General features: G+C 51.4%; 102 protein-coding genes, 2 tRNA genes and 3 rRNA genes (2 of these 107 cut by a window edge). 53 read left to right on the forward strand and 54 right to left on the reverse strand.

Annotated elements, in window-relative coordinates; genetic code table 11:
* The 6 genes from HV346_RS22750 to cpxP all read right to left on the reverse strand — a co-directional run.
* On the reverse strand, positions 1-124 hold the 5' portion of the coding sequence (locus HV346_RS22750; protein ID WP_181621492.1) for an SLC13 family permease. 1181 nt of this gene lie to the left of the window's left edge; only the first 124 of its 1305 coding nucleotides appear in the window; it begins with the start codon at positions 122-124; the stop codon falls past the left edge of the window.
* A gap of 73 nt (positions 125-197) precedes the next feature.
* A complete protein-coding gene (locus tag HV346_RS22755) occupies positions 198-947 on the reverse strand; it encodes a CDP-diacylglycerol diphosphatase (protein ID WP_181621494.1) in 750 nt (249 codons plus the stop codon).
* A 111-nt stretch (positions 948-1058) separates the two neighbouring features.
* The gene (locus tag HV346_RS22760; RefSeq protein WP_181621496.1) at positions 1059-2048 is read right to left on the reverse strand and encodes a sulfate ABC transporter substrate-binding protein; all 990 of its coding nucleotides are present in this window, start codon (positions 2046-2048) and stop codon (positions 1059-1061) included.
* 236 nt (positions 2049-2284) lie between these two features.
* Positions 2285-3247 (reverse strand): 6-phosphofructokinase, encoded by a 963-nt coding sequence (gene pfkA / locus HV346_RS22765; protein ID WP_181621497.1) that lies wholly within the window; start codon positions 3245-3247, stop codon positions 2285-2287.
* A gap of 175 nt (positions 3248-3422) precedes the next feature.
* Positions 3423-4328: a CDF family cation-efflux transporter FieF gene (gene fieF, locus HV346_RS22770; RefSeq protein WP_181621498.1), complete on the reverse strand. Its 906-nt coding sequence runs from the start codon at positions 4326-4328 to the stop codon at positions 3423-3425.
* Positions 4329-4481: 153 nt separating this feature from the next.
* Positions 4482-4988, reverse strand: coding sequence for a cell-envelope stress modulator CpxP (gene cpxP, locus HV346_RS22775; RefSeq protein WP_181621499.1), 507 nt, complete (start codon positions 4986-4988; stop codon positions 4482-4484).
* A 150-nt stretch (positions 4989-5138) separates the two neighbouring features.
* Between cpxP and cpxR the strand changes: the two genes are divergently transcribed.
* A complete protein-coding gene (gene cpxR / locus HV346_RS22780) occupies positions 5139-5837 on the forward strand; it encodes an envelope stress response regulator transcription factor CpxR (protein ID WP_006179159.1) in 699 nt (232 codons plus the stop codon).
* Positions 5834-7207, forward strand: a complete 1374-nt coding sequence (gene cpxA / locus HV346_RS22785) for an envelope stress sensor histidine kinase CpxA (RefSeq protein ID WP_181621500.1) — start codon at positions 5834-5836, stop codon at positions 7205-7207. Before cpxR ends, cpxA begins: the two co-directional genes overlap by 4 nt.
* Positions 7208-7289: 82 nt before the next feature.
* On the opposite strand, the gene yiiM is transcribed toward cpxA, so the two are convergent.
* Together yiiM and sodA are read right to left on the reverse strand one after the other, a co-directional pair.
* Complete coding sequence (gene yiiM, locus HV346_RS22790; protein WP_181621501.1) at positions 7290-8027, reverse strand: 6-hydroxyaminopurine reductase; 738 nt, start codon at positions 8025-8027, stop codon at positions 7290-7292.
* A 7-nt stretch (positions 8028-8034) separates the two neighbouring features.
* Complete coding sequence (sodA, locus tag HV346_RS22795; protein ID WP_181621502.1) at positions 8035-8655, reverse strand: superoxide dismutase [Mn]; 621 nt, start codon at positions 8653-8655, stop codon at positions 8035-8037.
* Between the two features lie 289 nt (positions 8656-8944).
* Between sodA and rhaT the strand changes: the two genes are divergently transcribed.
* Entirely contained in the window at positions 8945-9979 is a 1035-nt protein-coding gene (rhaT, locus tag HV346_RS22800; RefSeq protein ID WP_181621503.1) for an L-rhamnose/proton symporter RhaT, read from the forward strand.
* Here the strand turns inward: rhaT and rhaR are convergent, their stop codons facing one another.
* Together rhaR and rhaS (HV346_RS22810) are read right to left on the reverse strand one after the other, a co-directional pair.
* Entirely contained in the window at positions 9980-10828 is an 849-nt protein-coding gene (gene rhaR / locus HV346_RS22805) for an HTH-type transcriptional activator RhaR (protein ID WP_181621504.1), read from the reverse strand. It abuts the gene before it with no gap.
* Positions 10829-10901: 73 nt separating this feature from the next.
* Complete coding sequence (gene rhaS / locus HV346_RS22810; RefSeq protein WP_181621506.1) at positions 10902-11738, reverse strand: HTH-type transcriptional activator RhaS; 837 nt, start codon at positions 11736-11738, stop codon at positions 10902-10904.
* Positions 11739-12039: 301 nt separating this feature from the next.
* Between rhaS (HV346_RS22810) and rhaB the strand changes: the two genes are divergently transcribed.
* From rhaB to rhaM, 9 genes are all read left to right on the forward strand, one after another.
* Complete coding sequence (gene rhaB, locus HV346_RS22815; RefSeq protein ID WP_181621508.1) at positions 12040-13509, forward strand: rhamnulokinase; 1470 nt, start codon at positions 12040-12042, stop codon at positions 13507-13509.
* Positions 13506-14765, forward strand: a complete 1260-nt coding sequence (gene rhaA, locus HV346_RS22820; RefSeq protein WP_181621510.1) for an L-rhamnose isomerase — start codon at positions 13506-13508, stop codon at positions 14763-14765. The genes rhaB and rhaA overlap by 4 nt, the downstream gene beginning before the upstream one ends.
* 118 nt (positions 14766-14883) lie before the next feature.
* Positions 14884-15714 (forward strand): rhamnulose-1-phosphate aldolase, encoded by an 831-nt coding sequence (rhaD, locus tag HV346_RS22825; RefSeq protein ID WP_181621511.1) that lies wholly within the window; start codon positions 14884-14886, stop codon positions 15712-15714.
* Between the two features lie 78 nt (positions 15715-15792).
* Positions 15793-16779, forward strand: coding sequence for a rhamnose ABC transporter substrate-binding protein (rhaS, locus tag HV346_RS22830; protein ID WP_181621513.1), 987 nt, complete (start codon positions 15793-15795; stop codon positions 16777-16779).
* 50 nt (positions 16780-16829) lie between these two features.
* Positions 16830-18332 carry a sugar ABC transporter ATP-binding protein gene (locus tag HV346_RS22835; RefSeq protein WP_181621515.1) on the forward strand — a complete coding sequence of 501 codons (1503 nt, stop codon included), beginning with the start codon at positions 16830-16832 and terminating at the stop codon, positions 18330-18332.
* The gene (locus HV346_RS22840) at positions 18332-19336 is read left to right on the forward strand and encodes an ABC transporter permease (RefSeq protein ID WP_181621517.1); all 1005 of its coding nucleotides are present in this window, start codon (positions 18332-18334) and stop codon (positions 19334-19336) included. Before HV346_RS22835 ends, HV346_RS22840 begins: the two co-directional genes overlap by 1 nt.
* On the forward strand, positions 19333-20337 hold the full coding sequence (locus HV346_RS22845; protein WP_181621518.1) for an ABC transporter permease: 1005 nt from the start codon (positions 19333-19335) through the stop codon (positions 20335-20337). Before HV346_RS22840 ends, HV346_RS22845 begins: the two co-directional genes overlap by 4 nt.
* 110 nt (positions 20338-20447) lie before the next feature.
* On the forward strand, positions 20448-21614 hold the full coding sequence (gene fucO / locus HV346_RS22850) for a lactaldehyde reductase (RefSeq protein WP_181621520.1): 1167 nt from the start codon (positions 20448-20450) through the stop codon (positions 21612-21614).
* Complete coding sequence (gene rhaM / locus HV346_RS22855; RefSeq protein ID WP_181621522.1) at positions 21611-21925, forward strand: L-rhamnose mutarotase; 315 nt, start codon at positions 21611-21613, stop codon at positions 21923-21925. Before fucO ends, rhaM begins: the two co-directional genes overlap by 4 nt.
* A gap of 38 nt (positions 21926-21963) precedes the next feature.
* Here the strand turns inward: rhaM and HV346_RS22860 are convergent, their stop codons facing one another.
* From HV346_RS22860 to HV346_RS22875, 4 genes are all read right to left on the reverse strand, one after another.
* On the reverse strand, positions 21964-23229 hold the full coding sequence (locus tag HV346_RS22860) for an MFS transporter (protein WP_181621524.1): 1266 nt from the start codon (positions 23227-23229) through the stop codon (positions 21964-21966).
* 44 nt (positions 23230-23273) lie between these two features.
* A complete protein-coding gene (locus HV346_RS22865) occupies positions 23274-25397 on the reverse strand; it encodes an alpha-galactosidase (RefSeq protein ID WP_181621525.1) in 2124 nt (707 codons plus the stop codon).
* Positions 25398-25501: 104 nt separating this feature from the next.
* Positions 25502-26497: a LacI family DNA-binding transcriptional regulator gene (locus tag HV346_RS22870; RefSeq protein WP_181621527.1), complete on the reverse strand. Its 996-nt coding sequence runs from the start codon at positions 26495-26497 to the stop codon at positions 25502-25504.
* 17 nt (positions 26498-26514) lie between these two features.
* The gene (locus HV346_RS22875; RefSeq protein WP_181621528.1) at positions 26515-27063 is read right to left on the reverse strand and encodes an XRE family transcriptional regulator; all 549 of its coding nucleotides are present in this window, start codon (positions 27061-27063) and stop codon (positions 26515-26517) included.
* A gap of 102 nt (positions 27064-27165) precedes the next feature.
* Here HV346_RS22875 and HV346_RS22880 point away from each other — a divergent pair, with 102 nt between their 5' ends.
* On the forward strand, positions 27166-27825 hold the full coding sequence (locus HV346_RS22880; RefSeq protein ID WP_181621529.1) for an AzlC family ABC transporter permease: 660 nt from the start codon (positions 27166-27168) through the stop codon (positions 27823-27825).
* Positions 27825-28148, forward strand: coding sequence for an AzlD domain-containing protein (locus HV346_RS22885; protein WP_181621530.1), 324 nt, complete (start codon positions 27825-27827; stop codon positions 28146-28148). The genes HV346_RS22880 and HV346_RS22885 overlap by 1 nt, the downstream gene beginning before the upstream one ends.
* Before the next feature lie 3 nt (positions 28149-28151).
* On the opposite strand, the gene HV346_RS22890 is transcribed toward HV346_RS22885, so the two are convergent.
* Together HV346_RS22890 and HV346_RS22895 are read right to left on the reverse strand one after the other, a co-directional pair.
* Positions 28152-29183 carry a methyltransferase gene (locus HV346_RS22890; RefSeq protein WP_181621531.1) on the reverse strand — a complete coding sequence of 344 codons (1032 nt, stop codon included), beginning with the start codon at positions 29181-29183 and terminating at the stop codon, positions 28152-28154.
* A 281-nt stretch (positions 29184-29464) separates the two neighbouring features.
* Entirely contained in the window at positions 29465-29677 is a 213-nt protein-coding gene (locus tag HV346_RS22895; RefSeq protein WP_181621532.1) for a DUF1471 domain-containing protein, read from the reverse strand.
* A 200-nt stretch (positions 29678-29877) separates the two neighbouring features.
* Between HV346_RS22895 and HV346_RS22900 the strand changes: the two genes are divergently transcribed.
* Entirely contained in the window at positions 29878-30855 is a 978-nt protein-coding gene (locus tag HV346_RS22900) for a hypothetical protein (RefSeq protein WP_249415116.1), read from the forward strand.
* Positions 30856-30896: 41 nt separating this feature from the next.
* On the opposite strand, the gene HV346_RS22905 is transcribed toward HV346_RS22900, so the two are convergent.
* Together HV346_RS22905 and fdhD are read right to left on the reverse strand one after the other, a co-directional pair.
* Complete coding sequence (locus HV346_RS22905; RefSeq protein WP_181621533.1) at positions 30897-31109, reverse strand: DUF1471 domain-containing protein; 213 nt, start codon at positions 31107-31109, stop codon at positions 30897-30899.
* A 114-nt stretch (positions 31110-31223) separates the two neighbouring features.
* A complete protein-coding gene (fdhD, locus tag HV346_RS22910) occupies positions 31224-32060 on the reverse strand; it encodes a formate dehydrogenase accessory sulfurtransferase FdhD (RefSeq protein WP_181621534.1) in 837 nt (278 codons plus the stop codon).
* A 375-nt stretch (positions 32061-32435) separates the two neighbouring features.
* On the opposite strand from fdhD, the gene fdnG reads away from it, so the two are divergent.
* The 5 genes from fdnG to HV346_RS22935 all read left to right on the forward strand — a co-directional run bounded on the left by fdnG (position 32436) and on the right by HV346_RS22935 (position 39199).
* Complete coding sequence (gene fdnG, locus HV346_RS22915; RefSeq protein ID WP_181621535.1) at positions 32436-35495, forward strand: formate dehydrogenase-N subunit alpha; 3060 nt, start codon at positions 32436-32438, stop codon at positions 35493-35495.
* Positions 35496-35621: 126 nt separating this feature from the next.
* On the forward strand, positions 35622-36524 hold the full coding sequence (gene fdxH, locus HV346_RS22920) for a formate dehydrogenase subunit beta (protein WP_181621537.1): 903 nt from the start codon (positions 35622-35624) through the stop codon (positions 36522-36524).
* The gene (gene fdoI / locus HV346_RS22925; protein ID WP_014172232.1) at positions 36521-37156 is read left to right on the forward strand and encodes a formate dehydrogenase cytochrome b556 subunit; all 636 of its coding nucleotides are present in this window, start codon (positions 36521-36523) and stop codon (positions 37154-37156) included. The genes fdxH and fdoI overlap by 4 nt, the downstream gene beginning before the upstream one ends.
* On the forward strand, positions 37153-38082 hold the full coding sequence (gene fdhE, locus HV346_RS22930) for a formate dehydrogenase accessory protein FdhE (RefSeq protein WP_181621538.1): 930 nt from the start codon (positions 37153-37155) through the stop codon (positions 38080-38082). Before fdoI ends, fdhE begins: the two co-directional genes overlap by 4 nt.
* A 202-nt stretch (positions 38083-38284) precedes the next feature.
* The gene (locus tag HV346_RS22935) at positions 38285-39199 is read left to right on the forward strand and encodes an alpha/beta hydrolase (protein WP_181621539.1); all 915 of its coding nucleotides are present in this window, start codon (positions 38285-38287) and stop codon (positions 39197-39199) included.
* Between the two features lie 30 nt (positions 39200-39229).
* Here HV346_RS22935 and fabY read toward each other — a convergent pair whose 3' ends face one another.
* From fabY to typA, 5 genes are all read right to left on the reverse strand, one after another.
* Entirely contained in the window at positions 39230-40171 is a 942-nt protein-coding gene (fabY, locus tag HV346_RS22940) for a fatty acid biosynthesis protein FabY (protein WP_181621540.1), read from the reverse strand.
* Between the two features lie 44 nt (positions 40172-40215).
* Complete coding sequence (gene dtd / locus HV346_RS22945; protein WP_181621541.1) at positions 40216-40653, reverse strand: D-aminoacyl-tRNA deacylase; 438 nt, start codon at positions 40651-40653, stop codon at positions 40216-40218.
* Positions 40650-41531 (reverse strand): virulence factor BrkB family protein, encoded by an 882-nt coding sequence (locus tag HV346_RS22950; protein ID WP_181621542.1) that lies wholly within the window; start codon positions 41529-41531, stop codon positions 40650-40652. Before HV346_RS22950 ends, dtd begins: the two co-directional genes overlap by 4 nt.
* On the reverse strand, positions 41525-42124 hold the full coding sequence (yihX, locus tag HV346_RS22955; RefSeq protein WP_181621544.1) for a glucose-1-phosphatase: 600 nt from the start codon (positions 42122-42124) through the stop codon (positions 41525-41527). The genes HV346_RS22950 and yihX overlap by 7 nt, the downstream gene beginning before the upstream one ends.
* Positions 42125-42257: 133 nt before the next feature.
* Complete coding sequence (gene typA, locus HV346_RS22960; protein WP_181621546.1) at positions 42258-44081, reverse strand: ribosome-dependent GTPase TypA; 1824 nt, start codon at positions 44079-44081, stop codon at positions 42258-42260.
* Between the two features lie 389 nt (positions 44082-44470).
* Here typA and glnA point away from each other — a divergent pair, with 389 nt between their 5' ends.
* The 4 genes from glnA to HV346_RS22980 all read left to right on the forward strand — a co-directional run bounded on the left by glnA (position 44471) and on the right by HV346_RS22980 (position 48759).
* On the forward strand, positions 44471-45880 hold the full coding sequence (gene glnA / locus HV346_RS22965) for a glutamate--ammonia ligase (RefSeq protein ID WP_181621548.1): 1410 nt from the start codon (positions 44471-44473) through the stop codon (positions 45878-45880).
* A gap of 185 nt (positions 45881-46065) precedes the next feature.
* Entirely contained in the window at positions 46066-47115 is a 1050-nt protein-coding gene (gene glnL, locus HV346_RS22970; RefSeq protein ID WP_181621550.1) for a nitrogen regulation protein NR(II), read from the forward strand.
* Between the two features lie 11 nt (positions 47116-47126).
* Entirely contained in the window at positions 47127-48539 is a 1413-nt protein-coding gene (gene glnG / locus HV346_RS22975) for a nitrogen regulation protein NR(I) (protein WP_181621552.1), read from the forward strand.
* A 109-nt stretch (positions 48540-48648) separates the two neighbouring features.
* Complete coding sequence (locus HV346_RS22980) at positions 48649-48759, forward strand: YshB family small membrane protein (protein ID WP_181621553.1); 111 nt, start codon at positions 48649-48651, stop codon at positions 48757-48759.
* A 40-nt stretch (positions 48760-48799) separates the two neighbouring features.
* On the opposite strand, the gene hemN is transcribed toward HV346_RS22980, so the two are convergent.
* Together hemN and yihI are read right to left on the reverse strand one after the other, a co-directional pair.
* Positions 48800-50173, reverse strand: coding sequence for an oxygen-independent coproporphyrinogen III oxidase (gene hemN, locus HV346_RS22985; protein WP_181621554.1), 1374 nt, complete (start codon positions 50171-50173; stop codon positions 48800-48802).
* Between the two features lie 188 nt (positions 50174-50361).
* Positions 50362-50880 carry a Der GTPase-activating protein YihI gene (gene yihI / locus HV346_RS22990; protein WP_181621555.1) on the reverse strand — a complete coding sequence of 173 codons (519 nt, stop codon included), beginning with the start codon at positions 50878-50880 and terminating at the stop codon, positions 50362-50364.
* Positions 50881-51446: 566 nt separating this feature from the next.
* Here yihI and yihA point away from each other — a divergent pair.
* Positions 51447-52076 carry a ribosome biogenesis GTP-binding protein YihA/YsxC gene (gene yihA, locus HV346_RS22995; protein WP_181621556.1) on the forward strand — a complete coding sequence of 210 codons (630 nt, stop codon included), beginning with the start codon at positions 51447-51449 and terminating at the stop codon, positions 52074-52076.
* Positions 52077-52387: 311 nt separating this feature from the next.
* Here the strand turns inward: yihA and polA are convergent, their stop codons facing one another.
* Complete coding sequence (gene polA, locus HV346_RS23000) at positions 52388-55177, reverse strand: DNA polymerase I (RefSeq protein ID WP_181621557.1); 2790 nt, start codon at positions 55175-55177, stop codon at positions 52388-52390.
* A 439-nt stretch (positions 55178-55616) separates the two neighbouring features.
* Here polA and HV346_RS23005 point away from each other — a divergent pair, with 439 nt between their 5' ends.
* Positions 55617-56525: an acyltransferase gene (locus HV346_RS23005; RefSeq protein WP_181621559.1), complete on the forward strand. Its 909-nt coding sequence runs from the start codon at positions 55617-55619 to the stop codon at positions 56523-56525.
* Positions 56526-56540: 15 nt separating this feature from the next.
* On the opposite strand, the gene dsbA is transcribed toward HV346_RS23005, so the two are convergent.
* From dsbA to HV346_RS23020, 3 genes are all read right to left on the reverse strand, one after another.
* Complete coding sequence (dsbA, locus tag HV346_RS23010; RefSeq protein ID WP_181621561.1) at positions 56541-57164, reverse strand: thiol:disulfide interchange protein DsbA; 624 nt, start codon at positions 57162-57164, stop codon at positions 56541-56543.
* A 27-nt stretch (positions 57165-57191) separates the two neighbouring features.
* Entirely contained in the window at positions 57192-58178 is a 987-nt protein-coding gene (locus HV346_RS23015) for a serine/threonine protein kinase (RefSeq protein WP_181621563.1), read from the reverse strand.
* Positions 58179-58253: 75 nt separating this feature from the next.
* Positions 58254-58523, reverse strand: a complete 270-nt coding sequence (locus HV346_RS23020; RefSeq protein ID WP_181621565.1) for a YihD family protein — start codon at positions 58521-58523, stop codon at positions 58254-58256.
* Between the two features lie 68 nt (positions 58524-58591).
* Here HV346_RS23020 and mobA point away from each other — a divergent pair, with 68 nt between their 5' ends.
* Positions 58592-59176, forward strand: a complete 585-nt coding sequence (mobA, locus tag HV346_RS23025; RefSeq protein WP_181621567.1) for a molybdenum cofactor guanylyltransferase MobA — start codon at positions 58592-58594, stop codon at positions 59174-59176.
* A complete protein-coding gene (mobB, locus tag HV346_RS23030; RefSeq protein ID WP_181621568.1) occupies positions 59173-59679 on the forward strand; it encodes a molybdopterin-guanine dinucleotide biosynthesis protein MobB in 507 nt (168 codons plus the stop codon). The genes mobA and mobB overlap by 4 nt, the downstream gene beginning before the upstream one ends.
* Before the next feature lie 75 nt (positions 59680-59754).
* Here mobB and rrf read toward each other — a convergent pair.
* The 5 genes from rrf to HV346_RS23055 form a co-directional block, all read right to left on the reverse strand.
* A 5S ribosomal RNA gene (gene rrf / locus HV346_RS23035) occupies positions 59755-59870 on the reverse strand.
* 93 nt (positions 59871-59963) lie between these two features.
* Positions 59964-62867 (reverse strand): 23S ribosomal RNA (locus HV346_RS23040).
* A gap of 207 nt (positions 62868-63074) precedes the next feature.
* Positions 63075-63150 (reverse strand) — tRNA-Ala (locus HV346_RS23045).
* A gap of 47 nt (positions 63151-63197) precedes the next feature.
* Positions 63198-63274, reverse strand: a tRNA-Ile gene (locus tag HV346_RS23050).
* A gap of 71 nt (positions 63275-63345) precedes the next feature.
* A 16S ribosomal RNA gene (locus tag HV346_RS23055) occupies positions 63346-64885 on the reverse strand.
* Together the 16S, 23S and 5S rRNA genes with 2 tRNA genes alongside form the textbook arrangement of a ribosomal RNA operon.
* Positions 64886-65364: 479 nt before the next feature.
* Between HV346_RS23055 and HV346_RS23060 the strand changes: the two genes are divergently transcribed.
* Both HV346_RS23060 and mdtD read left to right on the forward strand, forming a co-directional pair.
* Positions 65365-66072 carry a FadR/GntR family transcriptional regulator gene (locus tag HV346_RS23060; RefSeq protein WP_181621570.1) on the forward strand — a complete coding sequence of 236 codons (708 nt, stop codon included), beginning with the start codon at positions 65365-65367 and terminating at the stop codon, positions 66070-66072.
* Positions 66069-67496 carry a multidrug transporter subunit MdtD gene (gene mdtD, locus HV346_RS23065; protein ID WP_181621572.1) on the forward strand — a complete coding sequence of 476 codons (1428 nt, stop codon included), beginning with the start codon at positions 66069-66071 and terminating at the stop codon, positions 67494-67496. Before HV346_RS23060 ends, mdtD begins: the two co-directional genes overlap by 4 nt.
* On the opposite strand, the gene rbsR is transcribed toward mdtD, so the two are convergent.
* The 7 genes from rbsR to kup all read right to left on the reverse strand — a co-directional run bounded on the left by rbsR (position 67444) and on the right by kup (position 75402).
* Positions 67444-68454, reverse strand: a complete 1011-nt coding sequence (gene rbsR, locus HV346_RS23070; protein WP_181621573.1) for a ribose operon transcriptional repressor RbsR — start codon at positions 68452-68454, stop codon at positions 67444-67446. The two genes, mdtD and rbsR, sit on opposite strands and share 53 nt — an antisense overlap.
* A 3-nt stretch (positions 68455-68457) precedes the next feature.
* On the reverse strand, positions 68458-69387 hold the full coding sequence (gene rbsK / locus HV346_RS23075) for a ribokinase (RefSeq protein WP_181623861.1): 930 nt from the start codon (positions 69385-69387) through the stop codon (positions 68458-68460).
* A 108-nt stretch (positions 69388-69495) separates the two neighbouring features.
* A complete protein-coding gene (rbsB, locus tag HV346_RS23080) occupies positions 69496-70386 on the reverse strand; it encodes a ribose ABC transporter substrate-binding protein RbsB (protein ID WP_014072425.1) in 891 nt (296 codons plus the stop codon).
* Between the two features lie 27 nt (positions 70387-70413).
* Positions 70414-71379, reverse strand: coding sequence for a ribose ABC transporter permease (gene rbsC, locus HV346_RS23085; protein ID WP_181621575.1), 966 nt, complete (start codon positions 71377-71379; stop codon positions 70414-70416).
* A 4-nt stretch (positions 71380-71383) separates the two neighbouring features.
* Positions 71384-72889 carry a ribose ABC transporter ATP-binding protein RbsA gene (gene rbsA / locus HV346_RS23090; protein ID WP_181623862.1) on the reverse strand — a complete coding sequence of 502 codons (1506 nt, stop codon included), beginning with the start codon at positions 72887-72889 and terminating at the stop codon, positions 71384-71386.
* Positions 72890-72896: 7 nt separating this feature from the next.
* The gene (gene rbsD / locus HV346_RS23095) at positions 72897-73316 is read right to left on the reverse strand and encodes a D-ribose pyranase (protein ID WP_181621576.1); all 420 of its coding nucleotides are present in this window, start codon (positions 73314-73316) and stop codon (positions 72897-72899) included.
* A gap of 217 nt (positions 73317-73533) precedes the next feature.
* Positions 73534-75402: a low affinity potassium transporter Kup gene (gene kup / locus HV346_RS23100; protein WP_181621578.1), complete on the reverse strand. Its 1869-nt coding sequence runs from the start codon at positions 75400-75402 to the stop codon at positions 73534-73536.
* 222 nt (positions 75403-75624) lie between these two features.
* Between kup and ravA the strand changes: the two genes are divergently transcribed.
* Together ravA and viaA are read left to right on the forward strand one after the other, a co-directional pair.
* Entirely contained in the window at positions 75625-77121 is a 1497-nt protein-coding gene (gene ravA, locus HV346_RS23105; protein WP_181621579.1) for an ATPase RavA, read from the forward strand.
* Entirely contained in the window at positions 77115-78566 is a 1452-nt protein-coding gene (gene viaA / locus HV346_RS23110) for an ATPase RavA stimulator ViaA (RefSeq protein WP_181621580.1), read from the forward strand. The genes ravA and viaA overlap by 7 nt, the downstream gene beginning before the upstream one ends.
* On the opposite strand, the gene asnA is transcribed toward viaA, so the two are convergent.
* Positions 78567-79559, reverse strand: coding sequence for an aspartate--ammonia ligase (asnA, locus tag HV346_RS23115; RefSeq protein WP_181621581.1), 993 nt, complete (start codon positions 79557-79559; stop codon positions 78567-78569).
* Between the two features lie 150 nt (positions 79560-79709).
* On the opposite strand from asnA, the gene asnC reads away from it, so the two are divergent.
* The 13 genes from asnC (at position 79710) to HV346_RS23180 (ending at position 91197) form a co-directional block, all read left to right on the forward strand.
* Positions 79710-80168, forward strand: a complete 459-nt coding sequence (gene asnC, locus HV346_RS23120; protein ID WP_023333916.1) for a transcriptional regulator AsnC — start codon at positions 79710-79712, stop codon at positions 80166-80168.
* A gap of 90 nt (positions 80169-80258) precedes the next feature.
* Complete coding sequence (gene mioC, locus HV346_RS23125) at positions 80259-80708, forward strand: FMN-binding protein MioC (RefSeq protein ID WP_181621582.1); 450 nt, start codon at positions 80259-80261, stop codon at positions 80706-80708.
* 374 nt (positions 80709-81082) lie between these two features.
* A complete protein-coding gene (mnmG, locus tag HV346_RS23130) occupies positions 81083-82972 on the forward strand; it encodes a tRNA uridine-5-carboxymethylaminomethyl(34) synthesis enzyme MnmG (protein ID WP_181621583.1) in 1890 nt (629 codons plus the stop codon).
* A gap of 107 nt (positions 82973-83079) precedes the next feature.
* Positions 83080-83703, forward strand: coding sequence for a 16S rRNA (guanine(527)-N(7))-methyltransferase RsmG (gene rsmG / locus HV346_RS23135; protein WP_181623863.1), 624 nt, complete (start codon positions 83080-83082; stop codon positions 83701-83703).
* 616 nt (positions 83704-84319) lie between these two features.
* Positions 84320-84700 (forward strand): F0F1 ATP synthase subunit I, encoded by a 381-nt coding sequence (atpI, locus tag HV346_RS23140; RefSeq protein ID WP_181621584.1) that lies wholly within the window; start codon positions 84320-84322, stop codon positions 84698-84700.
* Between the two features lie 8 nt (positions 84701-84708).
* Positions 84709-85524: a F0F1 ATP synthase subunit A gene (atpB, locus tag HV346_RS23145; RefSeq protein WP_181621585.1), complete on the forward strand. Its 816-nt coding sequence runs from the start codon at positions 84709-84711 to the stop codon at positions 85522-85524.
* Between the two features lie 49 nt (positions 85525-85573).
* Complete coding sequence (gene atpE, locus HV346_RS23150) at positions 85574-85813, forward strand: F0F1 ATP synthase subunit C (RefSeq protein ID WP_000429386.1); 240 nt, start codon at positions 85574-85576, stop codon at positions 85811-85813.
* A 47-nt stretch (positions 85814-85860) separates the two neighbouring features.
* Positions 85861-86331 (forward strand): F0F1 ATP synthase subunit B, encoded by a 471-nt coding sequence (atpF, locus tag HV346_RS23155; protein WP_014072436.1) that lies wholly within the window; start codon positions 85861-85863, stop codon positions 86329-86331.
* A 14-nt stretch (positions 86332-86345) separates the two neighbouring features.
* A complete protein-coding gene (gene atpH / locus HV346_RS23160; RefSeq protein WP_181621586.1) occupies positions 86346-86879 on the forward strand; it encodes a F0F1 ATP synthase subunit delta in 534 nt (177 codons plus the stop codon).
* 12 nt (positions 86880-86891) lie between these two features.
* Positions 86892-88433 (forward strand): F0F1 ATP synthase subunit alpha, encoded by a 1542-nt coding sequence (atpA, locus tag HV346_RS23165; protein ID WP_181621587.1) that lies wholly within the window; start codon positions 86892-86894, stop codon positions 88431-88433.
* Between the two features lie 51 nt (positions 88434-88484).
* A complete protein-coding gene (atpG, locus tag HV346_RS23170; RefSeq protein ID WP_181621588.1) occupies positions 88485-89348 on the forward strand; it encodes a F0F1 ATP synthase subunit gamma in 864 nt (287 codons plus the stop codon).
* A 26-nt stretch (positions 89349-89374) separates the two neighbouring features.
* Complete coding sequence (gene atpD / locus HV346_RS23175) at positions 89375-90757, forward strand: F0F1 ATP synthase subunit beta (RefSeq protein ID WP_181621590.1); 1383 nt, start codon at positions 89375-89377, stop codon at positions 90755-90757.
* Between the two features lie 20 nt (positions 90758-90777).
* Positions 90778-91197, forward strand: coding sequence for a F0F1 ATP synthase subunit epsilon (locus HV346_RS23180; RefSeq protein WP_006177560.1), 420 nt, complete (start codon positions 90778-90780; stop codon positions 91195-91197).
* 334 nt (positions 91198-91531) lie between these two features.
* Here the strand turns inward: HV346_RS23180 and HV346_RS23185 are convergent, their stop codons facing one another.
* Entirely contained in the window at positions 91532-93643 is a 2112-nt protein-coding gene (locus tag HV346_RS23185) for a right-handed parallel beta-helix repeat-containing protein (protein WP_181621592.1), read from the reverse strand.
* 344 nt (positions 93644-93987) lie between these two features.
* Here HV346_RS23185 and glmU point away from each other — a divergent pair, with 344 nt between their 5' ends.
* From glmU to phoU, 7 genes are all read left to right on the forward strand, one after another.
* Positions 93988-95358 carry a bifunctional UDP-N-acetylglucosamine diphosphorylase/glucosamine-1-phosphate N-acetyltransferase GlmU gene (gene glmU, locus HV346_RS23190; protein WP_181621593.1) on the forward strand — a complete coding sequence of 457 codons (1371 nt, stop codon included), beginning with the start codon at positions 93988-93990 and terminating at the stop codon, positions 95356-95358.
* 236 nt (positions 95359-95594) lie between these two features.
* Positions 95595-97424: a glutamine--fructose-6-phosphate transaminase (isomerizing) gene (gene glmS / locus HV346_RS23195; protein WP_181621595.1), complete on the forward strand. Its 1830-nt coding sequence runs from the start codon at positions 95595-95597 to the stop codon at positions 97422-97424.
* 322 nt (positions 97425-97746) lie between these two features.
* Positions 97747-98787: a phosphate ABC transporter substrate-binding protein PstS gene (gene pstS / locus HV346_RS23200; RefSeq protein ID WP_181621596.1), complete on the forward strand. Its 1041-nt coding sequence runs from the start codon at positions 97747-97749 to the stop codon at positions 98785-98787.
* 80 nt (positions 98788-98867) lie between these two features.
* Complete coding sequence (gene pstC / locus HV346_RS23205; RefSeq protein ID WP_181621597.1) at positions 98868-99827, forward strand: phosphate ABC transporter permease PstC; 960 nt, start codon at positions 98868-98870, stop codon at positions 99825-99827.
* Positions 99827-100717 (forward strand): phosphate ABC transporter permease PstA, encoded by an 891-nt coding sequence (gene pstA, locus HV346_RS23210; RefSeq protein ID WP_181621598.1) that lies wholly within the window; start codon positions 99827-99829, stop codon positions 100715-100717. The genes pstC and pstA overlap by 1 nt, the downstream gene beginning before the upstream one ends.
* Positions 100718-100764: 47 nt before the next feature.
* Entirely contained in the window at positions 100765-101538 is a 774-nt protein-coding gene (gene pstB / locus HV346_RS23215; RefSeq protein ID WP_181621599.1) for a phosphate ABC transporter ATP-binding protein PstB, read from the forward strand.
* A gap of 26 nt (positions 101539-101564) precedes the next feature.
* A complete protein-coding gene (phoU, locus tag HV346_RS23220; protein ID WP_008500182.1) occupies positions 101565-102290 on the forward strand; it encodes a phosphate signaling complex protein PhoU in 726 nt (241 codons plus the stop codon).
* A gap of 71 nt (positions 102291-102361) precedes the next feature.
* Here the strand turns inward: phoU and yieH are convergent, their stop codons facing one another.
* Complete coding sequence (yieH, locus tag HV346_RS23225; RefSeq protein ID WP_181621600.1) at positions 102362-103027, reverse strand: 6-phosphogluconate phosphatase; 666 nt, start codon at positions 103025-103027, stop codon at positions 102362-102364.
* Between the two features lie 166 nt (positions 103028-103193).
* Here yieH and adeP point away from each other — a divergent pair, with 166 nt between their 5' ends.
* Complete coding sequence (gene adeP / locus HV346_RS23230) at positions 103194-104531, forward strand: adenine permease AdeP (RefSeq protein ID WP_181623864.1); 1338 nt, start codon at positions 103194-103196, stop codon at positions 104529-104531.
* A gap of 93 nt (positions 104532-104624) precedes the next feature.
* Here the strand turns inward: adeP and HV346_RS23235 are convergent, their stop codons facing one another.
* The 10 genes from HV346_RS23235 to rnpA form a co-directional block, all read right to left on the reverse strand.
* The gene (locus HV346_RS23235; RefSeq protein ID WP_181621601.1) at positions 104625-105191 is read right to left on the reverse strand and encodes an NADPH-dependent FMN reductase; all 567 of its coding nucleotides are present in this window, start codon (positions 105189-105191) and stop codon (positions 104625-104627) included.
* Between the two features lie 35 nt (positions 105192-105226).
* Positions 105227-105973, reverse strand: coding sequence for a phosphopantetheinyl transferase (locus HV346_RS23240; protein ID WP_181621602.1), 747 nt, complete (start codon positions 105971-105973; stop codon positions 105227-105229).
* A 142-nt stretch (positions 105974-106115) separates the two neighbouring features.
* Positions 106116-107078, reverse strand: a complete 963-nt coding sequence (yidZ, locus tag HV346_RS23245) for an HTH-type transcriptional regulator YidZ (RefSeq protein ID WP_181621603.1) — start codon at positions 107076-107078, stop codon at positions 106116-106118.
* Positions 107047-108222, reverse strand: a complete 1176-nt coding sequence (locus HV346_RS23250) for an MFS transporter (RefSeq protein WP_181621604.1) — start codon at positions 108220-108222, stop codon at positions 107047-107049. Before HV346_RS23250 ends, yidZ begins: the two co-directional genes overlap by 32 nt.
* A gap of 143 nt (positions 108223-108365) precedes the next feature.
* Positions 108366-109613, reverse strand: coding sequence for a low affinity tryptophan permease TnaB (tnaB, locus tag HV346_RS23255; protein ID WP_181621605.1), 1248 nt, complete (start codon positions 109611-109613; stop codon positions 108366-108368).
* A 105-nt stretch (positions 109614-109718) separates the two neighbouring features.
* Positions 109719-111134 (reverse strand): tryptophanase, encoded by a 1416-nt coding sequence (gene tnaA / locus HV346_RS23260; RefSeq protein WP_181621606.1) that lies wholly within the window; start codon positions 111132-111134, stop codon positions 109719-109721.
* A 579-nt stretch (positions 111135-111713) separates the two neighbouring features.
* Entirely contained in the window at positions 111714-113078 is a 1365-nt protein-coding gene (gene mnmE / locus HV346_RS23270) for a tRNA uridine-5-carboxymethylaminomethyl(34) synthesis GTPase MnmE (RefSeq protein ID WP_181621607.1), read from the reverse strand.
* 73 nt (positions 113079-113151) lie between these two features.
* Positions 113152-114795 carry a membrane protein insertase YidC gene (yidC, locus tag HV346_RS23275; protein ID WP_181621608.1) on the reverse strand — a complete coding sequence of 548 codons (1644 nt, stop codon included), beginning with the start codon at positions 114793-114795 and terminating at the stop codon, positions 113152-113154.
* A gap of 2 nt (positions 114796-114797) precedes the next feature.
* Positions 114798-115055, reverse strand: a complete 258-nt coding sequence (gene yidD / locus HV346_RS23280) for a membrane protein insertion efficiency factor YidD (protein WP_181621609.1) — start codon at positions 115053-115055, stop codon at positions 114798-114800.
* Positions 115019-115343: the 3' portion of a ribonuclease P protein component gene (gene rnpA, locus HV346_RS23285; RefSeq protein ID WP_014072458.1), read on the reverse strand. 35 nt of this gene lie beyond the right edge of the window; the window shows 325 of its 360 coding nt (coding positions 36-360); its start codon lies beyond the right edge, outside the window; it ends in the stop codon at positions 115019-115021. The genes yidD and rnpA overlap by 37 nt, the downstream gene beginning before the upstream one ends.

A 115343-nucleotide genomic window follows, 5' to 3' on the forward strand; every position in this document is an offset into this window, starting at 1 on the left:
TCGCTGCCGTAAAAAACAGCAGCGCGGTAATAAATTCCGGCAGGAGCGATGTCGCCCACAGCACGATGGTAATGCCAACGATCAGCGAGGGCAGAAACAGAGGGTGAGTAAACCAGAGCGACATACCTGTCTCCTGTAGATTTTTTCAGCAAGTCTACGGCGACAGGCAGTGCGAGTAAACGCTATTTATGGTGGGGTCAATTCAGGATATCGCATTGATGATCCTGTAATTCCTCAGCAGATGCACGGTTAAACATAAACAGATTACGTTCGGTTGCCAGCAGAACAAACGAGCCGTCAGACTGCTGTACCATCGCCAGCGCAAAACGCCCCATATGGTCGCGCGCTTCAGGAACCTCTTCCGCCAGCATCAGGAAGGGACTGCGCTGCACCAGCTCGTTCTCCGTGACCCGACGCGCGAGATACTCATGTCCTTCCAGCCCGCCCGGCAACGGCAGCCACTGGGTGCTGATCTCCCCCTGGCTGGTATTGAGCTTCTCACGTACATCCGGGCGCAGGCAGGAAATATGAATATGGAAATGATTTTGCGTCCGCCCTGTCGGCGAATTGATGGTCAGCGAAATCGCACTGTCAGGGACTTTTGAGCCATGCTTCAGGCTCATAAAGCTGCGCGACTGCCACGCCAGCCAGAAGAAGTTGGGGGTATGAGGCTCCGTCAGAAGCGGACTTTCCGTTCCATTGATGCGATACGTCGGCATCAGCAGATATTGCAACGGCCCGTTGCGATCTTTGAAAATCACATAGCCCGCGTCCGTTTTTACCTGAGCACAAGGTGCGGGATGACGATTTTGCAGCTGATTCGGCACACACTGTTCAAGCACGATATGGCGTAACGCATCCGGGTTACCGGACTTTTTCCAGAACCAGCCACCGGCAGCGAGCGCAATGACGACCAGCGTCAGTAAAAGATAACCTGCTTTTTTCATTACCCATTCCCTGAATCCGTTTGACGTGAAAGAGTAACGCAAAATGATGACCAAATAAAAAACCCGGTGGATTTCTCACACCGGGTCACCGTGTCATTCATTTTCAAACGCTTAGCGTTTGCTGATCTGGTCGAACGTTCCGCCATTTGAGAAGTGTTCTTTCTGCGCTTTCGCCCAGCCACCGAACTCATCGTCAATGGTGAAGAGTTTCAGTTTAGGGAACTCGCTGTCATATTTCTTCGCCACTTCGGGATCGCGAGGGCGATAGAAGTTCTTCGCGGCGATTTCCTGGCCTTCCGGTGAGTAGAGATACTTCAGGTAGGCTTCAGCCACCGCTTTGGTATCTTTCTTCTCAACAACTTTGTCCACAACAGAGACCGTTGGCTCAGCCAGAATAGATTCGCTTGGGGTCACGATTTCAAACTTGTCTTTGCCCAGCTCGTTTGTCGCCAGCAGTGCTTCGTTTTCCCATGCAATCAGCACGTCACCAATCCCACGTTCAACGAAGGTATTGGTTGCACCGCGAGCACCAGAATCCAGCACTTCTACATTTTTAAACAAGGATTTGACGAAGTCCTGCGCTTTTGCCTGGTCACCGTTATTGTGATGCAGCGCGTAACCCCAGGCCGCCAGGTAGTTCCAGCGTGCGCCACCAGAGCTTTTCGGGTTCGGGGTGATAACAGAAACGCCCGGTTTGATCAGGTCATTCCAGTCATGAATTTGTTTTGGGTTGCCTTTGCGCACCAGAAAAACGATGGTCGACGTATAGGGTGCGGAGTTATCCGGCAGGCGCTTGATCCAGTTCTTATCGATACGGCCACGCTCGGCAATCGCATCGACGTCGTATGCCAACGCCAGGGTGACCACATCAGCTTCGATACCGTTGATAACAGACGTTGCCTGCTTACCGGAACCACCATGAGACTGGCGGATCACCACGTTGTCACCGGTTTCCTGTTTGTAGTGTGCAGCAAATGCTTTGTTGTACTGATCGTAGAGTTCACGCGTCGGATCGTATGACACGTTCAGTAACTGGATATCCTTTGCCAGAACGCTGGTCGATGCCAGCAATAATGTTAAACCCACGCCCCATTTATTCATCGCCCAGCTCTCTTATGTAGTGTTTTGATGAATGCAGCGTGCCAGAAAGATATCCAATGATTAAAGAATAAAAAAAGATTGGCTATAACGTAGAGGAATAAAAAGTGACTTTGAGCGGGCGGACACCTTTACTCACGGGAGAGAGGAAACATAAAAAAACGGTAACCATTAGGTTACCGTTTTGCATTGACCTCGCAGGCCCGATAAGCACAGCAGCACCGGGCAACAGACAATGATCAGTACAGTTTTTTCGCGCAGTCCAGCCAGTCACCTTTGAATGGACGCTTCATGTTTTCAATTGCGTCGATAATGTCGTGGTGAACCAGTTTTTCGTTCTGAATACCAACGCAACGACCGCCAAAGCCCTGCAGCAGCAGGTCAATTGCGTACGCCCCCATACGGGATGCCAGGATACGATCGTATGGGCCAGGGGAACCACCACGCTGGATATGACCCAGTACCGTTGCACGGGTTTCACGTTTGGTTTCGGTTTCAATGTACTTCGCCAGTTCGTCTACATCACAGATGTGCTCAGTGATAGCAACGATCGCGTGTTTTTTACCTTTCGCGATACCGGCTTTGATTTCGTTAACCAGATCTTCACGGCTGAATTCCACTTCAGGAACCACCACGAACTCACAGCCCCCGGCGATAGCCGCTGCCAGCGTCAGGTCACCACAGTAACGACCCATAACTTCAACAATGGAGATACGCTGGTGAGAAGAAGAGGTATCACGCAGACGGTCAATGGCTTCCACCACTGTACCCAGTGCGGTGAAGTAACCGATGGTGTAGTCAGTTCCTTTGATGTCGTTATCGATAGTGCCAGGCAGACCGATGCATGGGAAGCCCATTTCAGTCAGACGTTTTGCACCCATATAGGAGCCATCACCACCGATAACAACCAACGCGTCCAGGCCACGTTTTTTCATGTTCTCGATAGCCACTTCACGGACGTGCTCATCACGGAACTCAGGGAAGCGCGCAGAACCGAGGAATGTACCGCCACGGTTGATCATGTCAGACACGCTGTAGCGGTCTAGCTGTACCATGCGGTCTTCATACAGGCCCAGATAACCGTCATAGACACCAAACACTTCCAGACCTTCCGTCAGTGCTGCACGGACAACACCGCGAATTGCAGCGTTCATGCCCGGCGCATCACCGCCGCTTGTCAACACACCGATTTTCTTAATCATGACTACCTCTGAACTTAGGAATGCAAAATTGAAATCTGTTGCCAGAAGAAAACTATTCAACCAACGAATACTGCAAATAGTATATCAATCACTTCCAGCTGAATTGATTCAGGTCAGACCAAATGGCGGTAATTTATACACAAAATGCTGGCCTGGCGCACTTTTTTACAACGAATTACGAAAGCTCAAAATGCCCTTTGCCTTCCTTAGGCACGACTGAACAGGGGTCCTGGTGAATGATGACGTCTGAACCAGGAAAACGCTGCAAAATCGCCTGCTCAACCTGCTCAGCCACCAAATGCGCCTGAACCAGTGGCAGATTGTCTTCCATTTCTAAATGAATCTGAATAAAGCGGGTCGGCCCTGACTGCCGCGTACGAAGATCGTGCGCCCCACTGACGCCCGGCCAGGAGGTCACGATATCAAAGATTTCTTGTCGTTCAGTATCGGGAAGCGCGCGATCCAGAAGCGATTGCACCGCTTCATAACCCATACGTAACGCACTATATAAAATATAGATCCCAATCCCTAACGCGAATAATGCGTCGGCACGATGCCATCCATACCAGGCAAGACCAAGCGCAATAAGAATAGCGCCATTCATCATAACATCAGACTGATAATGAAGCATATCTGCCCGCACTGCCTGGCTTTGCGTTTTACGCACGACCCAGCGCTGGAACGTAACAAGAACAAGAGTGCTTATAAGCGCGATAATAGTAACCACGACACCGACTCCCGGATCATTCATTGGTGTCGGTGATGCTAAATGCTGGATGCCGGTTAAAAACAAAAATAGCGCAGAGCCAGAGATAAACATACTTTGCGCCAGCGCCGCGAGTGATTCCGCTTTCCCGTGACCAAAGGTATGTTCGTCATCCGCTGGTTGTAATGAGTAACGCACCACCAGCAAGTTAGTGAGCGAGGCGGCAATATCCACCAGCGAGTCCACCAGTGCAGCCAGAATACTGACCGAGCCGGTGTACCACCACGCAAAAATTTTAATGATCAGCAAACACGATGCCATGATGGTCGCCGCAATTGCCGCCCGGCTCACCAGCCGTCCATAGGATTGATTCATAAACACTCCAGTCATCTCATGCCGCTAGTATAACGGATGCAAAGGGAGTCAAAGGATGAATAAACGGTGAACAAACCTGAATGACGGGCAAAAAAAACCCCCACATCATGTGGGGGAAGACAGGGATGGTGTCTATGGCAAGGAAAACAGGGTTTACTGGTTACTACGGGTACTGCTGTTGCTACTGAAAAGCGTCGTTTCTGAGCTTCGCTGCATCCGTGCAACCTCACGCAACTGATCCATTCGTTGCTGATGTTTCTCGTTCAGAACCGCTTGCTGCTCGGGCGATAGCAGGTGGAACATCTGGTTGCGGACCCTGGCCATTTCGACCTGGCGGGCAACCTGTACCTGTGCCATTTTTTCTGCCTGAGCGCGCACAGCGCGTTCATCAAAATTTTCTGCGGTGACAAGGCGATGCATTGTCTCCATTTCGCTAACATTAACAGGGGGCTGATCGTGTCTTGCCCTCTGCATCAGATCTCGCATCTGTTGGCGCTGATGCTCGGTTAAATTTATGCCGTCAAACATATGGCTTTGGCTGCTATGCTGCGCTGTGCCCTCTGTTGAGGACTCGTTGTTGCCGATAATAGCTACAGCAGCCTGGCTAAACGCACTGAACGCCAGCGTTGAGGCCATGACGGCAGCGGTAACTTTGCGCATCACTTGCTCCCAAAATCTTTCGTGTCGCGATTCAACGAGAGACAGTCTACGATTCAGGCTGCAAACATGCGTCAGGGGGTGTAAAACAACGTAAAGTCATGGATTAGACAGCCTTGATGTCGTAATTTCTGCCTCGGAGGTATTTAAACAATGAATAAAATCCTGTTAGTTGATGATGACCGAGAGCTCACATCCCTTTTAAAGGAGTTGCTCGACATGGAAGGTTTCAACGTTCTGGTTGCCCATGATGGCGAGCAGGCGCTGAGTCTCCTTGACGACAGCATCGATTTACTTTTACTCGACGTCATGATGCCGAAGAAAAACGGCATTGATACATTGAAAGAGTTACGCCAGACGCACCAGACTCCCGTGATTATGCTGACCGCACGCGGCAGCGAACTTGACCGTGTCCTCGGCCTTGAACTGGGCGCGGATGACTATTTACCTAAACCGTTCAATGACCGTGAACTGGTTGCCCGTATTCGCGCGATCCTGCGTCGCTCTCACTGGAGCGAACAGCAGCAGAACACTGACAACAGCTCACCAACGCTGGAAGTGGACTCCCTGAGCCTGAACCCAGGCCGCCAGGAAGCGAGCTTCGATGGCCAGACGCTGGAACTGACAGGCACGGAGTTCACCTTGCTCTATCTCCTGGCACAACATCTTGGTCAGGTGGTATCGCGTGAACACTTAAGCCAGGAAGTGCTGGGCAAACGCCTCACACCGTTTGACCGCGCCATCGACATGCACATCTCTAACCTGCGCCGTAAGCTGCCGGAGCGTAAAGACGGTCACCCATGGTTTAAAACCCTGCGTGGTCGCGGTTATCTGATGGTTTCCGCTTCATGATAGGCAGCTTAACCGCCCGCATCTTCGCCATTTTCTGGCTGACGCTGGCATTGGTTTTAATGCTCGTTTTGATGTTGCCAAAACTCGACTCACGCCAAATGACGGAGCTTCTCGACAGCGAGCAACGTCAGGGCGTGATGATCGAGCAACACGTTGAAGCCGAGCTGGCAAACGATCCGCCAAACGATTTGATGTGGTGGCGCAGGTTATTTCGCGCCATCGATAAGTGGGCCCCTCCCGGACAACGTCTGCTGCTGGTGACCAGCGAAGGCCGCGTTATTGGCGCAGAACGCAATGAAATGCAGATCATCCGCAACTTCATTGGTCAAGCGGATAATGCCGATCATCCGCAGAAGAAGAAATATGGCCGGGTCGAGATGGTCGGCCCCTTCTCCATCAGGGATGGGGAGGATAACTACCAACTCTATCTGATTCGCCCGGCAAGTAGCTCCCAGTCTGATTTTATCAACTTGCTGTTTGACCGCCCGCTGTTGCTGCTGATTGTTACGATGCTGGTCAGTTCACCGCTGCTGTTATGGCTGGCGTGGAGCCTGGCAAAACCGGCCCGTAAACTCAAAAATGCCGCCGACGAAGTCGCTCAGGGCAACCTGAGACAGCATCCTGAACTGGAAGCAGGGCCGCAGGAATTCCTGGCTGCCGGGACCAGTTTTAACCAGATGGTGACGGCACTTGATCGCATGATGACGGCGCAGCAACGTCTGCTCTCAGACATCTCGCACGAGCTTCGCACTCCGCTTACGCGGCTCCAGCTCGGAACGGCATTACTCCGACGCCGCAGCGGTGAAAGCAAAGAGCTGGAACGTATCGAAACGGAAGCTCATAGACTGGATAGCATGATCAACGATCTGCTGGTGATGTCGCGCAATCAGCAGAAAAATGCGCTGGTCAGCGAAACGGTAAAAGCCAACCATCTGTGGCATGAGGTGCTAGACAACGCCGCTTTCGAAGCAGAACAGATGGGCAAATCGTTCACCGTCAACTTCCCGCCGGGGCCATGGCCGCTGTACGGTAACCCTAACGCGCTGGAAAGTGCGCTGGAGAATATCGTGCGTAACGCCCTGCGCTACTCGCACACGAAGATTGAAGTGGCGTTCTCGGTGGACAAAGACGGTATCACCATCATTGTGGATGACGATGGTCCTGGCGTGAGTCAGGAAGACCGTGAGCAGATTTTCCGTCCGTTCTACCGTACCGACGAGGCTCGCGATCGTGAATCTGGTGGTACGGGGCTGGGTCTGGCCATTGTTGAAACCGCCATTCAGCAACATCGCGGCTGGGTGAAAGCCGATGATAGCCCGCTGGGTGGGTTGCGGTTAACGATCTGGTTGCCATTGTATAAGCGTTCGTAGTACGAACCCTAACCCTCTCCCGGCGGGAGAGGGAATTACCCGGTGCGCTCTTTTCACTCTCGCTCTTTTGGATGAGGGGGCGTCATTTCCCCCACAATCTCCGCGAATTATCTTCGATCTTCCCGCTACTACGTCGATTTTGCATTGTTCTCGTCCAGCTTGTTGAAAGCCCTGCCGCCGACAACAACCGATGATACTGCTCATCGTCAAAGGGCATATGCCAGGCGATGGCGCAGGCCTCATAAACGGAAACATCACTCAGACGCGACGCCAGTTCCAGCGGTGCATCTGCAAAGACCTGTCCGGCCAAAATAACGCGATACAACCAGCCGGTTTTGCCTGCGCTTTGCAGTTGCGCCGACATATCGTTGATGCCGAAGTGATAGTTGAGCTTAAAACACGGCGAACGCGGCTGCGTGACCTGAATCAAGGCATCGCCCCAGCGGAAAATATCGCCGATAAAGACGTTTTTCTCGGTCAGCCCTTCCGTAGAAAGGTTCTCACCAAAAGCCGGCGCCACAAACAGATCAGCCTGTTCAGGAAACTCACGGATCCAGTGGAGATAGTGCTCGCGAGGATAATGACACAGCGCGCGGTCAGGCCCGCCGTGGATTTTTTTTTCGGCCTGTTCGTCACCCGCAAGCCCGAGATCGGTTAGCGTCAGCTCACCGTCGACCTGAATTTTTGCAATGGCACTCGGGCGGCTGCCGTCGTAATCCCTTACCTTGCCTGTATACACATTCACCGGGTAATGCATCGCTGCTCCTTTATGCAGATACAAAAAAAGCGAGTCATCAGACTCGCTTCTCACAGGCGTCAATGCAACCTTATTTTTTAGCGGCGAAACGTGCTGCTGCTTCGTCCCAGTTCACCACGTCCCAGAAGGCTTTGATGTAGTCCGGGCGACGGTTCTGGAATTTCAGGTAGTACGCATGTTCCCATACGTCCAGGCCCACAATGGGGAAACCAGATGCGCCGGAGATGGCTTCACCCATCAGAGGGGAATCCTGGTTAGCGGTAGAAACCACAGCCAGTTTGTCACCTTTCAGTACCAGCCACGCCCAGCCAGAGCCGAAACGGGTTGCTGCTGCTTTTTCAAACTCTGCTTTGAAAGCGTCTACGGAACCGAAATCACGCTCGATGGCTGCTTTCAGGTCGCCCTGCAGCGTAGTGCCGGTTTTCAGGCCTTTCCAGAACAGGCTGTGGTTAGCGTGACCACCGGCGTTGTTACGCAGAACGGTTTTCTTGTCAGCGGGCAGTTGATCCAGTTTAGTGATCAGCTCTTCAGCAGACAGGCTGGCGAATTCTGGCAGGCTTTCCAGCGCAGCGTTCGCGTTGTTAACGTAAGCCTGGTGATGTTTGGTGTGATGGATTTCCATCGTCTGCTTGTCGAAATGCGGTTCCAGTGCGTCGTAGGCATACGGCAGGGATGGCAGTGTATAACTCATAATCCTCTCCATTATTGTCGGGCGGCACAGCTGTTAATGCCGCGTAAGCAGTTGGTTCATTATAGTTAATTAAATGATATTGAAAATGATTATCAATGCCGTAGTTTTTATAAGGTTATCGTTTTTTGTGCAAATCAAGAATCTGTGAGTCTGCTCACGCGGTTAACGCGCTGATTGCCATCCAAAAGAAAAGTGCGGCAACCTTCTGAAGGTTCTCAAACCGCCTAATTTTTACACTCATCAAGTCGGCGGGAAGCTACCGACATATAAAAACGATGAGGATGTAAAAATGAATCATGCGATTACGATGGGTATTTTCTGGCATTTGATAGGCGCAGCCAGTGCAGCCTGTTTCTATGCCCCGTTTAAAAAGGTTAAACATTGGTCATGGGAAACCATGTGGTCCGTTGGCGGAACGGTTTCATGGCTGATCCTGCCCTGGACCATTAGCGCCATGCTATTGCCCGATTTCTGGGGCTACTTCTCCTCCTTTAGCGCCTCCACGCTGCTGCCGGTTTTCCTGTTTGGTGCAATGTGGGGCATCGGTAATATCAACTACGGCCTCACCATGCGCTATCTCGGTATGTCGATGGGTATCGGTATCGCGATTGGTATCACGCTGATTGTCGGCACATTGATGACCCCAATCCTCAACGGGAATTTTGATGTGCTGATCAACACAGAAGGCGGAAGGATGACGCTGCTGGGCGTGATGGTTGCCGTCATTGGCGTCGGGATTGTCACGCGCGCGGGTCAGTTGAAAGAGCGCAAAATGGGCATCAAGGCCGAAGACTTCAACCTGAAGAAAGGCCTGCTGCTGGCAGTGATGTGCGGTATTTTCTCCGCCGGAATGTCATTCGCCATGAACGCCGCCAAACCGATGCATGAAGCCGCTGCCGCGCTGGGCGTTGACCCGCTGTATGTCGCCCTGCCAAGCTACGTGGTGATTATGGGCGGCGGTGCGCTGGTGAACCTGGGATTCTGTTTTATTCGTCTGGCAAAAGTGAAGAATTTGTCGGTAAAGGCCGATTTCTCGCTCGCAAAAAACCTGATCATCACCAACGTATTGCTCTCTGCCCTCGGCGGCCTGATGTGGTATTTGCAGTTCTTCTTCTACGCCTGGGGCCATGCCAGTATTCCCGCGCAGTATGACTACATGAGCTGGATGCTGCACATGAGCTTTTACGTGCTGTGCGGTGGGCTGGTTGGGCTGGTACTGAAGGAATGGAACAATGCCGGGCGTCGTCCGGTTGGCGTACTGAGCCTGGGTTGCGTGGTGATAATCATCGCCGCCAATATTGTCGGCCTCGGTATGGCGAACTGATTACGCCGCTTTCCGACTACGATGACGCCACTGAACCGGCGTCATCCCCACCTCGCGGTTAAACACCACCGAAAAGTAGTTACTGTCCTCAAAGCCACAACGCATTGCCACTTCACTCACCATCAGCTCCGTATGTTGCAGCAGATACTGCGCGTGGCAAATTCGAAGCTGACGAAGGTAGTGGTTCACCGTCATCCCGGTCTGGGTGCGGAACTGCTGGCGTAGCGCGCGCTCGCTGCACTGTTCCTGCTCACAAAATTTCTCCAGCACAAAACTGCGGTTGAGGCTGCCAGCAAGCGTCGTGATCAATTTATCCAGCAGGGCTTCCTGCGCCGTCGCGGACGGGTTATCGGTGGCGTAGCGATAGCGTTTAAGCATCATCACCAGTTGAGCAAACAGCAGCTCCGCCATCTGGTTAGCCAGGCTATCGCCCTTCTGACTCTCCTGTTCAAGCTGGGTGATCACCTGGCGAACCGGGTTCATACCGTTACTGCTCAAACGCCAGTGGGATGCGCCTTTAGCCTCGGTAAAACCTGGAATAGTCGCAGCCCAGTCAAGGTTGAGTTTGAGCCTGTCCGGGCAATAAATCACATTTTGCAGAACCAGATCGTTTACCGAGGCGTAGGAGTGCTTATCTTCCGCGCGGATGTAAAACAAGTCACCGCGCGTAATGCGATAAGGCCTGTCGTTAAGAACGTGCAAACCGTTACCTCGCCACACCAGCACCAGTTCACAAAACTCGTGGGTATGTTCCGCAAAGACATTTTGCGGATAGCGATCAGCCACCGCGACGGCTTGCCCGGCGGAGGCAAAAAAATCATCTTTGCGAAGGATTAACTGAGTAGCCACGGCAGGACCTCAACGGCGAATAACCTGACATTATTAGCCTTTTTGCGGTAAAAAAACGGTGACTGCCCTCGCGTTACTGCAGTGGCGTGTCCTTGCCCTGGCGAATATCACGTGGCGACCAGCTAAATTCTCGGCGAAAGAGCGTCGAAAAGTGGTTACTGTCGCCAAAACCACAGCGATAAGCAATATCCGTCACGCTCTCGTCAGTATGGCGCAACAGATGGCGGGCCTTAATCAGCCGCAGGCGGTTGAGATACCGCTGTGGGGTAAGTCCGGTTTGCAGTTTTAGCTGCCGATGCAGGGTTCGCAGCGACAACGAAAAATGCTCCGCCAGCATTTCCCAACAAACATCTTCAGAAAAGTGATCCTCAAGCCAGGCCATCAGCTGATTCAACCGGGCATCATTATTCCCCAGACCTTCCACCAGACTGCTACGGCGCAGCAGAACCAGCAGTTGCATGAACAACAGCTCACGCGTGGCGATGGCATGCGTTTCCAGCCCATCTTCACTCTGTTCCATCTGGCTCACCAACTGGCGTACCTGCTGCAATGTGGCCTGATTCACCCGCCAGTGTGACGGGTAGTGTCCGTCCTTCTCCTGCGGCAGCAGTTGATTAAGCCCGGAGAGAAACTGGAACGCATCCGGCGAGCGATAGAGCACGTTGGTCAGGCACAGGTTATCGGTATGCTCATACAAATGGCGATCATGATCGCGCACAAAGCAGACCGTCCCCCCGCTGATGGTGTACGGCTGGCCGTTAAACACATGGATACCCGTTCCATGCTCAACAATAACAATTTCATGAAAATCATGATGATGCTCAGGAAATGCAGCCTGAGGGAGCCGTGGCTCAATCGCAACGGGCGAACCTCCCGAAGGAAAAAAATCCACGCTGTGTAGTACGGTCATAACGGCCCCCACCAATGAGAAATGTTCTCAAAATAGTAATTAAGGCTCTCCGTACTCACCTTAAATTTTCAGCAGTAAAGCGCGCAAAAGCTGTCCGTTTTTCAAGAAACGGATGGAAAGATCGGGAAATGCGGCAAGCGTCACACTGCCTGCAACGCCCGTCATTACTGGAAACTGTGAACTCCCTCACGTTCATCTTTGCTTTCTTGCCAGCCACGGATTTCCGCTGTCAGTAGCGAGAAGGTGGCTTTTTCTTCCCTTTCTTACACTCAACGCCAATGACTTAACGAAGGATCCGACCATGACTTTTCGCCATTGTGTGGCTGTCGATTTAGGCGCATCCAGCGGCCGTGTAATGCTGGCCACCTGGGACTGCAACCAGCGCACGCTTTCGCTTCGCGAAATTCACCGCTTTGTTAACTGCCTGCAAAAACAGGACGGTTTCGACACCTGGAACATCGACGGCCTGGAAGCTGACATTCGCACCGGGCTGAAGAAAGTCTGCGATGACGGTATCCGAATCGACAGCATAGGCATTGATACCTGGGGGGTGGATTATGTCCTGCTGGACGATCACGGTGAGTGTGTCGGCCTGCCTGTCTCCTACCGTGACAGCCGTACCGACGGTCTGATGGCACATGCCATGGCGCAGCTTGGTAAGGCGAATATTTACGGTCGAAGCGGCATCCAGTTTCTCCCCTTCAACACGCTGTATCAGCTGCGTGCGCTGATCGAACAGCAGCCAGAGCTGGCGGCTCAGGTTACACATGCTCTGCTGATCCCGGATTATTTCAGCTACCGCCTGACGGGCAACATGAACTGGGAATACACCAACGCCACCACCACTCAACTGGTGAACATTAACTCGGATAACTGGGATGAGAGCCTGCTGAACTGGACGGGGGCATCGCCAGCCTGGTTCGGTACGCCAACGCACCCCGGTAATGTGATCGGTCAGTGGATTTGCCCGCAGGGTAATGCGATTCCTGTGGTCGCCGTCGCCAGCCACGACACCGCCAGCGCGGTGATTGCCGCGCCGCTGGCCAACAAAGATGCCGCCTATCTCTCATCCGGAACCTGGTCACTGATGGGCTTTGAGAGTAAAACCCCGTACACCAGCGATGCTGCAATGGCCGCCAATATCACCAACGAAGGTGGAGCGGAAGGCCGCTACCGGGTACTGAAAAATATCATGGGTTTGTGGCTGCTCCAGCGGGTGCTTAAAGAGCAAAACATAACCGACCTGCCACAACTCATCGCCGACACCGAACAAATGACGGCGTGCACGTTCCTGATTAACCCGAACGACGATCGCTTTATTAATCCGGCGCACATGAGTGCCGAGATCCAGGCCGCCTGCTTCGATGCAGGACAGCCCGTTCCCTCCAGCCCTGCTGAACTGGCACGCTGCATTTTCGACAGTCTCGCTCTGCTGTATGCCGACATCCTGGCCGAGCTTGCCGCCCTTCGCGGTAAGCCATTCAGCCAGCTACACATTGTCGGTGGTGGCGGCCAGAACCTGTTACTGAACCAGCTTTGCGCCGATGCCTGCGGTATTACCGTCGTCGCCGGCCCCGTAGAAGCCTCAACGCTCGGCAATATCGGCATTCAACTGATGACGCTGGATGAGCTTTCTAACGTTGACGATTTCCGCTCGGTGGTCACAGCAAATCACCGTCTGACCACCTTCACCCCTAATCCCTGCCATGAAATTGCCCGCTACCGGGCGCAGTTTCAGCAAAAACGACTGACTAAGGAGCTTTGCGCATGACCACTCAACTTGAACAAGCCTGGGACCTGGCTAAACAACGTTTCGCCGCCGTCGGCGTGGATGTCGACGAGGCGCTGCGCCAGCTCGACCGTCTGCCCGTATCCATGCACTGCTGGCAGGGTGATGACGTCGCCGGTTTCGAGAACCCAGGCGGTTCGCTAACGGGTGGCATTCAGGCGACCGGTAACTATCCAGGCAAGGCGCGGAACGCCGCCGAACTGCGTGCCGATCTGGAGCTGGCATTGAGCCTGATCCCAGGTCCAAAACGTCTCAACCTGCATGCCATCTATCTGGAGTCTGACGAACCCGTCGCACGAAATGAGATCAAACCAGAACACTTTAAGAACTGGGTGGAATGGGCTAAAGCCAACAAGCTGGGACTCGATTTTAACCCGTCCTGCTTCTCGCACCCACTGAGCGCCGACGGGTTTACCCTCGCTCATGCTAACGATGAAATCCGCCAGTTCTGGATAGACCACGTCAAAGCCAGCCGCCGCGTCTCTGCGTACTTCGGCGAACAACTCGGCACACCGTCGGTAATGAATATCTGGATCCCGGACGGCATGAAAGATATCACCGTTGACCGCCTGGCCCCGCGCCAGCGCCTGCTGGCTGCACTGGATGAAATCATCAGCGAGAAGCTGAACCCGGCACACCACATTGATGCCGTCGAGAGCAAGTTGTTCGGCATTGGCGCAGAAAGCTATACCGTCGGCTCTAACGAGTTCTACATGGGTTACGCCACCAGCCGCCAGACCGCACTGTGCCTGGATGCAGGCCACTTCCACCCAACAGAAGTGATCTCTGACAAAATCTCTGCGGCCATGCTGTACGTGCCCCGCCTGCTGCTGCACGTAAGCCGCCCGGTGCGCTGGGACAGCGATCATGTGGTCCTGCTGGATGACGAAACCCAGGCCATCGCCAGCGAAATCATCCGTCACGACCTGTTCGACCGGGTACACATTGGCCTTGATTTCTTTGACGCCTCCATCAACCGCATTGCGGCGTGGGTGATCGGTACACGCAACATGAAAAAAGCCCTGCTGCGCGCTCTGCTGGAGCCGACCGGAGCCCTGAAAAAACTGGAAGAAAACGGCGACTACACCGCACGTCTGGCCCTGCTGGAAGAACAAAAATCTCTGCCGTGGCAGGCAGTGTGGGAGATGTACTGCCAGCGCAACGACGCTCCGGCAGGCAGCCAATGGCTGGATAACGTCCGGGCGTACGAGAAAGACGTGTTGAGTCAGCGCGGGTAACACAACCCTCGCTCCGCCCTCTCCGTAAAAGGGGAGGGCGCGCAAACCATCCCCTCGCCCCTTCAGGGAGAGGGTTAGGGTGAGGAAACTCTCACCGCGATAACTGGAAAAGAAAACTATGCAGACCATCACTAACGCCTGGTTCGTCCAGGGCATGATCAAAGCCACTACCGATGCCTGGTTAAAAGGCTGGGATGAGCGCAACGGCGGTAACCTGACGTTACGTCTTGACGACGCAGATATCGCACCGTTTGAAGCGGAGTTTCATCAGAAGCCGCGCTATATCGCGCTGAGCCAGGCCATGCCGCTGCTCGCGAACACCGCGTTTATCGTCACCGGCTCCGGTAAATTCTTCCGCAACGTCCAGCTCGACCCGCAGGCCAATCTTGGCGTGGTAAAAGTGGACAGCGACGGCGCGGGCTACCACATTCTTTGGGGGCTGACGGACGATGCTGTGCCGACATCAGAGCTTCCGGCGCACTTCCTTTCCCACTGCGAGCGTATTAAGGCAACCAACGGGAAAGATCGCGTGATCATGCACTGTCATGCCACCAACCTGATAGCACTGACCTATGTGCTGGAAAATACGACAGATTTCATCACCCGCAAACTGTGGGAAGGCAGCACCGAATGCCTAGTGGTGTTCCCGGACGGCGTGGGCATTCTGCCGTGGATGGTTCCGGGTACGGACGAAATCGGTCAGGCCACCGCCGTTGAGATGCAACAACACTCACTGGTGCTGTGGCCATTCCACGGCGTGTTCGGCAGCGGTCCGACGCTGGATGAAGCCTTTGGTCTGATCGATACCGCTGAGAAATCAGCAGAAGTGCTGGTGAAGGTCTATTCCATGGGCGGCATGAAACAGACCATCACGAAGGAAGAACTGATTGCACTGGGTAAACGTTTTGGCGTTACCCCAATGCAGTCCGCGTTAGATCTGTACAACTAAAAACATCGCGCCCCGTTCATTGAGACGGGGCGAAACACACCTGCAAACCCTACAAAACTAACTCGTGGAGTATAAGCAATGAAAATAAAAGCAAGCTTGATCCTCACCGTTGCCGCACTGGCGTTGTCCGGTTCCGCTTTAGCAGAAGTCAAAATCGCTCTGGTGGCGAAGTCCTTAGGAAATGGATTCTTCGAGGCAGCGAACGTTGGCGCACAGGAGGCAGCCAAAGAGTTAGGTGATGTAAAAGTGATTTACACCGGGCCGACCACCACAACCGCAGAGGCGCAGATCGAGGTGCTGAACGGGCTGATCGCCCAGGGCGTGGATGCGATCGCTATCTCGGCTAACGATCCGGATGCCTTAGTCCCCGTCCTGAAAAAAGCGATGCAGCGCGGCATTAAGGTGGTGTCATGGGATTCCGGCGTAGCGAAAGCCGGTCGTCAAATCCACCTGAATCCATCCAATAATGCCCTGATTGGCGAAACCAACATCAAGCTGGCAGCCGATGCGCTGAAAGCGCTGAATGTCGGGAAAGGCGACGTGGCGGTACTCAGCGCCACACCAACCTCCACCAACCAGAACACCTGGATTGCGGAGATGAAAAAAGTGCTGCCGCAATACCCGTCCGTCAATCTGGTCACGGTGGCATACGGCGATGATCTGTCCGATAAAAGCTACCGAGAAGCCGTTGGTCTGCTGAAAACCTACCCTGACCTGAAAGTGATCGTTTCGCCGTCTTCCGTCGGTATTGTGGCTGCCGCACAGGCCGTCAAAGATCAGGGCAAGATCGGCAAAGTGTACGTAACAGGGTTGGGTCTGCCGTCTGAGATGGCGGGCGCGGTGAAATCCGGGGCGAGCAAAAGTTTCGCCATCTGGAACCCGATTGAACTCGGTTATGCCGCCACTTACCTCGCCGATGACCTGGTGAAAGGCACAGCGACCAAAGGTGAAGCCAGCATGGGTAAGCTCGGCAAAGTGAAGCTGGATGCTGATGGCAACGGCGCGATGGCGGAACCGTTCGTCTACGATGCCAGCAATATTGATAAGTTCTCGAAAATCTTCTGATCCTTTCGCCCTCTCCTCATAGGGAGAGGGCGATACTACGGAGAACTATCATGACACCACTCCTTCAGCTCAACGGCATCACCAAGGTTTTCCCCGGCGTGCGTGCTCTTGAGAATGTCCAGCTTGAGTTATGGCCCGGTAAGGTCACCGCGCTTATTGGCGAAAACGGCGCGGGCAAATCCACGCTGGTCAAAGTGATGACCGGCATCTATCAACCTGAAGAGGGCGAGATCCTCTACAAAGCGATTCCAATTCACCTCCCGACGCCGGAATCGGCACATAAAGTCGGGATCACCGCCATCCATCAGGAAACGGTGTTATTTGATGAACTGTCGGTCACCGAAAATATCTTCGTCGGCCAGTATCTCTGTAAAGGCTTTTTCAACACGCTCGACTGGCCGGAAATGCACCGCCGGGCGCAGGATATTCTTTCCCGTCTTGATGTCCCCATTGACCCGCGCGCGACACTCAAAACCCTGAGCATCGCCCAGCGCCATATGGTGGCTATCGCCCGTGCACTGTCGTTTGAGGCGCAGGTCGTGATCCTCGACGAACCCACAGCCGCGCTGTCACAACATGAAATTCTGGAGTTCTACCAAATCGTTGAGCGCTTAAAACAGGAAGGCAAAGCGATCCTGTTTATCTCCCACAAATTCGACGAGATTTTTGAGCTGGCCGATCACTACACCATTTTGCGTGACGGGGTATTCGTTGGCGCGGGCGCGATGAACGAGATCACCGAGGAGCGGATGGTGTCGATGATGGTCGGGCGCGCCATTACCCAGACCTTCCCCAAAGTGGAGTGTGAAAAAGGGCAGACGGTGCTGGAGGTGAAAAACCTTTGTCATCCGACGGAGTTTGCAGCTATCTCGTTCTCCCTGCGTAAAGGTGAAATTCTTGGCTTCTACGGGCTGGTCGGTGCAGGCCGCACCGAGCTAATGCAGGCGCTCTCCGGCGTCACACGCCCGTCTTCTGGCGAAATCGTGCTGAACGGTAAAGCACAACATTTTCGTCAGCCAGCCGATGCCATCCAGGCCGGTATTGTCTGCGTGCCAGAAGAACGACAGAAACAGGGCGCAATTATCGAGCTGTCCATTGCCCAGAACATCAGTCTGCCGCAGCTCAGCAAACTCAACCCAAATGGGATGCTGCATGACAATCGCGAGTGGCGACTGGCAGATGAGTACGCCAGACGTTTGCAGGTGAAGGCCTTCAGTTGGAAACAACCGGTCGAAACCCTCTCTGGCGGCAACCAGCAAAAGGTCGTGATCGGTAAATGGCTGGCTACGCATCCTGACGTGATCATCCTTGATGAGCCGACAAAAGGCATCGATATAGGCTCAAAAGCGGCCGTTCATCAATTTATGTCTGAACTGGTTGGTCAGGGGCTGGCGGTGATCATCGTCTCATCTGAACTGCCGGAAGTGATGGGGATGGCCGACCGAATCATCGTGATGCACGAGGGATTAATGGTGGCGGAATATCAGGCCGGTGAGGCCACCGCAGAAACCATCGTCAGTGCGGCCAGCGGCGCAAAACAGGAGGCAGCGTAATGCTCAGACAACTGCTGAAACACCGCGAAGCGCTGCTCGGGGCAGTCATTTTTCTGATGATGCTCGCCATCGGCAGCCGCGTGCCATCGTTTATTGCCCCTGGGAACCTGGTGGAGATGTTTAACGACACCTCTATTCTGATCATCCTCGCCCTCGGCCAAATGATGGTATTGCTGACCAAAGGCATCGATCTGTCCATGGCGGCAAACCTGGCGCTCACCGGGATGATTGTCGCCCTCATCAACTTCCACTACCCCAGCGTCCCGGTGTGGATGCTGCTGCTTCTTGCCACCGCCTTCGGCCTGCTGATGGGGATGATCAACGGGTTGCTGGTGTGGAAACTCGGTATTCCGGCCATTGTGGTAACGCTGGGAACCATGAGTATCTATCGCGGGATTATCTTTTTACTTTCCGGCGGTGGTTGGGTGAACTCTAATCAAATGGGCGCGGACTTCCTCGGGCTCCCGCGCACTGCAGTGCTGGGGCTACCGGTGCTGAGCTGGTGTGCTGTCGCCGCTCTGCTGGTGGTGAGCTATTTCCTGCGCTATAGCCGCACCGGGCGCGCGCTTTACACCGCAGGGGGTAATGCCACAGCGGCGTATTACACCGGGATCAACGCAGGAAAAATGCAGTTCGTCAGCTTCTGCCTGTCCGGGGCACTGGCGGGATCCTGCGGCTATTTGTGGATTTCCCGTTTTGCCGTCGCGTATGTCGATGTTGCTAACGGCTTTGAACTGCAGGTGGTCGCGGCGTGTGTTATTGGCGGGATCAGCACCATGGGCGGCACAGGGCGCGTGCTCGGCTGTCTTTTCGGCGCACTGTTTCTCGGGGTAATCAACAACGCGTTGCCGGTGATCGGCATCTCTCCTTTCTGGCAAATGGCGATTTCCGGCACGGTGATCGTGATTGCCGTCCTGCTCAATGAACGGGGCAATAAACGCAAAGGGCGGTTGATTCTGCGCGATGCGGCGCTGGCGCGTCAGAAACTGGCGGTGAAATCATGAGCAAAATGATGACCACTGAAGAGATCAAAAACGTCCCTGCTGCACCCGGGCTCCTCCAGCGGTTGCTGTGCTGGGAAGGCTTTCTGCTGGCGGTAACGTTGACGGTGTTTGCGGTTAATGCCATGGCATCGCCCTATTTCCTCAACATCTGGAATCTCTCCGATGCGACGTTCAACTTCACCGAAAAAGCGATCATCGTCCTGCCTATGGCCATGCTGATTATCGCCCGTGAAATTGATTTGTCGGTGGCCTCCACCATCGCGCTGAGCTCCACGGTAATGGGCTTTTGCGCTGCAGCAGGAGTGGATACCCCGCTGCTGATCTGTGTGGGATTAGGCGTCGGTCTGTTGTGCGGGGTGTTCAACGGCATTCTGGTGACGCGCTTTAACTTGTCTTCCATCGTTATCACCATCGGGACCATGAGCCTGTATCGCGGCATTACCTACATCCTGCTGGGCGATCAGGCGCTGAACCGCTACCCGGAGAGTTTTGCCTGGCCAGGGCAAGGCTATGTCTGGGGCGCGCTGTCCTTTGAGTTTGCTCTGTTCATCGTGCTGGCTTCCGTATTTGCCTTTATGTTGCACCGCACTAACTTTGGCCGTCGTACCTATGCCATCGGCAATAACCCGACCGGCGCGTGGTACTCGGGTATCAACGTCAAACGTCACAATTTGATTCTGTTTGCCCTGGTGGGGCTAATGTCCGGTCTGGCGTCGGTGCTGCTCACCTCACGCCTGGGCAGTACGCGTCCGACGATTGCAGTGGGATGGGAACTGGCGGTGGTGACGATGGCGGTTCTCGGCGGCGTCAATATTCTCGGCGGCTCCGGCAGTATGGTAGGGGTGATTATCGCCGCCTTCCTGATGGGGCTGGTGACCTTTGGCCTGAGCCTGCTTAACGTGCCCGGTATTGTGATGTCGGTGATCATCGGCACGATGCTGATCGTGGTGATTTCACTGCCGATTATTACCCGCCGGATTATGCAACGAAGACGAATGTAACCCCCTCATCTTCACCTTCTCCCCCAGGGGAGAGGGGACTGTTTGGTGCGGCCTTTCGGGTCGGGGTGAGGGGAACGGATTACCCAAAATCATCATTAAGGAGAATTATCATGAGCTTTATGTTGGCACTGCCAAAAATCAGCCTGCACGGCGCAGGTGCAATTGGCGATATGGTTAACCTGGTGGCGAATAAACAGTGGGGCAGAGCGCTGATTGTCACCGACGGACAACTGGTAAAAATGGGCCTGCTCGACAGCCTGTTTGCCGCGCTGGATGCGCATCAGATGTCATATCACCTGTTTGACGAGGTATTCCCTAACCCGACGGAAACGCTGGTGCAGAAAGGATTTACAGCCTATCAGGACGCCGAATGTGACTACGTGATCGCCTTTGGCGGCGGGAGCCCAATCGATACCGCCAAAGCGATTAAAATCCTCACCGCCAACCCCGGCCCGTCAACCGCCTACTCCGGCGTCGGCAAAGTCAAATACGCAGGCGTGCCACTGGTGGCAATTAACACCACTGCAGGCACGGCGGCGGAAATGACCAGTAACGCGGTGATTATTGATAGTGAGCGTCAGGTCAAAGAGGTGATCATCGATTCGAACATCATCCCGGATATCGCCGTGGATGACGCCAGCGTGATGCTTGATATCCCGGCATCCGTCACCGCGGCAACGGGCATGGATGCGTTGACCCATGCGATTGAAGCCTATGTCTCTGTGGGTGCACATCCGCTGACCGATGCCAACGCACTGGAGGCCATTCGCCTGATCACGCTGTGGCTGCCAAAAGCGGTGGATGACGGGCACAATCTGGAGGCGCGTGAGCAAATGGCCTTCGGTCAGTATCTGGCGGGCATGGCCTTTAACAGCGCCGGTCTCGGTCTGGTTCATGCTCTGGCACACCAGCCAGGCGCGACGCACAACCTGCCACACGGCGTGTGTAACGCTATCCTGTTGCCAATCATCGAAAACTTTAACCGTCCGAACGCGGTGTCACGCTTTGCCCGCGTGGCACAGGCGATGGGCGTTGATACCCGTGGTATGAGCGATGAAGCAGCCAGCATGTCGGCGATTCAGGCGATTCAGGCGATTCAGGCGATTCGTGACCTGAGCGCCCGCGTCGGTATTCCGTCTGGCTTTAGCAAACTGGGTGTAACCAAAGCCGATATCGAAGGCTGGCTGGATAAAGCGCTCGCCGACCCATGCGCACCCTGCAACCCACGCACCGCCAGCCGTGATGAGGTGCGTGAGCTGTATCTGGAGGCATTATGATCCGCAAAGCCTTTGTGATGCAGGTGAACCCGGACGCGCATGAAGAGTACGAACGTCGCCACAGCCCTGTCTGGCCTGAACTGGAAGCGGTGCTGAAAGACCACGGAGCGCACCATTACGCCATTTATCTCGATAAAGAACGCAACCTGTTGTTTGCGACCGTTGAGATTGAATCGGAAGAGCGCTGGAACGCGGTGGCCAACACCGATGTCTGTCAGCGCTGGTGGAAACACATGCGTGAAGTGATGCCCTCGAACCCGGACAACAGCCCGGTAAGTGCCGAACTGAAACCGGTATTTTATCTGGCGTAATGCGTTAACGCTGCCGCGCTCGCGGCAGCGTCATTTTCTTAACGGGCCTCCACCGTGTTACGGCTGGCAGCAATCTCTTGTCTGCTACTCAAGGTAAACGCCGACACCACCGTAATCGCCAGTACAAAACAGCCCAGCATCAGGTAGGTATCCTGGAAACCGATCCGGTCATACATATTCCCGGCGAACGCGGAGAGGAAAATCGCCGCAGACTGTTTGGCAAACTGGAAACCAATCAGATAAATGGTCGCCGACAGACGGGTGTCGAATACGCCAGTGATGTACTTAAATGCACCCACCAGCAGGAACGGGACTTCCAGGGCATGCAGCATTTTCAGGGCGATGACTTCCACAACGGTCGTGGCAAACGACGAACCAATAATACGCGTCGCCATAATCAGCCCGGCAATCAGCAACGTATTTTTCGCGCCGATGCGATTAATGATCCACGGCGAGCAGAACATGATGATGGCGTTGCAAATTTCCCCAGCGGTGGTCGCAAAACCAAAGGCACGAGTGCCTTCCTGCGGGGTGGCAAAGAACGATTTAAAGAAGGTGGCAAACTGCTGGTCGAAGACGTCATACACGCAAGCTACGCCAATCACATAGAGAATAAACATCCACATTCTGCGCTGACGGAACAGGTTAAAGACCGTTTTCGCGGTGATTTGCGGCTGGTTTGCCCCCAACGCATCCATAACTTGCGCAGTCTGGTTGGGTTTCGGTTTCGCCACCACCAGTAACAACATCAGTAGCAGTGCCGCGCCCGACCCCATCCAGAACACATACGACGGATCGATACCAAACAAAATGCCGCCGGTCGACGCACACAACCCCCAGCCCAGACAGCCGAACATGCGCGCCTTACCATATTCAAAAAAGCTGTTGCGGCTTACTCGTTCGATGTAAGCCTCTATCGCTCCCGATCCCGCCGAGAAGACAAAGCCGATATACAGCCCGCCGCTCAGTGCCCCCAGCCAGATACTGGTTTTCAGCAGCGGAGCGAAAACATAGAGGAAGAAAGGCGCAAACAAGAACAGCAAGACAGAGATGATCCACAGCAGGTGCTTTTTCAGCCCCAGCTTATCTGATATCACGCCCAGAACCGGCTGGAACGCGATAGCAGAGAGCGAGATGCAGGAGAAAACGATACCGGTATGGGTTTTATTCAGGCCGATGATATCCGACAGCCAGATAGGCAGGAACGGAAAGCAGGTAGCCATAATGAAAAAGTAGAGAAAGAAGAACAGCCCGAAGATCCAGAAATTAGGGTTGTCCTTGTGGGTACAGGTTGTTGTGTTCATTATTTTTATCCTCAACGGAGGGCCGGTTACCCGACCCATCACCCTTACACGCGTTCGACGCCAATCAGAATGGCGGTTTCCGGATCCAGAATCGGCAGCGCAATGCCCGCCTGCATCAACCACTCACCGCTTACCGTTTGCGGCGCTTCCATCCATGCCGGGAGTTTGCGCATGGTGTGTCCGCCCTCGCCCGTTATACGAATATTCGGGTGATCGAGCAGTGTGATGCGGTATTGCGCGCGGGCCTCCAGCCCTGGCATGCGCAGCGACATCATCAGGGTGTAATCCGGCATCTGAAGCTGGCTGACAATAAACAGCCCCCGCGTTTTATCTTCACTCACAATCCCCTGCGCCAGCGTCGTGGTATCCGGCATGTCCACACGCCACTGCGTACCATGATGGATAACCTCGCGCCATTGCTTATGCAATGCGGCATAACGTCGGTAACCTTCCCGCTCCTGGGCGTCTACCGTAAGGGGATCCAGCTCCAGCCCCATATGGCCGAACAGCGCCGTCAGCCCCCGAAATTCTATGCTGTGCTGGCGGAAGGTCGCGTGGCATTTATGATGACCGATATGCGCCCCCATGACCTCCGGCGGGAAGAAGTAGCTCATCCCTCGCTGAATGGTGTTCCGCTCCAGTGCATCGTTGTTATCGGACGCCCAGAAGCGGTGGCTACGGGTCAGCACTTCATAATCAATTCGCCCGCCCCCTGAGGAGCAAGACTCAAATTCGATATGCGGGAAGCGTTCGCCCAGCACGTCCAGCAGACGATAAAACTGACGAGTCTGTGCGTCGGCAGCCGCTTTACCATTATGCCCAGGCTGCACGAGTTCGCGGTTCATGTCCCACTTCACATAGTCGACCGCGTGTTCTCCCAACAGCCAGCTCATACGTTCAACCAGATAATCAAAGGCTTCCGGAATATTCAGATTGAGCACCAGTTGATGACGTCCGGTTGCCTGCGTGTATCCCGGCAGAGCCAGCACCCAGTCAGGATGGGCTCGATACAGATCTGAGTCTGGGTTGATCATCTCCGGCTCAACCCAGATACCAAACTCCATTCCGAGGTTTTTGACGTGGTTAATCACGGGCGTCAGACCGTTCGGGTATTTTTTCTCATCCAGATACCAGTCGCCCAGCGCACGGTGGTCATCGTTACGCCCTTTGAACCAGCCATCGTCGATAATAAAACGCTCCACGCCCAGTGCCGCCGCCTCATCCGCCATGCGCATGATGTATTCCGGATCGTGGTTAAAGTAGATCCCTTCCCAGGTATTGAGATGCACCGGACGGGGTTTGTTTTCCGGGAAGCGAATAATGTTGTCGCGCAGGTAGCGGTGGAACTGCTGGCTCATGCCGTTCAGACCGCACGCGGAGTAGCTCGCAAAAAGGCGCGGTGTCCAGAGAGTCTCGCCCTCTTCAACCGCCATTTCGCCAGGCAGATAGAGTGCTTCGGCTTGCAGATAGCGACGACCGTCGGTTTTCGCTTCAGCGCGTAAACGATGATTACCGCTCCAGCCAAGATGGACACCCCAGACATCACCCTGCATTTCGCAAAATGACGGCGTACCGGAAATCAGCGCCGGGAAATGTTCATGAGAGGTTTTTCCGCGACGGTTTTCAATCACAACGCTGTCGTGATCAAGGTGAACCCGGTGCGGCTGAAATTCACGGATCCAGCGTCCATGAAAGGCCATCACTTCCTGCGCACGCTCGGCAATCGGCAATGTGACAGCAAAGCGGTCCACCTGCCATGCCTGCGCTCTGAGGTTGGTCAAACCATGACGGACCACCAGCACTCCGCTGTCGTCAAGCACCAGTTCGCTGGTCAGGCGCAATCCCGCGTGCGTATCTTCCGCGGTAATCGTCAGGCTTTGCCCCTGTGGTTGTGCATGGGTCGTTTTGAATACCGGTGAACCGTCCAGCCCCTGCCGATGTCCTTCAATGCCCGGGGAGCCAAACAAACCGTGGCCCAGTTCCGCCATCAGCGTTACCGGTGAGTCAACATCCAGCCTGCCATTGGCAATGGGACGAGAAAGACTTTCTACATCCTGCGGCGAAAAGTGCTGAAGGTGAGGCCCCCAGTAGAGAATTTCGGCGAATGGGTGGGTCTTAATCACCACATCAACCGTCTTACTTTCGAGTCGTAAAATGGATTCGTGCATCAGACATCTCCTGTCATCGGGATGTCGTGAGTGTTGATCCGAAACGTTTCGGATACAAACCAAAACGTTTCGGATCTGTGATCGGGTTTAGAAATTTGGCGAAATTAGGCCGTCTGGCCTGGGGAAAACGCAGGCTGCCAGAGCACCTGAAGTTCGGAAACGTCATCGCCGTTAATTAACTGACGCACCATATCCGCGATCTGTTTCCCCACCCCCTGACGAGTAGACTGGACAACGGCGGCCACGTCGATATCAACAATGCTGTCCTGCGGCAAACCGTCATACACCACCAGAGAAACCGCATTATCCCCGATTAAACGCCCGCATTGCGCCAGCGCCATAGCGGCCCCGTCTCCGTGCGTATTGCAGTCGGTGATAATGGCGGTAGGAGGATTCTCAAGGGAGAGCAGTTCATGGGTTGTGGCATAGCCCACGCGGCGTGAAGGTGGCATAGCACGTAGCCATTCACTGGATAAACCCACTTCCCGCAATGCATCCAGGTAGCCCTGACGACGCTGGGTGATAAAGGCCTGATTATTACTTTCACCCAGTAGCGCAATCCGCTGATGGCCTTTCTCAATCAGCCAGCGAGTGGCCTGATAGGTCCCCGCGTAGTTGTCGAAATCAAACCACGCGTAGGGCTGTGATAACTGGCTACGGCCCAGCGCCAGGAAGGGAAAACCAGCAGCCTGAAGCTGTTCAAGACGCGGATCATGATCGAGCGTATGGGCCACAATCAGCGCATCGACACGACGGCTTTGCACCATGCGCATATAGCTGTGCTTGTCGGCCAGATCGTCATCAGCAATCAACAGCAGGTCGATCTCATGTTGCGCAAGTTCGTGACTAATTTCGCCGACCATGTCCATAAATACGCTGTTATTGAGCGGAACAGGATGGACCGGAAACACCAGCCCCACGGCATCAATTTTGCCCATTTTAAGACGTCGGGCAAAGGTATTTGGCCGATAGCCACGCCGTTGGGCTTCTGCTTCCACGCGGGCACGCGTCTCGCGGGAAACATCATCATACCCGTTGAGGGCACGGCTGACCGTCGTCACGGACAACCCCAATTCTTTGGCAATGGCTTTAAGCGACATGATTTTCCGTTTCTTCGTTAATTTTGTTCGGCGACCAGAAGCGCATGGGTATCCGGTTCCAGCGCCTTAAAGATATGCGGCTGGTCTGCCGGATAGCAGATGTAATCCCCTGTGCTCAGCTCTTCAGGTGCATCAAGTAAACCGACCATGGCCCGTCCTTGCGTCACGATAATATGTTCAACCGAGCCCGGCAGATGTGGCTGAGAGATACGGTCTGCGCCTGGCTGAGTCAGCAACAGGTAAATATCGCGACGAGCTCCAGGGGGACACGCGGCCAGTAAAATTGCTTCGTAGTTAGCCTGCCCGGCAATCACCTTCGTCCCTTCTCCACGGCGGATCACCTGGGTTGTCGGCAGCTGCGGTTCCAGCAAACGCGCAAAAGGAATATCCAGCGCCACGCAAAGCGACCAGAGCGTCTCCAGGCTCGGGTTGCCGTTTCCTGACTCCAGTTGCGAGAGTGTGGATTTGGCGATCCCGGCACGACGGGCAATTTCCGCTAATGAAAGCCCGGTTCGCAGGCGTTCTCGCACCAGACTTTTGGCAATCACGCTGATTGGCTGCGGCATAAAACGCCCTCTTGTTCTGTAAATCGAACGAATCGTTCATCTTGTAAAACGACATTGATGCGTTCATTATAATGGATACACGTTCGATATGGCTAAAATTGTATGAAGCATCACCTCTCCTGCCTTAAAGGCGACACCATAAAAGCAATCATTCTGGTTTGCCTCGCCGTTGGCGTTGTCGGCATGTCATACGGCTCGCTGGCGATGGCCTATGGTTTCCCGGTCTGGGTTCCCTTTGTGCTCTCTATTTCTGTGCTGGCGGGGGCGTCAGAATTTATGTTTATCGGCATTGTAGCCAGCGGGGGCAATCCCCTGGCCGCTGCTGCAGCCGGTTTACTGGTGAACGCTCGACACGTACCGTTCGGCGTAACAGTGCGCGAACTGGTAGGTAAACGGGGAATGAGCCTGCTGGGCTGTCACATCATGAACGACGAGAGTGTGGTATTTGGTCTGTCACAAAAAACCCCTGAGCAACGTAAAGCCGCCTACTGGCTGTGCGGCCTGGGCGTTGCCATTATCTGGCCACTCGGCGCACTTTTGGGGGCAATGGTAGGCAAGCTGTTACCCGCTCCCGAAACCATCGGACTGGATGCGGTATTCCCGGCGATTCTGCTGGCGTTAGTCGTTCCTGCCTTTAAAAATCGTACGACACTTATTCGTGCCTGTAGTGGAGCGGTTCTGTCGCTCGCGGCTGTGCCGTTTGCCCCAGTCGGCTTACCGGTGCTGCTCTCGTTACTCGGCCTTGCCGCGAGGAAAAAATAATGGAAAACATGACGGTCTTTATTCTTGGTATCGCCATCCTTTCAGCAGGAACCTATCTGATGCGTCTTGGTGGGGCAAAGCTCGGCAATCGGCTGGCGCTCTCCGAACGTTCCCAGGCACTGCTCTCTGATGCCGCGACGGTATTGCTCTTCTCAGTGGCGCTGGCGACAACGTTTTATGAAGGGGAGCATTTCGCCGGGATGGCTCGCGTGTTTGGCGTAGGGTTTGCGGTATTCCTGGCCTGGCGAAAAATGCCATTAATTGTGGTGATCGTGGCGGCAGCAGTCGTTACTGCGCTGCTGCGCCTCATGGGGCTAAGCTAACACTCAGGCAGCAACAGCCTCGACAATAGACAAATAGGTCTCTGTTTTGATGATCCTTTCAAGCCGGAGCCCTGATTTTGCAAGCATATCGCGCAGCTCCGTTTCCGTCCTGATGCGACCGCCATCAAAGCTCGCCAGCAAAAGCAGATCGATTTCGCATCCACCAAGAGAATTTTCGCCCTCAGATACGACTGGCTCCATAATCACTATTTTGCCATTAGGTAACATAGCATTACGGCAGCAACGCAAAATTTTTATGGCTTCCGCATCCGACCAGTCCATAACAATATATTTCAGTATATAAATATCCCCGGCAGGACATTTTTCAAAGAAACTGCCGGGCGTTAATGTCCAGCGAGAATTGTCATCAAGCTGATGAAGCATATTTCCACTTAGCACATCCGGGCGATCAAATAATATCCCCTTCAACGTTGGATTTTTCCGTAATATATTCAGTAGCATATTTCCATAACCACCGGCGACATCCACTACCGTAGTATGTTCTGGAAATTCAACATTGCGAACCAGCACCTCATTCTCCACTTTTGACATAGAAGACATACCTGAGTGAAAAAGAGTATCGCCCGAAGCGTGATCCTGCTGCGACCAGTAGTCATAAAATGCCATACCAAAAATTGACTTAAACACATTTTTACCGCGAACCCTGTCGGGGAGTTCAAATACCGGCAGCCAGAATGTTGTGTCCGTCAGCATCAGGATGGCATCGCGCAGCGAATAAGGATTATCAGTTCGCAGAAACTCCGCGGCAGATGTAAGTGTAAAACATCCTTCTGATTTTTCTTCGAATACACCGCGCGAGGCCAGTATTCGCATCATTCTGCACAGTGAGATTGCATCAACATTCAGTTCGCCTGCAAGCTGGTCAGCGGTTTTTTCACCCTCAACGAGTTTATCAGCAACACCCAGAACCGCAGCAGATCGCAGAGCGGCGCTCCACAGATAAAGCATGGAGTTCTCAATGACTGAGAATGCTATTTTTTCATACTCTGGAGGCATACCATTTTTAAGCAGCATTTATCCGTCCTCGGAATAAAAAGTATCGGAATAATCACAAGAGATTATTACCACACCCCTGTTTGGGCTCGCGATAAATTGTAGGCGGGGGAATGTTATTCGCTGGAAAAACTGTTTGTAGCGCTGTAAAGATAACTTCGTTTATTTATCAAATGATAATTTTTTATGTCAATATATAGATACGGTGCGATTTTTTATTTATTTCTTGATAACTGAATTAGGATCACAGACACAGGCCAAAAAAAGCGCCCCGAGGGCGCTCTTTCGACGGTGTGACTCGCTTATTTGTTCAGCTCAGCCGTCATATGGACCTGATTACCAGAAAAGGCTTCGGTAATTTTATAGGATGATGCACCCGCGTCTTTTGCCTGTGCTGCAATTTTGGCTTCCGCGCCATCAATGGTGGAAGAGGTTGCGGTAACAGTTTGCGCTGCGAAAGAACCGAAAGAAGTAGCCAGAGCGATAACTGCAACAAAAGTTTTGATGCTTTTCATGATGTAAACCCTTTCAATAAGTTGTTTGTATAAGGCGTTATACCTTGATGTGATAAATAATAGACCTCATCACCATCAACTAAAAGCGGAATGATTTGCCATTGTTATTCAAAATTACTGAAATAAAAAACCATTTATGTATTGTGTTGCTCTCCCTATCCTGATTTCCTTAAATCGAAATATTGACAGGGGGATCAAGGATGAAAACTAAAGAACACCCATCGTTTCTTCTCAGGCATAGCACTTCCATACATTTTATTTCCTATGCCGGCGCTATTTTTATCATTACGCCCTTTAACAGCAAAGCAATGCCATTATTTATCTGGGTAGCAATGCTAGTATCTTTAGTCATCATTACTTCATGGTATATAAAGCCATTAACGCCACTTGAAAAATCAAGAATGGAATGGAGTGAATATAAAAAGATAGTTGGATCGACACAGATGTCGTCGCTTCTTTTTTTCGTTTCGTGCGTGGCATTCAAATATTTAATGAATTATGGCCTGGAAATCCCTGTCACGCTGAGTATTGCAACCGTTGGCTTTATTTATTACACCGTAACGCTTTACCTTGAAGCCATTGATGATGACAGAAAGAAGATTGCCAGGAAGGCTTTTGTTCTCGCCAAAGGGATATGGCTAGTTATCTCATTCATCTGTTATATCATGGCAAGAAAGGTTTTCATGGACGTTACAGATGTTACACATGAGGCAACATTCAATAAAATCACGTCGTTAGGATTCTTTCTCATCTTCTGCACACTGTTTTTTTCGATGGTTTTTCTTTTCTTCACAATGATGTTACCCACGCTGCAAAATTCATCATTCCAGTTCAACTCGCTGGCAATATGTGCCCCACTATTCTGTGCTGGCTACATTTTTTTCATTGTTTATAACGTTAATACAAACCGTGTGCTGGAATATATTCTGAATGTTACGATCGAATATGACACCCGAGACACTTTTTTCTGTAATGATAGCTACCATATCCTGAATGACTACCCAAATGCGCGTTTCATGATGGTTGCGGAAGGGAATTATCGTATGTTTACGCCTAAAAAACATGACTATAGTATTTGGCGGCTCACATGCAAAAATACTGCGCCATTTTATACGGTGGTTGAAATTCAGAACAGAAAAGACATTATGCAAAAGCTGAAAAATAATACTGATAAATAAAAAAAGCGCCCCGAGGGCGCTCTTTCGACGGTGTGACTCGATTATTTGTTCAGTTCAGCCGTCATATGGACCAGGTTACCGGAAAAAGCTTCGGTAATTTTGTAGGATGATGCACCCGCGTCTTTCGCCTGTGCTGCAATTTTGGCTTCCGCGCCATCAATGGTAGAAGAGGTTGCGGTAACAGTTTGCGCAGCGAAAGAACCGAAAGAAGTAGCCAGAGCGATAACTGCAACAAAAGTTTTGATGTTTTTCATGAGATAAACCCTTTCAATAAGTTGTTTGGATAAGGCGCATTGCCTTGATGTGATAAATAATAGACCCCATCACCATCAACTAAAAGCGGAAGGATTTGCTCTCATCATTCAAAATTACTGATTAACAATTAATCGCTGCGGATGGGTATAGATCGTTGCCCTTCCAGGTTTGCAAAATCCCACCAGTGTCAGGTTGCAACGCTCCGCAACCTCCACCGCCAGTGTGGTCGCGGCAGAAACCGCAAACAGAATTTCAATGCCACACATCGCCGATTTTTGCACCATCTCGTAACTGGCACGACTGGAGACTAATGCCGCACCTTGCTGCCAGATTTCGCTCTCACGCGCGCGACGCCCAAGCAGTTTATCCAGTGCAACATGTCGCCCGACATCTTCATGCCCACCCGCAATCTCACCTGACGGTAAAACCCAGGCCGCGGCGTGAGTGCATCCGCTCAGTTGCCCAATCGGCTGAACATCATTGAGATGCTCAAGTGCAGAGTCGAGGTGAGCCAGGTTAAACGTCTGAGTAAACGGCAGGGGCGTTATGGGTTTACCGATATCATTGAGTTGCTCAACACCGCAGACACCACAGCCAGTACGTCCCGCCAGCGCCCGACGGCGCTCTTTTAGCCCCATAAAACGGCGGCTGGAGAGTTCAATTTGCACTTCCAGTCCATTACAGGCCTGAACCACATCCATGCCAAAGATCTCCTGCGGGTGCTCGATAATGCCTTCCGACAGAGAAAAACCTATCGCAAACAGCTCCAAATCTTTAGGCGAGGCCATCATCACAACATGCGAGATACCGTTATAAACCAGGGCAACAGGGACTTCTTGCGCCAGAAAATCGGGCGTAGCAAGCGTAATGTGGGGCGGTCTGTGTACCGACAATTCCACAGTGCCCTCAGGCAGTGGCGAAGACCGGGTAACACGGTTTTGTTTAGACACAGCGGTATTCCTGAACAACCACAGAAGTGAGCCTGCTATTGCACCATAAACCGCAGACCTCACGCATAGTATGGATCAATTTTTCGGCTCTCATAGACATCAAGTTTACCTACTCATTTAGGAGTGACACAACCGAAGCACTGATACAGACCGGTAACACTCAGGGTAAATTTCGTGATTAATATCACACTTTATAATCAACAGAGTGATAATACGTTCACTTTGTTTTAACGCGATTGGAACAGGCTTACCGACATTGTGGTATTCTGATGATATCCCTCGTGGAATTGAGGGAATAACGCAAATTTTATCCTTTGTGGTTATTTTGCGACCGCAAAGCGAAACACTAAGCAATGTCGAAACAAGGAGTGACCCATGCAGGTCAGCAGAAGGCAGTTCTTTAAGATCTGCGCTGGCGGTATGGCAGGCACAACGGCGGCGGTACTGGGCTTTGCTCCCGGTGTAGCGCTGGCGGAAACGCGGCAGTATAAGCTGTTGCGTACCCGTGAAACCCGTAATACCTGTACGTACTGCTCTGTCGGTTGCGGGCTGTTAATGTATAGCCTCGGCGACGGTGCGAAAAACGCCAAAGCATCCATCTTCCATATCGAAGGGGACCCGGATCACCCGGTTAACCGTGGTGCACTGTGCCCTAAAGGGGCTGGTCTGGTGGACTTTATCCACTCAGAAAGTCGCCTGAAATTCCCTGAATATCGCGCACCAGGCTCCGATAAATGGCAGCAAATCAGCTGGGACGATGCGTTTGACCGTATCGCAAAACTGATTAAAGAAGACCGCGACGCCAACTTTATTGCCCAGAACGCTGATGGCGTAACGGTCAACCGCTGGCTCTCCACCGGGATGTTGTGTGCTTCCGCATCCAGTAACGAAACCGGCTATTTAACCCAGAAATTCACGCGCGCACTCGGTATGCTCGCGGTCGACAACCAGGCGCGTGTCTGACACGGACCAACGGTAGCAAGTCTTGCTCCAACATTTGGTCGCGGTGCGATGACCAACCACTGGGTCGACATCAAAAACGCCAACCTTATCGTGGTAATGGGCGGTAACGCCGCTGAAGCGCACCCTGTCGGGTTCCGCTGGGCGATGGAAGCCAAAATCCACAACGGTGCGAAGCTGATTGTTATCGATCCCCGCTTTACGCGTACTGCGTCAGTGGCGGATTTCTACACCCCTATTCGTTCAGGTACTGACATCACATTCCTGTCAGGCGTATTGCTGTACCTGATGACCAACGAAAAATATAACCGTGAATACACCGAGGCTTATACCAACGCCAGCCTGATCGTGCGTGAAGACTATAGCTTCGAAGATGGTCTGTTCAGCGGTTATGACGCCGAAAAACGCAAATACGATAAAACCAGCTGGAACTACGAGCTGGATGAAAACGGTTTTGCGAAACGCGATACCACGCTGCAACACCCGCGCTGCGTGTGGAACCTGCTGAAAGAGCATGTTTCCCGCTATACCCCGGACGTTGTTGAAAACATCTGTGGTACGCCAAAAGCGGACTTCCTGAAAGTATGTGAACTTATCGCCGAAACCAGTGCTCCCGATAAAACCACATCGTTCCTGTATGCGCTCGGCTGGACGCAACACTCCATCGGTGCGCAGAACATTCGCACCATGGCGATGGTTCAGCTCCTGCTCGGCAACATGGGGATGGCGGGCGGTGGCGTAAACGCCCTGCGCGGTCACTCGAACATTCAGGGTCTTACAGATTTAGGGCTGCTTTCCCAGAGCTTGCCTGGTTATATGACATTGCCAAGCGAGAAGCAGACCGACCTTCAGACCTACCTGACGGCCAACACGCCAAAACCGTTGCTCGAAGGCCAGGTGAACTACTGGGGCAATTATCCGAAGTTCTTCGTCTCGATGATGAAAGCGTTCTTCGGTGATAAAGCGACAGCCGACAACAGCTGGGGCTTTGACTGGTTGCCGAAGTGGGATAAAGGTTACGACGTTCTGCAGTACTTCGAGATGATGAACCAGGGCAAAGTGAACGGCTATCTGTGCCAGGGCTTCAACCCGGTGGCGTCGTTCCCGAACAAGAACAAGGTTGTGGCATCACTGTCAAAACTGAAGTTCCTGGTCACAATTGACCCGCTCAACACCGAAACTTCGACTTTCTGGCAGAACCACGGCGAGTCCAACGACGTTGATCCATCGACGATTCAGACAGAAGTATTCCGCCTGCCGTCGACCTGCTTTGCCGAAGAGAATGGCTCTATCGTGAACTCCGGTCGCTGGTTGCAATGGCACTGGAAAGGCGCTGACGCCCCAGGCATCGCCATGAACGACGGCGAGATCCTGGCGGGCATTTTCCTGCGTCTGCGTAAGATGTACGCCGAAGAAGGCGGGGCATGTCCGGAACAAGTTCTGAACATGAGCTGGAACTACTCAACGCCGGAAAATCCTGCACCAGAAGAAGTGGCAATGGAGAGCAACGGTAAAGCGCTGGCGGATATTATCGACCCGGCAACCGGCACGGTGCTGGCGAAAAAAGGCGAGCAGTTAAGCACCTTCGCGCATCTGCGTGATGATGGCTCGACGACCAGCGGCTGCTGGATCTTCGCCGGTAGCTGGACGCCAAAAGGCAACCAGATGGCTAACCGCGATAACGCCGACCCGTCAGGGCTGGGAAATACGCTGGGTTGGGCATGGGCATGGCCGCTGAACCGCCGCATTCTGTATAACCGTGCTTCCGCTGACCCGCAGGGTAAACCGTGGGATCCAAAACGTCAGCTTCTGAAATGGGATGGCGCAAAATGGGGCGGTGTGGATATTCCGGACTATAGCGCTGCCGCACCAGGCAGTGATGTCGGGCCATTTATCATGCAGCCTGAAGGGATGGGACGTCTGTTTGCTATCGATAAGATGGCGGAAGGTCCGTTCCCCGAACACTACGAGCCATTTGAGACGCCGCTGGGAACTAACCCGCTGCACCCGAACGTTATCTCTAACCCGGCAGCCCGTATCTTCAAGGGTGATTTTGAAGCGCTGGGTAAAAAAGATAAGTTCCCGTACGTGGGCACAACCTACCGTCTGACCGAGCACTTCCACTACTGGACAAAGCATGCGTTGCTTAACGCCATCGCACAGCCGGAACAGTTTGTGGAGATTGGTGAAAAGCTGGCGAATAAGCTCGGCATCGCACATGGCGATACCGTGAAGGTCTCCTCTAACCGTGGCTACATTAAAGCAAAAGCGGTAGTGACCAAGCGTATTCGCACGCTGAATGTTCACGGTCAGCAGGTTGACACCATCGGCATCCCAATCCACTGGGGCTATGAAGGTGTGGCGAAGAAAGGGTTTATCGCGAACACCCTGACGCCGTTCGTCGGTGATGCAAACACGCAAACACCGGAGTTTAAAGCCTTCCTCGTGAACGTGGAAAAGGTGGATACCCAATAGATTTCAGGTTGCAGGCAGACGGTGACGCCATGCATTTCGGGAGCGTAGAAAAACGGCGCGACCGGAATGCATAAGGAAACCAACGCACCTGCGCACTGAAAGATGAAGGGTAAACGGAGATGAATTATGGCTTACCAATCTCAAGATATTATCCGTCGTTCCGCGACTAACGGTTTCACGCCCGCGCCACAGGCGCGGGACCACCAGCAGGAAGTGGCGAAGCTTATCGACGTGACCACCTGTATCGGCTGTAAAGCTTGTCAGGTGGCTTGTTCAGAGTGGAACGACCTCCGTGACGAAGTGGGTCACAACGTCGGGGTGTACGATAACCCCGCCGACCTGACCGCCAAGTCCTGGACGGTGATGCGTTTCTCGGAAGTGGAGCAGAACGACAAACTGGAATGGCTTATCCGCAAAGATGGCTGCATGCACTGTGCGGATCCGGGCTGTCTGAAGGCATGCCCGTCAGAAGGGGCTATTATTCAATATGCCAACGGTATCGTCGACTTCCAGTCCGAACAGTGCATTGGCTGCGGCTACTGCATTGCGGGCTGCCCGTTTAACGTGCCGCGACTGAACCCGGAAGACAACCGCGTCTACAAATGTACGCTGTGCGTCGACCGTGTGACTGTCGGCCAGGAACCGGCCTGCGTGAAGACCTGCCCAACCGGCGCTATCCACTTTGGCTCTAAAGAGGATATGAAAACGCTGGCGGCAGAACGCGTGGGTGAACTGAAAACACGTGGTTATGACAATGCAGGTCTGTACGATCCTGCCGGGGTTGGCGGCACGCACGTGATGTATGTGCTGCATCACGCCGACAAACCGAATCTGTACCACGGCCTGCCGGAAAACCCGGAAATCAGCGCCACCGTGAAATTCTGGAAAGGTATCTGGAAACCACTGGCAGCCGTCGGTTTTGCTGCCACCTTCGCAGCCAGTATTTTCCACTACGTCGGTGTCGGCCCGAACCGTGCGGAAGAGGAAGAAGACAACCTGCATGAAGAGAAAGACGAGGTGCGCAAATGAAAAAACGTGACACCATCGTGCGCTATACCGCGCCGGAGCGTATCAACCACTGGGTCACCGCCTTCTGTTTCATGCTGGCGGCCATAAGCGGACTGGGGTTCTTCTTCCCGTCCTTCAACTGGCTGATGCAAATCATGGGGACGCCACAGCTGGCGCGTATTCTGCACCCGTTTGTGGGCGTGATTATGTTTGCATCGTTCATCATCATGTTTTTCCGTTACTGGCACCATAACCTAATCAATCGGGATGATATCTTTTGGGCGAAGAATATTCGTAAGATCGTCGTCAACGAGGAGGTAGGTGACACCGGGCGTTATAACTTCGGTCAGAAATGCGTATTCTGGGCGGCGATTATCTTCCTGGTCCTGTTGCTGGTCAGCGGTGTGATCATCTGGCGTCCGTATTTTGCGCCTGCTTTCTCAATCCCGGTGATCCGATTTGCGCTAATGCTGCATTCATTTGCCGCAGTCGCGTTAATTGTGGTTATCATGGTGCATATTTACGCCGCCCTTTGGGTGAAAGGCACTATAACCGCGATGGTGGAAGGATGGGTAACCAGTACGTGGGCGAAGAAGCACCACCCACGCTGGTACCGAGAGGTCCGCCAGAAACAGGAAAAGTCATCTGAATGAGTATTCGCATAATCCCGCAAGATGAGCTGGGTTCGAGCGAGAAACGCACGGCGGAGTACATTCCGCCGTTGTTATTCCCCAGACTCAAAAACCTCTACAACCGCCGCGCAGAACGTCTGCGCGAGCTGGCAGAGAACAATCCGCTTGGCGATTTCCTGCGTTTTGCAGCGTTAATCGCCCACGCACAGGAGGTGGTTTTGTACGACCACCCTCTGCAAATGGATCTGACTGCGCGCATAAAAGAAGCCAACGATCAGGGCAAACCGCCGCTGGATATCCACGTACTGCCGCGTGACAAGCACTGGCACAAGCTGCTGCACTCGTTGATTGCTGAGCTTAAGCCTGAGATGAGCGGCACTGCACTGGCCGTAATTGAGAATCTGGAGAAAGCATCAGAAAATGAGCTGGAAGAGATGGCGAGCGCATTGTTTGCCTCTGATTTTGCGTTAGTCAGCAGTGATAAAGCCCCCTTTATCTGGGCTGCGCTGTCACTCTACTGGGCACAAATGGCCAGCCTGATTCCCGGGAAAGCCCGGGCCGAGTATGGTGAAGCACGCCAGTTTTGCCCGGTATGTGGTTCAATGCCCGTTGCAAGCATGGTGCAGATCGGCTCCACGCAGGGTTTACGCTACCTGCACTGCAATCTCTGTGAAACCGAGTGGCACGTGGTACGCGTGAAATGCAGCAACTGCGAGCAGACCCGTGATTTGCACTACTGGTCACTGGAAAATGAGCAGGCTGCAATAAAAGCGGAAAGCTGTGGCGACTGTGGTACTTACCTGAAAATCCTTTATCAGGAAAAAGACCCGAAAGTCGAAGCCGTTGCGGACGATCTCGCCTCACTGATTCTGGACGCCAAAATGGAACAAGAGGGCTTTGCCAGAAGCTCCATCAACCCGTTCCTGTTCCCGGGTGAAGGAGAGTAATCTCCTGTAACAGTGCCGGGCGGCGCAAGCATGCCCGGCCTACAATACTCACTCCGGCCTCCCCACAACAGAAAATTTAAAACGTCCGGTTCGCTTTTGCGAGCCTCTTTCCAGATTTTCATCCCCACCAAAATCCGCCATTTCCTTCAGCTAAAAACCAGGCTATAACACTGTTTATTCATACAGCATTCAGAGGTATTAAATGGTACTGGAAAAAGGAATTGGGGCACTGGTTCAGGACTTTATCGCCGCAGGACGGCCTTCTTCACGCAAGCAGAATATTGATGACCGGAGAGCGGGGTATGTCGACAGCACGGTGCTTGCAGGGGAGACAGAGATACGCGTCAAAGTAGAAACGCTGACGCTTGAAGGTATCACCTTCCGTGTCTTTTCCCCCTTAAACTCAGCGGAAACGCTACCTGCCGTAATCTACTATCACGGCGGATGTTTTATCAGCGGTGGCTTTGCCACTCATGATAATCAGCTCCGCCAGCTGGCGTATTACGGAAGCTGTCGGGTGATTGCGGTTCAATACAGGCTTGCGCCAGAACACACCTTCCCGGCCGCACATGACGATGCAGAAAGAGGGGCGAATTTGATCTGGCAGTATGCCGGACGTTTTGGTGTGGATAAAAAACGTCTCACGCTGTGCGGAGATAGTGCGGGAGGCCATCTGGCGCTGGTGACAGCTCTGCGGCTAAAAGCAGCAGGAATATGGCAGCCCGCGCAGCTTATTCTGATCTACCCGATGCTTGACGCCACAGCCAGTTTCGGCAGCTATACCCGCAACGGCGTGGACTTTATCATTACCCGCGATACGCTGCTCAGCGGTTATGAAATGTATCTGGCTAATACTGAACGCCAGCATCCTGAAGCCAGCCCACTGTGGAGAAAGGATTTTAGCGGCCTGCCTCCGGTACACATCATTACAGCTGAATTTGATCCGTTATGCGATGAAGGCAAAGCGCTGTATCAACATTTGACGGCGCAAGGCGTGGAATGTACTGCTCAACACTGGCTCGGGGTTATTCATGGGTTCTTCCAGCTTGGCGGGATCAGCCAGTCTGCACGGGATGTGATACGAGACATCGCCTGGCGGATCGGTTCAGAACGCTAGCCCGGCGAGCACGCCGGGCATGGCCGGGGGTTACTCTTCCTCGTTACCGCCCTCTTCATACGCACCAAAGGGCTTGGCGGGAAGAACAATATAGGTTCCTTCAAATACAGCACCGGAGGTTTCATCGCCAAAGAGTTCAACCTGCATCTGGACGCGCGCTTTACGGCCACGCGCCAGGCGATCGAGATCGCCACCCAACGAACCAAGATCGGCGACTGCGCTGGGTTTACCGCTGATGGGCGAACTGTAACGAATGTGTGCATCAGCGAGAATAATCGTGCCGCCAAGATGACGCTCTCGCAACATCAACCAGATCAGCCCCCAACCAGTGAGAGTAGCAAGCGAGAACAGACTGCCGGCAAATAACGTGTGATGTGGGTTTTGATTACCAATTTCCGGCATGGTGGTTATGAATTTTTTCCCGGTGTACTGCTGGATGCGAACACCCATCTTTTCACTGAGCGGGATATGCTGATACCAGGCCTGCTGCAACTGCCCACACCAGTCAGCACGGTGCAAAATATCATCGAGCGTTGCGACGGGTTTGATCATCAAAAAGTGGCGAACAGGCGTGGTTTGTGGGGTGGTGATTTCCCCCTGGTTAACAAAACCCAGTTTGGCAAAAAACTCTACCGCATCTTCGCGAGCACTACAGGTCACGCGTTTTACGCCTTCCTGCCGGGCGACAGATTCCAGCGTCATCGCAATCAGTGTCCCAAGACCTTTATCCTGTACTGAAGGATGTACAGCCATAAAGCGGATAGATGCTTCATTATCGGCATTGATATACAAACGCCCGACAGCGACAATGTTGCCCTCTTCATCCACTACCATCTGGTGATGGGCCATTGCGTCCCAGGCGTCACGTTCAGAACCCTTTGGTTGATGTAATGGCTTGCGCAGCATTTCCCAGCGGAACTGGTAATAAACGTCTAACTCGTCTTCCGTTTGCGGTACTCGAAGGTGATACATAGCTGTACTCTCTCTTGTTACCCGCGGCCACGCCGCCAGTTGGCTCATACCTGCAGCCAGAATGTAACGGGGCCATCGTTCACCAGCGAAACCTGCATATCTGCAGCGAATCGTCCGGTTTGAGTATTCATATCCTGTTGGCGACAACGCTCAACAAAATAGTCATAGAGTGCTTCTGCACACTCCGGAGTTGCGCCTTTCGAGAACCCCGGACGCATACCACGTTCTGTATCCGCAGCCAACGTAAATTGCGAAACCACCAGCACACTGCCACCCGATTGCTGAACATTCAGGTTCATTTTACCGTCTGCATCGCCAAAGATACGGTAACCCAACACACGCTCACACAAGCGGTTGGCTTTTTGCTCGTCATCTTCCTTTTCGACACCTAACAACACCAAAAGTCCGGGGCCAATTTCACCCGTCACTTCCCCCCCCACGGTGACGCTGGCCTGGGTTACGCGCTGAATCAATGCAATCATGGTTGGTCTGCTTCTTGTTGTTTTTCAGCTTCTGCTGTTTTTTTAAGTTCGCGGTATATTCCGAGAGTGACAGTTATTTCTGCACCAAGCAAGACGATACACCAGGTCCAGTACACCCATACAAACAAAATGGGGATAACCGCCAGCACGCCGTAAATCAGCTGATAAGACGGGAACATGGTGATGTAAAGGGCAAAGCCTTTTTTCCCCAGTTCAAAGAGAACTGCCGCGACTAATGCCCCAACAACCGCATCCCGGTTAGGCACTCGGGTGGTGGGAACGACGCTGTACAACAGCCAGAACGAGAGCCACGATAAGATCAGCGGGAAGATACGCAGCACATTGTCGATCACGCCGTTTAGCTCGCTTGCCCAGCGTAATGAGAGCAAATATGAACTGATCGCCAGACTGGCCCCGGCCAGTAACGGCCCGAGAGTTAAAATCATCCAGTACACTGCAAACGAGTACACGCGAGGCCGCACCCGTTTACTTCGCCAGATGGTATTCAATGCACTATCAATGGCATACATCAACAACAACGCCGTCACGATCAAGCCACATGCGCCAACGGCGGTCATCTTGTTAGAGTTCGCGACAAACTGCTCAATATAGTTCTGAATGACATCGCCAGTCGCAGGAATAAAATTGGCAAATACAAAGTGTCGAAGCTGCAAACTGACATCTGCAAACATCGGAAAAGCAGAAAAAAGCGCAAAGATCACCGCCACCAGCGGCACGATGGAGAGTAACGACACATACGCAAGGTTACCCGCCAGTGTCGTCATATTGTCCTCATCAATGCGATGCCAGAGGAGTTTTAGCCATGCCCGAAGTGGGCGGGTATGGTGCGTTGCTTTTTGATGAACGGTTTTTAACATAACAGCTTCGCGAAATAGTCCGGTATCGTCTCTTTTCCGGTCACCAGAATTGACGTGATACCTAACTGGTTAGCTCCCTCTATATTATCGACATTGTCGTCAAAAAAGACCGCATCAGCCGCGGAGAATCCTTCCGCCTGAAGCACTGCCTGATAGATCCGCGCTTCCGGTTTGCGCATTCCCATCTCCTGGGAAAGATAAACTTTATCCGCTGCGGCATAAATTTCAGGGTACTCATCGGGCCAGAAGGTGGTATGCAGGCGATTCGTGTTCGACAGAACAACCACACGATGGCCCTGGCCGCGGAGTTTTTGCATAATACCGGTCACTTCTGGGCGGATCGCAACAAATACCGCCTGCCAACCGTGAGAAAACTGCTCGTAACTTAACGGCAGATCCATCTCATGGCAGAAGCGCTCAGCAAACTCTTCGTCACTGATCTCACCCCGTTCGTGCTGGTGGAAAGTCTCACTCATCGTAAAACTTTGTTTTAGCCTCGCCAGTGGCACACGGCTGAAATCACTCCATGCACCCAACACCCGATTAAAATCGATATCGACGATTACATTTCCTAAGTCAAAGATATAAAGCATGTTTATCTCCTTTTCGCCGTGGAAAAGTAACTGTAGCGGGAAAGATAAGCTTTGGCTATGCGCTGCTACGTATGGCTGAAAAAGAAAAACCCCGCCACAAAGGACGGGGTTTGCATACCAGCAGAAGAGAAAATTAGTCTTCTTTCGGACCGCGCATAGCACGTTTACGGTCGTTCTCAGTCAGGTGACGTTTACGAATACGGATAGACAGTGGCGTCACTTCTACCAGTTCGTCGTCATCGATGAATTCCAGAGCTTGCTCCAGAGTCATTTTGACTGGTGGAACCAGAACGGTTGCTTCATCAGTACCAGACGCACGCATGTTGGTCAGTTTCTTACCGGTCAGGCAGTTTACAGTCAGGTCATTAGAACGACTGTGAATACCGATGATCTGGCCTTCGTAAACTTCTGCACCGTGGCCCAGGAACAGCTTACCGCGGTCCTGAAGGCTGAACAGTGCGAACGCAACCGCTTTACCCTGACCGTTAGAGATCAGTACGCCGTTGTTACGCTGACCCACTTCGCCCGGACGAACATCATCGTAATGGCTGAAGGTGGAGTACAGCAGACCCGTACCGGAAGTCATGGTCATGAATTCTGAACGGAAGCCGATCAGACCACGGCTTGGGATCACGTAGTCGAGACGTACGCGGCCTTTGCCATCTGGATTCATGTTTTTCAGGTCGCCTTTACGCTCACCCAGAGCCTGCATAACAGAACCCTGATGCTGCTCTTCAACGTCCAGTGTTACGTTTTCGAATGGCTCTTGTTTACGGCCATCGATTTCGCGGAAGATAACTTTCGGACGGGAAACCGCCATTTCGAAACCTTCACGACGCATGTTCTCGATAAGAACAGACAGGTGCAGCTCACCACGACCAGATACACGGAATGCATCCGCGTCAGGCGTTTCTTCAACACGCAGCGCAACGTTGTGCACCAGCTCTTTGTTCAGGCGGTCAAGGATCTGACGAGAGGTAACGAACTTACCTTCTTTGCCACAGAACGGAGAGGTGTTGACGTTGAAGAACATAGAAACGGTTGGCTCATCAACAGACAGTGCTGGCAGTGCTTCAACAGCCTGCGGGTCACAGATCGTGTCAGAGATGTTCAACTCGCCCAGACCGGTGATAGCAATGATATCGCCTGCTTCTGCCACGTCAGTTTCGATACGTTCCAGACCCAGGTGGCCCAGTACTTTACCGACTTTACCGTTACGGGTTTTGCCTTCGCTATCAATGATAGTGACCTGCTGGTTCGGCTTCACTTTACCGCGTTTGATACGACCAATGCCGATTACACCAACATAGTTGTTGTAATCGAGCTGAGAGATCTGCATCTGCAGCGTGCCGTCGAGATCAACGTTTGGTGCAGGAACACGGTCAACAATCGCCTGGTACAGCGGGGTCATGTCGTCAGCCATGTTTTCGTGGTCCAGACCTGCGATACCGTTCAGCGCAGAAGCGTAAACGATAGGGAAGTCCAGCTGCTCGTCGGTCGCGTCGAGGTTAACGAACAGGTCGAATACCTGGTCAACAACCCAGTCAGGACGCGCGCCAGGGCGGTCAACTTTGTTGATAACAACAATTGGCTTCAGACCGTGGGCAAATGCCTTTTTGGTAACGAAGCGCGTTTGCGGCATTGGGCCATCCATTGCGTCAACGACCAGCAGAACGGAGTCTACCATGGACATTACACGTTCAACTTCGCCACCGAAATCGGCGTGCCCTGGGGTATCAACGATGTTGATACGGTAGTCATTCCATTTGATAGCGGTGTTTTTCGCGAGGATGGTAATCCCACGCTCTTTCTCCAAATCGTTGGAGTCCATCACACGCTCTTGAGTTTCGGCACGCGCATCAAACGTACCGGATTGCTGCAGCAGCTTATCAACCAGGGTAGTTTTACCATGGTCAACGTGCGCGATGATGGCGATGTTACGCAAATTTTCGATCACAACTTTGCCTCAGGCATTTAGAAATAGCGCGTTATTGTACACGGATTAATCGCACTACAAAACAGGATCACAAACATCCCCCGCAAACAAGTATCGCAGAGTTGCTTTGTGATCGCTTTCACGGAGCGTAAAAAGGGCACTTTAACGTAAATTGCACCAATATGGTGCTCCATGTTCACAGTGGAGCACTATACTGGTGCAACATAACCATCGTGGTGCAGCAGTTTTGCACTATGGTGCGCATGATAACGCCTTTTTGGGGTGTTTTAAAAGTTGGCACAGATTTCGCTTTGTATAAATACGGCAAAAAGGCGGCAGCAATGCCAGCCTTACACAGAATTTGAAGACCTCGTTACCACGACGACAATGACCAATCTGGAGAGTTAAGTATGTCCGCTGAACACGTTTTGACGATGCTGAACGAACATGAAGTGAAGTTTGTTGACCTGCGCTTCACCGATACCAAAGGCAAAGAACAGCACGTCACGATTCCTGCACATCAGGTAAACGCCGAATTCTTTGAAGAAGGCAAAATGTTTGACGGCTCCTCAATTGGTGGCTGGAAAGGTATCAACGAATCCGACATGGTTCTGATGCCTGACGCAACCACGGCGCTCATTGACCCGTTCTTCGAAGAACCTACACTGATCATCCGTTGCGATATCCTCGAGCCAGGCACACTGCAAGGCTACGACCGCGACCCACGTTCCATCGCGAAACGTGCTGAAGAGTACCTGCGTTCTACTGGCATCGCAGACACCGTTCTGTTTGGGCCAGAGCCAGAGTTCTTCCTGTTTGACGACATCCGTTTTGGCGCATCCATCTCTGGTTCTCACGTTGCTATCGATGACATCGAAGGTGCATGGAACTCTTCCACCAAATACGAAGGTGGTAACAAAGGTCACCGTCCAGGCGTGAAAGGCGGTTACTTCCCGGTTCCTCCGGTCGATTCTTCACAGGACATCCGTTCGACCATGTGTCTGATCATGGAAGAAATGGGTCTGGTTGTTGAAGCGCATCACCACGAAGTAGCAACTGCTGGCCAGAACGAAATCGCGACCCGCTTCAATACGATGACCAAGAAAGCGGACGAGATTCAGATTTACAAATATGTGGTCCACAACGTTGCACACCGTTTCGGTAAAACCGCAACCTTCATGCCAAAACCAATGTTCGGCGATAACGGTTCCGGTATGCACTGCCACATGTCCCTGTCCAAGAACGGTACTAACCTGTTCTCTGGTGACAAATATGCCGGTCTGTCTGAGCAGGCGCTGTACTACATTGGTGGCGTAATCAAACACGCTAAAGCAATTAACGCCCTGGCAAACCCAACCACCAACTCATACAAGCGTCTGGTCCCTGGCTACGAAGCACCAGTAATGCTGGCTTACTCCGCCCGTAACCGCTCTGCTTCTATCCGTATTCCAGTGGTTGCATCTCCGAAAGCACGTCGTATCGAAGTGCGCTTCCCGGATCCAGCGGCTAACCCATACCTGTGCTTCGCAGCACTGCTGATGGCGGGTCTGGACGGCATTAAGAACAAGATCCACCCAGGCGAAGCGATGGACAAAAACCTGTACGATCTGCCTCCAGAAGAAGCGAAAGAGATCCCACAGGTTGCAGGTTCTCTGGAAGAGGCATTGAACGCACTGGACGCAGACCGTGAGTTCCTGACGGCCGGCGGTGTCTTCACTAACGACGCTATCGATGCTTACATCGCGCTGCGTATTGAAGAAAATGACCGCGTGCGTATGACTCCGCACCCAGTTGAGTTCGAACTGTACTACAGCGTTTAAGTTTTAACGGGTTTTGCGCGACCTTTTACGTGCAAGCCCGAAAGCCGTTTTTTGTTGCCGTGGAAACTTTCAGCCCATCTTCGGATGGGCTTTTTTCTCCACCAACAAACTGATCTCACGCGCTTTTCACGACGGAAAAGCTATACTGCACTAAATTAGTGCAAACAACTCCAGGAGACTGCTGAATGGCAACTGGCACGCTGCCCGATGCTGGGCAGATCCTCAATTCTTTAATAAACAGTATATTGCTGGTCGACGACGAGCTGGCCGTGCATTACGCCAACCCGGCGGCACAGCAACTGCTCGCCCAAAGCGCGCGTAAACTGTTTGGTACACCACTTCCGGAATTGTTGAGCTATTTTTCCCTGAATATTGGGCTGATGCAGGAGAGTTTGCAGGCCGGACAGGGGTTCACCGATAACGAAGTGACGCTGGTCATTGATGGCCGCTCCCACATTCTTTCCCTGACTGCGCAACGGCTGCCTGAAGGACTTATTTTGCTGGAAATGGCGCCAATGGATAACCAGCGTCGCCTGAGCCAGGAACAGCTCCAGCACGCACAGCAAATCGCGGCTCGCGATCTGGTTCGCGGTCTTGCCCATGAAATAAAAAACCCGCTTGGTGGCTTACGTGGCGCTGCGCAGCTACTCACCAAAGCACTGCCAGACCCGGCGCTGGCCGAATACACCAATGTCATCATTGAACAGGCCGACCGTCTACGCAACCTGGTCGACAGACTGCTGGGACCGCAACAGCCTGGTATGCACGTATCAGAAAGCATTCATAAAGTGGCTGAGCGAGTAGTGAAACTCGTTTCGATGGAGCTACCGGAAAACGTCACACTGGTTCGCGACTATGACCCAAGCTTGCCTGAATTGGCGCATGATCCCGACCAGATTGAGCAGGTTTTACTGAATATCGTTCGAAATGCCTTACAAGCTTTGGGCCCTGAAGGTGGGGAAATCGTGCTGCGTACCCGCACCGCCTTCCAGCTCACATTACATGGCGTGCGCTATCGCCTGGCGGCACGTATTGATATTGAAGATAACGGTCCGGGTATTCCTTCCCATCTACAGGATACGCTGTTTTATCCCATGGTGAGTGGCCGCGAAGGTGGGACCGGACTTGGGTTATCTATTGCCCGTAATTTGATCGATCAACACTCTGGCAAAATTGAATTTACCAGTTGGCCTGGTCATACCGAGTTTTCGGTTTACCTGCCAATTAAAAAATAAAGGTGACGTTTATGCAACGAGGGATAGTCTGGGTAGTCGATGACGATAGCTCCATCCGTTGGGTGCTTGAACGCGCACTCACAGGGGCGGGATTAAGCTGCACGACATTTGAGAACGGCAGCGAAGTGCTCGACGCACTCACCACAAAAACCCCGGATGTTCTGCTTTCCGATATTCGCATGCCGGGGATGGACGGGCTGGCGCTCTTAAAACAGATCAAACAACGCCACCCTATGCTTCCGGTCATCATAATGACAGCACATTCCGATCTGGATGCCGCCGTTAGCGCCTATCAACAAGGGGCATTTGATTATCTGCCAAAACCGTTTGATATCGATGAAGCGGTAGCCCTGGTTGAGCGTGCGATCAGTCACTATCAGGAACAACAGCAGCCCCGTAACGCTCCCGTTTTTGGGCCAACGACGGATATCATTGGTGAAGCACCTGCGATGCAGGATGTTTTTCGCATTATCGGTCGTCTGTCGCGCTCTTCCATCAGTGTGTTGATTAACGGCGAGTCAGGAACCGGTAAAGAGCTGGTCGCGCATGCTTTACATCGCCACAGCCCACGAGCAAAAGCGCCATTTATCGCACTGAATATGGCGGCAATCCCAAAGGATTTGATTGAATCAGAGCTATTTGGTCACGAAAAAGGGGCATTTACTGGCGCAAATACGATTCGTCAGGGTCGCTTTGAACAAGCCGATGGCGGAACACTGTTCCTTGATGAGATCGGTGATATGCCGCTGGATGTCCAGACTCGCCTGCTGCGCGTACTGGCCGACGGACAATTCTATCGTGTAGGCGGTTATGCTCCGGTAAAAGTTGATGTGCGCATTATTGCCGCAACGCACCAAAACCTGGAACAACGCGTACAGGAAGGTAAATTCCGCGAAGATCTGTTCCACCGCCTGAATGTCATCCGCGTCCATCTGCCCCCCCTGCGTGAACGTCGGGAAGATATCCCTCGCCTGGCGCGTCACTTTTTGCAGGTTGCCGCACGTGAACTCGGCGTGGAAGCTAAACAACTTCACCCGGAAACCGATGCAGCACTCACGCGTCTGGCATGGCCTGGTAACGTTCGTCAGCTGGAAAACACCTGCCGCTGGCTGACTGTGATGGCTGCTGGCCAGGAAGTCTTGATTCAGGACTTACCGAGTGAGTTGTTTGACGCAACTGTACCAGACAGCAGTACCGGGCATACATTGCCAGACAGTTGGGCAACACTGTTAGCCCAATGGGCCGATCGCGCGTTGCGTTCCGGTCATCAAAACCTGTTGTCTGAAGCTCAACCAGAAATGGAGCGCACCTTACTGACCACTGCGCTTCGTCATACTCAGGGCCATAAACAGGAAGCAGCACGACTGCTGGGATGGGGTCGTAATACCCTGACACGTAAGTTGAAAGAGTTAGGAATGGAGTGATTTTTACCATTGTGTAAAGATTACAAATTGAGCGCAAATTGGCGTTATTTTGCGCTTTACTGTTCCGATGAGTTTTGTATGATCGTGCCCGGAAATTGGGGGGATCATCATGCTGGAATCATTAGTGAATTTGCTCTCGAGCGGAGCTGCGGAAAGCCACACGCCGCAAGCAGCCGTTGCCGCGGTGTTGTGTGCGGCACTGGTTGGGCTTTTTAGCTAGACGGTTTGCCGGGTAATGCTTCGCATACCCGGCAATACCATTAGATAACGCGCGAAAACTGCTGCAGACGCGCCTTCTGACGCAGATAGGCGTCAAAGCACATACAGATATTACGAATCAATAAGCGCCCTTTTGGCGTCACCTCAATCCCGCTATCCGTGACATCCACCAGCCCATCTTTTGCCAGTGGCGTAAGTAGCTTCAGGTCTTCCGCAAAGTAATCGCTGAATTGCAGATCCCAGTGTAGTTCCACGTCACTGAAGTCGAGACGGAAATTGCAGATAAGCGCTTTAATCACATCACGACGAATGCAATCGTCACGCGTTAACGCGATACCTCGCCACAGGGCGTTTCCAGTTTCATCAACCTGCTGATAATACTGCTTTAGCTCTTTCTGGTTCTGTGCATAGCAGTCGCCCATCATGCTGATGGCGGATACGCCCATACCCAGTAAATCTGTATCACCTTGCGTGGTGTAGCCCTGGAAATTACGATGCAATATCCCTTCTCTCTGCGCGATTGCCAGCTCATCATCAGGACGGGCAAAGTGGTCCATACCGATAAACTGATAACCTGTCTCAGTCAGTGACGTGATGGTTTCCTGCAAAATATCCAGCTTCTGCTGAGCAGAAGGCAGATCGGCATCTTTGATTTTGCGCTGAGCAGCAAAGAGCGTTGGCAGATGAGCATAGTTAAATACGCTCAGGCGATCGGGGTTCAGCTCGGCCACACGTTTCAGCGTGAAGGCGAAACTCTCCGGCGACTGCTTTGGCAGGCCATAAATCAGGTCAATGTTGGTCGAGGTAAAACCGATGTCGCGCGCATGGTTAAGCAAGGCAAAGATAAACTCTTCGTCCTGCTCGCGATTTACCAGACGTTGTACTTCTTTGTTGAAATCCTGCACACCCATACTCAGGCGCGTAAAGCCTTCGGCGCGTAAGTGATCCAGTACATCCAGCTCTATTTCCCGCGGATCGACTTCGATCGAGATTTCAGCATCCGCATTGAAGTTAAAGTTGGAGCGCAAAAGCGCCATTAAACGGCTGATCTGCGCTTTATTCAGATAGGTTGGCGTACCACCGCCCCAGTGCAACTGGCTGACGTGACGACCGGCGAAAAGCGGTGCACGATGCAGAATTTCCTGTTCGAGCGCATCAAGGTATTGATCGGCCTTGTGCTGCTGGCGGGTAACGATTTTATTGCAACCGCAGAAATAGCAGAGTTTATGGCAAAAAGGGATGTGAACATACAGCGATAATGGCCGCTCAGGATAGCGCGCAGCCGCCTGCTGAAAATCAGCCTCACCGAAAGCTTCAGAAAACTCCAGCGCGGTTGGATAGGACGTATAACGTGGCCCGGAATAGTTATATTTCTGGATTAGGGCCAAATCCCAGTCGATAGATGGTACAGACATGCTCACTCCTTCCGTTGGTGTCGCGTTCGTATACGGCGGCCCATCCTGACCCCATTGCGGGTCATCATTCGGGTGCGCAGCCACTTCTGTCGCCGCGACAACCGCCGTAGTTTAACGAATAACCACACCAGATAACATATAACCGGAAGGGTTATAAGCAGGACTATCGAGCCTGCTGAGTGCAAATGTTAGTTTCCACCTTTCAGAAGACGCATCATATCTTCCTGCTTTTCGTCTTCTTCTTCATCTTCTTCGTCATCGTCGTAAGACAGACCCAGTTTTTGCATCAGCTCGTCGATACGATCCAGCTTGGCATCCACCCATGACTGCTCTTCAGCGGTCAAAGATTCACCCTCTTCAAGACGTTCCAGCAGCGCATCCAGGCGCTCATCATTCTCCAGCAAATCCAGCTCAGCCTGCGGTGAAAGCATAGGTTTCTCGCTCTTTGGTTTGTGCTGCTTGGTTACCGGGGTGTCCGTCACGCCCAGTGGAATTGGTGTTTTGCTGCCAATACGAGGATCTTTCTGTTTGCCGTTTTGAGCAGAAGAGCCTGATGCGCTGCTGCCATTGGCACGGCTTCCAGAGGCATGACCACTGTGCTTTTTCGCACGTTTACGGTCGCGAGCTTCCTGGTTCAATTCTTCACGTGTTTTGCGACGTGCTTTTGTGGGGCGTTTAGTGCCCGGTGCGGAAGTCGGTTTTTTCATGATGTTTTATCTTTAAGTCGTTTTCTTCAGTATAGAATTGCGGCGAAATCTAGCAGAAAGCAAGCAAAGAAAAAAGGCGACAGAGCAATCTGTCGCCTTTTTTCCTGACTCACAGCCCTTAGCGGGCCAGACATTCCTTGTTTGCCAACAACAAACCCTGTTTATCCTTTGGCTGCTACCGTCCTTGATACGGTTCCCTTTCCTGTTTAAACGCCTCCAGGCGCTGGTCATCCTGACAATCCTGAGTCTTCGCCTCCTGGCGCTCCTGACCCTTATCCTTAAGTCGTTATCCTGTTGGCATCCTCGCCTTGACGCACACTTTACCTTGTTCCATTAAACTAACAAGCAATGAGAGGGCATAAAAATAGCTTTTCAGACAAACACCCAAAACCAATGCATTGATTTATAAACACTTGTTGTTTTTTAAGTCTGCGATTTCTCTTAAATATCCTAATACATCTATGGCAAATGTCTTACAACTCTGACATCGGTATACCTATGAGGAAAGCCTTTTGGCTGCATTCAGGTATAATCCTTTTCAGAATAAGATTTACGGAGACGAGCACGTGACTACCCTGAATTATCAACAGACGCACTTTGTTACCAGTGCGCCTGATATTCGCCACTTACCTTCAGATACCGGTATCGAAGTGGCATTTGCTGGCCGTTCCAATGCGGGAAAATCCAGCGCCCTGAATACGCTGACAAACCAAAAGAGCCTGGCGCGTACGTCCAAAACACCAGGTCGAACCCAGTTGATTAACCTTTTCGAAGTTGCCGAGGGTAAACGCCTGGTCGATTTACCTGGCTATGGCTATGCGCAAGTACCGGAAGAGATGAAGATCAAATGGCAGCGCGCGCTGGGGGAATACCTCGAAAAACGCCTGTGCCTGAAAGGTCTGGTGGTACTCATGGATATTCGCCATCCATTGAAAGATCTCGATCAACAGATGATCCACTGGGCGATTGAGAGTGATATTGCTGTTCTGGTGCTGTTGACCAAAGCCGATAAACTGGCGAGCGGGGCGCGTAAAGCACAAGTTAATATGGTTCGCGAAGCGGTGATGGCATTTAATGGTGATGTGCAGGTTGAACCGTTTTCATCGCTGAAAAAGCAAGGCGTGGATAAGTTACGTCAAAAGCTGGATGGCTGGTTTAGCGAGCTGGAACCCGCAACCGAAGCGGAAGAAGAGTAATACCAGACGCGGCAATGTCCGCGTTTTTTTAGCTTATTTTTTTGTTTGCCGCAATAAAAAACGCCCCAGTCATTACTGACTGGGGCGGCTAAAATATTCAGCCAAATCCGATTACGTGAAGTAAAAGGTCTGAAAGATAGAACATCTTACCTCTGTACCCTACGTCGTTAACTCTACTCTTTTTTTATCGCTCGACAAAGCACTTTTTGTAGTTTTTTTTCACTCTTTACATAGGTAATTCTAATGATCATCACAAAACACGCGTTGTTATGTTGCTAAGTTACATAAAAATCACGTTATTCATTGAACACTTAGTGAGCGAGATCCCAATTTTCTCCACTGCCCACTTCCACCAGAAGTGGTACGTCAAGTTTCATGCTGCTTTCCATCAGTTCGTGGATCTTCTGCGAGACTGAATCAAGATCATCTTTGTGCACTTCGAACACCAGTTCATCGTGTACCTGCATAATCAGGCGCACTCGCGGTTTCTCTTTTTCCAACCAAGCATCAACAGCAATCATTGCCCGTTTAATGATGTCAGCAGCGGTTCCTTGCATTGGTGCGTTGATAGCTGCACGCTCCGCCCCAGCACGACGCGCCGCATTGCTGGATTTGATGTCCGGCAGATAAAGACGACGGCCTTCCAGCGTTTCGACGTAACCTTTTTCCTTCGCCTGCGCGCGCGTCCGCTCCATATAATCCAGAACCCCCGGATAGCGCTCGAAGTAGAGATCCATATACTTCTGTGACTCTTTACGTGGAATGTTTAATTGGCGTGAAAGGCCAAACGCGCTCATACCGTAGATCAAACCAAAGTTGATCGCTTTCGCACTACGACGTTGTTCATTCGTCACACTATCCAGCGATAGTCCAAAGACTTCTGCAGCCGTCGCCCGGTGGATATCCTTCCCTTCCGCAAAGGCTGTCAGCAGGCCTTTATCACGCGATAAATGCGCCATAATACGCAACTCAATTTGTGAGTAGTCGGCAGAGACAATCACATAATCGTCTGGCGCGATGAACGCCTGGCGAATACGACGCCCTTCTTCATTACGTACGGGAATGTTTTGCAGGTTTGGATCGGTCGATGAAAGCCGACCAGTCGCCGCAACCGCCTGATGGTAAGACGTATGAACACGACCCGTTTTCGGGTTTATCATCAACGGAAGTTTATCGGTATAGGTCGATTTTAGCTTAGCCAGACCGCGATACTCCAGAATGACTTTAGGTAACGGGTAATCTAGCGCCAGCTCTTCGAGTACCTCTTCTGACGTCGATGGCGCACCACCCGGTGTTTTTTTCAGCGGCTTAATACCCTGTTTTTCAAACAGAATAGTTTGTAATTGCTTAGGCGATGAAAGATTAAATGGCTCACCTGCAATGTCATGCGCTTTTTGCTCAAGCTCAGACAGGCGGACAGCAAGCTCACCAGAGTGATGATGCAAAACAGCAGGATCAATTTTTACGCCATTGCGTTCAATACGGGATAATACCGGAACCAGTGGCATTTCAATGTGCTTAAAGACATTGAGTGGGCCTTCCTGTTTCTGCAGTTTCGGCCACATTTTAAGATGCAATTGCAACGTGACATCCGCATCTTCTGCCGCATAACGGCCCGCTTCTTCCAGCGCAATCTGGTTAAACGTCAGTTGATTTTTGCCCTTCCCGGCAATTTCTTCAAACGTAATGGTTTTGTGCTTGAGCCAACGGTCCGAAAGGGAATCCATATCATGACGGCCAGCAACGCTATCCAGAATGTAGGACTCCAGCATTGTATCGAAGGCAATGCCACGCAGTTCGATGCCGTAATTTTGCAAAATGCCACGATCGAACTTCAGATTTTGCCCGACTTTAAGCACCTTCTCGTCTTCAAGAAGCGGCTTGAGCAATTCAAGCGCACGCGCACGCGGGATCTGATCTGGCGCATCCAGGTAGTCATGTGCCACAGGTACATACGCAGCAATACCAGGCTCAGTTGCAAACGAGAGGCCGACCATATTGGCAGAGATATTGTCCAAGCTATCAGTTTCTGTATCAAACGCGATGACAGGTGCGTTCTTAAGCTTTTCGATCCAGGTTATCAACTGGGTTTCATCGAGCAGGGTTTCATAGCGTTCAGAAGAAAGTGTACTGGTCTGCTCTTCTGCTTCTTCTGCCTCAGCCACAATCGTTTCTTTTGGTTTTACAGCAGATTTTACACCTTTAGCCTGCATCCATTTGCCAGCTTCCAGGTCTGTCGTCCAGCGCTTAAATTCGTACTTTTTAAACAGGGTTAGCAACTCATCTGTTGCAGGTTGCTGTACTTCAAGCTGTTCACATCCCAGTTCTAACTCAACGTCAGTTTTGATGGTTGCGAGTTTATAAGAGAGGTAAGCCAGCTCTTTATTTTGCTCCAGTTTAGCCGCCATGGTTTTCGCACCACGGAACGTCAGACCGGCAATTTTATCCGATTCCTTGTAAAGGGTATCAATCCCCCCCAGCCCTTGCAGTAATGCTTGCGCCGTTTTCTCACCAACACCCGGCACGCCTGGGATGTTATCTGAGGAGTCGCCCATTAAGGCAAGAAAATCAATGATCAGCTCCGGTGGCACACCGTATTTCGTGACCACTTCTTCTGGCCCAAGGATGGTATTAGTCATGGTGTTAATCAAGGTGATACCAGGCGTAACCAACTGCGCCATATCTTTATCTCCCGTACTGATCAGCACCGGACGCCCCATTTTTTCGGCTTCCCTCGCCAGTGTCCCGATCACGTCGTCAGCTTCGACACCGGAGACTGCCAGCAGTGGTAGCCCCATTGCTTTAACCATGGTATGCAACGGTTCAATTTGCGCGCGCAACTCATCCGGCATAGGAGGACGATGGGATTTGTAGTCTTCAAACAACTCATCGCGGAAAGTTTTACCTTTGGCATCAAACACAACGGCAGCATGGGATGGTTGATATTGCAGAATCAGGCTGCGTAGCATGTTAAGCACGCCATACATCGCGCCGGTGGGTTCTCCTGCACTATTGGTCAGAGGAGGAAACGCATGATACGCCCGATACAGGTAAGAAGAGCCGTCGACGAGAATAAGAGGGTTTTCTGGGATCTGAACCATAATGTCCGTGCCTTTAATCAATTTATGGATAAAGGATGCCACAGAAGGATGAAAACATCAGTTTTTAGCACCAAATACCACAAAAGATTTTACGATCGTCAGGATCCCTCGCAAAATTGAACTGTGGATAAGTTTGTGCATATTTTCGATACACCTGAATAAAAGTTATCGCCAATATATGATAGTTTATAATTTACTCTTTATTATCATGTTGTTATGAATGGATCTTCATTGCATATTTCCATCTGGTGATAATCTGTCCGATGTGGATATAAGCCTCGCCTCTGGCCTAACTATAGATAAGGCCACAATGGAGAGGAAAATGTCTCAAACTGTCAGTATGAAAGGACCATTATGTCGTCTTTTTTCTGGTAAAATCAGCGCCCAGCGCCGGAAAGCCGATCGCTAAATTACAGCTAACCATCTGAAAAAGCTCATCATGTCGAGATTACTCGCTGCGATAACAATACTGTTAAGCATCATTTTAACTATTCTGGTTACCATCGCCTGTTCTGTGCCGATCATTATCGCCGGAATAATTAAATTACTGCTGCCTGTCCCCTCTGCCTGGCGTGCGGTTTCGGCATTCTGTAATTTTATGATGTACTGTTGGTGCGAAGGACTTGCCGTACTGCTCTATCTGAATCCCCACCTGAAATGGGACGTGGAAGGGCTGGAAAAGCTGAACAAAAAAAACTGGTATTTACTGATCTGCAATCATCACAGTTGGGCAGATATCGTGGTTTTATGCGTGCTTTTCCGCAAACATATCCCAATGAACAAGTATTTCCTGAAGCAGCAGTTGGCCTGGGTCCCTTTTATTGGCCTGGCATGCTGGGCGTTGGATATGCCGTTTATGAAGCGCTATTCACGCGGTTATTTACTTCGTCATCCGGAACGTCGTGGAAAAGATGTCGAAACAACACGTCGCTCATGCGAAAAGTTTCGGTTTCACCCCACAACCATAGTCAACTTTGTTGAAGGATCTCGCTTCACCGAAGTAAAACGTCTTCAGACTCGCTCGCCTTACCAACATTTATTGCCGCCAAAAGCCGCAGGCATTGCAATGACACTTAATGTTCTTGGCGAGCAGTTCGACAAATTACTCAATGTCACTCTGTGCTACCCGGAAAATGATAAAACTCCGTTCTACGATATGCTCAGCGGAAAGCTAACGCGCATTGTTGTCCGTGTTGACCTCATCCCGGTGAACGCTGAACTGCATGGTGATTACGTGGGCGATAAAAACTTCAAACGTCGTTTCCAGCTCTGGCTCAATACACTCTGGAAAGAGAAAGATGAACAGATAGAAGAGATAAAATCTTCATACAAAAACGCCGGTCAATGACCGGCGTTTTTCTTTTTACTTCTTCTCGACCAGATATTTCACTGTATCTGCATATTGCTGCACGAAGATGTCCATGCTGCTGGTATCCATGCCCTGCATATTCAGCTGATATTTACCGTTAACATACATTGCCGGCACACCCTGAAGCTGAAGGTCTGCAGCCGCTTTTTCCTGTTGAGCGACCAGTGATTTCACAACAAAGCTATTCCATGCCGCATCATAATCTTCACCTTTCACGCCAGCATCAACAAATACCTTACGGATATCCGCGGTGGTTTGAACAGTCTGAGTTTTCTGAACGGCCTCGAACATTGGGGAGGTGATTTTGTCTTCCACGCCCAGCGCAATCGCAACCGCCCACGCCTGAGTCAGGTCTTTGCCCAGAGGGCCCAGAAACTCAACGTGGTACTTGGTCATTTTAGTGCCTTCAGGCAGCTTTTTTTTCACGTTATCAGAGACATGAAGAACTTGCTCGAACTGATAGCAGTGTGGGCAATAGAAGGAGAAAAACTCCAGTACCTGAGGCTCACCGGCAACAGGCTTATCAAGGGTGATGTACTGTTTACCGTCGGTAAACTGCGCAGCAGAAGCGCTAAATGCCAGAATCATACCTGCCAGCGCGAGCCATATTTTTTTCATAATCAACTTTCTCCTGGGTGTGTCCGATTAATACATTGGCGTTAATTGCAGAGGCGGTTCCTGCAGAACCTTAACCTGCTCAATAAATATGGATGTCTGGTTACGCCAGTAATCTTCCCCGGTTAGCCACGGGAAGTTTCTGGGAAAAGCGGGGTCGTCCCAACGCCTGATTAACCATGCGAGATAATAAACAAAACGCATTGCCCGTAAAGGCTCTATCAAGGCAATTTCGTCTGAATTAAAGGGGCTAAACTCTTCATAAGCCTCAATGATAGTTTCAAGCTGCATACGCTGCTCAGCTTTATCGCCATTGAGTAACATCCACAGATCCTGGATCGCAGGCCCCATGCGGGCATCATCAAGGTCAACAAACAGTGGGCCATCACGCCAGAGAATATTACCGGCATGGCAATCACCGTGCAGACGAAGAGCTGGCGTATCATCTCGCCAGCAGGCTTTTACTGTTTCGATAAGTTTATCTGTCGCAGCAAGGAAATTATCCTTCAGCGCACCGGGAATAAGCGCAGACATTTCGAATACCTGACGTGGTTCGAGAAGATATTCCTGAATGCCCATCGTTGGACGAGCAATAAACGGTTTTTTGCGTCCCGTCTGATGAATTCGGCCAAGATAACGAGCAACCCATTCCATTTGGTCAATATTATCGGCTTCAAACTGGCGACCGCCGAGGCTCGGAAATACTGCGTAATAGAATCCCTGATGCGTCAGCAATGTTTGGCCATCGAATTTTAATGGCGCAGCAACGGGAACATCATCGGTCAATAGATCATGTGCAAACTGATGTTCTTCCTGGATTTGCTCCGCAGACCAGCGCTGGGGGCGATAGAACTTAACGACAAAGCGCTGACGATCCTCATCCTGAAATTGATAGACGCGGTTTTCATAGCTATTTAAGGGAGTTAACCCGGAGTCCACTCGAATCCCCTGTTCGAAAAGGGCATCCATAATGGTATCCGGGTGTAATGTCTGGAAAGTAAAAGCCTGGTCGTTCATCCGATCATCCGGAAATTATACGAATGATTCAGGATATCATTTTGTGGCGATTTCGGTGTCGCCTCTTACAAGCTTTTACTCTTTAATTACGCCACGTGCACGCAACAATGCGGTTTTAAAATCTTCCTCATAATCTTTCTGGATACCAGGAATAACGGCATCTTTTGTCGAGTCACGCATTTTAAGGTGATAGATCAGGATGTCATCAGAAAGGTCTGTCAATTCACCGTCATAGCCTGACTCTTTCGCCAGTTTCTGTAAAAATTGCATCAGGTTCAGCTCTGGCTCTTTTTGCCAGGCTGGCTGGAGGAGTTCAATAACTTCATTCAGACGTTTACATTTCATGGTGGTGCTCCTTTCATTTAGAAAGACACGTTAGCAGGGTCAATCCCACAATAAAAGAGGCGATATTTGTGAATCAGTGCCGGAAAATTATCGGAGTCGTGCTGGCAGGCGGAAGAGCGACGCGGATGGGTGGGAAAGATAAGGGCTTGCAGACGCTTAACAACAAACCGTTGTGGCAACATGTAGCGGACGCACTTCAGGGCCAGGTGGCCGAGATCGTCATCAGTGCTAACCGTCATATAGAGATTTACCGCCAAAGTGGCTATCCAGTTTATCAAGATACTCTCATCGATTATCCTGGGCCACTTGCCGGTATGCTCTCTGTTATGCAGCAATCTGACGGTGAGTGGTTTCTGTTTTGCCCCTGCGATACGCCCTTTATTCCATCTTGTCTCGCCGAACGACTGGCGAGCCAGAACAATGAGGTCCCGGCGGTATGGGTACATGATGGAGAGAGAGATCACCCAGTTATTACATTGATTCACAGAAAATTAATCCCAGACCTGCAGGCATATCTGGTTTCTGGGGAACGCCGCGTGATGGTGTTCATGCATCAGGTTGGCGGCCATTCAATTGACTTTAGCGATCTAAAAGATGCCTTTATGAACGTGAATACAATAAAAGATTTGCAGATGATGCAGGAGAAAAAATGATTCCCGTTTTAGCCATTTCTGCCTGGAGTGGTACAGGCAAAACCACCTTGTTAAAAAAATTGATACCCGCTCTTTGTTCCGCAGGAGTCCGGCCAGGGTTAATCAAACATACTCATCATAATATGGATGTCGATAAACCCGGCAAAGACAGCTACGAATTACGAAAAGCTGGAGCTGCACAAACAATCGTCGCAAGTCGTCAACGATGGGCGCTGATGACCGAGACACCCGATGAAAAAACGCTGGATCTGGGTTTTCTTGTCAGCCGAATGGATCATTCGGCGCTGGATTTGGTCCTGGTCGAAGGATTCAAGCATGAGTCGGTGGCAAAGATCCTACTTTTCAGGCGCGATGCAGGTCATGATACGTGTGAACTAACACTGGATGAGCATGTTATTGCTGTCGCCAGCGACACTGGGCTATCACTTCCAGTACCGGTTTTGGATCTGAATGATACTGACGGGATGGTTAGCCTTATTCAGCAGTGGATGGCAAGCCGTTAGGTCTGTTTTTTCGTTCATACTCACAGACGCAAAAAACCCCGGACCTTTCGGACCGGGGTTTCCTGCTTATTTGATGCCTGGCAGTTCCCTACTCTCGCATGGGGAGACCCCACACTACCATCGGCGCTACGGCGTTTCACTTCTGAGTTCGGCATGGGGTCAGGTGGGACCACCGCGCTAAAGCCGCCAGGCAAATTCTGTTCATTAACCCGCTTTCGCCGGCTAATATTATCTGTATCAGGCTGATTATCATGTCTCTTTCGCCAAAACATCTTCGGCGTTGTAAGGTTAAGCCTCACGGTTCATTAGTATCGGTTAGCTCAACGTATCGCTACGCTTACACACCCGACCTATCAACGTCGTAGTCTTCAACGTTCCTTCAGGACCCTTAAAGGGTCAGGGAGAACTCATCTCGGGGCAAGTTTCGTGCTTAGATGCTTTCAGCACTTATCTCTTCCGCATTTAGCTACCGGGCAATGCCATTGGCATGACAACCCGAACACCAGTGATGCGTCCACTCCGGTCCTCTCGTACTAGGAGCAGCCCCCCTCAATTCTCCAGCGCCCACGGCAGATAGGGACCGAACTGTCTCACGACGTTCTAAACCCAGCTCGCGTACCACTTTAAACGGCGAACAGCCGTACCCTTGGGACCTACTTCAGCCCCAGGATGTGATGAGCCGACATCGAGGTGCCAAACACCGCCGTCGATATGAACTCTTGGGCGGTATCAGCCTGTTATCCCCGGAGTACCTTTTATCCGTTGAGCGATGGCCCTTCCATTCAGAACCACCGGATCACTATGACCTGCTTTCGCACCTGCTCGAGCCGTCACTCTCGCAGTCAAGCTAGCTTATGCCATTGCACTAACCTCCTGATGTCCGACCAGGATTAGCTAACCTTCGTGCTCCTCCGTTACTCTTTGGGAGGAGACCGCCCCAGTCAAACTACCCACCAGACACTGTCCGCAACCCGGATCACGGGTCCACGTTAGAACACCAGCCATTAAAGGGTGGTATTTCAAGGGCGGCTCCACGCAGACTGGCGTCCACGCTTCAAAGCCTCCCACCTATCCTACACATCAAGGACCAGTGTTCAGTGTCAAGCTATAGTAAAGGTTCACGGGGTCTTTCCGTCTTGCCGCGGGTACACTGCATCTTCACAGCGAGTTCAATTTCACTGAGTCTCGGGTGGAGACAGCCTGGCCATCATTACGCCATTCGTGCAGGTCGGAACTTACCCGACAAGGAATTTCGCTACCTTAGGACCGTTATAGTTACGGCCGCCGTTTACCGGGGCTTCGATCAAGAGCTTCGCGTTGCCGCTGACCCCATCAATTAACCTTCCGGCACCGGGCAGGCGTCACACCGTATACGTCCACTTTCGTGTTTGCACAGTGCTGTGTTTTTAATAAACAGTTGCAGCCAGCTGGTATCTTCGACTGATTTCAGCTCCACCCGCAGGGGCTTCACCTACATATCAGCGTGCCTTCTCCCGAAGTTACGGCACCATTTTGCCTAGTTCCTTCACCCGAGTTCTCTCAAGCGCCTTGGTATTCTCTACCTGACCACCTGTGTCGGTTTGGGGTACGATTTCGTGTTACCTGATGCTTAGAGGCTTTTCCTGGAAGCAGGGCATTTGTTACTTCAGCACCGTAGTGCCTCGTCATCACACCTCAGCGTTAAAAGAGTCCGGATTTACCTAAACTCTCCGCCTACATGCTTAAACCGGGACAACCGTCGCCCGGCTAACATAGCCTTCTCCGTCCCCCCTTCGCAGTAACACCAAGTACAGGAATATTAACCTGTTTCCCATCGACTACGCCTTTCGGCCTCGCCTTAGGGGTCGACTCACCCTGCCCCGATTAACGTTGGACAGGAACCCTTGGTCTTCCGGCGTGCGGGCTTTTCACCCGCATTATCGTTACTTATGTCAGCATTCGCACTTCTGATACCTCCAGCATCCCTCACAGGACACCTTCAACGGCTTACAGAACGCTCCCCTACCCAACAACACATAGTGTCGCTGCCGCAGCTTCGGTGCATGGTTTAGCCCCGTTACATCTTCCGCGCAGGCCGACTCGACCAGTGAGCTATTACGCTTTCTTTAAATGATGGCTGCTTCTAAGCCAACATCCTGGCTGTCTGTGCCTTCCCACATCGTTTCCCACTTAACCATGACTTTGGGACCTTAGCTGGCGGTCTGGGTTGTTTCCCTCTTCACGACGGACGTTAGCACCCGCCGTGTGTCTCCCGTGATAACATTCTTCGGTATTCGTAGTTTGCATCGGGTTGGTAAGCCGGGATGGCCCCCTAGCCGAAACAGTGCTCTACCCCCGAAGATGAGTTCACGAGGCGCTACCTAAATAGCTTTCGGGGAGAACCAGCTATCTCCCGGTTTGATTGGCCTTTCACCCCCAGCCACAAGTCATCCGCTAATTTTTCAACATTAGTCGGTTCGGTCCTCCAGTTAGTGTTACCCAACCTTCAACCTGCCCATGGCTAGATCACCGGGTTTCGGGTCTATACCCTGCAACTTAACGCCCAGTTAAGACTCGGTTTCCCTTCGGCTCCCCTATTCGGTTAACCTTGCTACAGAATATAAGTCGCTGACCCATTATACAAAAGGTACGCAGTCACCCCATAAAGAGGCTCCCACTGCTTGTACGTACACGGTTTCAGGTTCTTTTTCACTCCCCTCGCCGGGGTTCTTTTCGCCTTTCCCTCACGGTACTGGTTCACTATCGGTCAGTCAGGAGTATTTAGCCTTGGAGGATGGTCCCCCCATATTCAGACAGGATACCACGTGTCCCGCCCTACTCTTCGAGTTCACACCAGATGCGTTTTTGTGTACGGGACTATCACCCTGTACCGCCGGACTTTCCAGACCGTTCCACTAACACACCTGCTGATTCAGACTCTGGGCTGCTCCCCGTTCGCTCGCCGCTACTGGGGGAATCTCGGTTGATTTCTTTTCCTCGGGGTACTTAGATGTTTCAGTTCCCCCGGTTCGCCTCGTTAACCTATGTATTCAGTTAACGATAGTGCAACGAATTGCACTGGGTTTCCCCATTCGGACATCGCCGGGTCAAAGGTTCATATCACCTCGCCGACGCTTTTCGCAGATTAGCACGTCCTTCATCGCCTCTGACTGCCAGGGCATCCACCGTGTACGCTTAGTCGCTTAACCTCACAACCCGAAGATGTTTCTTTCGATTCATCATCAAATTGCGAAAATTTGAGAGACTCGAACACACCTTCATCTGTTCTTATTACGGAGAACAGACACAGTGTGTCGTTTCAATTTTCAGCTTGATCCAGATTTTTAAAGAGCAAAACTTCGCAGTGAACCTTTTCAGGTACACTCTGAAGTTTTCTTGTTTTCAACAGTAAAGGATGGTGGAGCTATGCGGGATCGAACCGCAGACCTCCTGCGTGCAAGGCAGGCGCTCTCCCAGCTGAGCTATAACCCCATCGAAAGACTAATCTCTGTACCGCTCATCCTTGTTCATAAGGATTTTGGTAGGCCTGAGTGGACTTGAACCACCGACCTCACCCTTATCAGGGGTGCGCTCTAACCACCTGAGCTACAAGCCTGCAGAGATTCTTTACTGCTTATTTTTCATCAGACAATCTGTGTGGACACTACAAAGGCAGGTTCTTTAAGGTAAGGAGGTGATCCAACCGCAGGTTCCCCTACGGTTACCTTGTTACGACTTCACCCCAGTCATGAATCACAAAGTGGTAAGCGCCCTCCCGAAGGTTAAGCTACCTACTTCTTTTGCAACCCACTCCCATGGTGTGACGGGCGGTGTGTACAAGGCCCGGGAACGTATTCACCGTAGCATTCTGATCTACGATTACTAGCGATTCCGACTTCATGGAGTCGAGTTGCAGACTCCAATCCGGACTACGACATACTTTATGAGGTCCGCTTGCTCTCGCGAGGTCGCTTCTCTTTGTATATGCCATTGTAGCACGTGTGTAGCCCTACTCGTAAGGGCCATGATGACTTGACGTCATCCCCACCTTCCTCCAGTTTATCACTGGCAGTCTCCTTTGAGTTCCCGGCCTAGCCGCTGGCAACAAAGGATAAGGGTTGCGCTCGTTGCGGGACTTAACCCAACATTTCACAACACGAGCTGACGACAGCCATGCAGCACCTGTCTCACGGTTCCCGAAGGCACTAAAGCATCTCTGCTAAATTCCGTGGATGTCAAGAGTAGGTAAGGTTCTTCGCGTTGCATCGAATTAAACCACATGCTCCACCGCTTGTGCGGGCCCCCGTCAATTCATTTGAGTTTTAACCTTGCGGCCGTACTCCCCAGGCGGTCGACTTAACGCGTTAGCTCCGGAAGCCACTCCTCAAGGGAACAACCTCCAAGTCGACATCGTTTACGGCGTGGACTACCAGGGTATCTAATCCTGTTTGCTCCCCACGCTTTCGCACCTGAGCGTCAGTCTTTGTCCAGGGGGCCGCCTTCGCCACCGGTATTCCTCCAGATCTCTACGCATTTCACCGCTACACCTGGAATTCTACCCCCCTCTACAAGACTCTAGCCTGCCAGTTTCGAATGCAGTTCCCAGGTTGAGCCCGGGGATTTCACATCCGACTTGACAGACCGCCTGCGTGCGCTTTACGCCCAGTAATTCCGATTAACGCTTGCACCCTCCGTATTACCGCGGCTGCTGGCACGGAGTTAGCCGGTGCTTCTTCTGCGGGTAACGTCAATCGCTGTGGTTATTAACCACAACGCCTTCCTCCCCGCTGAAAGTACTTTACAACCCGAAGGCCTTCTTCATACACGCGGCATGGCTGCATCAGGCTTGCGCCCATTGTGCAATATTCCCCACTGCTGCCTCCCGTAGGAGTCTGGACCGTGTCTCAGTTCCAGTGTGGCTGGTCATCCTCTCAGACCAGCTAGGGATCGTCGCCTAGGTGAGCCATTACCCCACCTACTAGCTAATCCCATCTGGGCACATCTGATGGCAAGAGGCCCGAAGGTCCCCCTCTTTGGTCTTGCGACATTATGCGGTATTAGCTACCGTTTCCAGTAGTTATCCCCCTCCATCAGGCAGTTTCCCAGACATTACTCACCCGTCCGCCGCTCGTCACCCGGGAGCAAGCTCCCTGTGTTACCGCCCGACTTGCATGTGTTAGGCCTGCCGCCAGCGTTCAATCTGAGCCATGATCAAACTCTTCAATTTAAGTTTGATGCTCGTGAATTAAACTTCGTAATGAATTACGTATGTTCACTCAGAGACTTGGTATTCATTTTTCGTCTTGCGACGTCAAGAATCCATGTCACTTTGAGTGCCCACACAGATTGTCTGATAAATTGTTAAAGAGCAGTGCAACGCGGCTTTCGCTCACCGTTGCGAGGTCCCGTATAATACGTTTTCCTCATTCAGAGTCAAGCGTTTATTTTCGCTTTTCTCTGCCGGCGTTCATCTCTGAACCCCGCTAACCCGGCGGCCTGTAAGCCGTTGTTCCGTGTCAGTGGAGGCGCATTATAGGGAGTTATTCGCCAGTGACAAGAGTAAATTTAAAAAAAACTTCCAGTCGCGTTTTTTTTCACCAAAACTGACTTCAGCAAGCTACAAATTGTTCTATTTGATGTATTTGAAACCACAATCACACTCCAGATGGCATACTTACCAGCATGAATCATTAAGGAAAAAGAAATATGTCCTTAACTGCACAACAGCTGGCGGCACAAAAAAACCTCTCTTATGTGCTGGCAGAGAAACTGGCTCAGCGGATCCTGGCAGGAAAATATGCACCCGGGAGTATCTTGCCAGGGGAAATGGATCTCGGTGAGCAGTTTGGCGTAAGTCGCACAGCCGTACGTGAAGCCGTCAAAACACTCACGGCAAAAGGCATGGTCCTTCCGCGTCCACGCATCGGTACACGCGTCATGCCGCAAAGTAACTGGAACTTTCTCGATCAGGAATTACTGTCCTGGTGGATGACTGAAGATAACTTTCACCAGGTTGTCGAACATTTTCTGGTTATGCGCAGTAGTCTTGAGCCTCAGGCCTGTCTGCTTGCAGCAATCCTTGGCAACACTGAGCAAAAAGCGCAACTCAATATACTCATGGAAGAGATGACATTTCTGAAGCAGCATTTCAATCGCGAGCGCTGGATTGAAGTTGATATGGCATGGCATGAACATATCTACATGATGAGCGGAAATCCGTTTCTTACGTCTTTCGCATCTTTATTCCATTCGGTATACCGCACGTATTTTACCTCTATTACGCAAGATGAGGTGGTGAAGCTGGATCTACACCAGGCCATCGTTGATGCGATTCAGGATAGTGACGGACAACAGGCACTGAGTGCGTGCCAGGCATTATTGAGCGCACCCAATCAGCAGCAGGTAAATAAATGACTGAAAGAAAAGCACGCAGCATGGCCGGTTTACCGTGGATTGCAGCCATGGCGTTCTTTATGCAGGCATTGGATGCCACCATCCTTAACACCGCACTCCCCGACATTGCACAAAGCCTCAACCGTTCCCCACTGGCCATGCAGTCCGCTATCATTAGTTACACGCTTACTGTTGCAATGCTGATACCCGTCAGTGGCTGGCTGGCCGACCGTTTCGGCACTCGCCGGGTGTTTATGGTTGCGGTCACGCTCTTTACGCTGGGTTCATTCGCCTGTGCGTTGTCGACATCCCTCACGGAGCTTGTAATCTTTCGCGTACTGCAAGGGATTGGCGGCGCCATGATGATGCCGGTAGCGCGTCTGGCGTTACTTCGTGCCTATCCCCGCAGTGAACTGTTGCCTGTGCTTAACTTTGTCACCATGCCTGGACTGGTTGGCCCCATCCTTGGCCCGGTTCTTGGTGGTGTATTAGTGACATGGGCAAGCTGGCACTGGATATTCCTGATTAACATTCCGATTGGTGTAGCGGGTCTTTGCTATGCCCGGAAATATATGCCGAACTTCACGACGCCAAAACGTCGCTTTGATATGGGCGGTTTTTTCCTGTTTGGTCTGAGCCTGGTACTCTTCTCCAGCGGAATGGAATTATTTGGCGAGAAAATCGTGGCGACATGGATTGCGCTGTCCATCATCCTGAGCGGCATTCTGCTTTTATTGTTCTACATTCGTCACGCACGTCGCCATCCCGCCCCCCTGATTTCACTTTCCCTTTTTCGCACTCGGACCTTCTCCGTCGGCATCGCCGGGAATATTGCCTCACGCCTCGGAACCGGATGTGTGCCCTTTTTGATGCCACTGATGCTACAAGTGGGGTTTGGTTATCCGGCCCTGATCGCAGGTTGCATGATGGCCCCGACCGCGGTGGGTTCAATCCTGGCAAAATCACTCGTGACGCAAGTCCTGCGCATGTTGGGTTATAGAAAGACGTTGGTTGGTATCACAATATTTATAGGCATCATGATTGCGCAGTTCTCACTTCAGTCTGCGGCTTTGCCGGTATGGATGTTGATTCTGCCACTCTTTATTTTAGGTATGGCGATGTCCACCCAGTTCACCTCGATGAATACCATCACGCTTGCGGATCTTTCCGACGAGAACGCCAGCAGTGGCAACAGCGTACTGGCTGTTACCCAACAGTTGTCGATCAGTTTAGGTGTTGCGGTAAGTGCAGCGGTGCTGCGCATTTATGAAGGTATTGAAGGAACCAACACAGTGGAACAGTTTCACTATACCTTTATAACGATGGGGGGGATTACCGTTGTCTCTGCTCTGGTCTTCATGCTGTTAAAGCCGAAAGATGGCCGGAACATGATTAAAGATCGCCACCCGTCGAAACAGACCCGCGTTCCATCAGAACAGGAGTAAGTTGTAAGCGCTGCTGTTGCAAGGCGGGTTGCGCCATTCGGTGAATCAACACGTCGATAGCCAACTCGCCCAGTTCATCTTTCGGTTGATGAATCGTTGTCAGCGGCGGCGTCATGTAACGCGCTAGTTCAATATCATCATAGCCAATGATGGCCATATCGTCCGGAACACGTAATCCCGCCTGGTACAACGCCTGATATGCCCCAAATGCCATCGCATCGTTGCCGATAAAGACCGCCTGTGGACGTAGCTCTTGCGCCAGAAGAGTCTGCATCGCCTCAAAGCCACCGTTAAATTCGAAATCACCCGTGATGCGATACCCATCAGGGATAGAAATCCCCGCCCGCTCCATCGCGGAAAGATACCCTTCAAGACGCAAACGCGCCGGTGTTTTATCCAGAGGCCCAGTAATGCAGGCAATTCGGGTATATCCCTTATCAATCAGATGTTGGGTTGCCATATCACCACCCAACAATGAGTTGTCCTGAATCAAATCGCTGGTTCCGTCAAAGGGCGCCCAGTCCATCATTACCGTTGGTACAGAGGGATAGCGCTGCATAATCTCTTTCGATGGCTGATGGGTTTCGGTGCAGAGCAGTAATAATCCATCAACGCGTTTTTGCATCAGCGTTTCCAGATTACGGTTCATGCGCTGTTCATCGCCCTCAGTGTTACACAGCACCAGACTATAACCGCGCTCAAAGCAACTGCGCTCTACGCCGCGAACCAGCTCAGAATAAAAAGGGTTAGTACTGGCGGTAATAAGCATACCAATGGTGCGCGTCTGGTTGAGCTTGAGGCTACGTGCCAGTGCAGACGGCGCATAGTTAAGATCTTTGACTGCAGCTTCAACTTTCTCCCGAATCGCCTCACTGACAAAGCGATCGTTATTAATGACGTGAGAGACTGTCGACGTAGAAACGCCCGCGACGCGGGCGACATCTTTCATTGTGGCCAAGCGTTACCCCTGCTGACTCAAGAATTCATCAATCTCTTTGCGCCACGGAACAGAAGGTTGAGCCCCTTTGCGCGTGACCGCTATTGCCGCGGCAGCATGTGCGAAACGGATTGCGCTATCTAAAGATGACCCTTCCAGCAACGCGGTAACCAGCGCCCCATTAAAGGTATCGCCTGCTGCAATGGTATCGATAGCTTTGACCTTAAAGCCAGGAACCCGGCGACCTTCGCCGTTTACACTTGCCCAGACACCACGACTACCGAGCGTGATGATTACCGTACTGATGCCTTTATTGTGCAACGCCTGAGCCGCATGTGCTGCGTCTTCGTCGTTTTCAACACGGATCCCCGTCAACTTTTCAGCTTCGGTTTCGTTAGGTGTGATGATGTCCACCAGCGCCAGTAATTCATCTGATAATACACGGGCAGGCGCGGGATTAAGTACGACAGTGGTATGATTTTCATGCGCTATTTTGGCTGCCGCAAGCACACTCTCGACAGGTGATTCCAGTTGCATCAGCAGAGCTTCAGCACTGGCAATCATGTCACGCTGCGCCTCTACACGTTCGAGAGTCAGCGCCGCATTGGCCCCGGCATGAATACCGATAACATTCTCACCTTCCGCGTTAACAAAAATCAGCGCTACCCCGGTAGATTCCCTTTCAACCACGCTTACCGGAGCGATATCAATATTGTCGCTTGCCAGCTGTTTACGTACTCGCTCACCGGTGTCGTCATCACCCGTACAGGCGATAAAAGCAATCTTTGCACCGCTGCGCCCGGCAGCTACGGCCTGGTTAGCGCCTTTGCCGCCGAAAGCGACCTGGTATTGATTGCCTGTGACGGTTTCACCCGGAGTGGGGAACGTTTCAAGGTTAAGAATGTGATCGGCATTGATGCTGCCAAGGACGACGAGGTTGCCTGCGGTTTTCATGTATGAGGTGTCCATCTGAGAGCGCCACCGGTGTTACCCGGTGGCGTATGCCACACTTTTCTTTTATATGGTGTCCCTCAGGCCGCAACTGGCGACCTGAATCGCCTATTACTGCTTGATGACCAGTTTCAGGTCAACTGGATATTTGGCCTGAACTTTTTCGCCCTTCAGCACTTTGTCTGCAGTCTGTACGCCTGTTGCGCCGATCTGCTCTGGCAACTGAGCGATGGTCGCAGCCAGTTTGCCATCATTTACTGCTTTTTCACCATCTGGAGTGCCATCAAATCCGACAACCATCACATCAGATTTACCGGCAGTCTGCAGCGCACGCAGTGCACCCAGCGCCATTTCATCGTTCTGTGCGAAAACAGCCTGCACGTCCGGATGCGCAGTCAGCAGGTTCTGCATTACGTTCAGACCTTTAGTACGGTCGAAATCTGCGGGTTGGCTGGCCAGAACATTAAACTTGTGTGCGGCAACAGCCTGCTGGAAACCTTCACCACGCTCACGCGCAGCAGACGTACCGGCAATCCCTTGCAGTTCGATAACTTTCGCACCTTCACCGGCTTTCTTCGCGATGTAATCACCCGCAATTTTGCCGCCCAGCACGTTATCTGACGCAATGTGGCTAACGACTTCACCTTTAGAAGCCTGACGGTCCAGGGTAATGACCGGAATTTTCGCCTGGTTAGCCATCTTAACGGCGTTACCCACGGCATCGGAATCAGTCGGGTTGATCAACAGAATTTTAGTGCCACGAACAGTTAAGTCCTGAACGTTAGCCAGCTCTTTCGCCGGGTTATTCTGAGAATCCAGCACAACCAGGTTGTAACCCAGCTTGTCCGCTTCTTTCTGTGCGCCATCCTTCAGGGAAACAAAGAATGGGTTGTTCAGCGTGGAGATGACCAGCGCGATGGTGTCTTTTGCCATTGCGTTAGCACTTACAGTTGCGCTCAGCGCGACAGCAGAAACCAGGGTAGCCAGTTTTTTCATGTTCATATCAGAGATGTCCTGTAGTGTCGTCAGTTACTGTTTTTTGTTGTCTACCAGTACCGCCAGCAAAATTACCACCGCTTTAACGATCATCTGGTAATAGGAGGAAACACCTAATAAATTCAAACCATTATTCAAGAAACCGAGAATCAGTGCGCCGATCAATGTCCCAACAATACGACCTTTACCACCCGCGAGACTCGTCCCACCCAGCACAACGGCTGCAATGGCATCCAGCTCATAACCCGTACCCGCTGTCGGCTGCGCAGAAGAGAGACGCGCTACTTCGATAATACCGGCAAGCGATGCCAGCAAACCGCACAGCGAATAGACGATAATTTTGACTTTATTGACGCTGATACCGGACAGACGTGTCGCCGCCTCGTTACCGCCCAGCGCATAGATATAACGACCCATACGCGTGTGGTGCAGCATGTACCAAGCTGCCAGGAAGACAATACCCATGATCCAGACTGGCGTCGGGATACCCAGTGGGCGACCGATACCGAACCAACCAAACAGATCGGCATTGTCCGTAAAGCCGGTATTCACCGGGCTTCCATTGGTGTACACCATCGTCACGCCACGCAGCAGCAGCATCATGACCAGCGTCGCAATGAATGCCTGTACACGACCTTTCGCCACGATCACCCCGGTAACAGCACCAATCGCCGCGCCAGCTACCAGTGCAGCTGCAACGGCCACCAGCGCGTTGACTTCAATCCCTACAATTGAAGCGGCAATCGCACCGGTGAGCGCCAGCAGGGAACCGACGGACAGATCGATACCCGAAGTCAAAATCACCAGCGTCATCCCAACCGCCATAATGGCGTTAACGGAGGTCTGCTGAAGAATGTTGAACAGGTTATTTACGGTAAAAAAGTTAGGGCTCATGGTGGAGACAATCGCGATCAGCACCAGCAGGGCAATCAGCGATTTTTGTTCCAATAGCCATGCCTTAGTGAAATAACGGCGACCAGAAACAGCCTGGGTAGTCATCTTCTTACTCCTGATTCACGCGATTAAGCTTGCCCACAGCGGCAGCCATCAGAACTTCCTGGGTGGCCTGCTCGCGAGTGAATTCACCGCCGAGATGCCCTTCATGCATAACGATAATACGATCGCTCATGCCTAATACTTCTGGCATCTCCGATGAGACCAGAATGATGCTCAGGCCGTCGGCCTTAAACTGATTTATAAGCTGATAAATCTCTTTCTTAGCACCCACATCAACACCGCGGGTTGGCTCATCAAGGATCAGCACTTTCGGGCGCGTCATCAGGCCACGAGCTATCGCCACTTTTTGCTGATTACCGCCAGACAACAGGCCAATCGCCTGATCCATCGATGGCGTTTTCACATTAAAGAGGCGAATAAAATCGCTTACCGCTTGCTGCTCATCTTTATGCTTCAGGCTACCGCCGTTATGGCTGAAGTAGCGTAGCGCGGTGAGAGACATGTTCTCTTTCACCGACATACCGAGCACTAAACCGTCACGTTTACGGTCTTCAGAAATATAGACGATGCCATTTGCCAGGCCATCTTGTGGAGAGCGAGTGACTACTTCATGACCATCGAGAGTGACATAACCACTGGTACGTGGCAGTGCGCCATACAGCACCTTCATCAACTCGGTACGGCCAGCCCCCATTAAGCCAGCGACCCCCAGGATTTCACCCTGACGCAGCGTAAAGGAGACATCATGCACACCAGGCCCGCAGAGATTATCGACCTTGAGACGGATGTCACCAGGTGCTTTATCGAGACGCGGATACTGATCTTCAAGTTTACGCCCCACCATCATTTCAATGAGGGAATCTTCGGTTAACGAGGCAACCTCACGCTCGGCAATAAACTGCCCATCACGGAACACGGTGACGTCGTCGCAGATTTCAAATATCTCTTTCATACGGTGAGAGATATAGACAATCCCGCGCCCCTGCGATTTCAGCTCGCGGATAACACGGAACAAGGATTCGGTTTCGGTATCGGTAAGCGCGTCCGTCGGTTCATCCATAATGATGACCTTCGACTCAAAGCTGAGCACTTTGGCGATCTCGACCATTTGCTGATCGCCAATGGAGAGATCCCCCACCAGCCTGTCGCTCTTAAAGCGCAGATTCAGCTTCGACAGCAGCTTGTCTGCTTCGGCATACATCGTTTTCCAGTCGATTTTGCCAAATCGGTTTACGAACTCGCGTCCGAGGAAGATGTTTTCAGCAATGGTGAGCTGCGGGATCAGGTTCAGTTCCTGATGGATAATGCCGATACCCGCTTCCTGAGACGACTTGGGGCCGTTGAAGGTGGTTTCTTTACCCAACCATGACAAGGAACCCGCATCGCGTTGATAGATGCCGGTGAGCACTTTCATCATGGTGGATTTGCCCGCGCCGTTTTCACCTACCAGCGCCATGACACGCCCGGAGTAGACATTTAACGCAGCACCGGAGAGCGCTTTTACGCCAGGGAACGACTTATCGATCCCTTTGAGTTGCAATAATGCGTCCATGATGGCCTCAGAACGTGACGCCAGCACAGAGAATGATATTCGCATACGGGGAACACTCCCCGCTGCGAATCACCGCCTGACTGTCTGCGGTTTGTTGTTTGAACTGTTCGTGCGTTGTGTAACGAATTTCTATGGTGTTTCCCTGGTGTTGTTGCAGTTGCTCAATATGGCTGAGCAACGTTTCGTGGAGTTGCGGATTATGTTGTTTAATCTCCGTAGCGAGAATGGCCGTCTCAACCTGCATCTCCGCGGTAACCACTTCCAGTACCTGCATAAACGACGGAACACCTTGCGTTAATGCCATATCAATACGGGTTGTACTGCGCGGAACTGGCAAGCCTGCATCGCAAACCACCAGCGTATCGGTATGCCCAAGACGGGAAATAACCGATGAGATTTCAGAATTGAGTACTGTGCCTTTCTTCATTTTCTTGCTCCACTAGCGAAACGTTTCGCTGAAATCAGTTTAGTCTCAAGAGTGTTCATAAAACCATCACGACGTAACAGATTTGTGATCAACGTCGAAACGTTTCGCTAAGTGAAATATGAAGAGAGGGGAGGAATGTCAAACAGCAGAGGGAAGGCAACGGTCTTTGGACAAGACTGGCCGGGTATGCAAAGCACTACCCGGCCTTTTTAGTGATTTAAATTTCGACTTGAGTACCCAGTTCAATCACACGGTTAGGTGGAATTTCAAACTGGTCTGGCGCACGTAGGGCATTGCGTTGCAGAATCAAATACAACTTGCCACGCAGACGCAGATACCATGGTCGTTTACCGATAATCAGCGACTCATGCGACATAAAGAACGAAGTCTCCATCATGCGGCAGCTTAAGCCTTCAAGGCCACAACGGTGGAACACCTCTTCCACATTTGGCGTTTCGCGCCAACCGTAGCTGGCCACCACGCGCCAGAACGTCGGCGATAGCTGTTCAATCTGCACACGGCGTACGTTGTGCACATACGGCGCATCTTCAGTACGCAACGTCAGCAGAATGACGCGCTCATGCAGCACTTTGTTGTGTTTGAGGTTATGCATTAGCGCAAAGGGAATCACGTTCAACGCACGGGACATATATACCGCCGTGCCTGGCACTCGAACCGGCGGAGATTTCTCCAGAGACGCAATCATCGCTTCCAGAGAGTTACCGTGCTCATGCATACGGCGCAACAGCCGGAAACGCTCGCTCTTCCACGTCGTCATGACAATGAACATGACCAGTCCCAGCGTCAGCGGTAACCAGCCACCCGAGACGATCTTATCGAGGTTAGCAGAGAACAGAGGAACATCGATGCACAGGAAGCCCACTAGAATCATCGCTACAAGGAATTTATTCCAGTGCCAGTTTCGGTACGCCACTGTGGTGGAAAGAATAGACGTCAGTACCATGGTTCCCGTCACGGCAATACCGTATGCCGCAGCCAGGTTACTGGAGTGTTCAAAGCTGACAATCACAATCACCACGGCAAAATAGAGCAACCAGTTAATGAAAGGAATGTAGATCTGACCCGACTCCATTTCAGAGGTATGGATAATCCTCATTGGAGAGAGATAGCCCAGACGAACAGCCTGACGCGTCAGTGAGAAGACACCGGAAATCACCGCCTGAGATGCAATGACCGTCGCCAGAGTGGCGAGGATCAACATCGGAACCAAGGCCCAGTCGGGCGCCAGCAGGAAGAAGGGGTTTTTAATGGCCTCCGGATGTTTAAGCAACAACGCCCCCTGACCAAAGTAGTTCAGCACCAGCGAGGGCAGAACCACCGAAAACCAGGCCACGCGGATCGGCAGCTTACCAAAGTGCCCCATGTCCGCATACAGCGCTTCAACACCCGTGATAGAAAGCACCACTGCACCCAGTGCCACAAACGAAACTACTTTATATTCCAGGAAGAAATTCACCGCCCAGAGAGGATTCAGCGCATGCAACACTTCAGGGTTGGCAATAATACTGCGTAAACCCAGAGCAGCCAGGATCAGGAACCAGGCCAGCATGATCGGCGCGAACAGCTTACCCACCAGCCCTGTGCCATGTTTCTGAATTGCAAACAGCAGTGTCAGAACAATGATAGCGAGCGGCACAACCCAGGTATCGAGCTGCGGCGCAATAATCTCAAGCCCTTCTATTGCCGACAGAACCGAAATGGCAGGCGTAATCACGACTTCCCCATAGAAGAAGCTGCCGCCAATCAGGCCGATGATAACCAGGACCGACGTCATTCTGGCTGAGGTATTCCGCCCAGCAAGCGACATCAGCGTCAGAATACCGCCTTCACCGGCGTTATCCGCACGCATAACAAAAGATAAATATTTAACTGAAACAACAAGGATCAGCAGCCAGAAAATGAGTGACAAAAAGCCAAAAACGGCATCTCGTTCAACTCCAAAACCAAACTGACCGGACAGACATTCACGAAGCGTATAAAGCGGGCTGGTGCCGATATCACCGTAGACAACCCCGATAGCCGCAAGCGTTATTGCGGGTAATGATTGCTTATTATCAGTGCTCATAGACTAGTCTTTTCGTTTGTATAACAAATGTGTGCTTAGTCCCTTGGCCCACAAAAAGCGCACAGTATGCACGATTAATTGCAAAATCGTACCCCTAAATGCAACCACGTTAATGTAGCGCAAAGAAAATAGCGCCGCACTTCAGTCTATTACCAGCCCTGACCGAAACGTCTATACTCGCTTCAATTGGCCGCCACAACGGCGAAAGGATGCAAAACTATTATGGCTCACTCACATTTATTAGCAGAAAGAATTTCCCGCCTCAGCAGTGCGCTGGAAAAAGGCCTTTTCGAGCGTAGCCACGCGATCCGCCTGTGTTTGCTGGCGGCGTTAAGCGGCGAAAGCGTCTTTTTGCTCGGTCCTCCGGGTATTGCGAAAAGTCTGATTGCCCGTCGGCTTAAATTTGCCTTCCAGAACGCACGTGCGTTCGAATACCTGATGACCCGATTCTCGACACCTGAGGAGGTATTTGGCCCCCTCTCCATCCAGGCACTAAAAGATGAAGGGCGTTATCAGCGTCTGACGGAAGGCTATCTTCCTGAAGCTGAAATAGTCTTCCTCGATGAAATCTGGAAAGCAGGTCCTGCGATCCTGAATACCCTGCTGACCGCAATAAACGAACGGCGATTCCGAAATGGCGCATACGAAGAAAAAATCCCGATGCGTTTGCTGGTGGCTGCGTCGAATGAACTCCCGGAAGCTGACAGCAGCCTTGAAGCGCTGTATGACCGAATGTTGATACGCCTGTGGCTGGATAAAGTGCAGGATAAATCGAACTTCCGTTCCATGCTGATAAGCCAACAGGATGAGAATGAAAATCCGGTATCGGCTTCACTTCAGGTGACTGACGAAGAGTATCACCAGTGGCAGAAGGATATCGGGAAGATCGCACTCCCGGATGCCGTCTTTGAGCTCATTTTCATGCTGCGCCAGCAACTTGATTTGCTACCCTCAGCACCGTATGTCTCTGATCGTCGCTGGAAAAAAGCGATTCGCCTGTTGCAGGCAAGTGCCCTGTTTAGTGGCCGCGAAGCCGTCGCCCCTATCGACCTGATCCTGCTGAAAGATTGCCTGTGGCATGACGCAGAGGGCATGAATCTGATGCAACAACAGCTTGAAATATTGATGACCGGACACGCCTGGGGACAGCAATCGATGCTCAATCAACTCGGCGCAATTGTGCAGAGACGCATCCAGCTCCAGCAACAACAAAGTGATAAAACCGCGCTGAAAGTTAACCGCCTCGGCAGCATGTTTGCCCGTAAACCACACTACGAACTGCCCATTGAATTGACAAATGCTTCACTGACGCTGTTGCTTCAGCAGCCTCTGAAGCTCCACGATATGCAGGTGGTTCACATCACCATTGAGCGCGATGCTCTGACGCTGTGGCTCGACAAAGGTGGTGAGATCCGCGGCAAACTCAACGGTATTGGCTTTGCGCAACCCCTCAATCTGGAGGTCGATAGCAGCCAGCATCTGGTGATCCGCGATGTCAGTTTGCAAGGATCGCGTCTTGCGCTTCCGGGAACGGCGTCTGATAACGTGCCTGACGAGATCAAACAACAGCTTGAAGCCCTGGATACCGAATGGCATCAGCAACATACACGCTTCAGCGAACAGCAAAAATGCCTCTTTATCCACAGTGACTGGTTAGGTCGCATCGAAGCCAGCCTGCAGGATGTCAGCGCACAGATCAAACAGGCGCGTCAATGCTAACGCTGGATACGCTCAATATGATGCTGGCGGTCAGCGAGGAAGGTTTGATCGAGGAGGTTGTCATTACGTTGCTGGCTTCGCCGCAGCTGGCCGCTTTCTTTGAAAAGTTTCCAAAACTCAAAAAAGCGATGACCGACGATCTCCCCCGCTGGCGGGATAACTTGCGACAACGTTTCAAAGAAACCGAAGTCCCTACGGAACTGACAGAAGAAGTTGCCAGCTATCAGCAGTGCCAGCGGCTTTCAACGCCGCAGTTTATCGTCCAGTTACCGCAGACACTGGCGCTTCTCGACAAAGTACATTCCCCGTTTTCCAGCCAGGCCAGGGCGTTGGTGACAGACAACGCCACCTTTACATCGGCTCTGCATACACTGTTTTTGCAGCGCTGGCGGCTCAGTCTGGTGGTTCAGGCAACGACCCTTAACCAGCAACTTCTGGATGAAGAGCGTGAGCAGTTGCTCAGCGAAGTTCAGGAACGTATGACGCTGAGCGGCCAGCTTGAGCAGGTGCTGGTGGAAAATGAAAACGCCGCCGGTCGCCTCTGGGATATGAGTGCCGGACAGTTACGGCGTGGTGATTATCAGTTGATCGTCAAATACGGAGATTTCCTGGCACAGCAACCAGAATTGATGAAACTGGCTGAGCAGCTTGGTCGCTCCAGAGAGGCAAAATCGGTTCCAAAGAAAGACGCGCCGATGGAAACCTTCCGTACCCTGGTGCGTGAACCCGCCACCGTGCCAGAACAGGTCGATGGCTTGCAGCAAAGCGATGATATTTTGCGCCTCCTGCCAACAGAGCTCAGTACGCTGGGGATGACTGAACTGGAATATGAGTTTTACCGCAGGCTGGTGGAGAAGCAACTGCTGACCTACAGGCTGCACGGTGAAGCCTGGCGCGAGAAAATCAGCCAACGGCCTGTTGTGCATCAGGATTTTGATGAACAACCGCGCGGCCCCTTTATCGTCTGTGTTGATACATCGGGATCAATGGGCGGTTTTAACGAGCAGTGCGCCAAAGCATTCTGTCTGGCCCTGATGCGCGTGGCACTCGCCGACAGACGACGCTGCTTCATTATGCTGTTCTCCAGCGAAGTCGTAGGGTATGAACTGACGGGACTACAGGGTATTGAGCAAGCAATCCGCTTTTTAAGCCAGCGCTTTCGCGGTGGGACCGATCTGGCCAGCTGTTTTCGTAGCATTGTCGAACGTATGCAAGGCGGAGACTGGTACGACGCAGATGCGGTCGTGATTTCTGATTTTATTGCCCAGCGACTGCCAGACGAGGTGGTCAGTAAGGTTCAGGAGCTACAGCGAATACATCATCATCGTTTTCATGCCGTAGCCATGTCAACACATGGAAAACCCGGCATCATGCGCATTTTCGATCACATCTGGCGCTTTGATACCGGGTTACGTAGCCGCCTGCTTAGACGCTGGCAACGGTAATTAAAGAAGAGAACTGACGCTTTCGCGCACCTGCTGCGGCCATACGCCACACTGAACCTGACCAATATGCGGCAGTTGCAGCAGTAACATCGTCAGACGAGACTGACCAATCCCACCGCCAATCGTCTGAGGCATTTCACCGCGCAGCAACGCCTGATGCCACTCCAGCTGCAAACGGTCGTCATCGCCGGTCAGTGCCAGTTGACGTTTCAGGGCTTCAGCATCAACACGGATCCCCATTGAAGAAAGCTCAAATGCATCTTCAAGTACCGGGTTCCAGACCAGAATGTCTCCGTTCAGACCAGCTAATTCCCTCTCACCCGCTGTACTCCAGTCGTCGTAATCCGGCGCACGGACATCGTGACGTTTACCGTCCGACAACTTGCCACCGATTCCCATCAGGAATACAGCACCCAGCTCTTTCGCAATGGCGCGTTCGCGACCTTTGGCATCCAGATCCGGGAAGCGGCTCAACAAATCCTGACTATGAACAAAATGGATCGTTTCCGGCAAAAACGGGGTTAGCCCAAACTCTTTACTCACTGCGGTTTCGGTGGCTTTGATCCCGGCGTAGATCGCTTCAACGGTTGATTTCAGCGTGCCGACATGGCGTTCCCCATCGCCCATGACGCGTTCCCAGTCCCACTGGTCAACATAGACAGAGTGAATGGGGGAAAGGCGATCTTCATCGGGGCGAAGGGCTTTCATGTGCGTGTAGAGCCCTTCGCCCGCGCTGAAGTCGTGTTGTCCCAGTGTCTGACGCTTCCATTTAGCCAGTGAATGAACAACTTCAAACTGAGCATCTGGCAGCGTTTTCACCTTTACCTGTACCGCTTTTTCGCATCCAGAAAGGTTATCCTGCGTCCCATCACCTACCCGGCTTAAGATCGGAGCCTGAACTTCAATAAGACCAAGCTTATCTTCCAGCTGACGAGAAAAATGGGATTTAACGAAACTGATCTGGCGTTGTTTTGCGATATAAGCGGTTTTCATTTTTATACTCCTGCGTCCTGTTGATATTGATTAAGCAACAAAAACGGCACTGAATTCAATAATCAAACAACAAAAAGCCACCTTCACTTTTGAATCATCAAAATATGGCGCTAAAATAGAGAACTTCATCAATCACCATAAGAAAAACCTATGGAAAATTATCAGATCGACAATCTGGACCGGGGCATTCTTGAAGCGCTCATGGCAAATGCCCGCACGGCGTATGCCGAACTGGCAAAGCAATTTGGCGTAAGCCCTGGGACAATTCACGTTCGTGTGGAGAAAATGAAACAAGCGGGGATTATTACCGGTGCACGAATTGATGTCAGTCCAAAGCATCTGGGCTACGACGTTTGCTGTTTTATTGGCATCATTCTAAAAAGCGCCAAAGACTATCCTTCTGCTCTGGCTAAGCTAAATGCGCTGGATGAGGTGACGGAAGCCTATTACACCACCGGACACTACAGCATCTTTATAAAGGTGATGTGTCGATCCATCGACGCGCTTCAACAGGTACTTATCAACAAGATCCAAACAATTGATGAAATACAATCCACCGAGACCCTGATCTCACTGCAAAACCCGATCATGCGTACCATTCGCCCGTGATCGGGCATTTTAATTCCCACATTTTCCACAGGTAGATCCCAGCTCATTCACAGCGTACAATAATCGCCTCTTTATATGAGCGAGCGATCAATGGCAGACATTACTCTCATCAGTGGCAGCACTCTTGGCGGCGCAGAATACGTCGCAGAACATCTGGCCGAGAAACTGGAAGATGCGGGTTTTTCCGCAGAGACCTTGCACGGGCCATTACTGGAAGATCTTCCGACTGATGGGATCTGGCTGCTGATCACGTCTACACACGGTGCTGGCGACATTCCTGATAATCTGCAACCGTTTTACGACGAACTGCTGGAACAACAGCCCAACCTGGCAAACGTACGCTTTGGTGCTATCGGAATCGGCAGTCGTGAATATGACACCTTCTGCGGTGCTGTAGATAAAGTAGAAGAAGCAATGAAGTCATGTGGAGCAAAACAACTCGGCGAAACGCTGAAGATCAACATCCTCGATCATGACATTCCAGAGGATCCAGCAGAAGAATGGCTGGACGAATGGAAAAATTTACTCAAAAACGATTAAAGATCGCGCAAACAGATGTGGATAACTCTGGTTAAAAGCTCGTATTAACCCGTAGTTATCCAAAGAACAACTCTGACACTGTTTTAGCCCTGTGCATAAAGTGCCGTTTTGATCCCAGCTTATACTGCCCAGGATCACCGATCACTCACAGCAAACGATCCTTTCTAACCGTATGATCTTATTTATGAGATCGGACTTATCCACAAAGGTCTGCGATCCTAATAAGAGATCACAATAGAACAGATCTCTAAATAAAGAGATCTTCTTTTTAATAGCCCAGGATCCCGATGCTTCCTCGAAAGACGAAAGTTGAGTAGAATCCACAGCCCGGGCATCAATCCATTTTCTTACCGCTTTACGCGAGGCAGATCACCATGTTTTATCAGGATCCTTTTGACGTCATCATCATTGGCGGGGGTCATGCAGGCACTGAGGCCGCAATGGCCGCAGCGCGTATGGGTCAACAGACCCTGCTTTTGACACACAATATCGACACGCTGGGACAAATGTCCTGTAATCCGGCGATTGGCGGCATTGGGAAAGGACACCTGGTAAAAGAAGTGGATGCACTTGGCGGGCTGATGGCGAAAGCGATCGATCAGGCGGGTATTCAGTTTAGGATACTAAACGCAAGTAAAGGCCCCGCAGTTCGGGCTACCAGGGCACAAGCTGACCGTGTGCTTTATCGGCAGGCTGTTCGTACCGCTCTGGAGAATCAACCCAATTTGATGATCTTCCAGCAAGCGGTGGAAGATCTGATCGTCGAGAACGATCGCGTCGTTGGTGCAGTAACCCAGATGGGTCTTAAATTCCGCGCTAAAGCGGTTGTACTCACCGTAGGCACATTCCTGGATGGTAAAATTCACATCGGTCTGGATAACTACAGCGGTGGTCGCGCTGGTGATCCACCATCCATTCCGCTCTCTCGTCGTTTACGTGAACTGCCATTGCGCGTTAGTCGACTGAAAACCGGCACACCACCACGCATTGATGCGCGTACTATCGATTTTAGTGTGCTGGCACAACAGCACGGCGACAACCCGATGCCGGTATTCTCGTTCATGGGAAATGTTGCGCAACATCCGCAGCAAGTACCGTGCTATATCACGCACACCAACGAGAAAACCCACGACGTAATTCGTAATAACCTCGATCGTAGCCCGATGTACGCTGGCGTGATCGAAGGGATCGGGCCACGTTATTGTCCATCGATCGAAGACAAAGTGATGCGCTTTGCCGATCGTAACCAGCATCAGATCTTCCTGGAACCGGAAGGACTGACCTCTAACGAAATTTACCCGAATGGCATCTCCACCAGCCTGCCATTCGATGTACAGATGCAAATTGTTCGCTCAATGCAAGGCATGGAGAACGCAAAAATTGTTCGTCCTGGCTACGCTATTGAATATGATTTCTTCGACCCACGAGATCTGAAGCCGACTCTGGAAAGCAAATTTATCCACGGGCTGTTCTTTGCTGGTCAAATTAACGGTACTACCGGTTACGAAGAAGCTGCTGCGCAGGGCCTGCTTGCAGGGCTCAATGCTGCGCGCTTCTCTGCCGAGAAAGAGGGTTGGGCGCCAGGCCGTTCTCAGGCCTATCTGGGTGTACTGGTCGATGATTTGTGCACTCTGGGAACAAAAGAGCCGTACCGTATGTTCACTTCTCGTGCCGAATACCGGCTGATGCTACGTGAAGACAACGCGGATCTCCGCCTGACTGAAATGGGGCGCGAGCTGGGTCTGGTGGATGATGAACGTTGGGCGCGCTTCAACCAGAAACTGGAGTTCATTGAAACAGAGCGCCAGCGTCTGAAATCAACCTGGGTCAACCCGTTAGCAGAATCTGCTGCTGAAGTGAACGCTCACTTAACTGCGCCATTGTCGCGTGAAGCCAGCGGTGAAGATCTGCTTCGCCGCCCTGAAATGACGTATGAACATTTAGTTCAGTTGGCGCCATTTGCGCCGGGTCTTGATGATACTGAAGCCGCTGAGCAGGTTGAAATTCAGGTTAAGTACGAAGGCTACATTGCTCGTCAGCAAGATGAGATCGAAAAACAGCAGCGAAACGAAAATACGCTGCTGCCAGAAATGCTGGACTATCGTCAGGTTACTGGGCTTTCTAACGAAGTGATCGCGAAGTTAAACGATCACAAACCTGTGTCGATTGGCCAGGCATCACGCATCTCAGGCGTTACACCTGCCGCCATTTCCATTTTGCTGGTATGGCTTAAAAAGCAAGGTATGCTGCGCCGTAGCGCCTAATATCTCGTGTTTTCGGCGAGTGACGCTCAGCGATCTCACCCTACAATTTCATAGGCCCGGTAAGTGTTAGCACCACCGGGCAAATTATGTCTAAACAGGTATTCACCGTGCTCAATAAACTTTCTCGTCTGCTCGATGAAGCAGGTATTTCGCTCACCGATCACCAGAAAACGCAATTGGTGGCCTATGTCGATATGCTGAACAAATGGAATAAAGCGTACAACCTGACGTCCGTACGTGACCCCAACGAGATGCTGATTCGCCATATTCTCGATAGCATCGTGGTTGCCCCTTATCTTAATGGTCAGCGCTTTATCGATGTTGGCACAGGTCCTGGCCTGCCGGGTATCCCGTTGTCTATTGTTCGTCCCGAGAGCCATTTCACACTGCTCGATAGCCTGGGGAAACGTGTTCGCTTTTTGCGTCAGGTTCAGCATGAGCTGAAACTTGAGAATATTACGCCAGTGCAAAGCAGGGTAGAGGTGTTTCCGGCAGAGCCACCATTCGACGGTGTCATCAGCCGCGCTTTTGCATCTCTTACCGATATGGTGAGCTGGTGTAAGCATTTACCAGCAGATAATGGCCGCTTTTATGCGTTGAAAGGGCAGGTTCCTGGCGAGGAAATTGATCAGCTTCCTGGCGGTTTTACCGTCGAATCTGTTGAGAAATTACATATTCCTAAGCTCGACGGTGAGCGCCATCTGGTGATTATTAAGCCAAACAATTTTTAAATATTTAATAAAAAATGTGGAATTCGTGCTGTTCTTATTGTGTTAAAAATCAGCATCGGGATAAGTAGTTTACCGAGGTTATTTTAACCATATTGTTACCGCGGGTTTTCTTGGGATTAACCTTGATTCCACTGTTACCCAAGACGATAGTCAACTGCGAAAATATCAGCCTGCTAAAAGTGGGGCGCGGTAACAAGATAGGAATGTTAAATTTTTATTAAGAATGTCAATAAAAGGTTTTTGTTGTATACAGGGCTGTTTTGAAAAAAGTTACTATAATTTATCTTTAATATCATAAAGATGAAATAAACCGATTTACTGCTTTGATAAATACAACCTTATCGTAAATGTGTATTTTGTGATCTCGTGCACGCTTTATAGTCAACGTTTCCGCGCTGTTTGCAGTTTTACTGGAAGGTCGGCACTTTAGCGAAAAGTTAAAAAATAGCGGTGGGGAAAAATATTTAAACATTTATTCACCTTTTCGCTACTTAATGTTTGAAATCACGGGGGCGCACCGTATAATTTGTCCGCTTTTTGATGCTTGACTCCGAGCCTTAAAGGACGTTTTATACGACACGCGACATACCTCGAAGGGAGCAGGAGTAAAAACGTGATGTCTGTGTCGCTCTTGAGTCGAAACGTTGCTCGTAAGCTTCTGTTCATTCAGTTTCTGGCGGTGATAGCAAGTGGATTGCTGTTCTGCCTCAAAGACCCCTTCTGGGGCGTTTCCGCAGTGTGCGGAGGTTTGGCGGTTATGTTGCCAAACACGTTGTTTATGATTTTTGCCTGGCGTCATCAGGCGCATACACCAGCCAAAGGCCGCGTGGCCTGGTCCTTCGCCCTCGGTGAAGTGTGTAAGGTGTTGCTAACCTTTGCCCTCCTGGTGGTGGCGCTGGCCGTTTTTAACGTGGTATTTTTGCCACTGATAGCAACATGGGTTTTGGTGCTGGTGGTACAAGTTCTGGCTCCAGCTGTAATCAACAACAAAGGGTAAAAGGCATCATGGCTTCAGAAAATATGACGCCGCAGGATTACATAGGTCACCATCTGACGAACCTTCAGATTGACCTGCGTACATTCTCGCTGGTGGATCCGCATAACGCCCCGGCCACCTTCTGGACGCTCAACATCGACTCCATGTTCTTCTCGGTGGTGTTGGGTCTGTTGTTCCTGGCCATGTTCCGTAGCGTTGCTAAAAAAGCAACTAGCGGCGTACCAGGGAAATTCCAGACTGCAATCGAGTTGGTTATCGGTTTCGTGAATGGCAGCGTTAAAGACATGTACCACGGCAAGAGCAAACTGATTGCTCCGCTGGCGTTGACGGTCTTCGTCTGGGTATTCCTGATGAACCTGATGGACCTGTTGCCTATCGATTTACTGCCGTTTATCGGTGAAAAAGTATTAGGCCTTCCTGCTCTGCGCGTGGTTCCGTCTGCTGACGTGAACATCACCCTGTCGATGGCGCTGGGCGTGTTCATCCTGATTCTTTTCTACAGTATCAAAATGAAAGGCGTAAGCGGCTTCGTGAAAGAGCTTACCTTGCAGCCGTTCAATCACTGGGCGTTCATTCCGGTCAACCTGATTCTGGAAGGCGTGAGCCTGCTGTCCAAACCAGTATCACTTGGTCTGCGACTGTTCGGTAACATGTATGCGGGTGAGCTGATTTTCATTCTGATCGCGGGTCTTCTGCCGTGGTGGTCACAGTGGGTTCTGAATGTGCCATGGGCCATTTTCCACATCCTGATCATTACGCTGCAAGCCTTTATCTTCATGGTTCTGACGATCGTCTATCTGTCGATGGCGTCTGAAGAGCACTGATTCTTTACCAACACTACTACGTTTTAATTGAAACAAACTGGAGACTGTCATGGAAAACCTGAATATGGATCTGCTGTACATGGCTGCCGCTGTGATGATGGGTCTGGCGGCTATCGGTGCTGCGATCGGTATCGGCATCCTCGGGGGTAAATTCCTGGAAGGCGCAGCGCGTCAACCGGATCTGATTCCTCTGCTGCGTACTCAGTTCTTTATCGTTATGGGTCTGGTGGATGCAATCCCAATGATCGCTGTAGGTCTGGGTCTGTACGTGATGTTTGCTGTCGCGTAGTAGTAGTTTAAAACCCTAAGCCACAGAAATTTAAGAGGTATTGTGCTGTGAACATGAACGCAACAATCCTCGGCCAGGCCATCGCGTTTATTCTCTTTGTCTGGTTCTGCATGAAGTATGTATGGCCGCCTTTAATGGCTGCCATCGAAAAACGTCAGAAAGAAATTGCTGACGGCCTGGCTTCTGCAGAACGTGCTAAGAAAGATTTGGACCTTGCACAGGCCAACGCGACAGACCAGCTGAAAAAAGCGAAAGCGGAAGCTCAGGTTATCATTGAACAGGCTAACAAACGCCGTTCTCAGATCCTGGACGAAGCGAAAGCTGAAGCAGAACAGGAACGCACTAAGATCGTGACACAAGCTCAGGCTGAAATTGATGCTGAGCGTAAACGTGCTCGTGAAGAACTGCGTAAGCAGGTTGCGATTCTGGCTGTTGCTGGCGCCGAGAAGATCATCGAACGTTCCGTGGATGAAGCTGCTAACAGCGACATCGTGGACAAACTTGTCGCTGAACTGTAAGGAGGGAGGGGCTGATGTCTGAATTTGTTACGGTAGCTCGCCCCTACGCCAAAGCAGCTTTTGACTTTGCTGTCGAACACCAAAATGTCGATCGCTGGCAGAATATGCTGGCGTTTGCGGCTGAGGTTACGAAAAACGAACAAATGGCTGAGATGCTCTCAGGTGCTTTAGCGCCAGAAACCCTCGCCGCGTCGTTTATCGCCGTTTGTGGTGAGCAACTGGATACCAATGGCCAGAACCTGATTCAGGTTATGGCTGAAAATGGTCGTCTACGAGTGCTCCCTGATGTTCTTGAGCAGTTTGAGCACTTACGTGCCCTTAGTGAAGCTACCGCAGAAGTTGAAGTAACTTCTGCGACTGAACTGAGTGAAGAACAGCTTGCGAAAATCACTGCCGCGATGGAAAAACGTCTGTCACGCAAAGTTAAGCTGAATTGCAAAATCGATAAGTCTGTAATGGCAGGCGTAATCATCCGTGCGGGTGATATGGTCATTGATGGCAGCGTACGCGGCCGTCTTGAGCGCCTTGCAGACGTCTTGCAGTCTTAAGGGGACTGGAGCATGCAACTGAATTCCACCGAAATCAGCGAACTGATCAAGCAGCGCATTGCTCAGTTCAATGTTGTGAGCGAAGCTCATAACGAAGGTACTATTGTTTCTGTAAGTGACGGTGTTATCCGCATCCACGGCCTGGCCGATTGTATGCAGGGTGAGATGATCTCCCTACCGGGTAACCGTTACGCTATCGCACTGAACCTGGAGCGCGACTCCGTAGGTGCAGTTGTGATGGGTCCGTACGCTGACCTTGCCGAAGGCATGAAGGTTAAATGTACTGGCCGTATTCTGGAAGTTCCGGTTGGCCGTGGCCTGCTGGGTCGCGTTGTTAACACCCTGGGTGCGCCAATCGACGGTAAAGGTCCGGTTGAGCACGATGGCTTCTCTCCAATCGAAGTTATCGCCCCTGGCGTTATCGAACGTCAATCCGTTGATCAGCCTGTACAGACTGGTTATAAGTCCGTTGATGCCATGATCCCAATCGGTCGTGGTCAGCGTGAACTGATCATCGGTGACCGTCAGACCGGTAAAACCGCAATGGCTATCGATGCCATCATTAACCAGCGCGACTCTGGTATCAAATGTGTGTACGTGGCTATCGGCCAAAAAGCGTCCACCATTTCCAACGTTGTTCGTAAGCTGGAAGAGCACGGTGCGCTGTCTAACACGATCGTTGTGGTTGCAACTGCTTCTGAATCTGCTGCACTGCAATACCTGGCTCCGTATGCAGGTTGCGCGATGGGCGAATACTTCCGTGACCGTGGTGAAGATGCACTGATCGTATACGATGACCTGTCTAAACAGGCTGTTGCTTATCGTCAGGTTTCCCTGTTGCTCCGTCGTCCACCTGGACGTGAAGCATTCCCGGGCGACGTATTCTATCTCCACTCTCGTCTGCTGGAGCGCGCATCTCGCGTTAACGCTGAATACGTTGAAGCTTTCACCAAAGGTGAAGTGAAAGGTAAAACCGGTTCCCTGACCGCTCTGCCGATTATCGAAACCCAGGCGGGTGACGTTTCTGCGTTCGTTCCGACTAACGTAATTTCCATTACCGACGGTCAGATCTTCCTGGAAACCAACCTGTTTAACTCCGGTATTCGTCCGGCAGTTAACCCAGGTATCTCCGTATCTCGTGTTGGTGGCGCAGCTCAGACCAAGATCATCAAGAAACTGTCCGGTGGTATCCGTACCGCTCTGGCACAGTATCGTGAATTGGCTGCGTTCTCTCAGTTCGCGTCTGATCTGGATGAAGCAACCCGTAAACAGCTGAGCCATGGTCAGAAAGTGACCGAGCTGCTGAAACAGAAACAGTATGCCCCTATGTCTGTTGCACAACAGGGCCTGGTGCTGTTCGCGGCTGAACGTGGTTACCTCGAAGATGTGGAACTGGCGAAAATCGGTAGCTTCGAAGCCGCTCTGCTGGCTTACGTTGACCGTGATCACGCTCCGCTGATGCAAGAGATCAACCAGACCGGTGGCTATAACGACGAAATCGAAGGCAAGCTGAAAGCTATCCTCGATTCCTTCAAAGCAACCCAGTCCTGGTAATCGTCCGACGGCTTGTCTCAGGACAAGCCGTCTGGCATTGAGGAGAAGCTCATGGCCGGCGCAAAAGAGATACGTAGTAAGATCGCAAGCGTCCAGAACACGCAGAAGATCACTAAAGCGATGGAGATGGTCGCCGCTTCCAAAATGCGTAAATCGCAGGATCGCATGGCGGCCAGCCGTCCTTATGCAGATACCATGCGCAAAGTGATTGGTCACCTTGCGAACGGTAATCTGGAATATAAGCATCCTTACCTGGAAGAACGCGACGTTAAGCGCGTGGGCTACCTGGTGGTGTCTACCGACCGTGGTCTGTGCGGTGGCTTGAACATTAACCTGTTCAAAAAGCTGCTGGCGGAAATGAAAGTCTGGTCCGATAAAGGCGTTCAGAGCGATATCGCAATGATCGGCTCTAAGGGTGTTTCTTTCTTTAATTCCGTGGGTGGCAATATTGTTGCCCAGGTGACGGGTATGGGTGATAACCCATCCCTGTCCGAACTGATCGGCCCGGTTAAAGTGATGTTGCAGGCCTATGATGAAGGCCGTCTGGACAGGCTGTACGTTGTCAGCAACAAATTTATTAACACCATGTCTCAGTCTCCAACCCTGACTCAGTTGCTGCCTTTACCGGCATCAGAAGATGAAGAGTTGAAACAAAAAGCCTGGGATTACCTGTATGAACCCGATCCGAAACCGCTGCTGGATACCTTGCTGCGTCGTTACGTTGAATCACAGGTTTATCAGGGCGTGGTAGAAAACCTGGCCAGCGAGCAGGCCGCACGTATGGTGGCGATGAAAGCCGCGACCGACAATGGCGGCAGCCTGATTAAAGAGCTGCAGTTGGTATACAACAAAGCTCGTCAGGCCAGCATTACTCAGGAACTCACCGAGATCGTCGGTGGTGCATCCGCGGTATAACCAGGTTAATTCGTAGAGGATTCAAGATGGCTACTGGAAAAATTGTCCAGGTAATCGGCGCCGTGGTTGACGTCGAATTCCCTCAGGATGCCGTACCGCGCGTGTACGATGCTCTTGAGGTTAAGAATGGTAACGAGAGCCTGGTGCTGGAAGTTCAGCAGCAGCTCGGTGGTGGTATCGTGCGTACTATCGCCATGGGTTCTTCCGACGGTCTGCGTCGTGGTCTGGAAGTTAAAGACCTCGAACACCCGATCGAAGTCCCGGTAGGTAAAGCTACACTGGGTCGTATCATGAACGTATTGGGTCACCCAATCGACATGAAAGGCGACATCGGTGAAGAAGAGCGTTGGGCTATCCACCGCGCAGCACCGTCCTACGAAGAGCTGTCCAGCTCTCAGGAGCTGCTGGAAACCGGCATCAAAGTTATCGACCTGATGTGTCCGTTCGCTAAGGGCGGTAAAGTCGGTCTGTTTGGTGGTGCGGGTGTTGGTAAAACCGTAAACATGATGGAGCTGATCCGTAACATCGCGATCGAACACTCCGGTTATTCTGTGTTTGCAGGTGTGGGTGAGCGTACTCGTGAGGGTAACGACTTCTACCACGAAATGACCGACTCCAACGTTCTGGATAAAGTATCCCTGGTTTATGGCCAGATGAACGAGCCACCAGGAAACCGTCTGCGCGTTGCGCTGACCGGTCTGACTATGGCTGAGAAGTTCCGTGACGAAGGTCGTGACGTACTGCTGTTCGTTGATAACATCTATCGTTATACCCTGGCAGGTACTGAAGTATCAGCACTGCTGGGTCGTATGCCTTCAGCGGTAGGTTATCAGCCGACTCTGGCGGAAGAGATGGGTGTTCTTCAGGAACGTATCACCTCCACCAAAACCGGTTCTATCACCTCCGTTCAGGCGGTATACGTACCTGCGGATGACTTGACTGACCCATCACCAGCAACCACCTTTGCGCACCTTGATGCAACCGTGGTACTGAGCCGTCAGATCGCGTCTCTGGGTATCTACCCAGCCGTTGACCCGCTGGACTCCACCAGCCGTCAGCTGGATCCACTGGTTGTTGGTCAGGAACACTACGACACCGCGCGTGGCGTACAGTCTCTGTTGCAACGTTACCAGGAACTGAAAGACATCATCGCTATCCTCGGTATGGATGAGCTGTCTGAAGAAGATAAACTGGTGGTGGCACGTGCGCGTAAGATCCAGCGCTTCCTGTCCCAGCCATTCTTCGTTGCGGAAGTATTCACCGGTTCTCCAGGTAAATACGTTTCCCTGAAAGACACCATCCGTGGCTTTAAAGGCATCATGGAAGGCGAATACGATCACCTGCCAGAGCAGGCGTTCTACATGGTTGGTTCCATCGACGAAGCCGTGGAAAAAGCCAAAAAACTTTAACGCCTTAATCGGAGGGTGATATGGCAATGACTTACCACCTGGACGTCGTCAGTGCAGAGCAACAAATGTTCTCTGGTCTGGTCGAGAAAATCCAGGTAACGGGTAGTGAAGGTGAACTGGGTATTTTCCCGGGTCACGCCCCGCTGCTCACCGCCATTAAGCCTGGTATGATCCGCATCGTAAAACAGTTCGGTCATGAAGAGTTTATCTATCTGTCCGGCGGCATTCTTGAAGTGCAGCCAGGCAGTGTGACCGTTCTGGCCGATACTGCTATTCGTGGCCAGGATCTCGACGAAGCGCGAGCCCTGGAATCGAAGCGTAAGGCAGAAGAGCATATTAGTAGCTCTCACGGCGACGTGGATTACGCTCAGGCGTCTGCGGAGCTGGCCAAAGCGATCGCGAAACTGCGCGTTATCGAGTTGACCAAAAAAGCGATGTAACACCGGCTTGAAAAGCAAAAAGCCAGTCTGGTTTCCAGGCTGGCTTTTTTTATGGTGTTGTTCCAGAAAAAATGAAACTGAAAAAGTGTTTTATTATTTTGTGATGTTTATCACAAAAATGTTGATCGGTTAAAAAATGAGGCGTAGACTTCTTTTTTGTGAGGTACATCACAAATTAACGTCAATAACTCAGGATGCCATCATGAAACTGGTCAACAAAATCATCGCCCTCTTCAGCAGCATGAACGTCTCTTTCGGCACGTTTAACCACTAATACGCTGAACGCCGAGTGGCGCTAGGCTTACCGTCTTGTGATAAGCAAAGCGCCATCAGGCTACATCTTCAGTTCTGCCATAACCGCTTCACTATTCAGTAATTCACCCGCCTGATTCGCACTTTTCCCCTTCTCAATAAAGTAATTGGTTCCATCAATATTCCCCACGACCGCATCGTCATATTTACCGGGCTGCGTCCGTATTGATTTGTTGCCTGTGAAGATCCCTTGAGTGGAAGCATCGCCGTACGGGCTTGGCCGGAAAATGAAGTTAAAGCGAAGATTATCTATTGCGATGTTATTCGCGACTTTTAGTGCGCCCGGGTTGAAGTTGTCCGTAAAACCATCCAGATGATTCCCGATAGCTTTGCTGTTAAGGACTTCATGGGCGACAGGTTGCCCTTCTCCACCGAGTTTAAAGCCATTGCTGGTGTTGTTACGGGCAATGGAGTTCTTGATTACCACGACACCATTTGCACCATCTTCAATCTTGTTGAAAAGATCAAAACCATCATCAATGTTGTCGTGTGAATAACAATTTTCCAGTCGATTACCGTCTCCAACCCGCATTTTGACCGCAAAACCATCCGCGTTAATTTTTCCCGGATCTTCATTGGCATAAGATTCCGAATTGATAATCTGGTTATCCCTGGCCCAAAGTGGACGACCTATGTTCTCGGGGGATGAAATCTGGATCCCTGTATCGTCATTATGATAGGCCGTTACGTTTTCGATCAGATTATGGCTGCCCTGAATACGTAGACTTTTTCCTGTGATATCAATCCCCTTGATATGCCAGTAACTCGCATCCACCAGCAATCCATTGATAACGGCTTTACCATCGGCTTGCAGTGTTTTCAACTTGCTGGCATTGCCACTCGCTGTAAGAGGAATGTCGCTACGCGGATAATTCCCCGCTTGCAGAATGATGGTTCCACCAGGAGGAAGCAGGCTGATGGCTGTGGTTAAATCCAGTGGAGAGTTGAGAGTCCCTTTACCATCGGCTTTTCCGTCAGGCGTTACATAGAACGTTGTTGCCGTTATATCTGTCTGTTTTTCAACGCTGAAATCCTGAGTGACAGGGGTGTTATCCTTTGTGCTGGTGGGCGTAAAGGTGAGACGGAAGTTATTTTTTTCATTGAGCGTGGTGGGTAAGGTATACATCTCTCCGGCATTCACCGATTTATCGTTACCGATCACCACTTCATTTTGCTGAACGCTGAAAACCCCGTCATAGTTTGCCCGAGCCTGCACCAGGTACTGCGCGGATGTACTTTTACTTGCTGAAGCGAGCTGGACGAGCACGGGGATGGCTTTTGCCTGCCAGGGTTTGGATGCTTCTGTTTTAGCAACCGATGTGGTCAGGGACGCATCCGTTACGGTTATTTTTGCATTGCGGGAAGCAAAGAAACCAACGTAGTAGCTGTTTTTATGTTGCACGGAAATTAGATCGGCGCGAGGTACATGCTGGCTCACCCAGGCGTCACTGTCTGCGGGGGCCCAGGCCGTGATAAAACCGTCATTTGTGCGTTCCAGTTTTAAACGGAATGCAGGAGTCTGGTTGATATCAACCTCTTCTTTATAGCTCTGCTTTTTAACCGCTGCCCCTGCATTTCCCCAGGGTTGTGAGATCCCCTCGCGCGTTATGGCCTGCAGTTTTACCCGGTTATGATCTTTTTTATCCTGCGTCATGATGGCATTCATCACCATGTTTGATGCCGCCGGAAACTCTTCATAACCCTCTTTCAGCGGTTGCTGACGTGGAACACCGATAATATCGCGCACGAGAAGGCCAGCACCTTCCTGAGCAGCTGGTTTTGCCCCATTCTCAGGTCCAAACTGGTCAACTCTGACGGTAGCCTGAAGAATAAAATTATCTTTGGCTGGAAGTTCGGTATAGAAAAAGGTTAACCCATCGTGTGAGTTAGCAATCTTACCGCCGCGGCTTTCAAGCGTAATGGCTTTTGATAAATCGGCAGTATCCTGTTGCGTAAGCGTTTTTCCGTCGATAGTGACATCGTTAACGCCAATTTTGGCAGGTAATACGTTGGAGGAAAAATTCACGTCCGTTGACTGCCCGAAGGCAATGGCTTTCCAGACATGCGTGGGTTCTGCTGCAGTCGAAGCTAAAGGTGCGCACATCATCAAGGCCAGAGGTATTTTATAGTTCATCTTATTCTCCTGAGTAATAACTGAGCGTCATTATCATCAAGATGAAACGGTGTTTCTTTTTTGTTCGTCACAATATTCAATTATTAAAACCATGTTTTGATTTTGACCGATCTTTATTCATGAGGCGAAAAAATCGCTAAGCTGTTGTGAGCGTTAGTGACTTACCCTGAGAATGGGATTTTCCAGAGAAAAAGTGATTTATTCGGTCTTAAAAAGTATCCTCAAAGAGCCCGTAACGCCCTGGGTTGAGCGTTTTAGCACCATTCCATTTTATGGCGCAAAATATGTAGAATTTTCAACGTCAAAGGGTTTTACTTCTCACTCAAATTACAGTCAGGACGCGTATGTTGAACAATACGATGAGCGTGGTCATCCTTGCCGCAGGCAAAGGAACCCGCATGTATTCCGATCTTCCGAAGGTGCTGCACACCCTTGCCGGGAAAGCGATGGTGCAGCATGTTATTGATGCTGCAAATGAATTGGGTGCGCGCCACGTCAATCTGGTTTACGGTCACGGCGGAGAATTGCTGAAGCAAACGCTGCGTGATGACAATCTCAACTGGGTACTTCAGGCTGAACAGCTCGGTACAGGTCATGCGATGCAGCAGGCCGCGCCATTCTTCGCGGATGACGAAGACATTCTGATGCTCTACGGCGATGTCCCGCTGATCTCTGTCGAAACCTTGACTCGCCTGCGTGACGCAAAACCGCAGGGTGGCATCGGTTTATTAACCGTGAATCTGGATGATCCCAGTGGTTACGGTCGTATCACCCGTGAAAACGGTAAAGTGACAGGTATTGTTGAGCATAAAGATGCCAGCGATGCACAGCGACAAATCCAGGAAATTAACACCGGTATCCTGATTGCCAATGGCGCAGATATGAAGCGCTGGCTGTCAAAGCTGACTAACAACAATGCACAGGGTGAGTACTATATCACCGACATTATTGCGATGGCGTATCAGGAAGGACGTGAGATCGCTGCAGTACATCCGACACGTATTAGCGAAACTGAAGGGGTGAATAACCGCCTTCAGCTTTCCCGTTTGGAGCGCGTTTATCAGTCCGAACAGGCAGAAAAATTGCTGCTGGCTGGCGTTATGCTGCGCGATCCGGCGCGTTTTGATCTGCGCGGAACGTTGTCTCATGGGCGTGATGTTGAGATTGATACTAACGTTATCGTTGAAGGCAACGTTACCCTGGGTCATCGCGTCAAAATTGGTACGGGCTGCGTGATCAAAAACAGCGTGATTGGTGATGATTGTGAAATCAGCCCGTATAGCGTTGTGGAAGATGCCCATCTGGAGTCCGCCTGTACGATTGGCCCATTTGCACGCCTTCGTCCTGGTGCTGAGCTACTGGAAGGTGCTCACGTGGGTAACTTTGTCGAAATGAAAAAGGCGCGTCTGGGTAAGGGCTCCAAAGCCGGTCATTTGACCTATCTGGGCGATGCGGAAATTGGCGACAACGTGAATATTGGTGCAGGTACGATTACCTGTAACTACGACGGTGCGAATAAGTTTAAAACCATTATTGGGGACGATGTGTTTGTCGGTTCCGACACGCAACTGGTGGCCCCCGTTACCGTTGGCAAAGGTGTCACCATTGCTGCTGGTACGACTGTAACGCGTGACGTTGCGGACAACGAGCTGGTACTGAGCCGTGTGCCGCAGGTCCATAAGCAGGGTTGGAAACGCCCGGTGAAGAAGAAGTAGTCGATTTGTTCCTCACCTTAACTCTCCCCTTGGGGGAGCGGATATTTCGGTGCGGTGTTTTTCTCCCTCGCCCCTTTGGGGAGAGGGCTGGGGTGAGGGGATAATATAATCCTCCCCCCACCAGCAGTACCCATAAAGATAACCCCCACTCTCTACAAGGCTCGGGGGGCCCGGAAACGGGTAAATACAGGTCAGCGACAACGCATGGCATAACGCCATTATCAGGAAATCTAACTATGTGTGGAATTGTTGGCGCAGTTGCGCAGCGTGATATTGCTGAAATCCTTCTCGAAGGTTTACGTCGTCTGGAATACCGTGGCTACGACTCTGCCGGTCTGGCGGTTGTTGATGCAGAAGGTCATATGACTCGTCTGCGTCGTCTCGGTAAAGTACAAATACTGGCACAAGCAGCAGAAGAACATCCGCTGCATGGTGGCACAGGTATTGCTCACACCCGCTGGGCTACGCATGGCGAACCATCCGAAGGTAATGCGCACCCGCATGTGTCTGAACACATCGTGGTCGTACATAACGGCATTATCGAAAACCACGAACCGCTGCGCGAAGAACTGAAAGCACGCGGCTATACCTTTGTTTCCGAAACCGACACCGAAGTAATTGCTCACCTGGTTCACTGGGAGCTGGAGCAGGGCGGTACGCTGCGTGATGCGGTACTACGTGCTATCCCACAGCTGCGTGGTGCATACGGTACGGTGATCATGGATTCCCGCGATCCGAGCACTCTTTTGGCGGCCCGTTCAGGTAGCCCAATGGTTATCGGTATGGGGGTGGGGGAAAACTTTATTGCCTCCGACCAGCTGGCTCTGCTGCCCGTTACTCGCCGCTTTATCTTCCTGGAAGAGGGTGATATGGCGGAAGTAACGCGTCGCTCAGTGGAGATCTTTGATAAGTCAGGTTCTCCGGTAAAACGCCAGGAGATCGAATCGAATCTGCAATATGACGCGGGCGACAAAGGCGCTTACCGTCACTACATGCAGAAAGAGATTTACGAACAACCTAACGCGATCAAAAACACCCTGAGTGGACGTATCAGCCATGGTCAGATTGATCTGAGTGAGTTGGGGGCAAATGCCAACGAACTGCTCTCGAAAGTTGAGCATATTCAGATTGTGGCCTGTGGTACGTCTTACAACTCGGGCATGGTTTCCCGTTACTGGTTTGAAGCGCTGGCGGATGTGCCGTGCGATGTCGAAATCGCCTCTGAATTCCGCTATCGCAAATCAGCTGTGCGTCGTAACAGCCTGATGATCACCCTTTCCCAGTCTGGTGAAACAGCGGATACCCTGGCGGCATTGCGTCTGTCCAAAGAGCTGGGTTATCTCGGTTCGCTGGCGATTTGTAACGTACCGAGCTCCTCTCTGGTGCGTGAATCCGATCTGGCGCTGATGACCAATGCAGGCACTGAAATTGGTGTGGCATCGACTAAAGCGTTTACCACTCAGTTAACCGTTCTGCTGATGCTGGTGGCGAAATTGTCGCGCCTGAAAGGGCTGGACGCGTCCATTGAGCATGACATTGTTCACGGTCTTCAGGCGCTGCCGAGCCGTATTGAGCAGATGTTGTCGCAGGATAAACGTATTGAAGCACTGGCTGAAGATTTCTCTGACAAACACCACGCATTGTTCCTGGGGCGTGGCGATCAGTATCCTATCGCGCTGGAAGGCGCGCTGAAGCTGAAAGAGATCTCGTATATTCACGCTGAAGCTTATGCGGCAGGCGAGCTGAAACACGGCCCTCTGGCGCTGATTGATGCGGATATGCCGGTCATCGTTGTTGCACCGAACAACGAACTGCTGGAAAAACTGAAGTCCAACATCGAAGAAGTTCGTGCCCGTGGCGGCCAGCTGTATGTCTTCGCCGATCAGGATGCCGGTTTTGTCAGTAACGACAATATGCACATCATTGAGATGCCGCATGTGGAAGAGGTGATTGCACCAATCTTCTACACCGTTCCATTGCAGTTACTGGCTTATCACGTCGCGCTGATCAAGGGCACAGACGTTGACCAGCCACGTAACCTGGCGAAATCAGTAACAGTAGAATAATCACGACAGGCTCCACCTTCGGGTGGGGCTTTTTTACCCACTCCGGCTTGTTTTTAATCAACTCTTCCTCGCTTTTATTTATGACAATCTGTCATATTCAGCTACTTTTTTTAGTGTCACGGAAAGAAAATATTTCTGAAAACGTACTGTCATGTTTGTGGTTAACGTGATGATTATTAATGCTTATTTTGGAGAATCCTAAGTGGGATTTTCAATGTCATAAAACTGTCATATTTCGTACATTTATCTGTCACCTGTTTGTCCTATTTTGCTCATCGTAGCCACTTAAACAATGATTTACGAAATCCTTGCAGGAGACATTATGAAAGTTATGCGTACCACTGTCGCAACTGTTGTCGCCGCGACCTTATCTCTGAGCGCTTTCTCTGTATTCGCAGAAGCAAGCCTGACTGGCGCTGGTGCAACCTTCCCTGCGCCGGTGTATGCCAAATGGGCAGATACCTACCAGAAAGAAACCGGTAACAAGGTGAACTATCAGGGTATTGGCTCCTCCGGTGGTGTTAAACAAATTACCGCTAACACGGTCGATTTCGGTGCGTCAGATGCTCCACTGTCTGATGAGAAACTGGCTCAGGAAGGCCTGTTCCAGTTCCCAACCGTTATTGGGGGTGTGGTTCTGGCGATCAACCTGCCAGGCGTGAAGTCTGGTGAGCTGGTGCTGGATGGCAAAACGCTGGGTGATATCTACCTCGGCAAAATCAAAAAATGGGATGACGAAGCGATTGCTAAACTCAACCCAGGCCTGAAACTGCCAGCGCAGAACATCGCTGTCGTTCGTCGTGCAGACGGTTCCGGCACATCTTTCGTTTTCACCAGCTACCTGGCGAAAGTGAACGAAGAGTGGAAATCTAAAATTGGTTCTGGCTCTACCGTTAACTGGCCGACTGGTCTGGGCGGTAAAGGTAACGACGGTATCGCCGCGTTTGTACAGCGCCTGCCTGGCTCTATCGGTTACGTAGAATACGCTTACGCTAAGCAAAACAACCTGGCTTACACCAAGCTGTTGTCTGCTGACGGTAAAGCGGTAAGCCCAACCGAAGAGAACTTTGCGAATGCAGCCAAAGGCGCTGACTGGAGCAAATCCTTCGCTCAGGATCTGACTAACCAGAAAGGCGAAGGTGCGTGGCCAATTACGTCCACGACCTTCATCCTGGTTCACAAAGATCAGAAGAAACCAGAGCAGGGTACTGAAGTGCTGAAGTTCTTCGACTGGGCATACAAAAATGGCGGAAAACAGGCTAATGACCTGGATTACGCAAGCCTGCCTGATAGCGTGGTTGAGCAGATTCGTGCTGCATGGAAAACCAACGTGAAAGACAGCAGCGGTAAAGCGCTGTACTAACAAGATATTTTTGACGAAGATGGCGGGTGGCGTGAGCTAACCCGCCAATATTCGTGAAACGTCTAACAGAAGAGTGATTTATGGCTGCAACCAAGCCTGCATTTAACCCTCCGGGTAAAAAAGGTGACATGATTTTCAGCGCGCTGGTAAGACTGGCTGCGCTGATTGTGCTATTGCTGCTGGGCGGCATTATCGTGTCTCTGATTTTCTCCTCCTGGCCGAGCATCCAGAAATTTGGTTTCTCCTTCCTGTGGACCAAAGAGTGGGATGCACCAAACGATATTTATGGTGCACTTGTGCCGATTTACGGCACGCTGGTGACCTCGTTCATCGCCTTGCTGATCGCCGTACCGGTGAGTTTTGGTATCGCGTTGTTCCTGACGGAGCTTGCGCCAAACTGGCTGAAGCGTCCTTTGGGTATCGCCATTGAATTGCTGGCCGCTATTCCAAGTATCGTTTACGGCATGTGGGGCCTGTTTATCTTCGCCCCGCTGTTTGCGACCTATTTCCAGGAGCCTGTCGGCAATGTGTTGTCAGCAGTTCCGATTGTCGGCTCGTTGTTCTCTGGTCCGGCGTTTGGTATCGGTATTCTGGCAGCCGGTGTGATCCTCGCCATTATGATTATTCCGTACATTGCGGCCGTTATGCGCGATGTTTTCGAACAAACTCCGGTGATGATGAAAGAGTCGGCCTACGGCATCGGCTGTACCACCTGGGAAGTGATCTGGCGTATTGTCCTTCCGTTCACCAAAAATGGTGTCATCGGTGGCGTTATGTTGGGCTTAGGCCGTGCGCTGGGTGAAACCATGGCGGTGACCTTTATCATTGGTAATACCTACCAGCTCGACAGCGCATCGTTGTTCATGCCAGGTAACAGTATTACGTCTGCACTGGCGAATGAATTTGCTGAAGCAGAATCAGGGCTTCATGTTGCTGCTCTGATGGAATTGGGTCTGATTCTGTTTGTGATCACCTTTATCGTGCTGGCCATTTCGAAAGTTATGGTTATGCGTCTGGCGAAAAATGAGGGGGCACGCTAATGGCGACTCTCGAAATGCAAAGCACCGCAGAGCTGGCGGAATCTCGCCGTAAAATGCAGGCTAAGCGCCGCTTTAAAAACCGTATCGCGCTGACGCTTTCCATGGGAACCATGGCATTTGGTTTGTTCTGGTTAGTGTGGATCCTGTTCTCAACGGTTGTACGTGGTATCGATGGGATGTCCCTGGCGCTGTTCACCGAGATGACGCCTCCACCTAACACGGCGGGAGGTGGTCTGGCGAACGCCCTTGCCGGTAGTGGTCTGTTGATCCTGTGGGCCACGGTATTTGGTACGCCGCTTGGCATTATGGCGGGCATTTACCTGGCGGAGTATGGCCGTAAATCCTGGCTTGCAGAAGTGATTCGCTTTATTAACGATATCTTGCTCTCTGCGCCATCAATTGTGGTCGGCCTGTTTGTTTACACCATTGTCGTGGCTCAGATGGAGCATTTCTCCGGCTGGGCAGGCGTGATTGCGCTGGCACTACTGCAGATCCCGATTGTGATTCGTACCACCGAAAACATGCTGAAACTCGTGCCTGATAGTCTTCGTGAAGCGGCTTATGCTCTGGGTACGCCGAAATGGAAAATGATCTCCGCCATTACGCTGAAAGCATCAATCTCCGGGATCATGACCGGTATTCTGCTCGCGGTTGCGCGTATTGCGGGTGAAACGGCTCCGCTGCTGTTTACGTCGCTCTCCAACCAGTTCTGGAGCACGGATATGATGCAGCCGATTGCTAACCTGCCGGTAACCATATTTAAATTTGCGATGAGTCCATTCGCAGAGTGGCAACAACTGGCCTGGGCCGGGGTGTTGATTATTACCCTTTGCGTACTGTTGTTGAACATTCTGGCGCGCGTGATTTTCGCGAAGAAGAAACACGGTTAATTTTTTACGGCGCGGCACATCGCGGCGTCGAATGAGGAAATGAGTCAATGAGTATGGTTGATACTGCCCCGGGTAAAATTCAGGTTCGTGATTTGAACTTCTACTACGGTAAATTCCATGCCCTGAAGAATATCAACCTGGATATCGCAAAGAACCAGGTCACGGCATTTATCGGTCCGTCTGGCTGTGGAAAATCCACGTTGCTGCGTACCTTTAATAAGATGTATTCGCTCTATCCAGAGCAGCGTGCAGAAGGTGAAATTATCCTTGATGGCGACAACATCCTGACCAATACCCAGGATATTGCCCTGCTGCGTGCGAAAGTGGGCATGGTATTCCAGAAGCCGACGCCATTCCCGATGTCGATTTATGACAACATCGCCTTTGGTGTTCGCCTGTTCGAGAAACTCTCTCGTGCCGATATGGACGAGCGTGTGCAGTGGGCTTTGACCAAAGCCGCATTATGGAACGAAACTAAAGATAAGTTGCATCAGAGTGGGTACTCTCTGTCCGGGGGTCAGCAGCAGCGTCTGTGCATTGCGCGCGGTATCGCGATTCGCCCGGAAGTGTTGCTGCTGGATGAGCCGTGTTCAGCGCTGGATCCGATCTCAACCGGTCGTATTGAAGAGCTGATCACCGAACTGAAGCAGGATTACACCGTGGTTATCGTGACCCACAACATGCAGCAGGCTGCGCGTTGTTCCGATCACACGGCGTTTATGTATCTGGGTGAGTTGATTGAGTTCAGCAATACGGACGACCTGTTCACCAAGCCCGCGAAGAAACAAACTGAAGATTATATTACTGGCCGCTACGGTTGATTTGCCTTAGTGCATGTGGAGAAACCATGGACAACCTCAATCTTAATAAACACATTTCCGGCCAGTTTAACGCAGAGCTGGAAAGCATCCGCACCCAGGTGATGACCATGGGTGGCATGGTCGAGCAGCAGCTGTCTGATGCGATTACCGCGATGCACAACCAGGATAGCGAACTGGCGAAGCGCGTCATTGAAGGCGACAAAAACGTCAACATGATGGAAGTCGCGATCGATGAAGCCTGCGTGCGCATTATCGCGAAACGTCAGCCGACGGCGAGCGACCTGCGTCTGGTGATGGCGATCATCAAAACGATTGCTGAACTGGAACGTATTGGTGATGTTGCAGATAAAATCTGTCGCACTGCGCTGGAGAAGTTCTCTCAACAGCACCAGCCGCTGCTGGTGAGTCTGGAGTCGCTGGGTCGCCACACTGTGCAGATGCTGCATGACGTGCTGGACGCTTTTGCGCGTATGGATCTGGATGAAGCGGTTCGTATTTACCGTGAAGACAAGAAAGTCGACCAGGAATATGAAGGTATTGTGCGTCAGCTGATGACTTACATGATGGAAGATTCACGAACCATTCCAAGTGTACTGACCGCGCTGTTCTGCGCTCGCTCTATCGAGCGTATTGGCGACCGTTGCCAGAACATCTGCGAGTACATTTTCTACTTCGTGAAGGGACAGGATTTCCGTCATGTTGGCGGCGATGAGCTGGATAAGCTGCTGGCGGGTAAAGACCCGAAAGAGTAATCGTTGCGGCGGGTGATTCGCCTGACAAACCTGTAGGCCGGATAGCCATCGCGCTATCCGGCTTTGTTTTTTCAACGCGTAATATTCCACCCGCGAGCCTTCCACAACTCAGGCAACTGAGCCAGCTCGGTAAAGGTCGTCACTTTGGGATGAACGATCGGTTTGTTATGCGGATCGGCGCAAAAATAGAACACCTCCATCCCCGCATCGATGCCCGACTGCGCGCCAGCTGAAGAATCATCTACCAGAATGCAGTTCTCGACGTTCACATTCATGGCTTTTGCCGCATGGAACATTAATGCCGGATCGGGTTTCCAGCGCTGAATATCGTAACCGCTGAACAATTTCTCCGGGAAGTGATGCAACATCTCCAGCTTGCCCAGTGAGTGCTGCATTTTGCTGACCGGTCCGTTGGAGACCACGCACATGGGGACGGTCATCGAATCCAGAAGCGCATTGGCTCCCGCAATGACCTCCAGTTCGGAATCGAAAAGGCGTGCGACCTCGGCGCGGTACACAGGTTCCAGCTCTGTTTTTGCGAGGCTGACGCCGTGTTCATCATTAATAATGTCGATGATCTCGTATAGCTTCACGCCTTTAAAGCGTTTGAACACCTCTTCGAGATCGAGTGCGATGCCAAATTCCTGGAACATGGCAACATACGCGCGGGAACAAATGACCTCACTGTCGACAAGCGTACCGTCGCAGTCGAAAAATACCGCCTCAATTCCGGACATGCCTTTCCCTTTTCACAAGTTTATCGTTTACGTACTGCGGTTTTGCGAGACGCAATCGTTGCCGTATAAGAAAAATCAATGAAAAAAAGTATCTCGCAACCGCCCCTATTGTCGCATTTTGGTATAGGATAGCGACGAATTTTCCCTCCTTGTTCGGAAATTGATGATGAGTCAACAACACACTACCCAGACATCTGGTCAGGGTTTGCTTGAGCGCGTGTTCAAACTGCGCGAGCACGGCACAACGGCACGCACCGAAGTGATCGCCGGTTTCACCACCTTCCTGACGATGGTGTATATCGTTTTTGTTAACCCGCAAATTCTGGGCGTTGCTGGCATGGATACCAGCGCCGTCTTCGTCACCACCTGTCTGATTGCGGCACTGGGCAGTATTCTGATGGGTATCTTTGCGAACCTGCCAGTCGCGCTTGCACCTGCGATGGGTCTGAATGCATTCTTCGCGTTTGTTGTGGTTCAGGCGATGGGCCTGCCGTGGCAAGTGGGGATGGGCGCTATTTTCTGGGGCGCTATTGGCCTGTTGTTGCTGACCATTTTCCGTGTTCGCTACTGGATGATTGCCAATATTCCGGTGAGCCTGCGTGTGGGGATCACCAGTGGTATTGGCCTGTTCATCGGTATGATGGGTCTGAAAAACGCCGGTGTTATTGTTGCGAACCCAGAAACGCTGGTTAGCATCGGTCATCTGACCTCTCATAGCGTTCTGCTGGGCGTGTTGGGCTTCTTTATCATTGCGATCCTGGCATCCCGCAACATTCATGCGGCTGTGCTGGTGTCTATTGTTGTCACCACGTTGCTGGGCTGGATGATGGGTGATGTTCACTATAACGGTATTGTCTCTGCGCCACCGAGTGTCTCAACCGTGATTGGTCACGTTGATCTTGCCGGTTCGCTGAACCTTGGGCTGGCTGGGGTGATCTTCTCCTTCATGCTGGTAAACCTGTTTGACTCCTCTGGTACGCTGATCGGCGTGACGGATAAAGCAGGTCTGGCAGACGAAAAAGGCAAGTTCCCGCGCATGAAGCAGGCGCTGTTTGTGGACAGTATCTCTTCTGTTGCCGGTTCCTTTATCGGTACATCTTCTGTTACCGCTTACATTGAATCCTCTTCTGGCGTTTCTGTCGGGGGCCGTACCGGCCTGACCGCGGTCGTCGTCGGTATTCTGTTCCTGCTGGTGATTTTCCTCTCTCCACTGGCTGGGATGGTTCCACCGTATGCGGCGGCAGGTGCGCTGATTTATGTGGGTGTGCTGATGACGTCCAGCCTGTCACGTGTGAAGTGGGATGACTTAACCGAAGCCGTTCCGGCGTTTATTACTGCCGTGATGATGCCGTTTAGTTTCTCCATCACCGAAGGTATCGCACTGGGCTTTATCTCTTACTGCGTAATGAAGATCGGTACGGGCCGTTTCCGTGACCTCAGCCCATGCGTCATTATCGTTGCTCTGCTGTTTGTGCTGAAGATTGTGTTTATTGATGCACACTAAGATGCAGAAGATGGTGTCAGGTGGTGCTTCGCTTACCTGACCGATGAACGCAGTTCCCTCTCCCGGCGGGAGAGGGTTAGGGTGAAGGCAAAATTACGCTTTCACCCGCTTAATGTAATCCCCAAATGCAGTCAGCTGGCCAGAGAGATGGTCACGTGTGCTCTGATCCACCACTTCACCCGTTTGCGGGTCGACTTTATTCTGAATCATGCCACCCATAAATTCCGGCTTGTTCATCACCATTGCATCCAGGAACACCAGAATCTGGCGCAGGTGATATTGGCAGCGTGCACCGCCAATCGCCCCCATGGAGCTGGTTTGAATCAGAACCGGTTTACCTGACAAAGGTTGTTCCGGTAAACGGGATAGCCAGTCGATGGCATTCTTCAGGCCACCAGGAACGGAGTAGTTATACTCCGGCGTCACAATGACCACGCCATCGGCCTGACGAATTTGCTCTGCCAGAGCTTCTACGCTCTGCGGGAAACCCTCTTCCTGCTGAACATCGGCATCGTACAGCGGGATCTCACCAATAGAAGGCAGTGCTGAGATATCCATTCCTGCCGGTGCGAGGCTCGGCAGCGTGCGGGCAACCATCCCATTAAACGAACCTTTGCGCAGGCTTCCCAGTAACGTAACAACTTTCAACGTATCAGACATGATTACTCCTTTTCATCATGATGGCCCTGGACGGGTCAGTTAAGGGTAAGTGCTTTTTCTGCTGGTAAACTGGTGAGTCTCATTAAACGTGCGGCAGGCTCATTGGCGCGCGCCGGGACATCAGGAAGGCTATGCCATCCACGATGGCTGTCGAATTCCCAAATCTTCAGACGCTCAATGGCGGGGGTAACGGCAATTGACCAGATCAGGACATCTTCAGCGTCGCTGAGTGCTTCAACCAGAGCCGCTTGTGAGGCGCGTAAACGGCCTGAACCGGGCAGTAACTGGAGCAGACTCGCATCATCAGCGGCACAGCCTGAGAGTTTGCGGATGCTTTGGCGCAATGTAATGAGTTGTGCCCGTGCTTCGTTGGGATCGTTTTGATTACGTACCCACAGTTTTTCGTTGCTGGACAGAGGGTACGCGTCATGGGCGGTGGAACCATGGAAACCGCGCGTTGCGCGCTGGAGTTCCATATCCAGTCCGCAGTCGCCTTCCGTCGTCAGGGCTACGCCAACAATATTGCCCGTGTAGGCGATTGAAAAATGAGGGAGCTCAGGGTCAGCAAAGACCGGTCGGCCTTCTGGTTGGGTGATCATGTCCGGCAGCTCGCTCGTGCCATACAGCATAAACAACAGCTCAGCGAGGAGTGCTCTGGAGGCTAAAAATCGCGTCCGGCGATATTCAGGCAGTTTGCGGGCTTCATCATGACAGGCCGGTGAAACCCTGACCGGCTCGAGGTGTCCTTCAGTCAGTATCCCTCTAGCAAAGTGCGTTGCCATTTTTCTCTCCATGATAATGGTCGTAGTGGGGGTAAACGGTTACATCATTATCGCTTAACTTTGCTACTGTTTTAATCAGTAAATGGAAGGATGAGAAGCCCAGGAGCTAAACTTTACATTTTCTTAGATAAAAATGGGCGCTTTAGCCCAATGGCGTACCGTATAGCGCCTTTATCGTCTCTCTGAGCCAGAGAATTTTTGGGTTATGGCTGTTACGTTTATGCCAGATTAACGTGAAGGGAACGGTGAGCTTTTGGGCTATCTCTTCATCAATGGGGATGGGGCGGGTAATCAGCTTACGCTGGTGGAGCTCATTATAATGGTGGCAGTAATAGGGTGCGGTTGCCAGGTAGTTGTGGCCAGGCTGCGCGGCCATAAACATCGACTGCTCAAACCCTGGTAGGCTCATAGCAATATTGCGTTCGCGACCCATCTCTTTCAGCACTTCATCCAGCGCCCAGGTGTCGCTACGCTCCCAAAATATGCTGATATGTGGGTAGCGCAGAAACGTGTCCAGATTCCACTCTTCCTGTAGTGCGGGATGATCTTCACGCAGATAAACACAAGGACGATCGCTAAACAGGATTTCGTAGTCGATAAACCACGGCATCAGCTTCAATAATTCCCTGGAGCGTGGGTGTGTTTCGCGCCCTGTAAAGCCGAGATCGACTTCGCCTCGCGTAATGGCATCAAGTGAATCGTAGTCCCAGTGGCGCATCTTGACCGTCGCTTGCGGATAGCGTTGATTGACCTGTTCCAGCAAGGCGTTGAAGCGTATCAACATAAGCGGCGTTTCCGCCGCTAGCTCGAACGTCAGTCCACCGGGTGAGTCATGATGGAATTTATCGAGGATCTGATTGCCAATCTGCATCCAGTCAGCGAGATCCTGCTCCAGACTCACCGTCAGCGGCGTTGGCAGTAACCCTAACGGCGTTTTCACAAACAGCGGATCGTCAAACCAGTCACGCAGCTTTGCCAGCGATTTACTCACCGCCGACGGGGTGACGTTCATCCGTTTCGCGGCTTTAGTGACGCTGCGCTCCTGCAGCAACAGCTGCAGGCACAACAAAAGGTTAAGATCGAGACTGCTGATGGGCTTCTTCATAATGCGCCGCGGGCTGTATGACCATGAGTAAGACAATGCAGAGCATGCTACAGCCAATCAATATCCCGATCAGCATATTCAGGGCGTTAAGCCCTAATATTGCCGCCAGCCAAATCCACAGTGAGGAACCGCATACCTGTGCGATACCGAGCATTGAGCTTGCCACTCCCGCGCGCAGTGAGAACGGACCTAATGCCTGACTCATCGCTACACCGAAGCCAACAGAGAACCCGGCGCAAATCAACGTAATACCGACCAGCATGATGGCATGTGAGTTTGTCGTTGCCAGAGTAATGCCTGCTGCCAGGAACAGTACCTGAGAGGTCAGCATCAATGTACGCTGACGGAAAATATTCAGCGCAAATGGCGTCGAGAAGGACACGGCCATGCTGACCATCGCGGTTAATGCCATCACCGTAGAGTATTCCCCGCGATCAAACCCCATGGTCTCCATCAGCAAGACCGGGGAAACATTTACATAGGTCAGAATTACCGCCACGCTTAGCGTGGTCACCGCCAGGCGGCTGAGGAAAAAACGGTTCAATAGCTTTTCGGCAGGCGCAATGGTCGCATTATTGCCTGCGGTGTGCGAACCCGGATGGGTCTCTTTAAGCACCGTAATCGACAGGATAAAGACCAGCATGCCCATTGCCGCCATTGTCCAGAAGAGGCTCTGCCAGGGCAGTCTGAGCATAATCAGATAGCCAATAACCGGGGCGAGTACCGGAATAATGCAGGTAATACCGTTCAGCATTGAGAGCACTTTTGCGCGACGTTGCGCGCTGAGGGTATCGCGTAAAATCGCAAAGGCCACCACATAGCACCCGCCTGCGCCAACACCCTGAATAAAACGGCCAGCCAGGAACAGCGTGCTGTCTTGTGCCAGTGAGCACAGCACTGAGGCCAGGGCAAAAATTACCGCACCGGTAATGGCTACTGGTTGTCTTCCAGCTTTGTCGGCAATTTTCCCGGCAAATACCATCGACGAGGCCATACCCGCCAGATACGCCGAAAACGCGATATGCAATTGCGCTTCACTGGCCCCCAGGTCACGAGCGATATGTGGCAGACCAACCAGATACATATCAATCCCGGATGGATACAGAAGAACCAGAGCAAAACTACAAAACAGAAAACGCGCCATAAAACCCCCATGTTCGGCAGACGTGAAGCATAGGGGGAGAAGGATGGAGATGCGAGTTGCCATTTGGACAATGGTGATTTCCTCACAGGAAATCACCATTGTTTCTGAGGGAGAAGCACACGCAATCTGTTGCGAAATTACGATTAACCAAATCGCGGTAAGATATTGAGTGTACTGCCAAACCAGCACAGAATGACCATCACCCCAAAGACAATTACCACAGTGGGGATGATTCTACCGCCCCAGACGGTGAATGTTTTATCCGGAAATTTTTGTCTGGATTTGAGTGCCAGTATCGCCGGCACAATGACGGCCCAGATCGTTGCACACAGCCCGGCTCCGGCTATGCCATAAATAAAGCCATTCGGAAAGAGTAAGTACAAAATACCCGGGGGAAGGAATGTGAGCAGTATCGTTTTAAAACGCCCAGCCCCGGAGTTGTCAATCCCAAACAAGTCAGCAAGATAATCGAAAAGCCCTAAAGTGACGCCAAAGAAAGAGCTTGCGACAGCCAGATTGGAAAAAACAAGCAGGCAAAACTCAATGATCCCTCGTTGATTCGTTCCAAGGAAGGATTTGACTAACGAGTCAACGTTTCCACCTGATGAGATAATATCCTTAAACCCATCACGGGAAATGTTCCCCATAGTGCAATAGAGCCAGAACAGGTAGATGCACAAAGCCAAAAGCGAGCCAAAGACAATACTCTTTATAAGCTTATCTTTTCTTTTTCCGTAGCAAATGATGAGGCTGGGTATATTTCCATGAAAACCAAAAGAGGCCAGGCAGACAGGAAGCGCCATAAATATGTAGGGGCTATACGCAGTATTGTTATGGTTATTCGCACTATCACTTAGTATTGAAAAGTCGACCTGGAAGAAAAATGAACTAAAAACAATGATGAACGCCAGAATTTTGATACCTAAAAAAAGCGAAGTGATTCTGCTGGCTGCTATTGAGCTGAACCAAAGTACGCCAGCGACAAAAGCGGCAGTGCAAATACCTATAATTCGAGGGTTGACGTGATTACCTGATTGCATTGCTATTGTTTCACTTATAATCGCGCCATTAGCTGAGATATAAGCATAAGTCAGTATATAAAGTACAAATGCAACGGTGAAGCCACTTATAACATTCCATTTATTACCGATTAAATCTTTTGTGATGGTGTTAAAGCTGGATCCTACCGGGTAATTTAAATTGGCTTCAAGTAATAACAATCCTGAATGTAGCATTGAAAACCAGGCTATTATTAATATAAATGCACCCCAAAAAAACCATGCTCCGGCAAGATCAACGGGCAAGGCAAACATGCCCCCTCCAATGACAGTGCCAGCAATAACCATCACGCCCCAAAAAGAAGAGTGTTTAGCTTTTGAATTTTCTTCCATGATGCCTCTGTTAACTGTAGTCGTTAAGCATTATTTATTCTTCAGAAAAAACAGGAATGAATAATGAAATGGCTATACGAATATAGCCATTTCATGTGGTGTAAATTAAATTTCTTTGAGTTTTGCTGTAAAGTGGCGTAAGACTTTTGGTTCGTATGTGAAGGTTAATCCTTTAATATTTGAAGCATTCTCTTTTACATGTTTGAATGCTTCAATAATAAAGTCCATATGTGTCTGTGTATACGTTGCTCGTGGAATTGTTAAACGTAATAATTCAGCAGGGCAAGGTAACTGTTTACCGGTTTTAGGATCACGGCCCAGTAAGAAGGAACCAATTTCGACAGCACGAATACCGGCTACTTTATACAATTCACATGCCAGTGCCTGAGCCGGGAACTGTTCTGCCGGGATATGTGGTAGTAACTTCCCGGCATCAACGAACGCTGCGTGTCCGCCAGCTTGCTGGCAAACAACGCCGATGGCTTCCAGGCCATCAACCAGGTATTGAACCTGAGTAATACGATAGGCCAGCCAGTCTTTATTCATGCCGTCATGAAGGCCGACAGCAAGGCGTTCCATCGCACCCCCCTCCAGGCCGCCGTAAGTCGGGAATCCTTCCTGGACTACGCAAATCGTCCTGCATTCGGTGTAGACATCGAAGAATGCGTCGTCCTTGATACACAGCAGACCACCCATTGGAACCATGGCATCCTTTTTAGCCGACATCGCTAACATATCGGCATATTTGTAAGTTTCACGGGTGATCTCTTCAATACTCCAGTCTTTATACTCCGCTTCTCGTTGCTGGATAAAATAGGCATTCTCAGCGAAACGTGCAGAATCCATAACGACCGGGATATCGTATTTTTTGGCAATCTTGTACATGGCTTTTAAGTTTGCCAGAGAGATCGGTTGCCCGCCTGCCGAGTTACTGGTTATCGTCGCAACAATATAAGGGACATTATTCGGGCCAACCGCTTCGATGCCGCTCTCTAATCCTTCGAGATCAAAATTCCCTTTAAAGTCGTAACGAACGGCGGTATCGAATGCCTCTTTGATATAAACATTGCGAACGGTACAACCATTGATCTGGCTATGACCCTGGGTGGTATCAAAGAAGTAGTTCGAGAAAGCAACCATCTTTGTTCTGTCCAGCCCTTTTTCCTGTTCACGTTTTTTGATTAAAACAGGAATGTAAATTTGCTCTGCACCACGTCCCTGATGGGTGGGAATGGTATATTGATAGTTAAATATCTCTTTTACAGAATCCGCTAAGGCATAATAACTACGGCTTCCGCTGTAGGCTTCATCGCCACGCAGCATCGCGGCCTGCATATTCTGCGTGACAGCACCTGTACCACTGTCCGTCAGTAAATCAATAAATACATCATCGCTATCAAGGAGGAAAGGATTCATGCCTGATTTTACAATCGCACTCTCGCGATGCGCTCTGGTTGTACGTTTTACTGGCTCAATAACTCTGATGCGAAAGGGTTCCGGGAGATGTGTAAAGTTTTCCATGATATAATCCTTTGAATAATTTAATTAATAGAATCCCTGTGACTGTTTATTGATAAACAATCATTTTTTGATAGCCCGTTAGATATTATTCTGTTGCTTTCAATACAGACATACCTCTGGCTAAGTGAATAGCCTTATAGATACGTAAGTAAGCCAACATACAGCGGTTTGAATAATATTTATTTTCTTTTGGGCGTGACAAACAATAGATTGCAAAGAACCCATTGATGTTTAAGAGGAAAATGCGAAAAAGGAATTAAGGATGGTGCTCGACAATTCGATTGTCGATATTAAACCATTTGGAGGTAATGTATGTGGTTAAGATAATCATCATATGTTTATCCTCGTTAGACACGAAGCATACAATATTGTACTGAAATTATTTGTCTATCTGCTGATTATGTACTTGTGATTAAAATCACAACAATAAATTGAGTTGTTTCTTATTAAAGGTTTTCCAATATTAAAATGTAATGACAGGATCTATTAGCTGTTAATCAGGCTATTTAAACGTAAAAACCCGTATTAACAATAAATTAATACGGGTTTAATAGGGAATGCTGTTATCTGTTGAGGTAATTACTTACCGATACAGAAGCTTGAGAAGATCCTGCCCAGCAAATCATCTGACGTAAATTCCCCGGTGATTTCACTCAGGTTCTGTTGTGCGAGACGTAACTCTTCCGCCAGCAGTTCACCCGCCCAGGCTCCGAGGAGCTGCGCTTTACCCTGATCAAGATGTTTTGCCGCTTCTTCCAGTGCCTGCAGGTGACGACGACGGGCAAGGAATCCGCCTTCCATGCTGGTGTCAAAACCCATACTCTGTTTGAGATGGTTACGCAGGTCATCCACGCCTTCGCCTGTACGAGCGGACAAGCGAATAAGTGAGTGACCATTCACATCGCTGATGCCCAGCGTCTCGCCGGTAACGTCGGCTTTGTTACGCACCACGGTGATCGGTAATTTGGCAGGAAGACGTGCAATAAAGTCTGGCCAAATATCGGCGGGATCGACAGCCGTGGTCGTTGTACCATCAACCATAAACAGTACACGATCGGCTTGCTCGATCTCCTGCCAGGCACGCTCGATACCGATACGTTCAACTTCATCACTGGCATCACGCAGACCTGCGGTATCGATAATATGCAACGGCATACCATCAATGTGGATATGCTCACGAAGCACGTCACGAGTGGTTCCGGCGATATCGGTCACGATGGCGGCTTCACGACCCGCCAGAGCGTTCAGCAGGCTCGATTTCCCGGCATTTGGACGCCCGGCGATGACAACCTTCATCCCTTCGCGCAACAAGCTCCCCTGACGTGCTTCAGCGCGAACAGCATCGAGATCGGCCATCACGCTGTTAAGCTGCGCTTCGATTTTTCCGTCAGAGAGGAAGTCGATTTCCTCATCCGGGAAGTCGATAGCCGCTTCGACGTAGATTCGCAGGTGAGTAAGTGCTTCCACAAGATGATTTACGCGTGCGGAAAATGCGCCCTGAAGCGAGTTGAGCGCGGAGCGTGCTGCTTGTTCAGAACTGGCATCAATCAGGTCAGCAATGGCTTCTGCTTGCGCCAGATCGAGCTTGTCGTTCAGGAACGCGCGCTCAGAGAACTCGCCTGGCTTCGCAATGCGAAGGCCCGGTAGGGTCAAAATACGTTTTAACAGCAGGTCGAGGATCACCGGGCCACCGTGGCCTTGCAGCTCCAGTACATCTTCACCGGTAAATGAATTTGGGCCGGGGAACCACAGTGCAATGCCTTGATCCAGTGCGGAGCCGTCCATGTCTTTAAATGGCAGATAATCGGCGTAGCGCGGCTTTGGCAGTTTGCCCAGCACGGCTTCGGCTACCTCGCGTGCCCTGAGGCCGGAGATTCGCAAAATACCTACACCACCGCGTCCCGGTGGGGTTGCCTGGGCGACGATAGTGTCGTTATGGCTCATGGTTTGTCTCGTTTAATACCAATAAAAAAAGGCGGTCAATTGACCGCCCTTATTTTAGCGTTAACTTACCGAATCAGGACTTTTTCTTTTCGCGGCTATGCAGGCCACGTTTTTCCAGACCACGGTAAATCAGCTGCTGCTGGATGATGGTCACCAGGTTGCTGACGATATAGTACAGCACCAGACCTGACGGGAACCACAGGAAGAAGACGGTGAAGATGACCGGCATAAAGGTCATGATCTTCTGCTGCATCGGGTCGGTCACTGTGGTTGGCGACATCTTCTGAATGAAGAACATCGTGATACCCATCAGGATCGGCAGGATGTAGTACGGGTCCTGTGCAGACAAGTCGTGGATCCACAGAGCGAACGGCGCATGGCGCAGCTCAACGGAGCCCATCAGCATGTAGTACAGCGCAAGGAAGATTGGCATCTGAATCAGCAGTGGGAAGCAACCACCCAGCGGGTTTACTTTCTCTGCTTTATACAGGGCCATCATTTCCTGGCTCTGACGCTGTTTGTCATCGCCCAGACGCTCACGCATCGCCGCAATCTTCGGCTGCAGCATACGCATCTTCGCCATGGAGGTGTACTGCGCTTTAGTCAGCGGGTACATGATGCCACGCACGATAAAGGTGATAACGATGATGGAGAAGCCCCAGTTACCCAGGAAGCTGTGGATGAACTTCAGCAGCTTAAACAGCGGCTGAGAGATGAACCACAACCAGCCGTAATCTACGGTCAGATCCAGATGTGGCGCGACGGCTGCCATCTTGTCCTGGATTTCCGGACCGACCCACAGGGTGCTGCCCATTTTCCCGGTTTGACCCGGTTGAACCAGAACTGGCTCAGACTTATAGCCGATAGCAGCAATGCCGTTACCCAGATTCGCCGTGTAGAAGTTGTTAGAACCTTCATTACGTGGAACCCATGCCGTTGCGAAATACTGTTGCAGCATCGCGACCCAACCACCTTTAGAACTGACGTTCAGGTTTTCGTTGTCGGCGATGGTGTCGAATTTGTATTTTTCGTATTTCGCATCTGGGGTGGAGTACGCCGCGCCACGGAAGGTATGCAGCGCAAAGTTGCTGCTTCCGGTGTCACGATGCGTTGGCAGATTGATGGACTGCTTCAGCTGACCAAACGTTGCCAGCTCCAGTGGTTTAGCACCGGTATTCTGCACGTTGTAATCCACTCCCACCGCATATTCACCGCGTTTCAGGGTGAAGGTTTTGGTGAAGGTGTTGCCTGCTGCGTCTGTGTAAGTCATCGGGATCGCGAGTTCGTTTTGGCCATCAGCCAATACAAACGCATCTTTATCGACGTTATACAGCGGACGCGGACCGTTAGCCGGATTATCCGGGCCATCACGACCGGTCAGACCGCTTTGAGCCTGATAGAGGAACTGCGGCGTAGTTTCGAGTAACTGGAACGGCTCGTTAGAACCGAGATCTTTCGGGTAAGTTACCAGCAGCGCCTGCTCGACATCACCACCACGGGTGTTGATAGTCAGCTCAAGCACATCGGTCTTAACCGTAATCAGTTTACCCTGGCCACTGGCCGGTACGCCCTGGTCGGCGGCGCTACCCGCTGCTGTGGTCGTGGTCTGCGTGACCTGCTGTTGTGGTTGAGGATTTTTATCCTGCTCCCACGCCTGCCAGATCATGAAAGACACGAACAACAAAGCGATGATAAGAAGATTGCGTTGCGAATCCATCGTTAGTGTTCTCTGGTATCAAATGGTCCTGGGGGGACGGGGTCGTCTCCACCGGGGTGTAAAGGGTGGCATTTTAATACGCGTTTCACCGTCAACCAACTGCCTTTTATCACTCCAAACCTGCGCAATGCCTCAATTCCGTATTGCGAACAGGTTGGTGTGAAACGGCAGTGCGGCCCGAGTAGTGGACTAATCAGGCGTTGATAGACCCGAATGAGGGCTATCAGGACCCGTGAGCCAGGCGACAGTGGCGGCGCCATAATTTTTCCAACGCTTCCGAGAGAGCACGGTTATCGAGGTCGGCAACCCCCTTTTTAGCCACCACCACGAAATCCATTGATGGAAGTTCGTGCTGACGTAAACGGAAACTCTCACGCGTCAGACGTTTAATCCGATTGCGTTCGTGTGCGCGTTTAACGTTTTTCTTGGCGACTGTAAGACCGATGCGGGGATGCCCCAGCGAATTTTGGCGGCCGAGGATGGTGATTTGCGGCGTGCCAGCCCGTTGTGGCTGCTGGAAGACGAATGTGAAATGAGTGGGAGTTAAC

The organism is Enterobacter sp. RHBSTW-00994 (assembly GCF_013782625.1).
Taxonomy (GTDB): domain Bacteria; phylum Pseudomonadota; class Gammaproteobacteria; order Enterobacterales; family Enterobacteriaceae; genus Enterobacter.

Bases quoted from the DNA above. Each gene is read 5' to 3' on its own strand.
- HV346_RS23180 (WP_006177560.1), top strand. From the start codon at position 90,778: ATGGCAATGACTTACCACCTGGACGTCGTCAGTGCAGAGCAACAAATG.
- HV346_RS22865 (WP_181621525.1), bottom strand. From the start codon at position 25,397: ATGCACGAATCCATTTTACGACTCGAAAGTAAGACGGTTGATGTGGTG.
- rhaD (WP_181621511.1), top strand. From the start codon at position 14,884: ATGCAGACCATCACTAACGCCTGGTTCGTCCAGGGCATGATCAAAGCC.
- HV346_RS22890 (WP_181621531.1), bottom strand. From the start codon at position 29,183: ATGCTGCTTAAAAATGGTATGCCTCCAGAGTATGAAAAAATAGCATTC.
- rhaS (WP_181621513.1), top strand. From the start codon at position 15,793: ATGAAAATAAAAGCAAGCTTGATCCTCACCGTTGCCGCACTGGCGTTG.
- fucO (WP_181621520.1), top strand. From the start codon at position 20,448: ATGAGCTTTATGTTGGCACTGCCAAAAATCAGCCTGCACGGCGCAGGT.
- HV346_RS22935 (WP_181621539.1), top strand. From the start codon at position 38,285: ATGGTACTGGAAAAAGGAATTGGGGCACTGGTTCAGGACTTTATCGCC.
- rbsK (WP_181623861.1), bottom strand. From the start codon at position 69,387: ATGAAAACCGCAGGCAACCTCGTCGTCCTTGGCAGCATCAATGCCGAT.
- HV346_RS22845 (WP_181621518.1), top strand. From the start codon at position 19,333: ATGAGCAAAATGATGACCACTGAAGAGATCAAAAACGTCCCTGCTGCA.
- HV346_RS22835 (WP_181621515.1), top strand. From the start codon at position 16,830: ATGACACCACTCCTTCAGCTCAACGGCATCACCAAGGTTTTCCCCGGC.
- polA (WP_181621557.1), bottom strand. From the start codon at position 55,177: ATGGTTCAGATCCCAGAAAACCCTCTTATTCTCGTCGACGGCTCTTCT.
- yihI (WP_181621555.1), bottom strand. From the start codon at position 50,880: ATGAAAAAACCGACTTCCGCACCGGGCACTAAACGCCCCACAAAAGCA.
- atpI (WP_181621584.1), top strand. From the start codon at position 84,320: ATGTCTGTGTCGCTCTTGAGTCGAAACGTTGCTCGTAAGCTTCTGTTC.
- HV346_RS22905 (WP_181621533.1), bottom strand. From the start codon at position 31,109: ATGAAAAACATCAAAACTTTTGTTGCAGTTATCGCTCTGGCTACTTCT.
- glmS (WP_181621595.1), top strand. From the start codon at position 95,595: ATGTGTGGAATTGTTGGCGCAGTTGCGCAGCGTGATATTGCTGAAATC.
- tnaA (WP_181621606.1), bottom strand. From the start codon at position 111,134: ATGGAAAACTTTACACATCTCCCGGAACCCTTTCGCATCAGAGTTATT.
- fabY (WP_181621540.1), bottom strand. From the start codon at position 40,171: ATGTATCACCTTCGAGTACCGCAAACGGAAGACGAGTTAGACGTTTAT.
- mobB (WP_181621568.1), top strand. From the start codon at position 59,173: ATGATTCCCGTTTTAGCCATTTCTGCCTGGAGTGGTACAGGCAAAACC.
- rhaA (WP_181621510.1), top strand. From the start codon at position 13,506: ATGACCACTCAACTTGAACAAGCCTGGGACCTGGCTAAACAACGTTTC.
- yidC (WP_181621608.1), bottom strand. From the start codon at position 114,795: ATGGATTCGCAACGCAATCTTCTTATCATCGCTTTGTTGTTCGTGTCT.
- mdtD (WP_181621572.1), top strand. From the start codon at position 66,069: ATGACTGAAAGAAAAGCACGCAGCATGGCCGGTTTACCGTGGATTGCA.
- hemN (WP_181621554.1), bottom strand. From the start codon at position 50,173: ATGTCTGTACCATCTATCGACTGGGATTTGGCCCTAATCCAGAAATAT.
- HV346_RS23005 (WP_181621559.1), top strand. From the start codon at position 55,617: ATGTCGAGATTACTCGCTGCGATAACAATACTGTTAAGCATCATTTTA.
- HV346_RS22895 (WP_181621532.1), bottom strand. From the start codon at position 29,677: ATGAAAAGCATCAAAACTTTTGTTGCAGTTATCGCTCTGGCTACTTCT.
- atpG (WP_181621588.1), top strand. From the start codon at position 88,485: ATGGCCGGCGCAAAAGAGATACGTAGTAAGATCGCAAGCGTCCAGAAC.
- fdoI (WP_014172232.1), top strand. From the start codon at position 36,521: ATGAAAAAACGTGACACCATCGTGCGCTATACCGCGCCGGAGCGTATC.
- HV346_RS22875 (WP_181621528.1), bottom strand. From the start codon at position 27,063: ATGCCGCAGCCAATCAGCGTGATTGCCAAAAGTCTGGTGCGAGAACGC.
- mnmG (WP_181621583.1), top strand. From the start codon at position 81,083: ATGTTTTATCAGGATCCTTTTGACGTCATCATCATTGGCGGGGGTCAT.
- HV346_RS22980 (WP_181621553.1), top strand. From the start codon at position 48,649: ATGCTGGAATCATTAGTGAATTTGCTCTCGAGCGGAGCTGCGGAAAGC.
- fdhE (WP_181621538.1), top strand. From the start codon at position 37,153: ATGAGTATTCGCATAATCCCGCAAGATGAGCTGGGTTCGAGCGAGAAA.
- HV346_RS22870 (WP_181621527.1), bottom strand. From the start codon at position 26,497: ATGTCGCTTAAAGCCATTGCCAAAGAATTGGGGTTGTCCGTGACGACG.
- HV346_RS23250 (WP_181621604.1), bottom strand. From the start codon at position 108,222: ATGGCGCGTTTTCTGTTTTGTAGTTTTGCTCTGGTTCTTCTGTATCCA.
- viaA (WP_181621580.1), top strand. From the start codon at position 77,115: ATGCTAACGCTGGATACGCTCAATATGATGCTGGCGGTCAGCGAGGAA.
- atpD (WP_181621590.1), top strand. From the start codon at position 89,375: ATGGCTACTGGAAAAATTGTCCAGGTAATCGGCGCCGTGGTTGACGTC.
- HV346_RS22900 (WP_249415116.1), top strand. From the start codon at position 29,878: ATGAAAACTAAAGAACACCCATCGTTTCTTCTCAGGCATAGCACTTCC.
- fdxH (WP_181621537.1), top strand. From the start codon at position 35,622: ATGGCTTACCAATCTCAAGATATTATCCGTCGTTCCGCGACTAACGGT.
- atpA (WP_181621587.1), top strand. From the start codon at position 86,892: ATGCAACTGAATTCCACCGAAATCAGCGAACTGATCAAGCAGCGCATT.
- HV346_RS22860 (WP_181621524.1), bottom strand. From the start codon at position 23,229: ATGAACACAACAACCTGTACCCACAAGGACAACCCTAATTTCTGGATC.
- fieF (WP_181621498.1), bottom strand. From the start codon at position 4,328: ATGAATCAATCCTATGGACGGCTGGTGAGCCGGGCGGCAATTGCGGCG.
- ravA (WP_181621579.1), top strand. From the start codon at position 75,625: ATGGCTCACTCACATTTATTAGCAGAAAGAATTTCCCGCCTCAGCAGT.
- mioC (WP_181621582.1), top strand. From the start codon at position 80,259: ATGGCAGACATTACTCTCATCAGTGGCAGCACTCTTGGCGGCGCAGAA.
- mnmE (WP_181621607.1), bottom strand. From the start codon at position 113,078: ATGAGCCATAACGACACTATCGTCGCCCAGGCAACCCCACCGGGACGC.
- pstC (WP_181621597.1), top strand. From the start codon at position 98,868: ATGGCTGCAACCAAGCCTGCATTTAACCCTCCGGGTAAAAAAGGTGAC.
- atpB (WP_181621585.1), top strand. From the start codon at position 84,709: ATGGCTTCAGAAAATATGACGCCGCAGGATTACATAGGTCACCATCTG.
- cpxR (WP_006179159.1), top strand. From the start codon at position 5,139: ATGAATAAAATCCTGTTAGTTGATGATGACCGAGAGCTCACATCCCTT.
- HV346_RS22950 (WP_181621542.1), bottom strand. From the start codon at position 41,531: ATGTTAAAAACCGTTCATCAAAAAGCAACGCACCATACCCGCCCACTT.
- pstS (WP_181621596.1), top strand. From the start codon at position 97,747: ATGAAAGTTATGCGTACCACTGTCGCAACTGTTGTCGCCGCGACCTTA.
- rbsC (WP_181621575.1), bottom strand. From the start codon at position 71,379: ATGACTACCCAGGCTGTTTCTGGTCGCCGTTATTTCACTAAGGCATGG.
- kup (WP_181621578.1), bottom strand. From the start codon at position 75,402: ATGAGCACTGATAATAAGCAATCATTACCCGCAATAACGCTTGCGGCT.
- rbsA (WP_181623862.1), bottom strand. From the start codon at position 72,889: ATGGACGCATTATTGCAACTCAAAGGGATCGATAAGTCGTTCCCTGGC.
- HV346_RS23240 (WP_181621602.1), bottom strand. From the start codon at position 105,973: ATGGCAACGCACTTTGCTAGAGGGATACTGACTGAAGGACACCTCGAG.
- phoU (WP_008500182.1), top strand. From the start codon at position 101,565: ATGGACAACCTCAATCTTAATAAACACATTTCCGGCCAGTTTAACGCA.
- yidZ (WP_181621603.1), bottom strand. From the start codon at position 107,078: ATGAAGAAGCCCATCAGCAGTCTCGATCTTAACCTTTTGTTGTGCCTG.
- HV346_RS23185 (WP_181621592.1), bottom strand. From the start codon at position 93,643: ATGAACTATAAAATACCTCTGGCCTTGATGATGTGCGCACCTTTAGCT.
- rhaS (WP_181621506.1), bottom strand. From the start codon at position 11,738: ATGACCGTACTACACAGCGTGGATTTTTTTCCTTCGGGAGGTTCGCCC.
- dsbA (WP_181621561.1), bottom strand. From the start codon at position 57,164: ATGAAAAAAATATGGCTCGCGCTGGCAGGTATGATTCTGGCATTTAGC.
- HV346_RS22885 (WP_181621530.1), top strand. From the start codon at position 27,825: ATGGAAAACATGACGGTCTTTATTCTTGGTATCGCCATCCTTTCAGCA.
- HV346_RS22760 (WP_181621496.1), bottom strand. From the start codon at position 2,048: ATGAATAAATGGGGCGTGGGTTTAACATTATTGCTGGCATCGACCAGC.
- rhaM (WP_181621522.1), top strand. From the start codon at position 21,611: ATGATCCGCAAAGCCTTTGTGATGCAGGTGAACCCGGACGCGCATGAA.
- yieH (WP_181621600.1), bottom strand. From the start codon at position 103,027: ATGTCCGGAATTGAGGCGGTATTTTTCGACTGCGACGGTACGCTTGTC.
- HV346_RS23015 (WP_181621563.1), bottom strand. From the start codon at position 58,178: ATGAACGACCAGGCTTTTACTTTCCAGACATTACACCCGGATACCATT.
- HV346_RS23060 (WP_181621570.1), top strand. From the start codon at position 65,365: ATGTCCTTAACTGCACAACAGCTGGCGGCACAAAAAAACCTCTCTTAT.
- rhaT (WP_181621503.1), top strand. From the start codon at position 8,945: ATGAATCATGCGATTACGATGGGTATTTTCTGGCATTTGATAGGCGCA.
- yidD (WP_181621609.1), bottom strand. From the start codon at position 115,055: ATGGCGCCGCCACTGTCGCCTGGCTCACGGGTCCTGATAGCCCTCATT.
- glmU (WP_181621593.1), top strand. From the start codon at position 93,988: ATGTTGAACAATACGATGAGCGTGGTCATCCTTGCCGCAGGCAAAGGA.
- glnG (WP_181621552.1), top strand. From the start codon at position 47,127: ATGCAACGAGGGATAGTCTGGGTAGTCGATGACGATAGCTCCATCCGT.
- adeP (WP_181623864.1), top strand. From the start codon at position 103,194: ATGAGTCAACAACACACTACCCAGACATCTGGTCAGGGTTTGCTTGAG.
- pstB (WP_181621599.1), top strand. From the start codon at position 100,765: ATGAGTATGGTTGATACTGCCCCGGGTAAAATTCAGGTTCGTGATTTG.
- rbsB (WP_014072425.1), bottom strand. From the start codon at position 70,386: ATGAACATGAAAAAACTGGCTACCCTGGTTTCTGCTGTCGCGCTGAGC.
- tnaB (WP_181621605.1), bottom strand. From the start codon at position 109,613: ATGGAAGAAAATTCAAAAGCTAAACACTCTTCTTTTTGGGGCGTGATG.
- atpH (WP_181621586.1), top strand. From the start codon at position 86,346: ATGTCTGAATTTGTTACGGTAGCTCGCCCCTACGCCAAAGCAGCTTTT.
- glnL (WP_181621550.1), top strand. From the start codon at position 46,066: ATGGCAACTGGCACGCTGCCCGATGCTGGGCAGATCCTCAATTCTTTA.
- sodA (WP_181621502.1), bottom strand. From the start codon at position 8,655: ATGAGTTATACACTGCCATCCCTGCCGTATGCCTACGACGCACTGGAA.
- glnA (WP_181621548.1), top strand. From the start codon at position 44,471: ATGTCCGCTGAACACGTTTTGACGATGCTGAACGAACATGAAGTGAAG.
- HV346_RS22880 (WP_181621529.1), top strand. From the start codon at position 27,166: ATGAAGCATCACCTCTCCTGCCTTAAAGGCGACACCATAAAAGCAATC.
- HV346_RS23235 (WP_181621601.1), bottom strand. From the start codon at position 105,191: ATGTCTGATACGTTGAAAGTTGTTACGTTACTGGGAAGCCTGCGCAAA.
- pstA (WP_181621598.1), top strand. From the start codon at position 99,827: ATGGCGACTCTCGAAATGCAAAGCACCGCAGAGCTGGCGGAATCTCGC.
- HV346_RS23020 (WP_181621565.1), bottom strand. From the start codon at position 58,523: ATGAAATGTAAACGTCTGAATGAAGTTATTGAACTCCTCCAGCCAGCC.
- HV346_RS22755 (WP_181621494.1), bottom strand. From the start codon at position 947: ATGAAAAAAGCAGGTTATCTTTTACTGACGCTGGTCGTCATTGCGCTC.
- yihX (WP_181621544.1), bottom strand. From the start codon at position 42,124: ATGCTTTATATCTTTGACTTAGGAAATGTAATCGTCGATATCGATTTT.
- cpxA (WP_181621500.1), top strand. From the start codon at position 5,834: ATGATAGGCAGCTTAACCGCCCGCATCTTCGCCATTTTCTGGCTGACG.
- atpE (WP_000429386.1), top strand. From the start codon at position 85,574: ATGGAAAACCTGAATATGGATCTGCTGTACATGGCTGCCGCTGTGATG.
- asnA (WP_181621581.1), bottom strand. From the start codon at position 79,559: ATGAAAACCGCTTATATCGCAAAACAACGCCAGATCAGTTTCGTTAAA.
- cpxP (WP_181621499.1), bottom strand. From the start codon at position 4,988: ATGCGCAAAGTTACCGCTGCCGTCATGGCCTCAACGCTGGCGTTCAGT.
- rbsD (WP_181621576.1), bottom strand. From the start codon at position 73,316: ATGAAGAAAGGCACAGTACTCAATTCTGAAATCTCATCGGTTATTTCC.
- rhaB (WP_181621508.1), top strand. From the start codon at position 12,040: ATGACTTTTCGCCATTGTGTGGCTGTCGATTTAGGCGCATCCAGCGGC.
- pfkA (WP_181621497.1), bottom strand. From the start codon at position 3,247: ATGATTAAGAAAATCGGTGTGTTGACAAGCGGCGGTGATGCGCCGGGC.
- asnC (WP_023333916.1), top strand. From the start codon at position 79,710: ATGGAAAATTATCAGATCGACAATCTGGACCGGGGCATTCTTGAAGCG.
- dtd (WP_181621541.1), bottom strand. From the start codon at position 40,653: ATGATTGCATTGATTCAGCGCGTAACCCAGGCCAGCGTCACCGTGGGG.
- HV346_RS22840 (WP_181621517.1), top strand. From the start codon at position 18,332: ATGCTCAGACAACTGCTGAAACACCGCGAAGCGCTGCTCGGGGCAGTC.